General features: G+C 69.8%; 107 protein-coding genes, 1 pseudogene and 3 riboswitches. Of the genes and pseudogenes, 44 read left to right on the top strand and 64 right to left on the bottom strand.

Features of this window, described 5'->3' with window-relative positions:
* The first annotated feature begins 213 nt into the window (after positions 1-213).
* Positions 214-825, top strand: a complete 612-nt coding sequence (locus AB0M46_RS12080) for a CueP family metal-binding protein (protein ID WP_363335127.1) — start codon at positions 214-216, stop codon at positions 823-825.
* Between the two features lie 185 nt (positions 826-1010).
* Entirely contained in the window at positions 1011-1100 is a 90-nt protein-coding gene (locus tag AB0M46_RS12075) for an SDR family oxidoreductase (RefSeq protein WP_363335125.1), read from the top strand.
* 30 nt (positions 1101-1130) lie between these two features.
* Here AB0M46_RS12075 and AB0M46_RS12070 read toward each other — a convergent pair whose 3' ends face one another.
* Both AB0M46_RS12070 and AB0M46_RS12065 read right to left on the bottom strand, forming a co-directional pair.
* A complete protein-coding gene (locus AB0M46_RS12070; protein ID WP_363335124.1) occupies positions 1131-2081 on the bottom strand; it encodes a CU044_5270 family protein in 951 nt (316 codons plus the stop codon).
* A 2-nt stretch (positions 2082-2083) separates the two neighbouring features.
* Positions 2084-2674, bottom strand: a complete 591-nt coding sequence (locus AB0M46_RS12065; protein WP_363335122.1) for a sigma-70 family RNA polymerase sigma factor — start codon at positions 2672-2674, stop codon at positions 2084-2086.
* 445 nt (positions 2675-3119) lie between these two features.
* On the opposite strand from AB0M46_RS12065, the gene AB0M46_RS12060 reads away from it, so the two are divergent.
* The 10 genes from AB0M46_RS12060 to AB0M46_RS12015 are packed head-to-tail and all read left to right on the top strand — an operon-like array spanning position 3120 to position 13779.
* A complete protein-coding gene (locus AB0M46_RS12060) occupies positions 3120-4322 on the top strand; it encodes a membrane dipeptidase (RefSeq protein ID WP_363335120.1) in 1203 nt (400 codons plus the stop codon).
* A 5-nt stretch (positions 4323-4327) separates the two neighbouring features.
* Entirely contained in the window at positions 4328-5938 is a 1611-nt protein-coding gene (locus AB0M46_RS12055) for an ABC transporter substrate-binding protein (protein WP_363335167.1), read from the top strand.
* Positions 5939-5975: 37 nt separating this feature from the next.
* A complete protein-coding gene (locus AB0M46_RS12050; protein ID WP_363335118.1) occupies positions 5976-6929 on the top strand; it encodes an ABC transporter permease in 954 nt (317 codons plus the stop codon).
* A complete protein-coding gene (locus tag AB0M46_RS12045) occupies positions 6926-7801 on the top strand; it encodes an ABC transporter permease (protein ID WP_363335116.1) in 876 nt (291 codons plus the stop codon). Before AB0M46_RS12050 ends, AB0M46_RS12045 begins: the two co-directional genes overlap by 4 nt.
* 2 nt (positions 7802-7803) lie before the next feature.
* The gene (locus AB0M46_RS12040; RefSeq protein ID WP_363335114.1) at positions 7804-8982 is read left to right on the top strand and encodes a Xaa-Pro peptidase family protein; all 1179 of its coding nucleotides are present in this window, start codon (positions 7804-7806) and stop codon (positions 8980-8982) included.
* Entirely contained in the window at positions 8979-9830 is an 852-nt protein-coding gene (locus tag AB0M46_RS12035; protein WP_363335113.1) for an alpha/beta hydrolase, read from the top strand. Before AB0M46_RS12040 ends, AB0M46_RS12035 begins: the two co-directional genes overlap by 4 nt.
* Positions 9830-10816 (top strand): ABC transporter ATP-binding protein, encoded by a 987-nt coding sequence (locus AB0M46_RS12030; protein ID WP_363335111.1) that lies wholly within the window; start codon positions 9830-9832, stop codon positions 10814-10816. Before AB0M46_RS12035 ends, AB0M46_RS12030 begins: the two co-directional genes overlap by 1 nt.
* Entirely contained in the window at positions 10800-11792 is a 993-nt protein-coding gene (locus AB0M46_RS12025) for a dipeptide ABC transporter ATP-binding protein (RefSeq protein ID WP_363335109.1), read from the top strand. Before AB0M46_RS12030 ends, AB0M46_RS12025 begins: the two co-directional genes overlap by 17 nt.
* 12 nt (positions 11793-11804) lie before the next feature.
* A complete protein-coding gene (locus AB0M46_RS12020) occupies positions 11805-13007 on the top strand; it encodes a membrane dipeptidase (protein ID WP_363335107.1) in 1203 nt (400 codons plus the stop codon).
* A gap of 43 nt (positions 13008-13050) precedes the next feature.
* Positions 13051-13779 carry a GntR family transcriptional regulator gene (locus tag AB0M46_RS12015; protein ID WP_363335105.1) on the top strand — a complete coding sequence of 243 codons (729 nt, stop codon included), beginning with the start codon at positions 13051-13053 and terminating at the stop codon, positions 13777-13779.
* 25 nt (positions 13780-13804) lie between these two features.
* Here the strand turns inward: AB0M46_RS12015 and AB0M46_RS12010 are convergent, their stop codons facing one another.
* Positions 13805-14422: a helix-turn-helix domain-containing protein gene (locus AB0M46_RS12010; protein ID WP_363335103.1), complete on the bottom strand. Its 618-nt coding sequence runs from the start codon at positions 14420-14422 to the stop codon at positions 13805-13807.
* A 136-nt stretch (positions 14423-14558) separates the two neighbouring features.
* Between AB0M46_RS12010 and wrbA the strand changes: the two genes are divergently transcribed.
* Both wrbA and AB0M46_RS12000 read left to right on the top strand, forming a co-directional pair.
* Entirely contained in the window at positions 14559-15173 is a 615-nt protein-coding gene (gene wrbA / locus AB0M46_RS12005; protein ID WP_363335101.1) for an NAD(P)H:quinone oxidoreductase, read from the top strand.
* Positions 15170-16204: a serine hydrolase domain-containing protein gene (locus AB0M46_RS12000; protein WP_363335099.1), complete on the top strand. Its 1035-nt coding sequence runs from the start codon at positions 15170-15172 to the stop codon at positions 16202-16204. Before wrbA ends, AB0M46_RS12000 begins: the two co-directional genes overlap by 4 nt.
* 87 nt (positions 16205-16291) lie before the next feature.
* Here the strand turns inward: AB0M46_RS12000 and AB0M46_RS11995 are convergent, their stop codons facing one another.
* The 15 genes from AB0M46_RS11995 to AB0M46_RS11925 all read right to left on the bottom strand — a co-directional run bounded on the left by AB0M46_RS11995 (position 16292) and on the right by AB0M46_RS11925 (position 31516).
* Positions 16292-16987 (bottom strand): dienelactone hydrolase family protein, encoded by a 696-nt coding sequence (locus AB0M46_RS11995; protein WP_363335097.1) that lies wholly within the window; start codon positions 16985-16987, stop codon positions 16292-16294.
* Between the two features lie 76 nt (positions 16988-17063).
* On the bottom strand, positions 17064-17828 hold the full coding sequence (locus AB0M46_RS11990) for an SDR family NAD(P)-dependent oxidoreductase (RefSeq protein ID WP_363335095.1): 765 nt from the start codon (positions 17826-17828) through the stop codon (positions 17064-17066).
* Positions 17825-19417 carry an acyl-CoA reductase gene (locus AB0M46_RS11985; protein WP_363335093.1) on the bottom strand — a complete coding sequence of 531 codons (1593 nt, stop codon included), beginning with the start codon at positions 19415-19417 and terminating at the stop codon, positions 17825-17827. Before AB0M46_RS11985 ends, AB0M46_RS11990 begins: the two co-directional genes overlap by 4 nt.
* A gap of 16 nt (positions 19418-19433) precedes the next feature.
* Complete coding sequence (locus AB0M46_RS11980; protein WP_363335092.1) at positions 19434-20822, bottom strand: hypothetical protein; 1389 nt, start codon at positions 20820-20822, stop codon at positions 19434-19436.
* A gap of 101 nt (positions 20823-20923) precedes the next feature.
* Positions 20924-21784 carry a VOC family protein gene (locus tag AB0M46_RS11975; protein ID WP_363335090.1) on the bottom strand — a complete coding sequence of 287 codons (861 nt, stop codon included), beginning with the start codon at positions 21782-21784 and terminating at the stop codon, positions 20924-20926.
* Positions 21785-21788: 4 nt separating this feature from the next.
* Positions 21789-22706, bottom strand: a complete 918-nt coding sequence (locus tag AB0M46_RS11970) for an alpha/beta hydrolase (protein WP_363335088.1) — start codon at positions 22704-22706, stop codon at positions 21789-21791.
* A gap of 1 nt (position 22707) precedes the next feature.
* Entirely contained in the window at positions 22708-23475 is a 768-nt protein-coding gene (locus tag AB0M46_RS11965; RefSeq protein WP_363335086.1) for a phytanoyl-CoA dioxygenase family protein, read from the bottom strand.
* Between the two features lie 37 nt (positions 23476-23512).
* Positions 23513-24040, bottom strand: coding sequence for a cupin domain-containing protein (locus AB0M46_RS11960; protein ID WP_363335085.1), 528 nt, complete (start codon positions 24038-24040; stop codon positions 23513-23515).
* Between the two features lie 2 nt (positions 24041-24042).
* Positions 24043-24531 carry a hypothetical protein gene (locus tag AB0M46_RS11955; protein ID WP_363335083.1) on the bottom strand — a complete coding sequence of 163 codons (489 nt, stop codon included), beginning with the start codon at positions 24529-24531 and terminating at the stop codon, positions 24043-24045.
* A gap of 14 nt (positions 24532-24545) precedes the next feature.
* Positions 24546-26639 carry an AAA family ATPase gene (locus AB0M46_RS11950; RefSeq protein WP_363335081.1) on the bottom strand — a complete coding sequence of 698 codons (2094 nt, stop codon included), beginning with the start codon at positions 26637-26639 and terminating at the stop codon, positions 24546-24548.
* Between the two features lie 118 nt (positions 26640-26757).
* Positions 26758-27738, bottom strand: coding sequence for an ABC transporter substrate-binding protein (locus AB0M46_RS11945; protein WP_363335080.1), 981 nt, complete (start codon positions 27736-27738; stop codon positions 26758-26760).
* A 131-nt stretch (positions 27739-27869) separates the two neighbouring features.
* Positions 27870-28739, bottom strand: a complete 870-nt coding sequence (locus tag AB0M46_RS11940) for an NrtA/SsuA/CpmA family ABC transporter substrate-binding protein (protein ID WP_363335078.1) — start codon at positions 28737-28739, stop codon at positions 27870-27872.
* A gap of 236 nt (positions 28740-28975) precedes the next feature.
* Positions 28976-29785: an ABC transporter permease subunit gene (locus tag AB0M46_RS11935; RefSeq protein ID WP_363335077.1), complete on the bottom strand. Its 810-nt coding sequence runs from the start codon at positions 29783-29785 to the stop codon at positions 28976-28978.
* On the bottom strand, positions 29782-30735 hold the full coding sequence (locus AB0M46_RS11930) for an ABC transporter ATP-binding protein (RefSeq protein WP_363335075.1): 954 nt from the start codon (positions 30733-30735) through the stop codon (positions 29782-29784). The genes AB0M46_RS11935 and AB0M46_RS11930 overlap by 4 nt, the downstream gene beginning before the upstream one ends.
* A 4-nt stretch (positions 30736-30739) precedes the next feature.
* Entirely contained in the window at positions 30740-31516 is a 777-nt protein-coding gene (locus AB0M46_RS11925) for an ABC transporter permease subunit (protein WP_363335074.1), read from the bottom strand.
* Positions 31517-32080: 564 nt separating this feature from the next.
* On the opposite strand from AB0M46_RS11925, the gene AB0M46_RS11920 reads away from it, so the two are divergent.
* The gene (locus tag AB0M46_RS11920) at positions 32081-32782 is read left to right on the top strand and encodes a fumarylacetoacetate hydrolase family protein (RefSeq protein ID WP_363335072.1); all 702 of its coding nucleotides are present in this window, start codon (positions 32081-32083) and stop codon (positions 32780-32782) included.
* A 108-nt stretch (positions 32783-32890) separates the two neighbouring features.
* Here the strand turns inward: AB0M46_RS11920 and AB0M46_RS11915 are convergent, their stop codons facing one another.
* From AB0M46_RS11915 to AB0M46_RS11850, 14 genes are all read right to left on the bottom strand, one after another.
* Entirely contained in the window at positions 32891-33766 is an 876-nt protein-coding gene (locus AB0M46_RS11915) for a hypothetical protein (protein WP_363335070.1), read from the bottom strand.
* Between the two features lie 15 nt (positions 33767-33781).
* The gene (locus AB0M46_RS11910) at positions 33782-34975 is read right to left on the bottom strand and encodes a CoA transferase (RefSeq protein ID WP_363335068.1); all 1194 of its coding nucleotides are present in this window, start codon (positions 34973-34975) and stop codon (positions 33782-33784) included.
* Positions 34972-36117: a CoA transferase gene (locus AB0M46_RS11905; RefSeq protein ID WP_363335066.1), complete on the bottom strand. Its 1146-nt coding sequence runs from the start codon at positions 36115-36117 to the stop codon at positions 34972-34974. The genes AB0M46_RS11910 and AB0M46_RS11905 overlap by 4 nt, the downstream gene beginning before the upstream one ends.
* 3 nt (positions 36118-36120) lie before the next feature.
* Complete coding sequence (locus AB0M46_RS11900; protein WP_363335064.1) at positions 36121-37344, bottom strand: MaoC family dehydratase N-terminal domain-containing protein; 1224 nt, start codon at positions 37342-37344, stop codon at positions 36121-36123.
* Positions 37345-37360: 16 nt separating this feature from the next.
* A complete protein-coding gene (locus tag AB0M46_RS11895) occupies positions 37361-38227 on the bottom strand; it encodes a CoA-binding protein (protein ID WP_363335062.1) in 867 nt (288 codons plus the stop codon).
* Entirely contained in the window at positions 38224-39351 is a 1128-nt protein-coding gene (locus tag AB0M46_RS11890) for an ATP-grasp domain-containing protein (RefSeq protein WP_363335060.1), read from the bottom strand. Before AB0M46_RS11890 ends, AB0M46_RS11895 begins: the two co-directional genes overlap by 4 nt.
* A gap of 85 nt (positions 39352-39436) precedes the next feature.
* Positions 39437-40006: an isochorismatase family cysteine hydrolase gene (locus tag AB0M46_RS11885; protein ID WP_363335058.1), complete on the bottom strand. Its 570-nt coding sequence runs from the start codon at positions 40004-40006 to the stop codon at positions 39437-39439.
* A 33-nt stretch (positions 40007-40039) separates the two neighbouring features.
* Positions 40040-40864 (bottom strand): CoA ester lyase, encoded by an 825-nt coding sequence (locus AB0M46_RS11880; protein ID WP_363335057.1) that lies wholly within the window; start codon positions 40862-40864, stop codon positions 40040-40042.
* A gap of 2 nt (positions 40865-40866) precedes the next feature.
* Positions 40867-41643: an IclR family transcriptional regulator gene (locus AB0M46_RS11875; RefSeq protein ID WP_363335055.1), complete on the bottom strand. Its 777-nt coding sequence runs from the start codon at positions 41641-41643 to the stop codon at positions 40867-40869.
* Entirely contained in the window at positions 41640-43085 is a 1446-nt protein-coding gene (locus AB0M46_RS11870; RefSeq protein ID WP_363335053.1) for a Rieske 2Fe-2S domain-containing protein, read from the bottom strand. Before AB0M46_RS11870 ends, AB0M46_RS11875 begins: the two co-directional genes overlap by 4 nt.
* Positions 43086-43997 carry an NAD(P)-dependent oxidoreductase gene (locus AB0M46_RS11865; protein WP_363335051.1) on the bottom strand — a complete coding sequence of 304 codons (912 nt, stop codon included), beginning with the start codon at positions 43995-43997 and terminating at the stop codon, positions 43086-43088.
* Positions 43994-44713, bottom strand: coding sequence for an SDR family NAD(P)-dependent oxidoreductase (locus tag AB0M46_RS11860; protein ID WP_363335049.1), 720 nt, complete (start codon positions 44711-44713; stop codon positions 43994-43996). Before AB0M46_RS11860 ends, AB0M46_RS11865 begins: the two co-directional genes overlap by 4 nt.
* A 16-nt stretch (positions 44714-44729) precedes the next feature.
* The gene (locus tag AB0M46_RS11855; protein WP_363335047.1) at positions 44730-46832 is read right to left on the bottom strand and encodes an alpha/beta hydrolase fold domain-containing protein; all 2103 of its coding nucleotides are present in this window, start codon (positions 46830-46832) and stop codon (positions 44730-44732) included.
* A complete protein-coding gene (locus AB0M46_RS11850; protein WP_363335045.1) occupies positions 46833-47597 on the bottom strand; it encodes a hypothetical protein in 765 nt (254 codons plus the stop codon). It lies immediately after the preceding gene.
* A 183-nt stretch (positions 47598-47780) separates the two neighbouring features.
* Between AB0M46_RS11850 and AB0M46_RS11845 the strand changes: the two genes are divergently transcribed.
* The 3 genes from AB0M46_RS11845 (at position 47781) to AB0M46_RS11835 (ending at position 49558) form a co-directional block, all read left to right on the top strand.
* Positions 47781-48725 carry a PDR/VanB family oxidoreductase gene (locus AB0M46_RS11845; RefSeq protein WP_363335043.1) on the top strand — a complete coding sequence of 315 codons (945 nt, stop codon included), beginning with the start codon at positions 47781-47783 and terminating at the stop codon, positions 48723-48725.
* A 10-nt stretch (positions 48726-48735) separates the two neighbouring features.
* Positions 48736-48963, top strand: a complete 228-nt coding sequence (locus AB0M46_RS11840) for a hypothetical protein (RefSeq protein WP_363335041.1) — start codon at positions 48736-48738, stop codon at positions 48961-48963.
* Positions 48964-49048: 85 nt separating this feature from the next.
* Positions 49049-49558 (top strand): MarR family transcriptional regulator, encoded by a 510-nt coding sequence (locus AB0M46_RS11835; protein WP_363335039.1) that lies wholly within the window; start codon positions 49049-49051, stop codon positions 49556-49558.
* A 60-nt stretch (positions 49559-49618) separates the two neighbouring features.
* Here the strand turns inward: AB0M46_RS11835 and AB0M46_RS11830 are convergent, their stop codons facing one another.
* The 3 genes from AB0M46_RS11830 to AB0M46_RS11820 are packed head-to-tail and all read right to left on the bottom strand — an operon-like array spanning position 49619 to position 52545.
* Positions 49619-50578: an amidohydrolase family protein gene (locus AB0M46_RS11830; RefSeq protein ID WP_363335038.1), complete on the bottom strand. Its 960-nt coding sequence runs from the start codon at positions 50576-50578 to the stop codon at positions 49619-49621.
* 15 nt (positions 50579-50593) lie between these two features.
* Positions 50594-51652, bottom strand: coding sequence for a 4-hydroxy-2-oxovalerate aldolase (gene dmpG, locus AB0M46_RS11825; RefSeq protein WP_363335036.1), 1059 nt, complete (start codon positions 51650-51652; stop codon positions 50594-50596).
* Complete coding sequence (locus AB0M46_RS11820; RefSeq protein ID WP_363335034.1) at positions 51652-52545, bottom strand: acetaldehyde dehydrogenase (acetylating); 894 nt, start codon at positions 52543-52545, stop codon at positions 51652-51654. The genes dmpG and AB0M46_RS11820 overlap by 1 nt, the downstream gene beginning before the upstream one ends.
* Positions 52546-52801: 256 nt before the next feature.
* Here AB0M46_RS11820 and AB0M46_RS11815 point away from each other — a divergent pair, with 256 nt between their 5' ends.
* The 7 genes from AB0M46_RS11815 (at position 52802) to AB0M46_RS11785 (ending at position 62170) form a co-directional block, all read left to right on the top strand.
* Positions 52802-53530: an IclR family transcriptional regulator gene (locus AB0M46_RS11815; RefSeq protein ID WP_363335033.1), complete on the top strand. Its 729-nt coding sequence runs from the start codon at positions 52802-52804 to the stop codon at positions 53528-53530.
* A 116-nt stretch (positions 53531-53646) separates the two neighbouring features.
* Positions 53647-54780, top strand: coding sequence for a MaoC family dehydratase N-terminal domain-containing protein (locus AB0M46_RS11810; protein ID WP_363335031.1), 1134 nt, complete (start codon positions 53647-53649; stop codon positions 54778-54780).
* A 42-nt stretch (positions 54781-54822) separates the two neighbouring features.
* On the top strand, positions 54823-56397 hold the full coding sequence (locus AB0M46_RS11805; protein WP_363335029.1) for a class I adenylate-forming enzyme family protein: 1575 nt from the start codon (positions 54823-54825) through the stop codon (positions 56395-56397).
* Positions 56398-56418: 21 nt separating this feature from the next.
* Positions 56419-57612, top strand: a complete 1194-nt coding sequence (locus AB0M46_RS11800; protein WP_363335027.1) for a CoA transferase — start codon at positions 56419-56421, stop codon at positions 57610-57612.
* Between the two features lie 44 nt (positions 57613-57656).
* A complete protein-coding gene (locus AB0M46_RS11795; RefSeq protein ID WP_363335026.1) occupies positions 57657-59261 on the top strand; it encodes a carboxyl transferase domain-containing protein in 1605 nt (534 codons plus the stop codon).
* Between the two features lie 12 nt (positions 59262-59273).
* Positions 59274-61232 carry a biotin carboxylase N-terminal domain-containing protein gene (locus AB0M46_RS11790; RefSeq protein ID WP_363335024.1) on the top strand — a complete coding sequence of 653 codons (1959 nt, stop codon included), beginning with the start codon at positions 59274-59276 and terminating at the stop codon, positions 61230-61232.
* Entirely contained in the window at positions 61229-62170 is a 942-nt protein-coding gene (locus AB0M46_RS11785; protein ID WP_363335022.1) for a hydroxymethylglutaryl-CoA lyase, read from the top strand. Before AB0M46_RS11790 ends, AB0M46_RS11785 begins: the two co-directional genes overlap by 4 nt.
* A gap of 108 nt (positions 62171-62278) precedes the next feature.
* Here the strand turns inward: AB0M46_RS11785 and AB0M46_RS11780 are convergent, their stop codons facing one another.
* Positions 62279-63658: a DHA2 family efflux MFS transporter permease subunit gene (locus AB0M46_RS11780; protein ID WP_363335166.1), complete on the bottom strand. Its 1380-nt coding sequence runs from the start codon at positions 63656-63658 to the stop codon at positions 62279-62281.
* Positions 63659-64096: 438 nt separating this feature from the next.
* The gene (locus tag AB0M46_RS11775) at positions 64097-64426 is read right to left on the bottom strand and encodes a helix-turn-helix domain-containing protein (RefSeq protein WP_363335020.1); all 330 of its coding nucleotides are present in this window, start codon (positions 64424-64426) and stop codon (positions 64097-64099) included.
* 184 nt (positions 64427-64610) lie between these two features.
* Positions 64611-64707, top strand: a riboswitch (glycine riboswitch).
* Positions 64708-64799, top strand: a riboswitch (glycine riboswitch).
* Between the two features lie 333 nt (positions 64800-65132).
* A riboswitch (glycine riboswitch) is annotated at positions 65133-65228 on the top strand.
* Between the two features lie 150 nt (positions 65229-65378).
* On the opposite strand from AB0M46_RS11775, the gene gcvP reads away from it, so the two are divergent.
* From gcvP to lipA, 5 genes and pseudogenes are all read left to right on the top strand, one after another.
* Entirely contained in the window at positions 65379-68240 is a 2862-nt protein-coding gene (gene gcvP, locus AB0M46_RS11770; RefSeq protein WP_363335019.1) for an aminomethyl-transferring glycine dehydrogenase, read from the top strand.
* A 32-nt stretch (positions 68241-68272) separates the two neighbouring features.
* The gene (gcvT, locus tag AB0M46_RS11765) at positions 68273-69373 is read left to right on the top strand and encodes a glycine cleavage system aminomethyltransferase GcvT (RefSeq protein ID WP_363335017.1); all 1101 of its coding nucleotides are present in this window, start codon (positions 68273-68275) and stop codon (positions 69371-69373) included.
* Positions 69374-69399: 26 nt separating this feature from the next.
* Positions 69400-69774, top strand: a complete 375-nt coding sequence (gene gcvH, locus AB0M46_RS11760) for a glycine cleavage system protein GcvH (protein ID WP_363335015.1) — start codon at positions 69400-69402, stop codon at positions 69772-69774.
* Between the two features lie 2 nt (positions 69775-69776).
* Positions 69777-71048: a serine hydroxymethyltransferase gene (gene glyA / locus AB0M46_RS11755; RefSeq protein WP_363335013.1), complete on the top strand. Its 1272-nt coding sequence runs from the start codon at positions 69777-69779 to the stop codon at positions 71046-71048.
* A pseudogene (lipA, locus tag AB0M46_RS11750) lies at positions 71048-71994 on the top strand (lipoyl synthase). The gene glyA and the pseudogene lipA overlap by 1 nt, the downstream one beginning before the upstream one ends.
* 64 nt (positions 71995-72058) lie before the next feature.
* On the opposite strand, the gene AB0M46_RS11745 reads toward lipA, so the two are convergent.
* A complete protein-coding gene (locus AB0M46_RS11745; protein ID WP_363335011.1) occupies positions 72059-72961 on the bottom strand; it encodes an aldo/keto reductase in 903 nt (300 codons plus the stop codon).
* A gap of 136 nt (positions 72962-73097) precedes the next feature.
* On the opposite strand from AB0M46_RS11745, the gene AB0M46_RS11740 reads away from it, so the two are divergent.
* Positions 73098-73976, top strand: a complete 879-nt coding sequence (locus AB0M46_RS11740; protein ID WP_363335009.1) for a LysR family transcriptional regulator — start codon at positions 73098-73100, stop codon at positions 73974-73976.
* Between the two features lie 125 nt (positions 73977-74101).
* On the opposite strand, the gene AB0M46_RS11735 is transcribed toward AB0M46_RS11740, so the two are convergent.
* Entirely contained in the window at positions 74102-75100 is a 999-nt protein-coding gene (locus AB0M46_RS11735; RefSeq protein WP_363335007.1) for a helix-turn-helix domain-containing protein, read from the bottom strand.
* 71 nt (positions 75101-75171) lie between these two features.
* Between AB0M46_RS11735 and AB0M46_RS11730 the strand changes: the two genes are divergently transcribed.
* Positions 75172-76125: an NADP-dependent oxidoreductase gene (locus tag AB0M46_RS11730; protein ID WP_363335005.1), complete on the top strand. Its 954-nt coding sequence runs from the start codon at positions 75172-75174 to the stop codon at positions 76123-76125.
* 107 nt (positions 76126-76232) lie between these two features.
* Here AB0M46_RS11730 and AB0M46_RS11725 read toward each other — a convergent pair whose 3' ends face one another.
* The 6 genes from AB0M46_RS11725 to AB0M46_RS11700 form a co-directional block, all read right to left on the bottom strand.
* A complete protein-coding gene (locus tag AB0M46_RS11725) occupies positions 76233-76952 on the bottom strand; it encodes an ATP-binding cassette domain-containing protein (RefSeq protein ID WP_363335003.1) in 720 nt (239 codons plus the stop codon).
* Positions 76949-77683 carry an ABC transporter ATP-binding protein gene (locus AB0M46_RS11720; protein ID WP_363335001.1) on the bottom strand — a complete coding sequence of 245 codons (735 nt, stop codon included), beginning with the start codon at positions 77681-77683 and terminating at the stop codon, positions 76949-76951. The genes AB0M46_RS11725 and AB0M46_RS11720 overlap by 4 nt, the downstream gene beginning before the upstream one ends.
* Positions 77680-79617, bottom strand: coding sequence for an ABC transporter permease (locus AB0M46_RS11715; RefSeq protein ID WP_363334999.1), 1938 nt, complete (start codon positions 79615-79617; stop codon positions 77680-77682). The genes AB0M46_RS11720 and AB0M46_RS11715 overlap by 4 nt, the downstream gene beginning before the upstream one ends.
* Positions 79618-79712: 95 nt before the next feature.
* Positions 79713-80963, bottom strand: a complete 1251-nt coding sequence (locus AB0M46_RS11710) for an ABC transporter substrate-binding protein (RefSeq protein WP_363334997.1) — start codon at positions 80961-80963, stop codon at positions 79713-79715.
* A gap of 86 nt (positions 80964-81049) precedes the next feature.
* On the bottom strand, positions 81050-81424 hold the full coding sequence (locus AB0M46_RS11705) for a hypothetical protein (protein ID WP_363334995.1): 375 nt from the start codon (positions 81422-81424) through the stop codon (positions 81050-81052).
* Between the two features lie 145 nt (positions 81425-81569).
* The gene (locus AB0M46_RS11700; RefSeq protein ID WP_363335165.1) at positions 81570-82181 is read right to left on the bottom strand and encodes a TetR/AcrR family transcriptional regulator; all 612 of its coding nucleotides are present in this window, start codon (positions 82179-82181) and stop codon (positions 81570-81572) included.
* Positions 82182-82270: 89 nt separating this feature from the next.
* On the opposite strand from AB0M46_RS11700, the gene AB0M46_RS11695 reads away from it, so the two are divergent.
* Complete coding sequence (locus tag AB0M46_RS11695) at positions 82271-83032, top strand: alpha/beta hydrolase (protein ID WP_363335163.1); 762 nt, start codon at positions 82271-82273, stop codon at positions 83030-83032.
* 531 nt (positions 83033-83563) lie between these two features.
* Here the strand turns inward: AB0M46_RS11695 and AB0M46_RS11690 are convergent.
* Complete coding sequence (locus tag AB0M46_RS11690) at positions 83564-84544, bottom strand: alpha/beta hydrolase (RefSeq protein ID WP_363334993.1); 981 nt, start codon at positions 84542-84544, stop codon at positions 83564-83566.
* Positions 84545-85020: 476 nt separating this feature from the next.
* Between AB0M46_RS11690 and AB0M46_RS11685 the strand changes: the two genes are divergently transcribed.
* Positions 85021-85746, top strand: a complete 726-nt coding sequence (locus AB0M46_RS11685) for a peptidoglycan-binding protein (protein ID WP_363334991.1) — start codon at positions 85021-85023, stop codon at positions 85744-85746.
* Positions 85743-86639, top strand: a complete 897-nt coding sequence (locus AB0M46_RS11680; protein ID WP_363334989.1) for a helix-turn-helix domain-containing protein — start codon at positions 85743-85745, stop codon at positions 86637-86639. The genes AB0M46_RS11685 and AB0M46_RS11680 overlap by 4 nt, the downstream gene beginning before the upstream one ends.
* Before the next feature lie 38 nt (positions 86640-86677).
* Here AB0M46_RS11680 and AB0M46_RS11675 read toward each other — a convergent pair whose 3' ends face one another.
* The 3 genes from AB0M46_RS11675 to AB0M46_RS11665 are packed head-to-tail and all read right to left on the bottom strand — an operon-like array spanning position 86678 to position 88844.
* Positions 86678-87313 carry an isochorismatase family protein gene (locus AB0M46_RS11675; protein ID WP_363334987.1) on the bottom strand — a complete coding sequence of 212 codons (636 nt, stop codon included), beginning with the start codon at positions 87311-87313 and terminating at the stop codon, positions 86678-86680.
* 2 nt (positions 87314-87315) lie between these two features.
* Positions 87316-88362 (bottom strand): LLM class flavin-dependent oxidoreductase, encoded by a 1047-nt coding sequence (locus AB0M46_RS11670; protein WP_363334985.1) that lies wholly within the window; start codon positions 88360-88362, stop codon positions 87316-87318.
* The gene (locus tag AB0M46_RS11665) at positions 88359-88844 is read right to left on the bottom strand and encodes a hypothetical protein (RefSeq protein ID WP_363334983.1); all 486 of its coding nucleotides are present in this window, start codon (positions 88842-88844) and stop codon (positions 88359-88361) included. The genes AB0M46_RS11670 and AB0M46_RS11665 overlap by 4 nt, the downstream gene beginning before the upstream one ends.
* A gap of 98 nt (positions 88845-88942) precedes the next feature.
* On the opposite strand from AB0M46_RS11665, the gene AB0M46_RS11660 reads away from it, so the two are divergent.
* Positions 88943-89617 carry a TetR/AcrR family transcriptional regulator gene (locus AB0M46_RS11660; RefSeq protein WP_363334981.1) on the top strand — a complete coding sequence of 225 codons (675 nt, stop codon included), beginning with the start codon at positions 88943-88945 and terminating at the stop codon, positions 89615-89617.
* A 172-nt stretch (positions 89618-89789) separates the two neighbouring features.
* On the opposite strand, the gene AB0M46_RS11655 is transcribed toward AB0M46_RS11660, so the two are convergent.
* The gene (locus AB0M46_RS11655) at positions 89790-90296 is read right to left on the bottom strand and encodes a nuclear transport factor 2 family protein (protein WP_363334980.1); all 507 of its coding nucleotides are present in this window, start codon (positions 90294-90296) and stop codon (positions 89790-89792) included.
* A 124-nt stretch (positions 90297-90420) separates the two neighbouring features.
* On the opposite strand from AB0M46_RS11655, the gene AB0M46_RS11650 reads away from it, so the two are divergent.
* The gene (locus AB0M46_RS11650; protein WP_363334979.1) at positions 90421-91080 is read left to right on the top strand and encodes a TetR/AcrR family transcriptional regulator; all 660 of its coding nucleotides are present in this window, start codon (positions 90421-90423) and stop codon (positions 91078-91080) included.
* Positions 91081-91092: 12 nt separating this feature from the next.
* Here the strand turns inward: AB0M46_RS11650 and AB0M46_RS11645 are convergent, their stop codons facing one another.
* From AB0M46_RS11645 to AB0M46_RS11620, 6 genes are all read right to left on the bottom strand, one after another.
* Complete coding sequence (locus tag AB0M46_RS11645; protein ID WP_363334977.1) at positions 91093-91587, bottom strand: nuclear transport factor 2 family protein; 495 nt, start codon at positions 91585-91587, stop codon at positions 91093-91095.
* Between the two features lie 129 nt (positions 91588-91716).
* The gene (locus AB0M46_RS11640; protein ID WP_363335161.1) at positions 91717-93282 is read right to left on the bottom strand and encodes an ABC transporter ATP-binding protein; all 1566 of its coding nucleotides are present in this window, start codon (positions 93280-93282) and stop codon (positions 91717-91719) included.
* Between the two features lie 59 nt (positions 93283-93341).
* Positions 93342-94124 (bottom strand): ABC transporter permease, encoded by a 783-nt coding sequence (locus AB0M46_RS11635; RefSeq protein ID WP_363334975.1) that lies wholly within the window; start codon positions 94122-94124, stop codon positions 93342-93344.
* A gap of 107 nt (positions 94125-94231) precedes the next feature.
* Complete coding sequence (locus AB0M46_RS11630) at positions 94232-95185, bottom strand: ABC transporter permease (RefSeq protein WP_363334973.1); 954 nt, start codon at positions 95183-95185, stop codon at positions 94232-94234.
* 1 nt (position 95186) lies between these two features.
* A complete protein-coding gene (locus tag AB0M46_RS11625; protein WP_363334971.1) occupies positions 95187-96986 on the bottom strand; it encodes an ABC transporter substrate-binding protein in 1800 nt (599 codons plus the stop codon).
* Between the two features lie 163 nt (positions 96987-97149).
* Positions 97150-98031 (bottom strand): NmrA family NAD(P)-binding protein, encoded by an 882-nt coding sequence (locus tag AB0M46_RS11620; RefSeq protein WP_363334969.1) that lies wholly within the window; start codon positions 98029-98031, stop codon positions 97150-97152.
* 50 nt (positions 98032-98081) lie between these two features.
* Between AB0M46_RS11620 and AB0M46_RS11615 the strand changes: the two genes are divergently transcribed.
* Positions 98082-98789, top strand: coding sequence for a TetR/AcrR family transcriptional regulator (locus AB0M46_RS11615; RefSeq protein ID WP_363334967.1), 708 nt, complete (start codon positions 98082-98084; stop codon positions 98787-98789).
* Between the two features lie 108 nt (positions 98790-98897).
* Here the strand turns inward: AB0M46_RS11615 and AB0M46_RS11610 are convergent, their stop codons facing one another.
* From AB0M46_RS11610 to AB0M46_RS11585, 6 genes are all read right to left on the bottom strand, one after another.
* Positions 98898-99779 carry an HAD-IC family P-type ATPase gene (locus AB0M46_RS11610; protein ID WP_363334965.1) on the bottom strand — a complete coding sequence of 294 codons (882 nt, stop codon included), beginning with the start codon at positions 99777-99779 and terminating at the stop codon, positions 98898-98900.
* A gap of 176 nt (positions 99780-99955) precedes the next feature.
* Positions 99956-103162 carry a GH92 family glycosyl hydrolase gene (locus tag AB0M46_RS11605; protein WP_363334963.1) on the bottom strand — a complete coding sequence of 1069 codons (3207 nt, stop codon included), beginning with the start codon at positions 103160-103162 and terminating at the stop codon, positions 99956-99958.
* A gap of 332 nt (positions 103163-103494) precedes the next feature.
* Positions 103495-104106, bottom strand: a complete 612-nt coding sequence (locus AB0M46_RS11600) for a superoxide dismutase (RefSeq protein ID WP_363334961.1) — start codon at positions 104104-104106, stop codon at positions 103495-103497.
* A 197-nt stretch (positions 104107-104303) separates the two neighbouring features.
* Complete coding sequence (locus tag AB0M46_RS11595) at positions 104304-105521, bottom strand: hypothetical protein (protein WP_363335159.1); 1218 nt, start codon at positions 105519-105521, stop codon at positions 104304-104306.
* A gap of 260 nt (positions 105522-105781) precedes the next feature.
* Complete coding sequence (locus AB0M46_RS11590) at positions 105782-106588, bottom strand: hypothetical protein (RefSeq protein WP_363334960.1); 807 nt, start codon at positions 106586-106588, stop codon at positions 105782-105784.
* Between the two features lie 171 nt (positions 106589-106759).
* A complete protein-coding gene (locus tag AB0M46_RS11585) occupies positions 106760-107716 on the bottom strand; it encodes a zinc-dependent alcohol dehydrogenase family protein (RefSeq protein ID WP_363334958.1) in 957 nt (318 codons plus the stop codon).
* A gap of 256 nt (positions 107717-107972) precedes the next feature.
* On the opposite strand from AB0M46_RS11585, the gene AB0M46_RS11580 reads away from it, so the two are divergent.
* The 4 genes from AB0M46_RS11580 (at position 107973) to AB0M46_RS11565 (ending at position 111120) form a co-directional block, all read left to right on the top strand.
* A complete protein-coding gene (locus AB0M46_RS11580) occupies positions 107973-108311 on the top strand; it encodes a TraR/DksA C4-type zinc finger protein (protein ID WP_363334956.1) in 339 nt (112 codons plus the stop codon).
* 537 nt (positions 108312-108848) lie between these two features.
* Positions 108849-109112 (top strand): hypothetical protein, encoded by a 264-nt coding sequence (locus tag AB0M46_RS11575; protein ID WP_363334955.1) that lies wholly within the window; start codon positions 108849-108851, stop codon positions 109110-109112.
* 663 nt (positions 109113-109775) lie between these two features.
* Positions 109776-110582: a MerR family transcriptional regulator gene (locus AB0M46_RS11570; protein WP_363334953.1), complete on the top strand. Its 807-nt coding sequence runs from the start codon at positions 109776-109778 to the stop codon at positions 110580-110582.
* Positions 110583-110703: 121 nt separating this feature from the next.
* Positions 110704-111120 carry a hypothetical protein gene (locus AB0M46_RS11565; RefSeq protein WP_363334951.1) on the top strand — a complete coding sequence of 139 codons (417 nt, stop codon included), beginning with the start codon at positions 110704-110706 and terminating at the stop codon, positions 111118-111120.
* Positions 111121-111310: 190 nt separating this feature from the next.
* Here AB0M46_RS11565 and AB0M46_RS11560 read toward each other — a convergent pair whose 3' ends face one another.
* Entirely contained in the window at positions 111311-111892 is a 582-nt protein-coding gene (locus tag AB0M46_RS11560) for an NAD(P)H-binding protein (protein ID WP_363334949.1), read from the bottom strand.
* A gap of 54 nt (positions 111893-111946) precedes the next feature.
* Between AB0M46_RS11560 and AB0M46_RS11555 the strand changes: the two genes are divergently transcribed.
* On the top strand, positions 111947-112297 hold the full coding sequence (locus tag AB0M46_RS11555) for a helix-turn-helix domain-containing protein (RefSeq protein WP_363334947.1): 351 nt from the start codon (positions 111947-111949) through the stop codon (positions 112295-112297).
* Between the two features lie 312 nt (positions 112298-112609).
* Positions 112610-115021: a family 20 glycosylhydrolase gene (locus AB0M46_RS11550; protein WP_363334945.1), complete on the top strand. Its 2412-nt coding sequence runs from the start codon at positions 112610-112612 to the stop codon at positions 115019-115021.
* Positions 115022-115029: 8 nt separating this feature from the next.
* Here the strand turns inward: AB0M46_RS11550 and AB0M46_RS11545 are convergent, their stop codons facing one another.
* Positions 115030-115152, bottom strand: a complete 123-nt coding sequence (locus AB0M46_RS11545; protein WP_363334943.1) for a hypothetical protein — start codon at positions 115150-115152, stop codon at positions 115030-115032.
* Positions 115153-115343 lie beyond the last annotated feature (191 nt).

Genomic DNA, 115343 nt, shown 5'->3' with positions numbered 1-115343 from the left:
CGGCCCTTACCGCCGAGGGACCGCAACCGCGTCGCGCCGCCGCGACGAGAGACATTGGTGGTGTCCTGCCGACGTTTGCCGTGAGGCCCCGAAACCAGAAGGAGCCGAGCGCGGGGGCACGGGCCGAACGGCCGGGGTCCGGCCGGGTGTTGTCCGCGCGGGGCAGGCCCTACGGCCCTTCCGGTCCCGACCGTACTCCGGACAATCAAAACCATGAAGCGAACGACAGCCCTGGTCCTCGCGGCGCTTGCGACGATGTTCGCCGCCGGATGCACGTCGCCCGGCGACGGCGGCGGCCCGGCCGCGTCCACGGCGGGTACCTCGGCCGCCGCCCCGGCGGACGGCTCGTTCCTAGCCGCCCACGGCCTGTCCGGCCTGGACGCCCGCGGAATCATCGACCGCCTCGACCGCGCACCGGTCGCCGACCGCCCGCAGACGCTGAGGGCGTCGGTCCGCCCGAGCCGGCTCCAGCTCACCGACACCCGCACCGGCGCGACGACGGCCCTCGACATCCCGGCCGGGCTGTTCTACCTCTCCGTCGCGCCGTACGTCGGCCACACCCACGAGTGCTTCTTCCACAGCCTGACCACCTGCCAGGGCGAGCTGACCGGCCAGGACCTGCAGGTGCGGATCACCGACACCGCGACGGGCAAGGTGCTGGTCGACGGCGCCGCGAAGACGTCCGAGAACGGCTTCACCGGCTTCTGGCTGCCGAGCGGCATCACCGCGACGCTGCAGATCACCCACAACGGCCGTACGGCCACCACCGACATCGCCACCACCGCGGACGCCCCGACCTGCCTGACGACGCTCCGCCTGACCTGACGCCCGGCGCTGCCGCAACACCGGCTGGTCGCCACGCGGCGCGCCCGGCCACGGGCGGCAGCCCGGGTCGCCGCGCAGCCAGGCGTAGCGGTGTACCTGCCACAAGGGCATCCGTGCAGGTCGCTGGCCCTCTTGACGTCCAGGCCAGACCTTGGTCGGGTCGGGCGCGTCGCCCGACCACGTCGGTGGTGTCCGCGGTGCTGTGGCTCGCCTCGGACGAGTCGTCCTTCACCATCGGCCACGACCTGGTCGTCGACGGCGGCGCGACCGCGTAGCGCCGCGCTCGCCCGCATAGCCCAGGCCGGTCAGCCCGGCAGTTGCCCCGCCTGATCCACGATCGCCGTCCGCAGGAGTGCTGTCGGACGCAGCATCAGCATGGACACGCCGTCCTCGCTGTTGAGTTGGGTGCCAAGGAACCGATAGCTGCCGGGGTCGAACAACAGCTCCTGGCGCATCCCGTCCTGGGTACGGGTGACGGCAACGCCGCGCCGTCCGGCCGCGTCAACACTGTCCTGGGCGACGGTGACACCGGGAAGTGCAGATGCTGCGGTGAACAGGGCTGCACGCGATTTCGGTGGCATGTATCCGCTGCTGAGAAGCGCGATGATCTGACTGAAAACCTGTCCGGGGTCGTCGCTGCCGGCCATGCGGTGCAAATGAGCCACCATCGCCTTGGGACTCGTCGGCAGCTGGTTTCGGTAGCCGGGGTCGGGTGTGCACGGACGGGTCCGGGTCGGATCGAGCGTTCCTCCTGCTCCCCACTGGGCAGCCCGGCCGTTGCGGCAGCCAGGGTTCGTCATCTCATGTCGTCCGTCGGGGTTGGCCTGCTCGGTCCAGATCAAGTTGTCACGGGTGCCGTCTACCGAGAGCCAGGAACGTACGAGGCCGGCTACCGGGCCGCTGGTGGTCGGTGACCAGCTCTTGGTCTCGACGAACACGAACTGATCGGGTCTGGCCGCCAGTTCCGGCTCTTGTCCCGCGACGGCGGCTGCGTGCCGCAGCAGTTCCGTGGCTTCGGCGCTCGCGGCCGGAGGGCGTTCACCGATACGCGCTGTCTGCAGGACGAAGGTTGCGGTGACCATCGCTGCGGCGATGCCGGTCACCAGGGCGATCCGCCCGCCGGGGCTGCGCAGCCGTAACCGCCGCCGGCTCGGGCCAGCCCGGTCGGGCATACGGTCCCGCAGCGAGGCGGGCAGACCCGGCTGTGGCGGGCCAAGTCGTGCGCCGAGATCATCCAGTGCCTGTTGCAGGTCCACGTCTACTCCTCGCCGGCGCGTAGCGGATTGTCGCCCAATGCGGCCTTGACCTGGCGCCGCGCCCGATGTAGCCGGGAGCGAACTGTTCCCGCCGGGATGCCGAGGGCGTCGGCGACCTCGTCGTTGTTCAGCCCGCCCCACGCGATCAGTAGCAGGACATCACGGTCACCGGCTGACAGGCCGTGCAGCGCAGCGGCGAGCGCCGCCCTGGCGGCCCGAGCCGTTACCTCATCCGCTACCCGTTCCGCATGGCTGTCCTCGTCGAACGGCTCGTCGTACCGGGCGACAGCGCGCAGCCGCGCACCTTCCTTGCGGCGGTACCGGGAGATCTCTTTGGTGAGGATGCCGAACAGCCAGGGCCGGGCGTCGGGCCGGTTCAGGTCGTAGCGAGCGCGGTGGCGGAAGGCCACGGTGAAGGTCTCGGCGACCACGTCATCGGCGACATCCGGCCCGACACGCCGGTAGGCGTAGCTGTACAACGCCGGGGCATGGCGCTCGTACAGCACTGCGAACGACTCCGCTGAGGTCAGCGAGGCCTCCACAGCCTGCCCGTCGGCGAGCCCACCCGCCGACCGCCAGCTCAGCACACCCATCCGTCAACCAGGCCCATCGCATCCGCCTCCCGTCCCCGCAGGAACACACCCCGCACCAGTACTCGCCACTTTGCGGTCAGCGCGTTCACGCCCACAGGGAAACCGGCGGCCGCTGACCGCGCGCCTCCTCCGGCGTGCGGCGGCAAGGGGCCCGGGCTTTGGTCTTAGCAGGCAGGTGGCGGACCGAGCGCCGCTGGCGCTGCGACGAGCCGGGCTGCCGGCTTCGCTCGTTCACCGAGTCGGTCCCGGCGGTGCCGCCGGGAGACGCGTCGGGATGGCGCGTCGATCGAAGTGGGCGGATGCCGCCGGACGAAACACGTCCGTAACAGGTAACGGTCCAGTCACAATGGCTTCCTAACGCGCGCTGCTCTCGCGTACGGTGCCGTGGTCGGAGGTCAGACCTCCGTCCTCAGGCCTTCAATCCGTACCGACGTGAGGTGGATGCGTGCAGGAACCCGCCGCCCGGTATGGGGGTTACAAGTCGTTCGACTATCTGGCCCCCCACGCCGACTACAAGGTGTTCGAGCTGGCCCCGCAGCTGGGCCGGGTGCCCGAGCACGACCTCGGGCTCTCCGACGACCAGCGGGAGCGGGTCGCCCGGCTGCTCCGCGAACACGCCGCGATCTCGTTGCACGAACACCCCAAGATCCTTCCGGCCGATGTCACGCAGCTGCGGGACTACAACCGCACCGGACGCAACGCCTTCGGGTTCGAGGGGCTCGCGCGGTCCGGTCTCACCGCCGTCTTCGACAACTTCATGAACGGCACTGGCTGCGTCACCAGCGAGCACGCCTGGAAGTGGGACGACGTCATCTACGACATCGGGCTGCGCTTCGCCGACGTCGCCAAGCAGGACTACGTGGTGGTGGCGACCACCCTCGACGAGATCTTCGCGGCCAAGCGCGACGGCCGGCTCGCCCTGGTGGCGGGGCTGGAGGCCGCCACGATGATCGAGAACGAGCTGGACCGGATCGACATCCTGTACGGCTTCGGTGTCCGCCAGATGGGCATCGCCTACAGCCAGGCCAACATGCTCGGCAGCGGGCTCTCCGAGGAGCGCGACGGCGGCCTCACCCACTTCGGCCGCCGCGCCGTCGACCGGATGAACAAGCTCGGCATCGCCATCGACATCTCGCACTCCGGCGACCAGACGTCCCTCGACGTGATCGAGGCCAGCCGGGTGCCGGTCTTCATCACCCACGCCGGTTCGCGCACGGTCTGGAACACGCCCCGGATGAAGCCGGACGACGTGATCCGCGCCTGCGCCGAGCGGGGCGGCGTGATCGGCATCGAGGCCGCCCCGCACACCACCCTGTCCGCGAAGCATCCACACCATTCGATCGAATCGGTGATGGACCACTTCACCCACTGCGTCGAGCTGGTCGGCATCGACCACGTGGCGTTCGGGCCGGACACCAACTTCGGCGACCACGTCGGCCTGCACGACAGCTTCGTCGGGCACCTGTCGATCGGTCGGGCCCACGGCGCGGTCGACCACCCGCGCGTGCCGTACGTCTCCGGGCTGGAGAACCCGGCCGAGTGCTTCAGCAACATCGTCGGCTGGCTGGTCCAGCACGACTACTCCGACGACGAGATCGCCAAGGTCATCGGCGGCAACATCATTCGCGTACTTCAGGAGGTCTGGTGAGGAAGATGAGCAAGGCCGCCGTCGCGCTCGGCATGGCGGCCGCCCTGGCCCTGTCGGGCTGCGGGCTCAACGAGGGCAGCGGCTCGACCAGCGGCAGCAGCGGCAGCGACAATGCAGTGCTGCGGATCGGCACCACGACCGACGTCTCCAACTTCAACCCGCTGCAGTCGCTGAGCAAAACCGACTCCTGGATCCTCAACGCGATGTACCCGCACCTGCTGCGGATCGACGAGAACGCGAAGAAGGCGCCGGAACTGGCCAAGGAGTACGGCTACGAGGACGGCGGCAAGACCGCCGTGTTCAAGCTGCGCGACGACTTCGTCTGGACCGACGGCAAGCCGGTGGTCGCCGACGACGTCAAGTTCAGCGCCGAGTCGATCATGAAGTACAAGCTCGGCAACGTCGCCGCCAAACTCACCTGGGTCACGTCGGTCGACGCGCCGGACCCGACGACGGTGAAGTTCCACCTCTCCCAGCCGTACGCGCCGTTCGCCGAGGGCGTCGGGTTCTGGATGTCGGTCGTGCCCAAGCACGTCTTCGAGCCCGCCGGCGACCTGTCGAAGTTCGCCAACGACGCCAACTGGGTCGGCGCCGGGCCGTTCGTGCTGGAGAGCGCCACCAAGGGCCAGCGGTACGTGATGAAGCGCAACGACAAGTACCCGCTCGCGCCCGGCGGCAAGGCGGCCGTCAGCAAGGTCGAGTACCGCATCTACCCGGACGTCAACACGATGATGCTGGCGCTGCGCAACGGCGACATCGACCTGATGGGCACCCCGGTGCCGACGTCCGCGGCGAAGACCTTCCAGGGCGACTCGAAGATCAAGCTGACCAAGGTCGGCGCGCTCGGCTTCGCGCACCTGACGTACAACATGAACAACAAGGACCTGGCCAAGCAGGAGGTCCGGCAGGCGCTGTCGATGGCGGTCGACACCAAGGCGATCATCGCCTCGGTGCTGCAGGGCGACGCGCAGCAGATGGCCGGCCCGATCTCGCCGGTCTTCGCCGAGTACGACAACACCGAGATCCAGCCGTACCCGTTCGACCCGGCCGCGGCGAAGGCCAAGCTGACCGCGGCGGGCTACAAGGACGGCAACGGCGACGGCTTCTTCGACGGGCTGGAGTTCAGCGTCGCCTGCGACCAGTCCAACGCCAACATCACCCGGGTGGTGCAGCTGTTCCGGGAGAGCGCCGAACAGGCCGGCATCAAGCTGAAGAACGAGTGCGTCGAGCGCAACACCTTCCTGAGCCGCACCAAGGAGGGCAAGTACGACATCGACGCGTCGCAGTGGGGCGTCTTCGACAACCCGATGGACCAGCTGCGCAGCACGTACCTGTCCAGCAACCCGGGTGGGATCAACTACAACCTGCTCAAGTCGGATGAGATGGACCGGCTGATCAACGACGCCGCCGGCACCACCGACCACGCGTCCTTCGTCGAGAAGATCAAGAACATCGACAAGGTCGTGCACGAGCAGGCGTACCTGACCCCGCTGTACGTGGAGAACTTCCAGTTCGCCTACAACGCCAGCAAGTTCCAGGGCTTCGCCGCGTCGCCCTCCGATCTGCTCGGCATGGTCACCGCGTACTCGCTCGCCCAGGTCAAGCCGGTCGGCTGACCGGCCGGCACCAGAGAAAGAAGGGAGGGGGTTCCCCGTGGCACGCTTCGTGCTCAACCGGGCGCTCAAGGCCGTACTGACGATCTGGATAGCGATCACCGCGACGTTCTTCCTGCTCCGTCTTCTCCCGGGGGACCCCACGACCCTGATGGTCGAGGGCGACATGACCCCGGAGATGCGGGCCGCCCTGCTCAAGACGTACGGCCTGGATCGGCCGCTGTTCGAGCAGTACGTCGCCTACCTGCGTGAACTGCTGCACGGCAACTTCGGGATATCGTTCCGGCAGATCCAGCCGGTGAGCGACATCCTCCTCGACCGTCTGCCGTGGACACTGCTGCTGGCCGGCACGGCGTTCGTCCTGACCATCGCCGTCGGCATCCCGATCGGCGTGTTCGCGGCGGCCCACCGCGACCGCTGGCCGGACAAGGTGCTGCAGGGCTTCGGCATCGGCGGGCACGCGCTCTTCGTGCCCAGCGTGGCCATGCTGCTGCTGGTCTTCGTCGGTGCCCGGCTCGGCTGGTTCCCGATCGGCGGGGCGATCGACCCCGACACCCGGGGCGCCGCCGCCTATCTCAGCCTGGCCCACCACCTGGTGCTGCCGGTGCTCTCGCTGGTCCTCGTGCAGCTCGGCCCGTACGCGCTGACGCTGCGCACCAACCTGGTCGACGTCCTCGGCGAGGACTACATCCGCGCGGCCCGCGCCCGCGGCCTCTCCGGCCGCCGCCGGCTGTGGAAGCACGCCCTGCGCAACGGGTTCCTGCCCGCGCTGACCTTGATGGGCCTCCAGCTCGGCACGCTGGTCGGCGGCGCCGTGCTCACCGAGACCGTGTTCGCCTACCCCGGGATCGGCCGGCTCATCTTCGAGGCCGTCGGGCAACGCGACTACCCCGTCCTGCAAGGAGCGTTCATCATGCTCGCGATCACCGTCGTGGTTGCCAACGCGCTCACCGACCTGCTCTACGCCGTGCTCAACCCGAGGATCCGGCTGTGAGCGCCCCGCTGCTGACCGAACCGGCGGCGGAGGCGGCCCCCACCGCCAAGCCGGCCTGGCGCGCCTTCCTGCGCCGGCCCTCCGGGTTGCTCGCGGCGACGGTACTGGCGGTGATGGTCCTGGTGGCGCTCGCCGCCCCGCTGATCGCCGGCGAGCCCACCGGCACTGGCACCGACGTGCTCCAGGGCCCCTCGGGCGCGCACTGGTTCGGCACCGACGACCTCGGCCAGGACATCTTCGCCCAGGTGGTCTGGGGCACCCGGACCAGCCTGCTGATCGGCATGGCCGCCTCACTCATCGCCATCGTGCTCGGCACCGCGATCGGACTCGCCTCGGCGCACTTCCGCCCGGTCGACGCCGTCGGCACGGTGATCACCGACGTGATGCTGGCGCTGCCGACGCTGCCCCTGATGATCATGCTGGCCGCGATCGTCAGCCCCAGCGTCTGGACGCTCACCGTGATCATCGGCGTCTTCGCCTGGCCCGAGGTGGCCCGCCTGATCCGCTCGCAGGGCCTGGTCGTCTCGGCGATGCCCTACATCGACGGCGCGCGGGTGCTCGGCGCGAGCGGCTGGCGGATCGTCACCCGCGAGATCCTGCCCGCGGTGGTCCCGCTGATCGTGGTGAGCGTGCTGCTGACCGCGTCGCGCGCGGTCATCTCCGAGGCGGGGCTGAGCTTCCTCGGCCTCGGCGACCCCGACTCCTGGTCGTGGGGCCGGATCCTGCTCAACGCCCAGCGCAGCGGCGTGGTCGCCATCGCCTGGTGGCAGACCCTCTTCCCGTCGCTGGCGATCCTGCTGCTCGTCCTGGCCGCCACCGTGGCCGGCATGCGCTTCAACGACATCCGCGACCCCCGCCGCAACGGAGGCTGACCATGCGCCTGCCCGACAGTTTCTACTCGTCCGTCCGCGCCGAGCTGACCGAGGCACTCGGCGAACGCGACCTCGACGGCTTCCTCGCCACCTCCCCCGCCGACGTGGCGTACCTCTGCGGGTTCTTCTACATCGCCACCGAGCGCCCGGTCTATCTGTGGATGCCGCGCTCGGGCGACCCGCTGCTGGTGATTCCCCGTCTCGACGAGGAGTACGCGGCCCAGCAGCACGTCACCGTCGAGACGGTCAGCTACTTCGAGTACCCCGGCGTGGTCACCGCCGAGCAGACCCTCGCCGCGGCGCTGGCCGGCCGCGGGGCACGCCGGATCGGGGTGGGCGCCGGCGTGTCGGTCGGGGCGTTCCGCGCGCTGTCGACAGCCCTCGGCGACGACACCACCTTGGAGACCACCGACGCGGTGGCCAAGCTGCGACTGCGCAAACGGCCCGAGGAGATCCCGTTCCACGAGGCGGCGGCGCGGATCTGCGACGAGATGCTCGCCGCGGGCCGGGAGCTGATCGCCGACGCGCTGCGCCGGGGCGGCGAACTGCCCCGGGAGGACGAGATCGCCCGGCACGTCATCGGCTACGGCACGGACCGGATGTACGCCGATTACGACCTGGTCGTCTACACCACCAAGCTGGCCGGCGGGCTGGTCTACGCCGGGCCGAACTCGGCGCTGCCGCACGGCCTGCCGACCCGGCGGCGGGTCCGGCCCGGCGACACCCTGATCCTGTCCCTCGGCGCGGCGGTGGCGAGCCGGTTCGTGGAGAGCGAGCGGACGTTCGTGATCGGCGAGCCGACCCCGGAGCAACAGCGCTACTACGAGGCCGACCGGGAGGCTCAGGAGGCCGGCACCCAGGCGATGGTGGCGGGGCACACCTGCGCCGAGGTCAACCGGATCTGCCTGGACGTGCTGCGCGACCAGGGTCTCGGCGACTACATCCGGCACCGGCAGGGCCACGGCATCGGGCTGCAGAACCACGAGCCGCCGTGGGTCGAGGACGGCGACCACACCGTCCTGGCGCCGGGGATGCTGCTGTCCAGCGAGCCCGGGGTGTACGTGCCGGGGCACGCCGGCTACCGCATCTCCGACACGGTGCTGGTCGAGGAGACCGGGCCCCGCCGGCTCACCAGCTACCCCCGCGACCTGGGGTCCAACATCCTCGAGGAGGTTCGATGAGTTTCCACGAGCGGCTGAGCATCAACGGCGCCGAGCTGGTGGTCGAGGCGTTCGGCCCGCAGGACGGGCCGGCGATGATCGTGCACCACGGCGCGCCCGGGCTCGGCTCCCGATCCGAGCCGAAGCGCTCGTTCGGCCCGTTCGCCGACACGTTCCGGGTCATCGTCTTCGACGCCCGGGGCTCCGGCGAGTCCAGCGACCACGAGCCGTTCACCCACGCGCAGTGGGTCGCCGACGTGGACGCGATCCGCGCGTACTTCGGCCACGAGCGCATCGTCATGGCCGGCGGATCGTACGGCGGGTTCATCGCGCTGGAGTACGCGATCGCCCACCCCGACCGGGTCTCGGCGCTCGTGCTGCGCGACACCGCGGCCGACACCGCGCACGACCACCTCGCCGTCGAGCGGGCGAAGTCCACCGACCGGACGGTCATCCCGCAGTGGGCGATCGACCGGATCGGCACCGGCCGGTTTGAGAGCGACGAGCAGCTCCGCGAGTACTGGAAGGCGATCCTGCCGCTCTACGACCACCAGCACGACCCGGCGAAGGACGCCGCGAAGCTGGCCTCGACCCGGTTCCATTACCGGACGCACAACGCGTCCTTCGGGCAGAACATGCCCCGGTACGACCTGAAGCCGAAGCTCCCGGCGATCCCCTGCCCGACCCTGGTCACCGTCGGCCGGCACGACTGGCGCACCCCGGTGGCCGCCTCGGAGACGATCGCGGAGCTGGTTCCCGACGCCCGGCTGGTCGTGTTCGAGCAGTCCGGCCACTCCCCCCAGCTCGAGGAGCCGGAGCTGTTCCAGCGGACCGTCCGGGACTTCCTGGCCGAGGCCGGGGTCGTGTGATGGCGCTGCTGGAGGTCGAGGACCTGCGGGTCAGTTTCCCCGGGCCGGGCGGCACGCCGGTGCGGGCGGTCAACGGCGTGTCCCTCGCCCTGGAGCCCGGGCAGACGCTGGCCATCCTCGGCGAGTCCGGCTCCGGCAAGAGCGTCACCGCGCAGGCGGTCATGGGCATCCTGGACACGCCCCCGGCGCAGGTCAGCGGGTCGGTACGGCTGCGCGGCCGGGAGCTGCTGACGCTGTCGCCGAAACAGCGCGACAAGGTCAGCGGCGAGGAGATCGGCATGGTCTTCCAGGACGCCATGGCCGCGCTGAACCCGGTCTTCACGGTCGGCGAGCAGCTCGGCGAGCTGCTGCGGGTCCGGCGTGGACTGTCCCGGTCGCAGGCCCGGCGGCGCGCGATCGAACTGGTCGACCGGGTGCGCATCCCGGCCGCCAAGGACCGGGTGCGCGACTACCCGCACCAGTTCTCCGGCGGGATGCGGCAGCGCATCATGATCGCATTGGCCATCGCGCTGGAACCGGCCGTACTGATCGCCGATGAGCCGACGACCGCGCTCGACGTCACGGTGCAGGCCCAGGTGATGGAGCTGATCGCCGAGATCCAGCGGGACAGCGGGATGGCGCTGCTGCTCATCACGCACGACCTGGGCGTGGTCGCCGAGGTCGCCGACGACGTGGCGGTGATGTACGCCGGCCGGATCGCCGAGCGGGCCACCGTGGAGCAGATCTTCGCCGGCCCCGCCCACCCGTACACCGAGGGGCTGCTCGCCTCGATGCCCCGGGTCGACCGGCGCGACGAGGAGCTGTACGCGATCCCGGGCGCCCCGCCGAACCCGGCACGCCTGCCGGCCGGCTGCCCGTTCCACCTGCGCTGCCCGCGCGCCGACGACATCTGCCGGGCCACGCTGCCGCCGCTGTCGCCGCTGCCGTCCGGCCGGGCCAGCGCTTGCCACCACCGGGAGGAGCTGCTGCATGCCAGCCACCGATGACCCGGTGCTCCGGGTCGACAAACTGGTCCGGTACTTCCCGGTGAAGGGCCGGCTGCCGTTCACGTCCGGCGGGGTGGTCAAGGCCGTCGACGGGGTGTCCTTCGACCTCCGGCGCGGCGAGACCCTGGGGGTCGTCGGCGAGTCCGGCTGCGGCAAGAGCACGCTCGCCCGGATGCTGGTGGGGCTGGAACGGCCGACGTCCGGCGAGGTGCGCTTCGGTGACGCCGTCGTGCACACCGCGCGAGGCCGCCGGCTGCGGGAGCTGCGCCGGCGGATCCAGATCGTGCTCCAGGACCCGTACACCTCGCTGAACCCGCGGCGGACCGTGCGGGACATCCTGCTGCAGCCGTTCGAGATCCACCCCGACGTGGTGGACCGCCGGCACCGGCTGGACCGGGTCAGCGAGTTGCTCGACCTGGTCGGTCTCGACCCGTCGCTGCACCTCGACCGCTACCCGCACCAGTTCTCCGGCGGCCAGCGGCAGCGGATCGGCATCGCCCGGGCGCTCGCCCTGCGGCCCGACGTCATCGTCTGCGACGAGCCGGTCTCCGCCCTCGACGTATCGGTCCAGGCCCAGGTGGTCAACCTGCTGGAGCGGCTGCAACGCGAGCTCGGCGTGGCGTACGTCTTCATCGCCCACGACCTGTCGGTGGTCCGGCACATCTCGGACCGGGTGGCGGTGATGTACCTCGGCAAACTGGTCGAGACCGGACCAGAGGCGCCACTGTACGACGCGCCGCGGCACCCCTACACCAAGGCGCTGCTGTCGGCGGTCCCGGTGCCGGAGCCCGCGGGCCGGGCCGAACGGAAACGGATCCTGCTCGCCGGCGACCCGCCGAGCCCCGTCAACCCGCCGTCCGGCTGCCGGTTCCGGACCCGCTGCTGGCAGGCGACCGAGACCTGCGCCCACGTCGAGCCGGTGCTGACCGGCGACGGCCAGTCGGTCGCCTGTCACTACCCGCTGCCCGTCCGATAAGGAGAAAGTGCTGTGCTGCAAGAACCCGCGACCCGGTATCAGGGCCACAGGTCCTACTCGTACCTCGAGCCGCACCTCGACTACCAGGAGTTCGACCTGGCGCCGGAGGTCGGCCGGGTGCCGGAACACGACCTCGAGCTCAGCGAGGCGCAGCGGCAGCGGGTGACCCGGCTGCTCACCGAGCACATCGCGATCTCGCTGCACGAGCACCCCGTGGTCCTCCCCGCCGACGTGCGGCGGCTGCGCGCCTACAACCGCACCGCACGCCAGCGGACCGGGTACGAGGGTCTGGCGCGCTCCGGCCTGACCGCGGTCTTCGACAACTTCATGGCCGGCGCTTCCTGCGTGACCAGCGAGAACGGCTGGAAGTGGAACGACCTGATCTACGCGCTCGGGATGCGGATGAGCGACCTCTACAAGCAGGACCACGTGCGGCTGGCCACCTCCGTGGCCGACATCCGGGCCGCCAAGCGCGACGGCCGGCTCGCCCTGGTCGCCGGGCTGGAGTGCTGCAGCCCGATCGAGAACGAGCTGGACCGCATCGACATCCTGTACGGCTTCGGCGTGCGGCAGCTCGGCGTCGCGTACAGCCAGGCGAACATGCTCGGCGGCGGACTCTCCGAGCCGCGCGACGGTGGGCTGACCCACTTCGGCCGGCGCGCCGTGGACCGGATGAACAAGCTCGGCATCGCCATCGACATCTCACACAGCGGCGACCAGACCTGCCTGGACGTGATCGAGGCCAGCCGGGTGCCGGTGTTCATCACCCACGCCGGCGCGCGGTCGGTATGGAACACTGCGCGGATGAAACCGGACGAGGTGATCCGCGCCTGCGCCGAGCGGGGCGGCGTCATCGGCATCGAGGCCGCGCCACACACCACGCTGTCGGGCAAGCACCCGGAGCACTCGATCGAGTCGGTGATGGACCACTTCACGTACTGCGTCGACCTGGTCGGCATCGACCACGTCACGTTCGGCCCGGACACGATGTTCGGCGACCACGTCGGGGTGCACAACACGTACGCGGGAAACTACGCCCACGACAGCGGAAACAAGCCGTCGCACCCCCGGGTGGAGTACGTCTCCGGCCTGGAGAACCCGGGCGAGGCGTTCGGCAACATCGCCGGCTGGCTGGTCAAGCACGACTATTCGGACGACGAGATCGCCAAGGTCATCGGCGGGAACACTCTGCGCGTGCTCGAACAGGTCTGGTAGCGGCTGCCGCTACTACACTCCGTACGGCGGAGAGGTGGGATGAATGGCTCGGCGCGAAACCGCGCTGCAGGCCGCGCAGGTGCAACTGCGCGAGTTGATCGGCAGCGAGTTCCGGATCGGTGACAAGCTACCCAATGAACGGGAGCTGGCGGACCTGCTGGCGGTCAGTCGCGCCACCGTGCGCGAGGTCCTCGGCCAGCTCGCGGCCGAGGGCGTCCTGACCCGCACCTGGGGCGTCGGCACATTCGTGCGGGAGCCGGCCGAACGGGTCCCGGTCTCGATCAGCGACGTCACCGCACTGCGCGACCGCATCACCGCCTCGGGCCACAGCCCGGCCCTCCAGGACGCGGCGGTGAGCCGCACCTCCTGCCCGGACGACTGCGCCAAGATCCTCGGCCTGACGCCCGGCGACCCGGTGTGGCGCGTCGACCGCCTCTTCGCCGTCGACGGGGTGGCCGCGGCCTGGATCAGCGACCACCTCCCGCTCACCGTCGGCGGCCGGGACCTCGACCCGTCGGGCCTGCTCAGCATCGAGCACGACATGTTCGAGTTCCTGGCCGGCGCCACCGGCATGCCGGTCCGCCGCGCCGAGATCGAGTTCGCCGCGGTCCTGGCCGACGAGGAGTGCGTCAGCCGCCTCGGCGTGCCGCTCGGCCACCCCCTGGTGAGCGCCACCCAGATCGGCTACACGGCCGAGGAGCTGGCCCTCTTCCACGGCCACATCACGGTCCGCACCGACGTCCTGACCCTGCGGATCACCCGCGCCGGCTGACCGCGCGTCACGAGCGGTCAGCGGGTCATCCCGCGATCCTGCGCAGGAGGTCGTCGAGGACGTCGGCCAGGCCGGCCCGGATCCGCTCGGCGCCGAGTTGCAGGACCCGGCGCTGGTGGTCGAGCACGGCGGGCTGCAGCAGCGCGAGCAGCACGCTGGCCAGGTAGCGCGCGTCGACCTGCGGGTCCAGCTCCTCCAGCAGCCGCATCAGGTGCAGGTGATAGATGTTGTACGGCCCGCTGCCGTACCCGTCCGAGGCCTTGCGCGTCGCGAGCAGCCGCAGGTCCCACTGCCCCTCCTGCAGATCGAGCAGCGCCTCGAGGAACGCCCGGATGCGCGCGGCCGGTGGCGCGCCCGGGCCCAGGGGTGGCGGGCCGGCGAGAAACGCCTCCTGAAAGCGCACCTCGTGGCTTTCCAGCAAGGTGTACGCCAGGCCGCTCACGTCTCCGAACCGCCGATATGCCGTGCCGACGCCGACGCCCGCCTCCCGCGCCACCTCGTCCAGCGCGAGCCCGGCCACCCCCCGCTCGGCCACGATCCGCTGGGCGGCCTCGACCAGCCGGCGCCGGTTGCGGGCGGCATCGGCGCGCTCGGCCGGCGGCTCATCGATCAGCGGTAGCGGCGCCGGCTTGCGTTCGGTCACGGTCCCCTCCTCCGGCCCGCGGCGGCGGAGCCGGCGTGCGGGCGTTCACAGGACGATCCTCGCATCCCTTGCAACTGGAACTCATTCCACTTACGCTTTCGAGCGTAACCGGAATCGATTCCATTTGGAGGGTTTCATGGGCGCGAAGGTCGCGGTCATCTACTACTCGGCCACCGGCAACGTGCACGCGCTCGCCGAGGCGATCGCGGCGGGGGCCGCCGACGCCGGGGCCGACGTGCGCCTGCGCCGGGTGCCGGAGCTCGCGCCCGACGCGGCGATCGACGCCAACCCGGACTGGCGGGCGCACGTCGAGGCGACGGGCCACGTCGAGATCGCCACGCACGAGGACCTGACGTGGGCGGACGCCTACGCGTTCGGTTCGCCGACGCGGTACGGCAACGTCGCCGCCCAGCTGAAGCAGTTCATCGACACGACGGGCGGGCTCTGGCTGGACGGGCAGTTGTCCAACAAGGCGGCGACGGCCTTCACCAGCGCCGCGAACGCGCAGGGCGGCAACGAGTCGACGCTGCTGGCGCTGTACAACACCTTCTATCACTGGGGCACCTACATCGTGCCGCCCGGCTACACGTCACCGACGGTCTTCGCGGCGCGCGGCAACCCCTACGGCATCGCCCACCCCGGCTCGGAGGGCCGTCCGAGCGAGGCGACCCTGGCGGCCGCCCGCCACCAGGGTGATCGTCTCGCGACCGTGGCCGCGCAACTGCTCGACGTGGATACGATCGTGGCATGAGTGCCGTCCAGGGTTCGGTTGCCCCCGGTTACGAGCCCGTCCGCGACGCGTTCACGCAGTTCGCCGACGAGGAGTCGCAGCTCGCCGTCGTCGTGGGCGGCGAGCGGGTCGTGGACCTGCGCAAGGGCGGCGACGGCGACGCGCTGACCGGCGTCTACTCCGTGACCAAGGGTGCCGCTGTTATCGCCGTGGCGGCACTGGTACAGGCGGGCAAGCTCGACCTCGACGCTGCGGCACGCAGCACGCCGTTCCCATTGACGGTCCGTGAGCTGCTCGGCCATCGCTCCGGCCTGATCGGCGTCGAGGGCGGCCTCACCATCGAGGAGGCCGCCGACGACCAGATCATCGCGCGGCGGCTCGCCACCCAGAAGCCGTTCTGGACGCCCGGCACCGCCTACGGCTACCACGCCCTGGTCATGGGTGCGCTGCTGGACGCCGAGCTGCGGGCGGTCACCGGCCGTTCGGTCCAGCAGTGGTACACCGAGCTGCTCCGCGACCCGTTCGAGCTGGACCTGTGGATGGGCCTGCCCGAGTCCCTGGAGCCGCGCTTCCGCCCGCTGCTGCCGACGCTCGGCCCGGCGTACGCGCCCGAGCCCGGCTCCCTGAGGGCGATCGCGTTCAACACGACCTTCGACCTGCTCGACTTCGGCAATACGCGCCTGGTCCGGGCCCTGGGCCCGGCCTCGGCCGGCGGGGTCGGCAACGCGCGCGGTGTCGCCGGTCTGTACTCGGCCGCGCTCACCGTGCTCGACCCCGCCACGATCACCGAGTTCTCGCGGCCCTACTCGCTGGGCGTGGACCGGGTCACCGAGCAGGCCGACCACTTCGCGCTGGGCTTCGAGCACCTGCGCGCCGACTATCCGTACCTCGGGCCGCGCGCGATCGGTCACAGCGGCGCCACGGGCTCGCTCGGCTGGGCGGACGCGGACGCCGGGGTCGCCTACGGCTACGTCCGGCGGCGCTTCGGCTACCCGGGCCCGGAGAACGTGCCCCTCGGCGCCGCGGTCATGGCGGCCGCGGCGGCGGCCTGACCCTACCCCTACGGGATCATGATCAGGATGCCTCCCGCGCCGGTTCCGTGGCGCCCCGGCGTGGGAGGTCCTTCGGCACGCGGTGCCTCAGATGTGCGCTGCAAGGAATGCCACGGTGCGGCTCCAGGCGGCCATCGCCGATCCAGAGATGTCGGCCAGCGACCCGACGCCGTGGTGTACGAAGCCGTGCGCCTGCCCCTCGTACAGGTGCAGCTCGTGCTCGACAGGTGACTCCTTGTCGAGCCTGGCCCGCAGCCGCTCGACGTGCTCGACCGGCACGAACACGTCGTCACCGGCGAAGATGCCGAGCCACGGACTTTGCAGGCCGGCAACCTCGTCGAGCAGCGCGACCTGCTCGGCGGAGTAGGTGACGCCGGGCAGGAGCAAGGGCTCGACGATGCCGGTGCCGTACAGGCTCACGGCGGACGCGAAGGGCCGGTGCAGGGCACCCAGGAACGCACCACGGCCTCCCCAGCAGAAGCCGATCACGGAGATCTTGTCCGGAGTCAGGCCGCGTGAGGCCAGGTGGGCAAGGGTGGTGTCGATGTCGGCGAGGACATGTTCGTCACGCTCCAGGACCTCGCCGAGAATGCCCAGATCACTGGTCTTTTCCACGGTCAGGTGACCGGTGCGGTGGAACATCTGCGGGCATGCCACGTGCCACCCCTCACCGGCCAGGATGTCGCACATCGCGCGGATCGACGGTCCGATCCCGAAGCCGTCGTGCACGACGAGGACGGCACCCCGCGGGTGTTGCTCCGGCGTTGCCTCGTAGACCTGCATAGGTCCGTCCGCCGTCGACAAGGTAATCATCTCTGCGGAACTCACTGACTTGTCTCCTCTGTACAGACGGCCACGATCAGCCCTGCTGCGCGGACGGGCGAAGGAGCACCTCGTTGATCGCGATCCTTCGCCGGCGCGTGACGATGTACTCCACCAACTCTGCGATATCGACGTCCTGGAGCGGCTCGACGTGGGCCCAGCGCGCCTGCATCTGCGCCTGCAGCTCGGGCGTGTTGTGGCTGGCGAGTTCGGTGTCGACCCGGCCCGGTTCGATGATGCTGACGCGGACCCCACGCGCGGAGAGCTCCTGCCGTAACGCCTCCCCCAGCCCGCCCACACCGAACTTGGTGGCGTTGTAGACCGCCGCGCCGGCCTGCGCATGCCGGCCCGAAACGCTGCTGATGAGCAGCAGGTCGGCAACGCTGTTCGGTGTCTGCGCGGCGGTGGCGACGAGATGCGGCATGACCGCGTGCGCCGTGAAGATCAGGCCCAGCAAGTTGGTCTCTGCCATCTGGCGCGACTGCGCCGGCGTCATGTCGAGGAACGGTCCGAGCACCATCAGGCCCGCACTGGCCACGGCGATGTCGAGGCGGCCGAAGTGGTCGACCGCCCGTTCGACGGCGGCGTGCACGTCCTGCTCGCTGCGGATGTCAACGGGCAACGCGAGGGACCGCGCCCCCGCCTCGGCGATGTCCTGCGCGACGGCATCGAGCCGATCCCCGCGACGGGCCAGGAGCACCACGTCGGCCCCTGCGGCCGCGAGCTGCCGCGCCGTTGCCGCGCCGATTCCGCTGCTGGCGCCGGTCACGAGCGCAACCCGCCCCGACAGCGAGACGCTCATCGCTCGCCGTCCGGCGTCGTCGCGGCGATCACGGCGTCCAGCGTCTGCGGAACCACCGGACTGGCATCCGCCTCCGCGGAAGCTTCGCCGGAATCCGGCCGGGACGACGCGTAGGTCGCCCTGGCCGGCTGGCTGCGTTGGTCGACAATCCACTTGCACATGCGGCGTTCGAGTTCGAGCCCGTCGTGGGGCGCGCGCCCCGTGTGCTCGCTGGAGTAGCCGAGCGACACGAAGCGCTGGACGCCGTACAAGGGGGCGACGTCCAGCAGCTGCTCCTTCAGGCTTTCCGGGTACACCCCGACCGTCTGCGTGTACGCGTCGAGGTAGCCGAGGACGTCCTGCAGCGAGTCGAGCGGCACGATGTTGACCGTCCGGTCCTGCAACAGGCCGACGAAGTCGATCGGGTCGGGAAGCTGTGAGACGACAACGGCGCCTTCGTCGTCTTCGCCACCGATGACGTTGTAGAACTCTTCCTGCAGGCGCAGCGAGTCGACGTTCGACCGCAGCTCCGCGTCGTAGGTCTTGGGCTTGGTCGTCAGCCCTGCGGGCAGCCCCAGCAGTTCCTCGTAGACATAGGTGCCCAGCCGGTTGGCAAGCTCGACGCCGTCGGGCCGGCCGCCGGTGATGGCGTAGGCCACCCGCGACGCCGAGCACGGTTCCTGGTTACCGGTGCCGACATCGACGGCGAGGCGTACCGCAACCTGCCGGAGGTCGTCGTCGCTGGAAACCGACGACAGGTCGATGACGCTGCAGCTGTACTTCGGGTCCAGGCTGATGAGTTCGAGCCCGGGCTGAATGTAGCGCGTCACATGCCGGACGCTGGCCAGCCCACCCCACGCGATGATCTTCTCGATGTTGTGCGGCTGGCAGATCGTCCGTTCGACCTCCTCGTCCCCGCCGCGCCAGTACGCGATCGAGACGTGCCTGGTCATCGGGTGGTCCGGTGCGTACTCGCACATGGTCAGTCCGAGCGCGACCGCGACGAACGGATTGTTCGACGGTGTCTTGATGATGGCGTCGGACCGGGTGAACGCGTTCTTGATCAACGTGCCGGCGGCCGCGCCGACGGAATTGCCGGGGATGATGTGCAGCGTGCGCGCGCCGAAGGCGCGCACCGAAACGGTGGTGCCGTTGTGCAGTGGCGTGTCGACCCATCCGTTGAGGTAGTCCAGCCCGACCGTGCAGTCAGCCATCTCCCGGACCGCGTCACGGGAGAACCGGCGGGCCAGTCCGCGAAACGCATTGTCGATCAGGGGTTTGGTCGCGTGCGCCGTGGCGTAGGTCAGGCTGCGCGCCCAACGCAGGTGCTCGTTCGTGGCGATGTCCAGGCGGCTGCCGAGGCCTTCGAGGTAGTCCAGGATGTCGTCGAAGGAGAGGTCGTAGAGGTCGGCCTGCTGGGCCGGACTCGCCAGCGGCAGCTGCCGGGCATACTGACGCGGATCCGGCGTACGAAAGGTTGTCGAGCCGCCACGCCCGGCGAACTCGATCAGGCTGTCCGTGACCACGCGGCCACGAATGATTGCCGGAACGACCGGGCTTTCCGCCTCGGTGAGCGACCCGGATGCCGCTGCCTCGCTGATCGTCGACATCGTCCCCCCTCCTGGATTAGAAGTCGTTCAAGAACTGCATCGCGTCGGCATGCGCCTGGGGTGTCGCCGCGCAACTGATCTTGTCGTCGCCGCCGCGCTTCTCGCTCAGCCGAACGATGTCCGGGCCGAGGTGTTGCGTGGTGGCCCCGCACGCGCACGGCCCGTCGTAGTCGAGCTCCACCTCGTCACCGGTCATGAGACCACCCCAGTGACTGTCGGTCATCAGGTTGAAGAAGGCGAAGCGGCCGGTTTGCACCCCGCGGCGCGGCAGCAGCGCGCTCGTATCGGGATCCAGGACGTAGGGAATGACCCACGGCTGCAGGTGGTAGCGGCCGGCGGAGCACATCACCTGCTGGTCGGTGAGCTCACTCATGGAGTAGCCGATCAGCACCCGGACGTCGAGGAACTTCTTCAGCGTGTCCATCCAGTCCGGTGGCAGGCTGCGCCCCTTCGCGCCGCCGGTCAGGTGGACGACCGAGCGGGAGGAGAACGACCAGGTCTCGGACTGCTCAACGTGCGGAAGGGCGATCTCGAACAGGTCGTGCGGCATGATCGTCCAGAGCACGTGTTGCCCTTGCAGTTGCTCGATCTCGGCAAGCCAGCGCGCCCTCGTGTCCTCGTCGCGGTCGCGCGATCGCCTGAGCTCGTCGCGTCGCGCAAGCAGCGACTCCGGCACGTCGACGCGACTCGAGTCCCCCTGGGCGGCGGCGAGCCGCAGCCGCGAGGCCAGCCACAGCAGGTCCGCGCTCGGACGCTGCTCGGTGGCCACGTGCGTGTATCCGGGCCGGCCGAAGGTGATCGCCTCCGAGCCTAGGTCGCGGCGGTCGAAGCGGGTCGAGGTGCGGATGTAGTGGAACGGCTCGCGCAGCAGGACATCATCCGGCTCTTCGCCGTACACCTGTAGGTGCGTCATCCGGCGGATGCTCCAGATCCGGACCAGGTCCTGCTTCGACCACGGGAAGAACGACATCGTTCCGCTGGTCCCGCTCGAATGAAAAATGTCGATGTCGGTCTGCGCGGATACGGTGTTGAGCCACTGGTCGATGCTCGTGCATCCGGTGAGGTCCACGCTCGTCACCGGCACCGACGTGAGCTTGCCGATCCACTCGGTCAGCCTGCCGAACTGCTGCCGCGCCAGGAGCGAGATCGGGTACGACTTGTACATCGTGTGCTCGAAGAGCAGTGGCACCACGTCGGCGAGGTCATCGATCGCGGTGACGCCTTGGCGCCCGGCCAGCCTCGCGACCATGGGAATGCTCTCGACGTGCTGCGCGAAGCGGAGCGCCAGCCCGCGGCGTTGCATGTCGAGCATGGATTCGCGCTCGATCGAGTGCATGGCCGTGTACGAGTTTCCGAAGTACGCTGCCGGTTCTGCCAGAAGATCGTGCAGATCCACTTCTTGCACCCTACGTCCTCCTCCACGGTATCGACATTTCGACGCTTACCAAGTTGCTGGCCGCCGGCGGACGCCGCGGCGACGGATCGGGCATACCGGCCTGTGACCGGTCACGACTGCCACGGCTGCGGTTCGGCGAGGGGCGATTGCCAGACGTCGCGCGACTCGGGCCTGTTGGGCAGGATGCGCGGGCGGTGGGTCTCATCGTCCACGCGGGGGTGGTCCGTGCAGAACTCGACCGCGAAACCGCGCGCCTCGTCCTTGAGATACACGCTGATCGAGCCGGACGGCGCATGGCGCAGGATGTCGTCGCGCAACGCGACCCCGTGCTTCATCGCGTTGCTCCGGAACCGCATCACGTCGTCCAGTGAGGACACCTGAATGCAGAAGTGGTTGAAGGCGAAGGCGTTCGTCCGGAGCAGGACGAGCGAATGGTGGTAGCGGTTACCGGCCCGGTAGAAGTTGACCTTGTCGTCGATCCGATCGGAGAGCTTGAAGCCCAGGGCGTTCTCGTAAAACTGCGACGTGGCGTCGTAGTTCGCGGTCCCCCATCCGGCGTGCAGGAACGTCTCGATCGTCACGCCGTTGGAGAGCGGAGCCACCCCTCGCTCGATCATCCCGGTGTACAGCTCGACGTCGGCGCCACCCGGATCGCGGAACCGCACCCAGTGCTCGACGCGGTCCTTCCGCAGGTCGCCGCCCTCGGTGTACTCGATCCCGTGCTGGCGAAGCGCCGACCGGGCCTGCGCGAGGGCGTCCTCGTCGGCGACCTCGTAGGCGATGCGCTTCATGCCCTGGCCGTTGCCCTCCTCCAGGCGGACCCAGTGGTGCTCGAGCCCGCCGGTCAGGAAGGCCGTGTTTCCTACCACCTCGGCGACCTCGAGGCGAGCGAACCGCGTGTAGAACTCGATGGCCTCCCGAAGATTGCTGACGCCGATCCCCAAGTACCCAAGCCCCTGTACCGTGCTCAATGGCCTATGCCTTCCCAGCGTCGGATTCATGGTCCGTGCGACGGAAGAAGCGCCGAGCCAAGGTGTTGAACTCGTCCGCGAACTCCAACTGCGCCCAGTGGCCACACTTGCGGAAGATGTGCAGCTGAGCATCGTCGATCGCGCTCAGCGTCCGCACGCTCACCTCATACGGGATGATCTTGTCGTCGTAGCCGTGCACGATCAGCGTCTTGGCGCGCACGTCCGCCAGGTCAGCCGCGTCCAGCTTGGTATCGCTGCCGGAATGTGCCGCGTCGTGGAACATCTGGCGGTACGCCTCGAACGCACCCGGCTCGACGCTGGCGCGGTATCGCTCTTCGACCAGCTCGTCCGTGACGACGGACGGGTCGTAGGCGAAGCCGCGCAGTACCGTGCCCATCTCTTCGAGGGTGGGCTGGTAGTTGCGGGTGACCGCGAGCGCTGGGGTGGTTCCCGTACGCAGTGCGCCCGACCCCATCAGGATCAGCTTGTCCAGCCGCTGCGGATGCTCGAGCGCGACACCCAGGGCGATCCGCGCACCGAGCGAGTTGCCGATGATGTGGGTCTTCTCGATCCCGAGCGCGTCGAGGAATCCGATCACGTGCGCGAGCCAGCTGGCCGGCCCGTAGACCGTGCCCTCCGGCCGGGAGGTGTAGCCGAAGCCCAGGATGTCCGGCGCCAGCACTCGATATTCCTGTCCGATCGGGTCGATCGTCCGCTTCCAGTTCGCCCATGCGGACACGCCCGGCCCGGAGCCGTGCAGCAGCAATACCGGAGCACCGCTGCCGGCCTCGTGGTAATGCGTCTTGATGTCGCCGACCATGACGGTCCGGCTCTGCGCGCCAACCGACGAGGTCGGGTCGGTGGCGGCTGGGTGATCAGTCACGCTCATGTGTTCTCCGTACAGAATGTGCCCGTCGCTCACGTCAGCCGTGCGCGATCAGCGGAAAGGCCGGATTGTCGAAGGGCTCGTTCGGGCCGAGGCCCAACAGGTCGATCTCCTCGTGCGGTGCGCCGGTGTAGAGCGTGGCGGCGTCGAAGTACGTCCACGCAAAGGACATCCGCGGCTCGGCGCCGGTGTGCTCGTCGACCCCGTGGACGGTCAACGAGTTGTGGATCGTCGCGTCGCCGGGCTCGAAGCCAAGCTCGGGCGACAGGCCGAGGTCCGCGAGCCACGGGTGCTGGCTGAGCGCGTCATCGCCGTCGCGCACGTAGGACCGGCCGAGCGTGCCGTACCGGTGGGAACGCTCGTAGAACCACAGCGACCCCGCTTCGGGGCGCACCGGCACCAGCGCCAGCCACACGGTCAGCATCGCTGAGCGGTCCATCGGCATCCAGGCGAAATCCTGGTGGAACACCGGCGGCGACGGGGCGCTCTGGACAGGTTCGCGGATGATGAGGCTGTCCAGGCGCAGCCGCAGTTGCGGCCGGCCGGGCAGCAGCCTCGACGCGTTGTCCGCCATGACGCGGGAGAACACCGGCGCGGCGAAGTCCTCGTCGACGCCAGCCACTCGACGGTCTCGGGCGTACGATTCAGCCAGCGCGGTCGGCCCCTGCGTACGACGCAGCCGCGCCGCCTTGTCGGCCAGGCGGCTGACCAGAGCCGGTTGCGCCAGGCGCTTCGCGTGCAGCCACCCGTGTTCCTGGAAGAAGTCGACCTCATCGTCCCGGAGGGCTCGAATCGGATCAGTCATGGGTCGCCACCGGCACCCGCCACGCCAACGGCATGAGCTAGCCCTCGTACTCGGGCGACGTGGAGAGCTGTTCGATCGTCTCTCCCAGCGCCGTGTGGAACGGCTCGAACCGGAACGCAATCCACTTGGCCGGCTTGTCCCCGGTGTTGAAGTGCTGGTGCTCGACACCGCCGGGCACGACCGGAAGCAGGACGAGGTCGCCTTCCTTCCAGTCGATGCGCTCACCCTCGCACGTGGTGTAGCCCTCGCCGTAGAGGACGTAGATCGCCAGACCGCCCTGGTGACGGTGACAACCGGAGTAGGTGCGGATCTCGTGGGTCAGGACACTCCACTCCGACAAGGCGGGAAGGTTCTCCGGCTCCTCGTCGCGGTCGTAGGCCTCCTCCTCCAGGTAGAACTCGATCAGCCCTTGGCGGTTCTGCTCCGTCGGCACATCGTTGACCGACAAAACGATCTTGCCGCGCCGCTTGCGGGCCTCAATTTTGGCCCGCTCCTTCAGCGACTTCTCGTAGATGGTCTCCTGCTGGGGCTCACGGTCCCGCAGCCGTTCCTGTGTGGTCGCCATGCTCACACTCCCTCTTCCGGGGCGTCCTCGAGCTGCTCGAAGCCGCTGCCCCGATCGACTCCGAACAGGTCGATCATGTTCGGCTCGACGACGAGCAGCTTCGCCACCTCGTCGGAGTCGTTGAATACCTGGAACTCATGCCCCTCCTCCAGCGGCGGCAGCGCGATGAGGTCGGTGGCCTCCCACGCGTGTTCCTTGCCGTCGACCACGGCACGCCCGTAGCCGGTCAGCGCGAACGCCACCAGGTTGCCCTGCAGGCGCTGTTTGCCGGTCCGGCTTCCCGGCGGGATCTCGTATCGGCAGAAGATCAGGCTGTTCGACGCGTGCGGGCTGCCCGGGTAGAGGTACCAGCGCATGGTGCCGTGCCGATTCGTTTCCAGCACCGCTTCGTCCTCGGAGATCTTGAGCTTGCGACCTGTGCGCGCTGCGCGCTCGGCGTCGCGCCGTGCCAGCAGCTTGTCAAAAATCGTGGTCGGTGCGGTCATGCCCATGCCCTTTCCATGTGCTAGTTGGCGTGAAGGTCGTCGAGCACTCGCCGCACGGCGGCGGCGAGCTGCTCGGGCCGGATCGCGGCACCGGCGTCGTCGCCTTCGAGCGCGGCGGCCCGGACCAGAAGCTCCAGACGCGCTCCGGTCCAGCCGTTCGATTGCTGCACGACGGCTTCCAGCGTCTGCGGGTCGAGGTCGCAGAGCCCGAACGCGTCCAGGTAGCCCCTCACGATCGCCAGGCGATCAGCGTCGTCCGGCAGTGCCACGTCGAAGTGCAGGCCGAGACGGCCCGCGCGCAGGAGGCCTTCGTCGATGTCCGAGCGAACGCCTGTGGTACCGATGACGAGCACGCCGGCGTTACGCGGATTGTCCAGCTCGGTCAGCAGCTCGTTCTTGACCCGGCGCGCCGCAGCCTCGCCGTCGTGCCCGCCGAAGGACTCGATCTGATCGAGCACGACGACGGCCGGGCGTAGGTTGCGGGCAAGCTCGAATGCGTCGCGAATCGCTTCCTCCGATTCGCCGAGCCACTTGCTGAACACGTCGGTCGGCCGCAGCACCACGAGGTTGGCGCCGAGCTCCCCGGCGAGTCCTTCGGCCAGTGCGGTCTTGCCGACTCCGCTTTCGCCGTACAACAGGATCCCCTGCCGGGCCAGCGGCGACCCCGGCTCCAGCGACGCCCGCCCGAATCGCAGCAGGCGCGACTTCAGCTGCGCACCGCCCCAGATGCGGTCCCAGCCGGGCGGGACCATGAGAGCGCCGGCCCGGCGGCCGTTGGTCGGCTGAACCGTGGCCAGGGCGTGCTCGAAGTCAGCAGTCTCGACCGCGACCGTGCCGGGCACCTCCGCCGGATCAGCCGGACCCTGACGGTCGTGGTATGCCCGGCGTACCGCGACGAGCCCCGCCTCACGGCACAGCGCCATGAGGTCGGCACCCACATACCCTGGCGTGCGTCGCGCCAGCTCGGGCAGCCACTTGACCGTGGCGGCGGCGAGCGGCATGGGCCGGGTGTGGATGGCGAGGATCTCGCCGCGCGCCGGTTCGTCCGGTGGACCGACCCACAGCTCGCGGTCGAACCGCCCCGGTCGCCGCAGGGCCGAGTCGATCGATTCGAGCCGGTTCGTGGTGCCGAGTACCACCACGCCCTCCAGCCCGATCAGCCCGTCCAGGCAGCTCAAGACCTGGCTCACCACACGGACATCGGCCTGCGCCCCACTCGCGCCCCGCTCCGGAACCAGCGCATCCAGCTCGTCGATGATGACCAGCGCGGGCGCGTTCTCCGCCGCATCGCGGAACAGCCGGCGCAGCGCGGCCTCGGTCTCGCCGTATCGCATCCCGACCAGCTCCGGCCCGCCGACCGCGATCGCGTGGACGCCCAGCTCGCCGGCCGTCGCCCGAGCGAGGTGGGTCTTGCCGACGCCGGGCGGGCCATGCAGGATCAGCCCCCGCGGCACGTGTACGCCGGCCTCCCGGTACAGGTCCGGCCGCTTCAGCGGTAGCTCGAGGTAGGACCGCAGGATGTCGATCTCGTCCTGCAGACCGCCGACCTCGACATAGCCACTGACGCCGGCGACCTCCAGCTCACCTGCGTACGCGATGTCGAGCTCGGTGTCCGCCGTGACGACACCCCGTGCCGGCTCGCAAGCGGCGACCCGCACGAAGCAGCCCGCCGTGTCCGAGTCGCCGACGACCTCGAGCACCCGTGCGACGGCCACCGGCTGCCCGACGAGGCGGCGCCGCAGGGCGGCCTCGAAGCGGCGCGACGTCTGCTGCTGACCATCGACGCTGACGAGCACGCGCACGTGCCGGATCGGCTCCGCGGTCTCGTGGCGCAGCGACACGTCATCGCCGATGCAACAGCCGAGGAGCCGGCGGTCGAGGAAGGGCACGAACACCTCGTCGGTATCCCCGTCCCACACACGATCCAGCCGGCCGAGCACTGTGCGCTCGCCCGCGGTGATCGCCACCACGTCGCCGGCCGCGAAACCAGCACTACGACCGTCGCGATCGGGACGGAGTCGCAGCGCGAATGATCCGGAGTCTCGGGCGCCACTGGGTCGCAGCGGTGCGGAGAACTCCTGACCTGCCTGGGCCGAATCCGCGTTCCCGGTCATGCGCTGACCCCACCTTTCTTGTCGATGTCGATGTCGATGTCACCGGCACGTTCTCGTCCGGACGGTCTCCCCCGCTCGGGTCTGCCATGCGTCGTGACCCGGTTGGGGAACGCGTGGCTCAGCCGCGCGCGTCGGCGAATCGTTTGGTGGCGATGTCGGACGGTTTGGGCAGCGTGGACACGTCCTGCGTGGCGCCTAGGATCTTGTAGTTGTCGAGCACCATCTGCTCGGTGTATTCGCCCGACGTCGGATAGCCCTTCAGCCCCGCCGCAGACTTGGTCGCCACCTCAGGTGTCTCCTTGAACGGCGGCGCGGTGAGAATCTGGACCGCGAGCGGCTGGTCATTCTGGAGCTTCACCACGGTCTGGTACCAGGCCGTGAGCACCCTCTTCACAACCTCCGGGTGGGCATCCACGTAGTCCTTCGCCCCGATCCAGACGCTGAACTCCTTCGCCTCCACGGCGTAGTCCACGACGGTCACCGCCTTGCCCGAGGTGAGCAACCGCCAGGAGACCGGCGGCGACATGAACGCGGCATCGACCTTGCCTTCGAGCAGGGCCGACTCCTTGCCGGCAGCGCCGACCGAGACCACGTCGGCTTTGATGCCGTGCGTTTGCAGCGTGTACCGGACGAACTGGTCGCCCGCGTCGCCCGGACTGCCGATGCCGATCTTCTTGCCGGCGAGCTGGCTGACCTCGGTGATGCCGGAGCCGGTCTTGGCCATCAGGTGGTAACCGTAGGCACTGTCCAGCGCAGGACCGATGATGACGATGTTCGCGCCACCCTTGATCGCGTTCACCGCGGCACTCAGCGCCGAGGTGGACAGCGGCGCGACCCCGCTGACCACGCCCGTCACCAGCGCCGCACCGTTCTGTACCGGCGAGACCTCGAACTTGATGCCGTTCTTGGCGGCAATGCCCTCGCTGTTCGCCGCGTACAGCGGCATCCACACGTCGCTCACCTCGGGCGGGAAGGCGAGCACCTTCACCGTCTGCACGCCGGCGGAGGCCCCATCAGACGCCCCGCTCGATCCCGCCTCATTCGAGGCGCACGCGCTCAACACCAGACTCAGGGCGACTACCCCGGCGCCGATGGCCACGGTCCGTCTGATCGACGACCGCCGCCGTGGGCCCGCGCCGGGCGCAGCCACCGATCCTAAAAGAGCACTCATGGGTTATCTCCACTCACCGAATTGACGGCATTCGAAAGCCACCGAAGATGGCACGTGACTCAGCCGCGTACGTCGGCGAATCGCTTGGTGGCGATGTCGGACGGTTTGGGCAGCGTGGACACGTCCTGCGTGGCGCCCAGGACCTTGTAGTTGTCGAGCACCATCTGCTCGGTGTATTCGCCCGACGTCGGATAGCCCTTCAGCCCCGCCGCAGACTTGGTCGCCACCTCCGGCGTCTCCTTGAACGGCGGCGCGGTCAGGATCTGGACCGCGAGCGGCTGGTCATTCTGGAGCTTCACCACGGTCTGGTACCAGGCCGTGAGCACCTTCCGCACAACCTCCGGATGGGCATCCACGTAGTCCTTCGCCCCGATCCAGACGCTGAACTCCTTCGCCTCCACCGCGTAGTCCACAACAGTCGTCGCCTTGCCCGAGGTGAGCAACCGCCAGGAGTTCGGCGGCGACTGGAACGCGGCATCGACCTTGCCTTCGAGCAGGGCCGACTCCTGGCCGGCTGACCCGACCGAGACCAGGTCGGCCTTGATGCCGTGCTTCTGCAGCGTGTACCGGACGAACTGGTCGCCCGCACCGCCCGGACCGGAAACGCCGATCTTCTTGCCGGCCAGCTGGCTGACCTCGGTGATGCCGGAGCCTGCCTTGGCCATCAGGTGGTAGCCGTAGGAACTGTCCAGCGCGGGACCGATGATGACGATGTTCGCGCCACCCTTGATCGCGTTCACCGCAGCGCCCAGCGCCGAGGTGGACAACGGCGCGACCCCGCTGACCACGCCGGTCACCAGCGCCGCACCGTTCTGTACCGGCGAGACCTCGAACTTGATGCCGTTCTTGGCAGCAATGCCCTCGCTGTTCGCCGCATACAGCGGCATCCACACGTCGCTCACCTCGGGCGGGAGCGCGAGCACCTTCACCGTCTGCACCTCGCCGGAGCCCCCAGCAGACGCGCTGCTCGAGCCGGCCTCATTCGAGCCGCACGCGCTCAACACCAGCCCCAGGGCCACTGCCCCGGCGCCGATGGTCGCGGTCCGTCTGATCGACGACCGCCGCCGAGGACCCGCGCCGGCCGCACCCACCGATCTGAAAAGAGTATTCATGAGCTATCTCCATTCACCGAATTGACGGCGTTCGGAAGCAAACGAATAGGCTGCTAAGGATTGACGCCGTTATGCCGCAGAAGGCTGCGCTCGACAATCGTGATCAGGACGTGAAGTCCGCCGATAAGGGTCAGGACCGTGATGACCCCGACGTAGATCTGCGGCGTGATGAACAGCGCCGCCGCATTCGTGATGTAGTAACCGATGCCGCCGGTGGAGGCGAGCATCTCACCGAGCACCACGCAGATATAGGTAATGCTGGCACTCAATCGAATGCCCGCGAAGATGCCGGGCAGGCAGCCGGGCAGGATGCCCTTGCGGATGGTGAGCGTGCGAGACGCTCCGACGCTGCGAAACAGGCGCACCATCGACTGGTCGACCGCCATCAACGCCGATGCCGACATCAGGGCCATGAAGATCATGCCGACGAACGCACCGAAGATGACTTTGCTCTCCGTGCCGAATCCGAACCAGAGCGTCATGAGCGGGTAGATGATGACGTGCGGCACGGCGTAGATCGAGCGCAGCGTGCCGAGCAAGGGCCGCAAGGCCTTCGTACTGACCAAGGTCAACGCGATGGCGAGGCCGCCGACCCATGCGATCAGCAGGGCCACGACCAGCTCCAGCAGGGTCGTGCCAACCTGGGTCAGGACGTTGTCCCAGGTCTCGCGACCCGCCTGCCACACCGCCGCCGGCGTCGGCAGGATCAGCCGATCCAGGACCCGCGCGGCAGCGAGGATGTACCACAGCACACCGACGAATGCCGCGCTGCCCACGACCAGCAGGACGAACTTCCAGTCGTAGACCGTCTTCTTCCGGCGGGCAACGAGCCCCTCCGAGTCGACGGCCACCGTTGCGGTCATGACGGCCTCGCGCCGTCGGCTCCAGCGCCGCCGCCCGGCACCTGCGCGGCCGGGCGCAACGCGGCGTACAGCCGGCCGCGGATCTCCGCGAAGTCCGGTCGCGCCATCAGTGACAGGTCCCGGGGACGGCTGAACGGAATCTCGATGTGGTCACCGGCCCGGCCGGGCGCGGAACCGGTCAGCGCGATCACCTCGTCGGACAGGAAGATGGCCTCGGACAGGCTGTGCGTGATGAACACGACCGTCGTGTTGAGCCGCTCCCACACCCGCAGCAGCTCGGCGCCCATCTCATCGCGGGACTGCTCATCCAGTGCCGCGAACGGCTCGTCCATCAACAGCACGTCGGGGTTCGTGACCAACCCGCGCGCCAGGGCGACCCGCTGCCGCATGCCGCCCGACAGCTCATTCGGGTACGACTGCCAGTTCCGGGAGAGGCCGACGAGGTCGAGCACCTGGCGCGCCCGCTCGGTGCGCTCCTTCTTGTTGACCTTCGCAACCTCGAGCGGCAGCGCGACGTTGTCCAGCGCCGTGCGCCACGGCAGCAGCGAGGGGTCCTGAAAGACGATTCCCGTACTGCGCGGCCGCGGCCCCGTCACGGGCTCGCCGCCGATCGTCGCGCTGCCGGACGTCAGCGGCACCAGGCCCGCGAGCACCATCATCAGGCTCGTCTTCCCGCACCCGCTGGGTCCGACGAGGCTGACGAACCGACCTGGCTGGATCCGGATGTTCACGTCCGACACCGCGTGCACCATCTCCGAGGTCGCCGACTTGCGGTACCAGACCGACACGTCGCGCAGCTCGATCTCGCCCTTGCGGTTCGATGGCGCTTGCGCGCCGAGTGTGGTCGCCGAGCCGTCGGAGGCAGGACCTGTCGCGCTGGCCGACACCTGGGCGCCCTGGGCAACTCGCGCCGGGCCGACAGCGGCCTGGCCGGAGCGCTCGGAATTCATACGACTAAGCATCGATTCGCCATTTCGATAGTCTTTTTTCGAGCCTGTGCAGAAGTGCGTTTATGATGATCGTGATCGTGGCTACGATCACGATTCCCGCGAATACGTTCGGCACGTCATTGACGGTCGACCAGTTGTGAATCAGGAATCCAATACCGGCGCTGGAGATGTAGAGCTCCGCCAGCATCACCCCGGAAATAATGAGGATGACGTTGAGCCGCAACGCCTCGACCAGCAGCGGCAGCATGGCCGGGAAGTAGACCCGCCAGAGGAATCGGAACCGGCCCATGCCCACGGCCTTGCACATCGCCTTGACCCGTCCCTCGACCGCGTACGTACCCGCGGCCGTCGCGACGATCATCACCAGAAGACCCTCGATGGGGGCATAAATGATCTTCTGCCAGTAGTTGACGCCGACGATCACGATGAGGATCGGCATGAAGACGAACTTCGGCGTGCCGATCGCCGCCGACAGCAGCATCTGCACGAACGCGCCGGCTCGCCTGCGGCGCTGCTCCAGCTCGCTCAACAGGTAGCCGAGGACGATCGCGAGCGGCGTCGACAGGATGAACGCGCCGAGCACCTCGAGGCCGGATATCCCGAGATTGTGCAGGCCGTCCTGCGAGGTGAGGATGCGGCCCGCGGCCACCGCCGTATCGCCGACCTTCGGCAACACGTTCTCGCTGACGACGCCGGTCTCGGTGAACAGAGCCCACAACGCGATGACGACGGCGACGACCGACCACTGCAGCGTCGGTGCGTAGAACCGGCTGCTGGTCACGGACCGCCGCACGGTCGGCGCATCCCCACGCGGGCCGGTGGTCGATCCGGACGGTCGGGACGAGCCTGCCACGGGCGTGCCGGTAGGGGACGCGTCAGTGTCCAAGGCTACGGTGGCGGGCCCGTCTGTCGGACTTGGTACCATACGGCTTCCCTTCGCCTTCCGGGTTCCCCGAATTTCCTGCACGCCGGGCCGAGCGGCAAGGTGAGCGACCCATTGGATGAGACTGGCGTCACACGCCTGTAACCCAGCCGCAACAAGCCGCCCAGAGCATGCAGCGCCCCTGCGACCGCGACGTGCTGCGTGGGAGAGCGGCCGGGTCGTACCGGTTGCCGGTGCGTACGCGCCCGCAAGACGGCGGTGCCACTGTTCGGGACCGTTTCCTTGCCCTCGGTAGGCACTCTTGTCAGGCTCGTGGGCACCTGTGCGTCCGTGGACACGATCCAGATCGGTGGTTCGGAGACTATGACCATCACCAACGAGGCGACGGAGCGCGAACGTCGTATCGCACTCGCGGCAGAGCGACTCGAGACGGCATATGCCACATCGGCTCCGTGTGCGCCTGTGCGCGACATACTCGGCCGGACGGACATCGATCTCGCCTACGCCGTGCAGCTGCACCTCACCCGCCGGCGGGTCGAATCCGGCCGCAGTGTGCTGGGCCGGAAGATCGGGTTGACGTCGGCGGCGGTGCAGCGGCAGGTGGGCGTGGATCGGCCAGATTTCGGAGTGCTGTTCGACGACATGTTGGTCACCGACGGTGCACTGCCGCCCGGGCGACTGCTGCAGCCGAGGGTGGAGGCCGAGATCGCGTTCGTGCTCGACCGCGACCTCGACGCCGACCGCATCGACGTGGCCACGGCCAGAGCGGCCGTCGCGTACGCCACCGCCGCGCTCGAGGTCGTGGACAGTCGCATCAGCAACTGGGACATCAGCATCACCGACACCATCGCGGACAACGCCTCGAGTGGCATGTTCGTGCTCGGCGCACAACGCGTCCCCGTGACCGTGTTCGAGCCCCGCGACGTGACGATGTCGATGACCCTCGACGGGCGGGAGGTGTCCACCGGCACCGGACGCGACTGCCTGGGTGACCCGCTGGCCGCGCTCACCTGGCTCGCCAACACCGTCCGCGATCTCGGCGAACCTTTGCGCGCCGGAGAGGTCGTGCTCTCCGGCGCGCTCGGCCCACTGGTGGCGCTGCCGGCCGGCGCACACGTGCGGGCCACCATCTCCACGCTCGGCCCGGTGGACCTGACCTCCTGAACCGCGCGACCGCCTCCATACACGTGGCGCCGGCGGCATCCCGGGCGCGAACCGTTGCCGCCTCGCGCCCGGGCGAACCCGGTGGACCTGGCCTCCTGAACCAGGCCCTCAGATCCCGAACCGCGCGACCGCCTCCATACACGTGGCGCCGGCGGCATTCCGGGCGACCACCGTCAACGACGGCGGCTCGGCGGCGTCGACCCCCAGGACGATCGGCCGGTCGACGAACAGTGGCGCGACGCCCCGGAAGGTGAACTGCTCCAGCCTCGCGTCCGGCCGGCGGCCACGGGCGAACAGCTGCAGGAGCGTGGCCGTCAGCGGCCCGTGGACCACCAGATCCGGGTAGCCCTCCTCCGCGGTCGCGTAGGTGCGGTCGTAGTGGATGCGGTGGCCGTTCGACGTCAGCGCCGAGTAGCGGAACAGCATCGTCGGGTCGGGGACAACCGCGTCGCGGTCGGGTGCTCCGGCGTCATCGGCCGCCGGGGCGGCGCCGGCCGTCACCTGATGTCCACGGTAGACAATGTCCTGCACCTCCTCGATCCGCAGGACCCCCTCGCACTCGATCGTGTGCCGGACCTTGACGAACACGAGGTCGCCCGAGCGGCCGGAGGTCGACCGGACCTGCACGATCTCGCTATGCCGACGGCCCGCGGCGCCGGCGGGCAGGGGTGCGCGGTAGTGGACATCGCTGCCGGCCCACATCCGCCGCGGCAACTCCACGGGCGGCAGGAAGCCGCCGCGTCGCGGGTGGCCGTCGACGCCGAGCTCGCCGCGGCGAACGAATGGGTTGAAGTAGAGCCAGTGCCAGCCGGGCGGCAGCGGGTCGCCCGGCCCCAGGTCGAGGTCCAGGTCGAGGGTGGCCGCAAGGTTGCGTGCCCGGCTCAGGTCGAGCACCTCGTCGACGACCTCGGTCCGTCCGATCCACTCCTGCCACGGCTGAGCCGGCGCGGCCGGCACGGTCACGTCATTGCCCTGTCGCGTCACTGCCAACTCCTCGAACTAGTGGATGACACCATCGTCGACCAGCCGTTCCCGCTCGCGCCGAGCCAGGCCCAGCAGTGCGCCGTAGACGTACTCCTCCGCCTCGCCGAGCTCCGGGGTGCCGGACCGGAGGCCGACCTCGGACGTCGTGCTGAACCGGATCGGGCTGCCGACCGCCGCGCGCACGCCGGCGCCCGGCACGTCGACGTCGACGATGGCCGCCCGCTGCCGGAGGTGCTCGTCGGCGGCGAGCTCGGCCACCGACCACGAGACGTGCGCCGCGACGCCGTGGCTCTGCAGCAGGGCCACGGACTCCTCGCCGCTGCGCCGGCATGTCCAGGCGCCGACCTCCCGGTCCAGGTCCTCCCGGTGGCGGTACCGCGCCGCCGGGGTGTCGAACCGCGGGTCGCCGGCCAGATCGGTCCGGTGCATCGCCTCCAGCAGACCGGCCCACGCCTCGTCGCCGCCGGCGACGATCGTGATCCACCGGTCGTCCTCGGCAGTGGGATAGACGCCGTGCGGTGCGATGCCCTCATGCTCGTTGCCACGGCGCTCGGGCCGCTCTCCCGCGTCGGCCCGCAACAAGGCGTCGCCGGCGAACGCGGCCGCGACGTCCCGGGCCGACACGTCGACATGGCAGCCGCAGCCCGTCGCCCTGCGCCGCTGGAGCGCGGCGAGCGTCGCCACCGCGGCGTGCATCCCGACTGCGTGGTCCATCACGTGACGGATTTCGGTGGGTGGGCCTCCGACGTATCCGGTCAGGTAGCCGAGTCCGCCCCAGGCGCCGAACATCGGCGCGTAGCCGGAGAAGTGCGAGTCGGGACCCGACTGCCCGCTGGCGGAGATGGATACCATGACGATGTCTTCGCGCGCCGTGCGCATCTCGGCGTACCCGACCCCGAGGCGGTCCAGGACGCCGGGACGGAAGCTCTCGGCCACGACGTCGGACAGCGCCGCCAACCGAAGCGCGAGCGGCGGACCCTCCCGGTGCTTGAGGTTGAGGCGGATCGACCGTTTGACCGACGAGACCTGGTCGAACGTGGCCGCGTGCATGCGGCCGTACACGGGGTGCGGCCGGCGGAAGATGTCGGGACGCAGCGCGGTCTCGACCTTGATGCATTCGGCGCCGAGCTGGGCCAGCATGTGGGTGCAGAACGGTCCGGCCGCATGGGCCGTGAAGTCGAGGATGCGCAGGCCGTCGAGGGGGGTCATGCCGCCACCGTGCTGACCGGCCAGGGGCCTGGGTCCGCTCGGGCGGAGTCGAGCGCCGGCGGGCCGGACCGCAGCTCCAGGGGCTGCCCGTCGATCAGGTACGGGCTGGTGACGATGCGCAGCGGTCCCAGGCCGTCGACCTCCACGCTCGCCGTTGTGCCACGCGCGAGCGTGTGCGGCGAGTCCAGCACCTCGCGCGGCGCGTCGTACTTCGCCATCGGCAGGCCGAGCGCCTGCGCCCGCTCAACCAGCGACCGCACATCGTGCTGCTTCGCCCATTCGCGGATGCGCGCGTTGATGGCCGGGCCGTCGAGACCGCGCTCGACGGGGTCGTCGTAACGCGCAACGGTCGCCCAGCCGGGCCGCCCCATCAGCTCGACCAGGGCGGCCCACTGGCGTTCCTCCAGCGTGAGCAGTTCCACGTACCCGTCGGCGCACTCGACCACGCCGCCGTAGCGAAACGACCGAGTCGACCGGTGCTCGACCGACCCGTCACCGTGTCGCTGGACTGCGAACGCCGCGAGTGCCACCGCGGCGTCCTGGATGGACACGTCGGCCAGCTGACCGCCCACCGCGGGGCGTGCCCAGAGCGCGGCCAGGGCGGCCAGCGCGGCCGCGGTCCCGCCCTGCAACTCGGCGAAGTGCCCGTGGATCTTCAACGGTGGCGCCTGCGGGAACATCTCCGCCGACAGCCCGTTCGGCATGAGGAACCCTTCGCTGGCGGCGTGGATGAGGTTGAGCTCCGATGCCGCCCAGCCCGCCTTCGGGCCGGTCAGCCCGAATGGCCGAACGCTGACCACAACCAAGTCGGGATGACTCCGGGTGAGGTCGCTCGTGGCATCCACTGTGGACAATGCGTCGTCGAGCAGGACGTCGGCTTCCGACAGCAGGCGGTCGAGCCCGGCAGCCTCGTCGCACACGATGCTGCGCTTGCCGGCACTGAGGTAGGCGAACATGACGCCCAGGTCCGATCGTTCGGCGAAGAAGGGCGGGAGCCGGCGCAGCGCGCTGCCCCCGGGTGGCTCGATGAGGAGGACGTCCGCGCCGAGCGTGCCGAGGAGCCGGCCCGCGTACGCGGCGGCGACGCCGTGCCCGCGCTCAACGACCCGGATCCCCGACAGCGGAAGTGTGGCCGCTTGCATCGGCTATCGCTCCCGGGCGGCACCGGATCCGAACCGCAGCCCCAGCGTGACGTCGCGACCGTCGAAGAACACCGGCACGCCCACGTCCCGCGACGGGAGCATCACCGTCGCACTGCCCGGCGTCGTGACCACGCCATTCTGGTTCTCGCCCCAGATCTCGAGGTCCACCAGCGCCTGGCCGTCGACGTGCCGCTTGCCTGAGACCCGTCCCTTGCACCAGGTGGTGTCGCCCATGGTGTTGAAGCGGCGCATCTCGGTTCGGATGTGCTTGAGGAAACCGGCGTCGCCCATCCAGTTCGTGACCAGCGAGCACATCCACGACGAACGCTGCGGGCCGTAGTCGTAGGTGCCGGGCACGCCCACCTCTTTCGCGACCGACTCGCGGTGGTGGCCGATGCCGGTGTACTCGACGCCGCCGCCTGCCTCGGGATTGCGGAAGAAGTGGCCGGGGTGCTTCTTGGCCGCCTTGAGCACGACGCCGTGGGTGTGGCCGCGGCCGCAGCCGACCAGGAAGCCCATGGTGTCCATCAGCGACAGCGGGCCGCGCACGATAGGCGGCAGCACATCGCCGACCTGCACGTCCTCCCAGTAGAGCACCGAGTTGCCGGTCATGCGCTCCTCTTCGCGCAGCGCGGCCTCCTCGATGGCCTCGAACTCCTCGGCCGTGTACTCGTGCTGGACGATGTCCTTGTACTTCCCGGCATCCCGCGCGGCCTTGCGCTCGTGGCGGGTACAGGTGCCCAGTGCCCGCGCGACGATCTCACCCCGCTGGTTGGCGTAGGTGCCCTCGACGTACTGCAGGACCAGCCGGCCCGAGAACTTGCTCTGCTTCTCCTCGACGCCGACCACGCGCTCGATGGCCGAGATCCGGTCGCCGGGCCGGATGTGCTGGAACAGCTCCCACTCGTTGCCGGCGTAGAAGCCGTGCACGCCCGGCAGGCCCCACCGGGTGCGGCCGATCCACCCGAACGCCATGGGGAACATCGGGTGGGAGAGCGTCGATCCGTAGCGGGAAAGGCGTCCGTACTCGGCATCCCGGTACAGGGGGTTGAGGTCGCCGATACCGTTGCAGAAGTTGCGGATGGTATCGGCCGTCGCGTCCTGCAGATACGGTCCCTCCGGCCGGAGTTGCAGACCGATCATGCGCTTCGCGGCGGCGATACCCTCGTCGGTGATCAGTCCCTGTTCCGGGGCGGCGCCGATCGCGGCCTCCGTGGCAGCCGTCATGGTGCGACCTTCCTTCCTACTTGGCGTCCTGAGTGACTTTCGGGAGCAGTTCCAGCGACGTCGCGACCCGGACGCCGGCGGCGCGCAGCGCGGCCACCTTGGCCTCCCACGAGTCCCGGTGCCCGCCGATCATCGCGGCGGCGTGCCCCATCTTCTTGCCGGGCGGCGCGGTCTTGCCGACCAGCAGCGCGATGACCGGCTTGGCCTCCGGCCGGCTGGCGTACTCCGCGACGGCGTACTCGTCGACGCCGCCGATCTCGCCCAGGTACACGATCCGGTCGGTTGCGGAGTCGCCGTGGAACAGTTCGATCGCCTCGCCGGCCGTCAGGCCCTTCACCGGATCGCCGCCGATCCCGACGACGGTGGTCTGTCCCAGGCCGTGCAGTGTCAATCGCTTGCAGGCCTCGTACGACAGCGAGCCGGACCGGGAGATCACGCCGACCGGACCCGGGGTGTAGCAGTGGCTGGGCATGAAGCCGACCTTCGACTGCCCGGGCGAGATGAGGCCCGGGGTGTTCGGACCGATCAGCCACACGCCGGCCGCCTGGGCCGCGGCCCGCAGTTCGATCGCGTCGGCGACCGGCAGTCCGTCACCCGGGTAGACCACCGCCCGGCACCCGGACTCGATCGCCTCGAGCACCGCGTCGAGGGCGCCTTCCGCCGGCACGTAGATCAGGCCGACATCGGCGCCTGCGTCCCGGACCGCCTCGGCGATCGTGCCGAAGATGGGGACGCCTTCGTACGAACCGCCGGCTCGGCTCTGCGACACCCCGGCAACGACCTTTGTCCCGTATGCGCGCAGGTCTCGAACCGAGAACGATCCGAAACGACCCGAAATCCCGACGATCGCGACCCGTGACTCCGCGCTGACAATCACGCTCATACCGCCACGCCCGTCACGTTGACGACATCCCGCACGGCATCCTCGAGCGTCTCGTGATTGAACAGCCCGGCCCGTTCCAGGAGCCGGGTGGCGACCTCGCTCCCGGTCCCGCCCAGCCGGATGACGACCGGCTTGCCCACCGGCTTGCGGCTCAGCACGTCCAGCAGCGTCGACGCGACCCGGTCGACGTGCATCCCGCCGCCGAAGATGCTGATGAGCACCGCGTCGACCTGGGGCGAGGCGGCGAGCAGGTCAATGGCCAGCGCGAAGCCGTCCGGCGTCGGGTTGCCGCTCACGTCGAGGAAGCAGGCGGCCCGGCCGCCCCAGGCGTCGAGTTCGTCCATCACCGCCATCGTCATGCCGGCACCACTGGAGACCAGCCCGACGCTCCCGCCGAGCCAGACGACCGAGAGGCCGCCACGCAGGCACCGTTGCACGTCCTCGGGCTGCCCGTCGATGTCCTGCACGAGCAGGTCGCGGATCCATTCGCTCTTGAACTGCGCGGCATCGTCGACGACGGCCTTGGCGTCGGCCGCGACGAGCTGGCCGTCCCCGAGGACGACCAGAGGATTCAGTTCGAGCGTGGTGCAGTGCCGGCTCGCACAAAGCTCAAGGAGCCGCCGTGCGATCGCCACAACGCGCTCGCGCACCGCACGGTCCGGCTCGACAAGGCTCAGGATGTCGCGAAACGTGTAGGCGCGGAAGTTCCGGGGCAGGCCAACGTCGTATCGCACCCGCGTCTGCGTCTCGTCCTCGACGTGGACGCCGCCACGCGGCGAGTACAGCACGACGTACCCACCGGCGGCGGCGTCGACGACGACCGAGAGGTAGAGCTCCCGACGAATGTCCAACCACTGCTCGACCAGCACGCTGCCGGCGCGCTCGCCGCCGAACGACATATTGAGCAGCGCCGTGGTGGCAGCGTTCACCTCGTCGCCCGTCGTGCATTTACGGACACCACCGGCCAGCCCGCGGCCACCGGCGGCAACCTGCGCCTTCACCGCGACGGGAAACGTGGGCGTCCAATCGGCCAGCTGGGCTGGATGGGATATTTCGCGTCCGTCCGGAACCGGCACGCGGGCCTCGCGGAGCAGACGCTTGCCTTGAACTTCTGTTAGGAGCACATAATCATGATGCCGGGCCGAAGTGCATGGCCGACAACGCGAAGTCCCACTGGGTCGGACCTACATTCCGGCGGCTTTCGCGGGCTTACGGGAGCAGCTCGGAGTGGCCGCTGTCGACGATCGCCGCGTATCCCTCGATGCAGCTGATCGCCGCCGCGTGCTCAGCGGCCGACGCCGCGGCGCAGCAGTCCTCCACCACGAGGCATTCGTAGTCACGATCGTGTGCCTCACGAGCGCCGGTGTGGACGACGCCGTTCGTCGACACCCCGCACAGGAGCAGTCGCTCCACGCGGTTCGCCCGCAGCAGCACCTCGAGCGACGTCCCGTAGAACGGGCTCACGCGATGCTTGATGATGTCGTAATCGCCGGCCGCCGGCGCCAGCGTCTCGTGCACCTGGGTCCCCCAGGTGCCGAGCTTGAAGATGTCGTGCTTCCTGGCTCGGGCGAAGATCGCCGACCCGGGGTGCACCTCGCGATAGTCGGGCGAGAAGCCCACGCGGACGAACCCGATCGGCGTCCCGGAAAGCCGCGCCCGCTGGATGAGCGCGGCTGTTCTGGACAGGACGTCGCGCTCTGCCAGTTGCGGCCGGAATCGTGCGGCACCCGGCGATTCATCATGGGTGATGTCATTGATCATATCCATGACGAGAAGCATTGTTCTCGCTGGTGGCATTGACGCACTCCTTGTTCACGGATGACGGTCGGATTCGGCGAGAATACGGCGGGCCTGCTCGATCACCGGCCGGTCGACCATCGCACCGTCGAGCGCCACAGCGCCGGCGTCCGAGGCCTCGGCCGCGGCGACAACCCGCTGCGCCCAGGCGACCTCGGCGACCGTCGGGCCGAACTCCTCGTGGATGGCCGGCACCTGTGCGGGATGGATGCACAGCTTGCCGGCGAAGCCGAGGGAACGGGCGCGGCGGGAGTCGGTGCGCAACCCGTCCGGGTCGGCGATCGAGGGGGTGACGCCGTCCAGCGGGCCGGGCAGCCCTGCGACCCGCGAGGCGAGGACCAGGCTCGTGCGCGCCAGCAGCAGCGCATCGGGCTCGTGGCGGGCGCGGATGTCCGCCGCGAAGTCCAGCGAGCCGAACGCCAGACGTGCCACCGCGGGCGCGGCAGCCACCCGGTGGGCCAGATGGATGCCGATGGCCGTCTCGACCAGCGGCACGAGCGGCACATCCGGACATCGCGCGGCGATCCGGCCGAGGTCATCGCAGTCCTCGGCCTTCGGTATGACGAGGCCGCGCAGCCCGGGTAGGCGTGCGAGGCCGTCGATGTCGTCGTCGTGGTGGTCGGTGCCGGCGGCGTTGACCCGCACCCACGCCTGGTTGGTGGTCAGCCATCTCGCGATCGCGTCCCGGGCCGCGGACTTCGCCCGGTCCTGGACCGCGTCCTCCAGGTCCAGGATCACCTCGTCGGCTCCGCTGGCGAGGGCCTTGGCGAAGCGGTCCGGCCGGTCGCCCGGCACAAACAGCCACGTTCGGGCCGGGCGGCCGGCTGTGTTCGCACGCACGGCTAGTCGGCCGGCACGAAGCTGTCCCGCAGCGCGCGGGAGATGCCATGGGCAGCGTTGCGGACGAGCGGTACGAGGCGATCGGCACGGACCCGGTGCACGTGGCCGGCGACGGACACCGCCGCGACCGCGCTGCCGCTGGCATCGAACACCGGCGCCGCGACGCACACGATCCCGGTGAAGGACTCCTCGTGCTCGGCGGCGATCCCGGTCTGCCGAATCCGTTCCAACTCCCGGATCAGGTGACCGGGCGCCACCATGGTGCGCGGAGTCCGCCGGGGTAGATCCGAGCAGAGGACCGACATCACGACCTCCGTCGGGGCGTACGCGAGGAGCGCCTTGCCCAGGCCGGTGCAGTAGGCGGGCATGCGCCCGCCCACGCGGGACGGGAACGCCATGCCGCGACCGGTGTCGATCTTGTCGATGTACATGACCTCGGCCCCGGACAGGACACCGAGATGGACGACCTGACCCGTCGCGTCACCGAGCTCGGCCAGGAACGGCGCGGCCACGGTGCGAATGCCGCGCTGGTTGAGCGCGAGCTGGCCGAGCTCGAACAGCCGCATGCCGAGGCGGACGCCGTCCGGTCCCCGGTCCAGCATTCCCCGGCTGACCAGCTCGCCGATGATCCGGTGCGCGGTGCTCTTCGGCAGTCCCGTCCGGCGGCACAACTCCGCGCTGGACAGCACCAGCTCGTCCTGCCGGAAGGCGGTGAGCATGACAAGGGACCGGTCGAGCACCGAGATCGGCTCTCCGTCCTCGCTCCTCCTGGATCTCATCGGCGCCCCGCTCGAGACTCGCCCATCGCGTTCGGTCTCTGCGGTTCCGGTTCCGGCAGGTCCGTGTTCGGCAGGCTCTGCCAGGCCTGCCCCTCGGCGAGGACTGTGTCGTGCACGGCCCGGGTGGCCCGGTGGTCGTCCTGTTCCAGGCCGATCGGCGCCTGCCCACTTTCCGATCGCCGCACAGACTCCAGCAGTCGGGCCCTCAGATGGATCACGCCGTGGTCGGCCGCCACCATGTGTTCGCGCGAACGGTCGAGAATCGGTCCCATACTGAGGCTGAGCACGACGTCCTCCTGTTCGATGCCCGCGAAGCCGGTCCAGTTCGACGCCATCAACGCCCGGTCCTGCCCCAGGCCGTCCGCCCAGGTAGCCCGGAAGTCGCAGTCCCGGTCGTTCCAGAAGCGCTCGTCGGCCAGCCCGAGGGTCCGCAGCAGTGCCTCCCGGTCAGCGGGACGCGGGCCGTGGACCACGGTGTACGTACTGGTGCGCGTGTCCGACATGGGTACCTCGAACACGAAGAACCGGAACCCGTTGGCGGCGGGGATGATCCGGCACGTCGGCAGGATCACCGGCACGATACGCACACTACGGATCGGCGCACCCGTCGCGTCGGTTCCGCCCCGCCGCACTGCGGCGCAGCGGAACCCGAACGTCGTGTCCTCGAGTTCGAGGTCGGGGGCGTTGTCCAGGACGGCCAGTGCGCCGAGGTTCATGTCGCTGTCCTCGGCCGTGCCGAACTCGCCGTTGGCCGCCCCGTCGGACGCGTGCATCCACGCGGGATCGGCCTGTGCACTGTGCAGGATGCCGACATGCGAGCTGTCCACGCCGCCCTCGAACAACTGCAGATAGTTCGCCGCCGCATTGACCCGGATAACTGTCCGGTTCTCGGGTGGTCCATCCATGAACTCGAAGTGCGGCAGCGGCGGCTCCTGACCTGCGGGGCCAAGATAGACCCAGACCAGGCCGCCCGCCTCCCGCACGGGGTGCGCCGGCGCCCTGAGCCGTTGCTTGAGCTTCGCGTTGCGGCTGTTCGGCATGTCGAGCACCGTGCCGTCCACGCAGAACTTCCAGCCGTGGTACAGGCACCGCAGGCCGCCCTGCTCGTTGCGCCCCAGGGCAAGCGAGGCGCCGCGGTGCACGCACAGCTCGTCCAGGACGCCCACGCGACCCTCGGTGTCCCTGAACACGACGAAGTTCTCGCCGAGCAGGGTGGTCCGCAACGGTGCCCCGTCCGGCTCGCTCACCTGAGCGGCCGTGCAGATCGGTATCCAGAACCGGCGCATCATGCGCCCCATCGGCGTGTCCGGTCCGACCCGGGTGAGGATGTCGTTCTCTTCTTGAGAAAGCACTTCGCACGCGCCTTCCGTTCGGACTGGGAAGCGAACTTCCTCCGAAGCGAGCTTCCGTGGAATATTAGGTGCGGCCTCTGACCGCGTCAATCACTCGTCCTGGTTGCCGTACAGGCCGTTGCCGCCCAGCCGGTCGATCAGCCGGGCGACGACGGGAAAGTACTCGGCGGCGCACCCGCTGCTCTTCGCCGCCCGGTAGAGGTTGTCGGTTGCGCCCAACTGCACGCACAACGCCCCGAGTTGCTTGCTGAGGTCGAAGAAGTAGCCCAGGTCCTTGAGCGCGTAGTCGAGCGAGAACTGCCCCTCGGGGAAGCTCGCGGGGACGACGGACTTCGCCACGTGGTTGCGCAGCGCAAACGAGTCGGCGGACCCTTCGACGAGCACCTCGACGAGCCGCTCGGCCGATACCCCGGCCCGCGCGCCGACCGCCAACGCCTCGGCGGCCGTGACGACGTTGGCCATGAGCATGACGTTGTTGACCAGCTTGGCGACCTGTCCCGCGCCCACGTCGCCGATGTGCTGGACGCTGGTACCCATGACCCGGAGCACGGGCAGGATCCGCTCGAACGCCTCCGGCGCACCGCCGACCATGATCGCCAGCGTTCCGTCGATCGCGGCGGCGCGGGTTCGCGCCACCGGCGCGTCGAGGAAGTCAGCGCCCCGTTCCGCGGCCCGGTCGGCGACCTCTCGCGCCAGCCCGGGCGGCACCGTGCTCATGTCGACGAGGGTGACGCCGGAACGGGCCCCCGCGATCAGACCGTCCTGGTGGAGGTAGACCGCCTCGACTTGACGGTGCCCGGGAAGGGACGTGAAGACGACATCGCAGCTCGCGGCCAGTTCCGCCGCCGATCCCGCGGCGATGGCACCCCGCTCGACGAGCGGCGTTACGCGCCGCTCGTCGGTGTCGAGGACATGCACCTCGTACCCGGCCGCAACCAGGTTGTGCGCCATCGGCCCGCCCATGGCACCGAGGCCGATGTATCCGAGGGAGGATGGCGTCATCGCAGGTACATCCCGCCGTTGATGTCGAGCGTGCTGCCGGTGATCCAGTCAGACCTCGGTCCCCCGAGAAAGTGGATGGCCTCGGCGATGTCGCCCGGGCGTCCCATCCGCCCGAGGGGGTAACCTTCGGCGCCTTCGTCGGCGGTTCCGCCCAAGCCCTCCCACATCGCCGTCAGCACCGGCCCGGGCGCGACCGTGTTCACGCGCACGTTGTACGGACCGAGGTTCTTGGCCGCCCAGCGGGCCAGCCCATGGACCCCGGCTTTGGCCGCGACGTAGTGCGGGCCCGACCTGACCCCGCCCTGCTGAGCGGCGACCGATCCGAGCAGGACGATCCGCCCGCCACCCGCAGTGCGCATGGGTCCGGCCACCGCCTGCATGAGGTTGAACGCGCCGCCCAAGTTCACCGCGACGATCGCGCTGAACTCGTCCGCGCTGATCTCCTCCAGAGCGGTGCCGGCTGAGACACCCGCGCAGGCCACGGCGACGTCGATGCGCCCCGTCTCGGCCAGGACCTGGGCCACGGCCTGCCGGACCGCGGCCGCATCGGTGACGTCCACGTCCAGGAAGCCGGCCGCGATGCCGGCCATGTCGGCCCGGGCCCGCTCGAGCGCCGGTGGCAGATCGAGCACCCACACCTTGGCACCGTCCCTGGCGAACACCTCAGCGGTGGCCCGTCCGATGCTGCCCGCGCCGCCGGTGATGACGACGGTCATCTGGTGACCTGACATGTCAGGCTCTCCCCTCGCGTAGCCCGGCGTGCCGGGCGAACTCGTCGATCGCGGCCGAGGCCTCGGGCAGGAACTCGAACAGCGTGAACGAGTGGACGGACTGCGCAACGAGCGTGAGGCTGACGACCCCACCTGACGCGCGGAGGCGCTCGGCCACCCGCCGGGCATCATCGGCGAGCGCCTCGTTCGCGGCCGCCTGGATGAGCACCGGTGGCAGGCCGGCGAGGTCCGCGTACACCGGGGACATCCGCCCGTCGTCGACGGCAGCGCCCTGGGCGTACGACGCCGCGAGCGTGGTGAGCGCCACCCGGTCGAACCACGGGTCCACCGTGTCGGCCGCGTCGATGCTCGGCGCGGACAGCGACAGGTCGCACAGCGGCGACACCAGGTGCAGGGCCCGCGGCGGCGGGAGCCCGGCGTCACGCAGCGCCACGGCCAGGCCCAGCGCGAGTCCGGCGCCTGCGCACTCTCCGCTGACAATCACGTTCTGCGCACCACCCGCATGCTGCAGCAGCCAGCGGTACGCCACCATGACGTCATCGAAGGCCGCCGGGAACGGATGCTCCGGTGCGAGCCGGTAGTCGACCACGACCGCTGTGCCGCCGACCGCCCGGGCGAGCCGGCCCGCGTACGCGGCCGAGGACTCGGCCGACCCCATCGTGTACCCGCCGCCGTGCAGGTGCAGCACGGTAGGACCGGTCGACGGCCCCGGCGGTGTGACGCGCAGGGCCGGGACGCCGTCGCAGTCCAACCTGTCCGTCCGGTCGCCGCGGTTGCCGTCGAGACCGAGGAGCAGGCGTTCGTACGCCGCCCGCTCCCCCACCCACGACGCGGCGCTGTCGTCCGGCGTGAACGCGGTACGCCAGAGGTCGAACGCACGCCGGCCAGGTTCGGGCCAGGACACGACCCGGGAGCCCGCCGGTTCCACCCGGTCGACGCGCGGATCGTAGCCGTACAGCCATGTTGTGCTGACGAGGCCGGCGGGGTCGAGCCGCTTGAGGCCGCGGATGCGCCCATTGCGCGCGCGCGTGCGTGCCGGGTCGCTTTCGCGGTACACCTGCAGGTTGGTCCGCGAACGGGTCAGCACCCGGACGGCCCGCTCGGTGCGCTGGTTTACGTAGGCCGCCAGCGCCCGCCCGATCGGGGCACCGCGGTGCTCATCAATGCACCGTGCGAGGACGACCGCGTCCTCCAGTGCCAGCGCGGCGCCCTGTCCGGCGAACGGCGGTACGGGATGGGCGCTGTCACCCAGGAGCACGACCCGCTCCGAGCACCAGTTGTCGAGCGGCCGCCGGAAGTAGATGGGCGTGATGATGGCCTCGGTGATCGACCCGATCACCTGGCGGACGATGGGGGCGGCTCCCGCGAACGACGTCCGGAGGTCGTCGAGGCTGCCTGACGCCGTCCACGATTCCCGGCGAACCTCGACGTCCGGGACGTAGCCCGAGAAGCTTACGAGCTCACCGCGGCGAACCGGGTAGATGACGACGGTGCGGTCGGCGCCGAACCAGCTGCCGATGCCTGGCACGACCGCGGCCGTGGGCACATCGCCGCGCTTGAGCAGTGCCCGCCAGGCGACCACGCCGGTGTACTCCGGTTCGCCCGGGCCGAAGAGCTGCGCCCGGATCGACGACTTCAACCCGTCCGCGCCCACCAGGAAGTCGCCGGAAACCTCCGTTGCGTCCTCGAGCACCACGGTGACGCCGGCCTGGCTTTCCCGGAACCCGACAACCCGGCTGCCCAGGCGGATCCCTGTGGACGGCAGCCGGCCGATCAACGCGTCGAGGAGGTCGGCCCGATGGGAGTTGTAGAGCTGCCCGCCGAATGCCTCGGCGGTAGGCCCGAACGGCAAGCTCTCCAGCTCTTTGCCCGAGGCGAGGTCGTAGTGGTCCACCCGTTCGCCGCGAACGCCGGTCCGTCTGATGTGGCCGGCGGCTCCGAGACCGTCGAGTGCCTTCATCGCGTTGGGCCAGAGGTTGATGCCGGCGCCGATCTCGGTCAGCGCCGGGGCCTGTTCGAACAGCAGTGGTTCGACGCCGACGTCACGAAGGGCGACCGCAGTCGCCAGCCCGCCCACTCCCCCGCCGACGATGAGCGCCCTCATCTAGTGGTCCCAGAACAGGGTTCCGGCCCCCGGCACGCGGGTATCGATCCCGCTGACGCGCAGGGCGTTCCAGAAGGTGACTGCGTTCACCGCCAGTACCGGCTTGGCGATGACCTGCTCGACCGCGTGGGCGGGCTCGACGGCGGGCATGTTCACCCCGAGCTGGAGAATGGCGTCGACGTCCGGCCCGTCGAGGTCGAACATCGCCCGGGCCAGTTCCTTGGAGCTCATGTACGACGCGGCCGTGCCGGAGCCGTGGCCCTGGAAGGCCTCCTTGACGACGTCGTACCCCGCAGCCTCGAAGTAGTCGCGGACCCGCTGCGCGCCGAGAGGCTGGTACGAGCCCATCACGGCGATCCGCTTGACGCCGAGCGCTTCGAACGCGCGCCGGCAGGACTCGGGCGGGATGGTCACCGGGACCCCACCGGCCCGTGTGCTCATCGACTCGATCAGCTCCGGCTCGCGGTCGAGACCAACGTAGAAGCCCGGCATGCCGAAGCCGAGGATGACTCGGTCGACCTCGGCCGTCACGAGGCTGTCGATTGCCGCCGGCATGCTGTCCATGGTCTGGACGACAACGCCTTCGAAGCGATCGTTGCTGCCGATGTCGCTGCCGGTGTACATGCGGGAGTAATGCAGTGTGACGTCCTGCGGGCAGAGCCGGGGGTACTCAATCTCGACCGTGGTGTTCGGGGACCCAATGAGCACACCCCAACGACGTGCCGAAAGTGACATGTCCTCCTCCTTCTCATCGGTGGTGGCCATGGTTGGCGACGTTGACCACGTCACGCCAGGTCGATAGTATTCCACGGAAGTACGCTTCCGTGGAAGCGTCAATCCTCGGCCCGAATGAGTGCACGGCACCGCGAGGGGCCGCACCCGCCTCCGGACGCTCGATCCGGCAAGGGAGAGACAATGTTTGAGGTCGTTGTCCGGACCGCCGCACCGGTGGCCGACGGGGTCAAGCTGCTGGAACTCGTCACGGCAGACGGCCGGCCGTTGCCGCCGTTCGTGGCCGGCGACCACATCGTCGTCGAGTTGGGCGCCCGGCTCAGGCGCAGCTATTCGCTGATCGGACCGCCCTGCGCCGACGCGATGGCCTACCGGGTGGCGGTCGCGCTCAATCCGGCCGGACGCGGGGGGTCGATCGCGGCCCACGCCCTGCAACCCGGCCAGAGCGTGCGCATCAGCCCGCCGGCCAGCGGGTTCCCGCTCGTGCGGACCGCCGCGCCGACGATCCTCATCGCCGGCGGCATCGGCATCACGCCGATGGTCGCGATGGTGCATCAGCTCATGGCCTGGGCCGCCCCCTGGCGACTGCACTATGCATTCCGGAGCCCGGCCGCAGCCGCGTTCGTCGACGAACTGGTCGGGCTCGGCTCCCGGGATCCCGGAGCGGCGTCGCTGTACCCGGACGACGCGGCCGGACGGCCGACACTCGACGTCGCGAAGATCGTCAGCGATGCGCCGGCCGACGCGCACCTCTACTGCTGCGGGCCCGAACCGATGCTGGACGCGTTCCTTGATGCCTGCCGCGCACATGACGAGCGCCGCGTGCACATCGAGCGCTTCGCCGCCCCCGACGACACTCCAATCTCGACGGACAGATCCGGCCCGCACGAGGACCAACACCTCACGGTGCAGCTGGCGCGGTCCGGTCGCATGATCTCCGTGGCGCCGCAGGAGTCCATTTTGGAGGCGCTCCTGGACGCCGGTGAATCTGTTGACTTCTCGTGTATGGAGGGCATCTGCGGAAGCTGCCGGACGCGTGTCGTCGAGGGAATTCCGGAGCACCGGGACGCGGTGCTGACGGACAGCGAGCGCGCGGCCGGCGATGCCATCATGATCTGCTGCTCACGAGCGAAAGGTGACCGGCTTGTCCTCGACATCTGACAGCCCCGGCATGGATGGCTGGATCGCACCGTTGCTGGACAAGGCCAGCGGCAGGCTCCAGGCGCTGGAGCGGGTTGGCCTGTTCCCGTCCGAACTCCGGGTCGCGGCGGCGATGTTCGAGCGCCTCGACCGAACCTGCGGCCGGCGGATAAGTGCCGACGGGGAGCTGATCGTCCTCGGCACGACGGTGGTCGCGGATCCGCTGCTGGCGGCCGACGATTTCACCCTCGCGCCGTGACTCGCGCCGGTTGCGATAGCCTACCGACATTGGACAAAACAGGACCAGCACCAGCCGGTCCGCGGGCCGATGAAAGGCCTCCGACATGACTCTTAATCGCCGGCACCTGGGCGAGGTGGCCCGCGAGTGGACCGAGGAACTGGGCGACGTCCCCGTCGGCCCCTTCCTCATCGCCGCGACGATCCAGCGGCTGTCGCAGTACATCGAACGGGAGTTCGCCCGGGTCGCCCGCAAGTACGGGATCGGCCCCGGCGACCTGCGCATCCTGTTCGTGCTCGCGCGGATGAACCCGGCGCACCAGCTCGCACCCAAGGACCTGATCAAGGAGCTGCTCGTCACCTCCGGGGCCGTCAGCAAGCAGGTCGACCGCCTGGCCGAGCAGGGCCTGGTCACCAGGATCGCGGACCCCGACATCCTGCGCGGTGTGCTCATCCGGCTCGAACCGGAAGGTCGCAAGATCGCCGACGACGCGGCGCGCGAGATCATGACGGAGAACTGCGGGCTGGAGACCCTCGCCGAGGCGCAGTCGACGCGGATCCTGCGGACCCTGAACGGTCTGCTGACGGTCGTTGAGTCGCACGCGACGGCCGAGTGACGGCGCTGTGCCGGGTCGCCAAAGGCTGCTCGCGCGCGGACCGCGTCGCCGGGGCGGGTGCTAGCGGCCGGTCACCGCGTCGAGGAGGCTGGCGCCGTTGGCCGCTACCAGCTCCAGCCATCGGTCCCCGTATCCCGACAGGTCGCCCAGCGACACCTGGGCCGCAAATGGGAAGTCGCTGCCGTACACGAGGCGGTCGCGCCCAAGCGCCGCCACGGCCAGGCTGAGCGGCCCCTCCCCGTAGGCCACGCTGTCGACCCAGACATTCGCGCGAATGCGTTGGGTCGGCGCCACGGTGCCGGCGATCCGACCCGCTCGCCAGGAAACGTCGAGACGGTCGAGGATCGCCGGGAGAATGCCGCCGGCGTGGGCCAGCAGGACCCGCGCCGCACCAGGGCCGTCGAGCAAGCCGCAGGCGAGCATGCGCACTGCCGTGCGGCCGGTCGCCGCCGGCATACCCAGCGCGAACGGGTCGTCGCGGTCGCAGTCGCTGACGGCCGCCGCGTCCGGGTGTACGAATACTGTCCAGCCCCGGGCGGCCACACGCGACCACACGTCCGCGAACTCTGGCGAGGTCAACGGCTCGTCGTGCGCGCCGGCGACGACGCAGACGCCGACCACGCCGCCGTAGCCCTCCAGCCGCTTGACCTCGCGCAGCGCCCCGGCCGGTTCGCCGTACGGCAGCATCCCCAGCACCCGGAACCGGTCGGGGTGCCGCCCCGCCACGCCGGCCAGGAATGCGTTCTGCTGCCGGGCCAGCTCCCGGAACTCGTCCGCGGGACCGGCGAAGTTCAGCACCAAGGGCGGCGGCGACAGCACCTGCAGGTCCACGCCGATCTGATCGAGCCGCCGAATCCGCTCGGCCGAGTCGAACGCGGTCCGGTCCGCGGCACGGTATGCCCGGCCACCCCGCGTGAGCTGGAAGCCGTCTCCGATCGACGCGACGCCCGGCCACAACCCGACCGCACCTGAGGGCGGAGTCAGATCGGGTGACAGCATGTGGCTGTGCCAGTCGATCACGGGGCAGCCTTCGGGTCAGGCATCCGCGACCTGCTTGGCCCGCAACTGCAGCGCGATCTCGATCAGCTGGTCCTCCTGGCCGCCGATCAATTTGCGGGCCCCGGCCTCGAGAAGGATCTCGGCCCCGCTCACCCCGTAGCGCGCGGCCTGCCGGGCGGCGTGCTGCAGGAACGACGAGTACACGCCGGCGTAGCCCATCATCAGGGTCATCCGGTTGAGCGTGCACTCCTCTGGCATCGTCGGCCGCACGACATCCTCGGCCGCGTCCACGATCTTGAGGAAGTCGACGCCGGTCTTCCAGCCAAGCTTGTCGGCGACTCCGACGAACGCCTCGAGTGGCGTGTTGCCGGCGCCGGCCCCGTACCTGCGAACGGAGCCGTCGATCTGGGTCGCGCCGCTGCGGGCCGCGATCACCGTGTTGGCCACGCCGAGCCCGAGGTTCTCGTGGCCGTGGAACCCGACGCGAGCCTCAGCCCCGATCTCCGCGTGGACCGCGGCCACGCGATCGGCGACCGCCTCCATGATCAGGGCACCCGCGGAGTCGACGACGTACACGCATTCGCATCCGGCATCCACCATGATCCGTGCCTGGCGGGCCAGCACCTCGGGCGGCTGGGAGTGGCTCATCATCAAGAAGCCAACGGTCTCCAGGCCCAGCTCCCGGGCAAGCTTGAAGTGCTGCTCGGAGACGTCCGCCTCCGTGCAGTGCGTGGCGACGCGCACGATCGTCCCGCCGTTGTCCCGGGCCTGCAGGATGTCGTCCTTGGTGCCAACGCCCGGCAGCATCAGGAACGCGATCCTGGCCCGCTTGGCGGCCTGCGCCGCGACCTTGATCAGTTCCTGGTCCGGGGTACGGCTGAAACCGTAGTTGAACGACGATCCGCCCAGACCGTCCCCATGTGTGACCTCGATGACCGGCACGCCGGAGTCGTCGAGCGCCGTGACGATGTCCCGCACCTCGGTCGCGGTGAACTGATGACGCTTGTGGTGCGAGCCGTCGCGCAGCGAGGTATCGGTGAGACGCAGGTCGAGCGTGTCATCGAACGTGACGGCCAGCCGGTTCTCGAACCGCATCACAGCACCTCAGCTAGCTTCTCGCCGACCTTGGTGGCGGCAGCGGTCATGATGTCGAGGTTGCCCGAGTACGGCGGCAGGAAGTCGCCCGCGCCCTCGACCTCGACCAGGATCGACACGAGCGTGCGGTGCCGCGTGTAGTCGGACGGAGGGTCGATCTGCGGATCCTGCAGCAGCCGGTATCCGGGGACGTATTCCTGCACCGCGGCCACCATCGCGTGGACCGACGCCTCGATCGCGTCCCGGTCCTGCTCATACGCCGACGCCGGCGCGGCGCAGAAGATGGTGTCCCGCATGATCATCGGCGGCTCGGCCGGGTTGAGGATGATGATCGCCTTGCCGACCTCGGCGCGGCCGATGGTTTCGACGCCGCGGCTGGTGGTCCGGGTGAACTCGTCGATGTTCTGACGGGTGCCGGGACCGGCGCTCACCGATGAGACGCTGGCCACGATCTCGGCGTACGACACGGGGACCACCCGCGACACGGCCGCCACCATCGGAATGGTCGCCTGACCGCCGCACGTGATCATGTTGATGTTCGGCTCGTCGAGGCGGGCGTCGCCGTTGACCGGTGGGATCACCGCCGGCCCGACCGCGGCCGGTGTGAGGTCGATCGCGCGAATGCCGGCCTCCGCGTAGCGCGGGGCGTTCCGCCGGTGCACGTACGCCGAGGTCGCCTCGAACACCAGGTCGGGCAGGGGATCCTGGCGGAGCAGCCAGTCCACCCCTTCATGACTGGTGATGAGGCCCTGCGCCGCGGCGCGCTTGAGGCCCTCGCTCGAGGGGTCGACGCCGACCATCCAGCGCGGCTCGATGTGCGGGCTGCGCAACAGCTTGTACATCAGATCGGTACCGATGTTTCCGGATCCGACGATCGCGGCAGTCACGGTCAAGAAGTCACCTCCAAGGGAGGTCTCCACGCTGCACCGTACCGGCCGGTCGACGCCACGCGGGAGTTCCATTGAATGACACCCGCGCCCCGCATCGGTGCGACCGCGGCACGCCCTGCCACTGGGCCCTCCTGGTAAGTTGCGCCGATCGTTCGTATATACGAACATAGGTTCAGTGTTGTCGGTCACAGCACATCTTCGGTCCACGGCGCCGCCGCAGCGCCGCGGGCCGGGGCAACCCGAATGGAGGAAGCACGACATGAACGAAAGCTCAGCCGCGGGGCACCGGACGGTCAGCCGGGTGATGGCCATCCTCGAAGCAGCCGCGGCCACGCGGCAGGGTGTCACCCTCAGCGCACTGACCACACTGCTGGACGCGCCCAAGTCGTCGGTGCATGGGCTGGTCAAGGGCCTGGTCGCGACCGGGTACCTGGAAGAGAGCGGCCGCAGTTACACCATCGGACCGGCGGTCGACATGCTCATCGCGCGGGGCACGTCCTCGGTGATGGCCAGCGCGCACCGCACGCTGGAGACCCTCGTGCAGACGTTCGCGGAGAGCGCCACCTTGTGCAAGCTGGTCGGCGAGGACGTGGTCTACGTAGACATCGTGGAGTCCACGCAGCCGATCCGCTATTCCGCACCGCTGCGCGTGCGCCGGCCGCTGTACCCCACGAGCGCGGGCAAGTGCTTCCTGGCGCACATGACGCCGGGCAGGCGCGACGCGTACCTGCGCGCCAACCTTCCACCGCACCGGGCGCCGGAGGTGCTCGCGGAGCTGGAGGCGGTGTTCCGCGACGGGTACTCGACCAACCACGGCGAGACCGTGCCGGATGTCTTTGCGGTCTCCAGCCCGATCATCGCCGCCGGGCGGGTGGTCGCGTGTCTTCAGGTCGCGGGGCCGAGCAGCCGGATGGCCGAGCGCATGGACGAGATCGCGCGGACGGTGCGAGCCGAGGCGCAGCGCCTGTCCCAGCGCGCCCGCGGCTGAGCCTCGGCCGTTGACATCCATCCGACGGCGCACCTACGCTCCCGATCGTAAACACGAACGGTCGTTCGTATATACGAACGCGGCCCGACGTGTCCAGCGCATCGATGGGGATGGCCATGACCGAGCAGACACCCGTGACCGACCGACGGTTCCCGCTGATCACCGACGAAGCCCTCGACGAACTGCGCGGCCGGATCGGCCGGCCGTTCCGGCCGCCGGTGCCACACGTCACCGAGGCGACCACCGACTCGATCCGGCACTGGGCACTCGGGATCGGCGACGCGAACCCGCTCTACGTCGACCCCGCCTACGCGGCCACGACCCGCCACGGCGGTCTTGTCGCACCCGGCACGTTCCTGTACGCGTTCGACCGCGTGGTCAGCGGATACGTCGGCGGCCTGCCCGGCGTGCACGCCATGTTCGCGGGCACCGACTGGAACTGGAAGCGCCCCATCCGGGTCGGCGACCGGATCGCCGCCGAGCCGGCACTCAAGGAGCTCAAGGACCTCAAGAGCACGTTCTCCGGGCGGTCGATCAAGCAGACCTACCAGGTCACGTTCACCAACCAGGACGGCGAGCTGGTCTGCGTCGCCGACTCGTGGTGCATCCGCACGCAGCGGGACATCGCCCGGGAACGCGCCACCCGTGAGACGGTCGTGCCCAAGACCTGGACCGCCGACGAGATCGCCGAGGTCGCGGCCCAGTACGCAGCCCAACGGCCCCGCGGCGGCGAGGTGCGCTACTGGGAGGACGTCCAGGCCGGCGAAGTGCTACCGCCGCTGCTGAAAGGGCCGAGCACCGTCACCAGCTTCGTCTGCTTCACCCAGGGCTGGGGCAGCCTGTACGTGAAGGCGCACGCCCAGGCCTTCGACATGTTCCGCGAGCACCCGGCGCTCGGCATCCCCAATGACCTCTGCATCCCCGAGCCGCCCGAGCGTGTCCACTGGGACAACGCGCTCGCCCGCGCCGTCGGCGTGCCGGCCGCCTACGACTACGGCCCCGAGCGGGTGTCCTGGCTGGGTCACCTGATGACCGACTGGATCGGTGACGACGGCTTCCTCAAGCGGCTCAACGTCCAGGTCCGCAAGCACAACATCCTGGGCGACCTGACGACCTGCCGGGGCACCGTCACGCGCACCTGGCGCGAGGACGACGAGCACCTCGTCGAGGTCGCGGTCGAAGGTCGCAACCAGCGCGACGAGGTCACCGCAATCGGCACCGCGGTGGCCGCCCTGCCCTCGCGCGGCTGAGCGGCCGCCGTCGTGGGCACAACCGTGCGGTGGAGCGACACCGTGATCCCGACCGAGATCCATCGCCATCCCGGACTCGCATACGAGATCCGTCCCCGGCGCATCACCGCGGTCCTCGACGAGGCCCGCCGCTGGGGCGACCGGCCATTCATCACGCAGGGCCGACGGGTCCTCACCTTCGACGACCACGCCCGGATGGTCGACGACATCGCGGCACAGCTGCGGTTCGCCGGCGTCCGCGAGCGGGACCGAGTGGCGATCTTCGCGGCGAACAGTCCCGAGTGGGTCGCCACCTTCTTCGCGACGCTAGCGGTCGGCGCGGTGGTGGTGCCCTGCAACGGATGGTGGTCGGCCGAGGAGATGGCCCACGCGTGCGAGGTCGTCGAGCCGTCGATCGTGATCTCGGACGGGCGCTGCCGCGAGCGGGTGCCGCCCGGCCTGCCCGTACTACTCACCGCCGATCTTGCCGCGGGCGGCGGACCGGCCGGGCGAGCGCCCTCGCCGGTGTACGGCGGCGACGGGGAACAGGACGAGGACGACCCAGCCGTCATCCTGTTCACCGCCGGCACCACGAGCTTTCCCAAGGGCGCGACGCTGTCCCACCGCGCACTGGTGTCCAACCTTCAGACGCTCCTGGTCGTGTCACGCAAGCTCCCCCACCAGATCGGCGACGACATCGCGCCCAGTGTCACGCTGGTCGGGCTCCCCCTGTTCCACATCGGCGCCATCCAGCTCATCCTGGTGCCGCCGATGACCGGCAGCCAGATCGTGTTCCTGGAAGGCCGCTTCGACCCCGGCGCGGTGCTGGAGGAAATGGAGACCCACCGGGTCACCATGTTCTCGGGCGTGCCGACGATGATGGAGCGCCTGCTCGCGCATCCCGACGTCGCCCGGCGCGATCTGGCGTCGGTGCGCACCGTGGTGCTCGGCGGTTCGCCGGTCGACGACAGCCTGCTCGAGCGGGTGCGGCGCGCCTTCCCCGGCACACACCGCGGGGTCGGGCAGACCTACGGGCTCACCGAGGCCGGCGGTCTGGTCAGCACAGGAGTCGGCGCCCAGATTGCCGCGCACCCGGGTTCGTCCGGCCGCCTCGTGCCGGTGGTCGAGGCCCGCGTCGACGACCCCGACGCGTCCGGCAACGGACGGCTGTTCATCCGTTCCCCGGCGGCTATGGACGGCTACTGGGGATGGCCCGACGACCCGACCATCGACGCCGACGGGTGGCTGGACACCGGCGACATCGGCCGGGTGGACGCCGACGGCTACCTCTACATCACCGGCCGGGCCAAGGAAGTCATCATCCGCGGCGGTGAGAACATCGCGCCCGCCCGCGTCGAGTCGGTGCTCGCCGAACACCCCGCCGTCGCCGAGGTCGCCGTGGTCGGCCTGCCAGACCCGGACCTCGGCGAGATCGTCGCGGCCGCGGTGACGCTCACGTCCACCGGCGCGGCGAGCAGCAGCGACCTCGAGGTGTACGCGCGGGGCAGGCTCGCCCATTTCGCCGTACCACAGCGGTGGTGGCTGCGGACCGAGCCGCTGCCCACCAACGACGCCGGCAAGATCCTCAAGCACGTTCTGGTGGCCTGGTGGCCGGACCAGGAACAGGCCGCGGCGTGACCACCGATCGGAGGACCTTTCATGGATAACGACCAAGGCCCTACCGGGCCGCTCGCCGGTATCCGCGTGGTCGACCTGACCCACATCGCGGCCGGCCCGTTCGCGACCATGCTGCTGGCGGACCTCGGCGCCGATGTGATCAAAGTGGAGCGGCCGGGCGGGGGCGACGGCGCCCGCCAGATGGACGTCTCCATCCACGGCGACGGCGACAGCGGATACTACCTGGGCCTGAACAAGAACAAGCGGTCGATCGTGCTCGACCTCCGCGCTGCGCAGGACGTCGAGGTGGTACGGCGGCTCGCCGCGACCGCGGACGTGTTCATCGAGAACTTCCGGCCGGGCTCGGCCGAGCGGATGGGCCTCGGGTACGCCGACATCCGCAAGGTCCGCAAGGACATCGTGTACTGCTCGATCACCGGGTTCGGCCCCTCCGGACACCTCCGCGACGGCATCGCGTACGACATCGTCGGCCAGGCCATGAGCGGCATCATGTCCATCACCGGCGACGCGGACCGGCCGCCGGCCAAGTGCGGAGCGCCGATCTCCGACCTGACGTCGGGCATCTTCGCGGCGTTGGGCATCGTGTCGGCGCTGTACCACCGGCAACGCACCGGCGAGGGCCAGCACGTCGGCACCTCGCTGCTGGGCGCGTCGGTGGCGCTCGTGTCCTCCTACATCACCAGCCAGGCGTTGGGCACACCGTTCGATCGGCTGGGCAGCGCCCACAACACGCTCGCGCCGTACCAGGCGTTCGCCGGATCCGACGGCCGGTACTTCATCCTGGCCGCCGGCAACGACGGATTCTTCGCCAGGACCGCACAGCTGCTGGGCCGGCCGGACCTGGTTACCGACCAGCGGTTCGCCACCAATGCCGACCGCTCACGACACCGCGCCGAACTCGCCGAACTCCTGCAGCGGGCGTTCGAGCGGCGGGACACCGAGCACTGGCTGCGCGCGCTCGGCGAGATCGGCGTACCCGCGTCGCCCATCTACGACATCGCCGATGTGGCGCGGGAACCACAGCTGTACGCCAACGGGTACCTCACGACCGTCGAGCACCAGACCGCAGGGCCGCTGCCGATGGTGACCACACCGCTGACGTTCTCAGCGACCCCGGTCTCGGTGCGCCGGCCGCCGCCCCGCCTCGACGAGCACCACCACGAGATCCTGCGCGAGGCGGCCGGCAGCCTGCCGCTGGACACCACGTGCGGCTGAGCCGCACCACCAGATTGCGGCAGCTCATCAACCAAGGAGCCTGAGTGGACGACACGGTGCTGGCGACGCGCAGCGATCCGGCGAGCGACGAACACCGGCACAACCACGCGTTCCACGCGGGGTTGAGCGGCGAGCTGCGTGCCCGGCTGGCGGCCGCCGCGGACGGCGGCGGCGCGCGGGCGCGGGAGCGCCACGTCGGCCGCGGGAAGCTGCTGCCGCGCGACCGGGTTTCCGGGCTGCTCGACCGGGGCAGCCCGTTCCTCGAGCTGTCCGCCCTCGCCGCGAACGGCATGTACGACGACGAGGCCCCGGCGGCGGGCCTGATCGCCGGGGTCGGCCGGGTCTCCGGCCGGGAATGTCTTGTCGTGGCCAACGATGCCACGGTCAAAGGCGGCACCTACTACCCGATGACGGTCAAGAAGCACCTGCGCGCGCAGGAGATCGCGTTGGACAACCGGCTACCGTGCATCTACCTGGTCGATTCGGGTGGGGCGTTCCTGCCCCGGCAGGACGAGGTGTTCCCCGACCGCGACCACTTCGGCCGGATCTTCTTCAACCAGGCGAGGATGAGCGCCCGCGGGATCCCGCAGATCGCGGCCGTGCTCGGCTCGTGCACCGCCGGCGGCGCCTACGTGCCGGCGATGGCCGACGAAACGGTGATCGTCCGCGACCAGGGCACGATCTTTCTCGGCGGTCCGCCGCTGGTCAAGGCCGCCACCGGCGAGGTGGTCAGCGCGGAGGAACTGGGCGGCGGCCTGCTGCACAGCCGCACCTCCGGGGTGACCGACCACCTCGCCGAGGACGACGGGCACGCGCTGCGCATCATCCGGCGAATCGTGACCACACTAGGCCCACGTACGCCGCGACCGTGGGAGGTCACGGCGGCCGAAGACCCGGCGGTCGACCCGGCGGGGCTGTACGGCGCCCTGCCCGCCGACCCGCGCACGCCGTTCGACGTGCGTGAGGTCATCGCCCGGCTGGTCGACGGCAGCCGGTTTGCCGAGTTCAAGGCCGAATACGGCGCGACGCTGGTCACCGGCTTCGCCCGGCTGCACGGCCACCCGGTCGGCATCGTGGCCAACAACGGCGTGCTCTTCAGCGAGTCGGCGCTCAAGGGCGCGCACTTCATCGAGCTGTGCGACCAGCGCTCCATACCGCTGGTGTTCCTGCAGAACATCACCGGCTTCATGGTCGGCCGGCAGTACGAGGCCGGCGGTATCGCGAAGCACGGCGCCAAGATGGTCGTCGCGGTCGCCTGCGCCAGGGTGCCCAAACTGACCGTCGTCATCGGCGGCTCCCACGGCGCCGGCAACTATTCGATGTGCGGCCGTGCCTACTCGCCGCGGTTCCTGTGGATGTGGCCGAACGCCCGGATCTCCGTCATGGGCGGCGAGCAGGCCGCCGCCGTCCTCGCCACCGTACGCCGGGAGCAGCGTGGCGAGGCGTGGACCGAGGCCGAGGAGGAGGCGTTCAAGGCGCCGATCCGCCAGCAGTACGAGCAGCAGGGCAACCCCTACTACGCGACTGCGCGGCTGTGGGACGACGGGATCATCGACCCGCTCGACACCCGATCGGTGCTCGGGCTCGCGCTGTCAGCGTGTGCCAACGCGGCACTGGAGCCAGTCTCTTACGGCGTATTCCGGATGTAGGGAGGTCCGTCCATGTTCGACACCGTCCTGGTCGCCAACCGCGGCGAGATCGCCGTCCGGATCATTCGGACGCTGCGCCGGCTGGGCATCCGGTCCGTGGCCGTCTACAGCGACGCCGATGCGGGCGCGCGCCACGTCCGCGACGCCGATGTCGCGTACCGCATCGGCCCGACGCCCCCGCGCGACAGCTACCTGCACATCGGACGGGTGCTCGACGCGGCGCGGTCCGGTGGCGCCCAAGCCGTCCACCCGGGCTATGGCTTCCTGTCGGAGAACGCCGACTTCGCGGCCGCCTGCGAGACCGCCGGGCTGGTGTTCATCGGCCCGGCACCGGAGGCGATCCGGATCATGGGCGACAAGGTCCGCGCGAAGCAGGTCGTGACCGCCGCCGGCGTGCCCGTCGTGCCCGGCCGGACCGACGCCGCCATGACCGACGACGACCTGATCGCGGCTGCCGCCGAGATCGGCTACCCGGTGCTGGTCAAACCGGCCGCGGGCGGCGGCGGCAAGGGGATGCGCCGGGTGGAGCACCCTGCCGACCTACCCGATGCCCTTGCCGCGGCGCGCCGTGAGGCGGCCGGGTCGTTCGGCGACGACACCCTCTTCGTCGAACGGTACGTGACCGCGCCACGACACATCGAGGTGCAGGTACTCGCCGACGCCCACGGCGGCGTCATCCACCTCGGCGAGCGCGAGTGCAGCCTGCAGCGCCGCCACCAGAAGGTGGTCGAGGAGGCGCCGTCCCCCCTGCTCGACGCCGCCACACGCGCCCGGATCGGGGCCGGCGCCGCCGACGTGGCGCGCGCGGTGGGCTACACCGGCGCCGGCACGGTCGAGTTCATCGCCTCCGCCGACCAGCCCGACACGTTCTTCTTCATCGAGATGAACACCCGGCTGCAGGTCGAACACCCGGTCACCGAGATGGTCACCGGGCTCGACCTGGTCGAGTGGCAACTGCGCATCGCCGCCGGCGAACCCCTCGCCCTCACCCAGGCCGACGTGCGCCACAACGGGCACGCCATCGAGGCTCGGGTCTACGCGGAGGACCCGGCCCGTGGCTTCCTCCCGACCGGAGGCCGTGCCCGGGCCGTCCACGAACCCATCGGCCCCGGCATCCGCGTCGACAGCTCGCTGGACGTCGGAACGATCGTGGGCACCGCATACGACCCGATGCTGGCCAAGGTGATCGCCTGGGGACCCGACCGGCCGACCGCGCTCGCCCGGCTCGGCCACGCCCTCGCCGACACCGCCGTGCTCGGCGTGGGTACCAACGTCGCCTTCCTGCGCCGGCTGCTCGCCCATCCCGCCGTCGTCGCCGGCGAACTCGACACCGGCCTCATCGAGCGCACGCTCGACGACCTGGCCGAGTCCGGGCCACCCGACCTGGCGCTGATCGCCTTCGCGATGGCCCGCACCGCCGCCGGGCAACCGGCCGGTCCCGTCCGTGATCCCTGGGACGCGCTCACCGGCTTCCGCCTATCCGCGCCACCGACCGTACAGTGGACGGCCGAGTGCCACGGGGAACCGGTGTCCGTCGTCGTCTCCGGGTCAAGCGTCTTGGTGGGCGACCGCCCGTACGAGGCGAGCGCCGTCCCGGTCGACGACGGCATGCTGCTGACCGTCGACGGCCGTACCTGCACCGTGCGCGTCGCCACCGACGGGCCAACCACCTGGGTCGCTGTCGACGGCGGCGCCTGGCCGATCCGGGAGGCCCGTGCCCGCAGCGTCCGCACCGACGTCACGGCGCACGACGGCGAGGTCACCAGCCCCATGCCCGGCACCGTCGTCTCCGTCACCGCGACCACAGGCGGCGCGGTCACCACCGGCGACATCCTGCTCGTGGTCGAGGCGATGAAGATGGAACACGTACTCCGCGCCCCGATCGACGGCACCGCCACCGTCCACGTCCGCGCCGGCGACCAGGTCACACTCGACCAGCGCCTGGCAACCATCCACTCAGGACAGCGATGAACACGACTCCTGTGCAACCCCTGCCCGGCCTCCCGACCCGGGTCACCGTCTACGAGGTCGGCCCGCGCGACGGCCTCCAGAGCGAGTCCACCGTCCTGCCCGTCGAGCAGAAGGCCGAGTTCGTCCGTCGCCTCGTCGCCGCCGGCCTGACCGCCGTCGAGCTGACCAGCTTCGTATCGCCGTCCTGGATTCCGCAGCTCGCCGACGCCGAACAGCTGATGGCCCTGCTCGGCCCGCTGCCCGGGCGGCATCCGGTCCTCGTCCCCAACCAACGCGGGCTCGAACGGGCCCTTGCCGCCGGTGCCCGCGAGGTCGCCGTGTTCATCAGCGCCACCGAGTCGTTCGCCCGGCGCAACCTCAACCGCACGGTCGCCGAGTCGCTCGCCATGGTCGCACCCGTCGTCGCCGGCGCCACCGCCGCCGGCGTGCCCGTCCGCGGCTACGTCTCGATGTGCTTCGGTGACCCCTGGGAGGGCCACGTGCCCACCGCCCAGGCCGCCGACGTCGTGCTCGCGCTCGCCGAACTGGGCTGCGCCGAGATCTCGCTCGGGGACACCATCGGCGTGGCGACGCCCGGCAGCGTCGCCACCCTCTTGTCGACGCTGGACGCCCGCGGGCTCCCCGCCGACCGCATCGCCGTGCACTTTCACGACACCTACGGACAGGCCCTCGCCAACACCCTGCTCGCCCTCCAGCACGGTGTCACGACCGTCGACGCCTCTGCCGGCGGCCTCGGCGGCTGCCCCTACGCCGGCTCCGCCACCGGCAATCTCGCCACCGAGGACCTCGTCTGGCAGCTGCACGGCCTCGGCATCGACACCGGCATCGACCTCGAGGCCCTCGTCCGCCTCAGTCTCTGGATGGCCGGCCTGCTCGGTCGCCCCAGCCCTTCCCGCACGCTCACCGCGCTGGCCGCACGGATCGCTGAGCCGGCGTAGCCAGCCGCCGAAGTCGTCGACCGAGCCGACGACATCGGGGCCCCGCCGGCGCCGTCCTGACGCTCCAGGCTCGCGGCCGCGAGCGTCGGGACGGCGTCGGGACCGGGGTCAGTCGATGGTCTGCGTCTGCCGTTGCGGCTGCGGGGCAGACACTGCCGCGGGCTTGGACTTCACCAGCCACAGGCCGGTGCCGACGGCGGTGAGCAGGCAGGCGGCCCCGGCAGCGAGGAACGCGCTGTTGAGGCCGGCCTCGAAGGACGCGCCGCTGGACTCCCGGGCGGTGACGATGGCACCGAGCACCGCCACGCCGAGCACGGCCCCGATCTGCCGTGAGGTGCTGCTGATGCCCGACGCGAGACCGCCCTCCTGCGGGTTGACCGACTGGATGGCCGCACCGGTCAGCGGCGACATGGTCAGGGCGAAGCCGGCGCCGATGATCGTCAGTCGCCACCAGACGTTCACGTAGCCGGTGTCCGCGTGCACGACGCCCAGGGTCAGCAGCCCCAGCCCGGCCAGCACCAGGCCGCTGGTGACCACGACCCGGAAGCCGTACTTGGCCGCCAGCCGGCCCGCGTACGGGCTGACGATCGCCATGCCGAGCGAGGTGGGCAGGGTCTCCAGGCCGGCCACCAGAACCGAGGCGCCCTGCACGGTGACGAAGAACTGCGAGAAGAAGAAGACCGAGCCCATGAGCGCGAAGCCGACCATGACCATGGCTGAGTTGGACACCGTGAACAATGCGTTCCGGAACAGCCGCAGCGGCAACATCGGCGCCGGCCTACGTCCTTCGACCACGAGGAACGCGATGGTGATCACGACCGCGGCGGCGAAGCTGCCCAGGATGATCCCTGAGGTCCAGCCCTTGGCACCGCCTTCGATCAGCCCGTAGGTCAGCGCCCCGACACCCAGGATGGAAAGGATCGTTCCGGGGACGTCGATGGCCGGGGCGTTGGTGTTGCGGGACTCGCCCAGGGTGGGCAGGGCCGCCAGCACCAGCGCCACGCCGATGGGCACGTTGACCAGGAAGATGGCGCGCCAGTCGAAGGCGTCCACCAGGATGCCGCCGGCCAGCGGTCCGGCCGCCAGGCCGATTCCGCTGATGCCGGCCCACAGGCCGATCGCCTTGACCCGCTCCTGCGGCACGGGATAGGCGGCGGCGAGCAGGGCCAGCGAGCCCGGGCTCAGGGCCGCGGCGCCGATGCCCTGCAGCACGCGCCCGGTGATCAGCCAGCCGAGCGAGGGCGCGAGGGCGCACACCACCGACGCAAGGGTGAACACGACCACGCCGGACAGATAGATCCGCTTGCGGCCGAAGCGGTCGGCGAAGACGCCGCCGGACAGCAACAGCATCGCGACCAGCAGGACGTACGCGTCCACGATCCATTGCAGTCCGAACAGATCGGTGTGCAGTCGATTCCGCATGTCGGGAAGCGCCGCACCCACGATGGTGCTGTCGAGCAGCACCATGAACTGCCCGATGCAGGCCATGGCGAGCACGACCGATCGGTTTGGTCGAGCTTCTACGGACACAGCTAACCCCTTCGAGCATTTCTGAGATCGATGATTCCCGCGATCAGCGGAGCTGAGGTTCCAGCCGCGCGGCATTGACGCGGGTTGTCGGCCGGGCGCTTGCGGGAAGCGGGCAGCCCGACGAGAGCTGCGTCGAGGCAGTACCTGCCTCACCGTGAGCAGCTGCGACTGAGGGAGGCGGTTGCGGGCCCGCCCCAAACGCCCTATGTGATCGGATTGGCCGTGCCGGCGGCGAAATCGACGTATGCGCTCGCCGATCCAGGGCAGGTTCTAGTAGCGCCCCTCGACCGTGCCGGGGCGGATCTGCGGCCACTCGTCGAGCAGCAGCGCTTCGTGGGAGGCGAACACTCCGATCTCTCCAGGTAGGAGAGGATCTTCATGGGTGTTCGCAGGCCGTCAGTGCACGGCGGTGGGTGTGGATTCGTTCTCGCCCAGGCGCAGGACGACGTCGAGCAGGCCCGGGAACTGGGTGCTGAGCTCGTCGGCGCGCAGCCAGATGCGACGGCATCGGCCGTCGACGGCCATCCTGACCACGCCTGCCTCACGCAGGATGCGCCAGTGATTGGTCAGCGTCGACTTCGGCACGTCCAGGTCGGCGTCCGAACAGATCATCCCGGGGCTGGCGACGACGCGCGACACCAGCTCCAGACGCACCGGATCACCAAGCGCATACAGCACCGACGCGAGGGACAGTTGCTCGGTTGCCGGCTCGGGCAGCGGTCTCATTCGATGACCGTAGCACATAATTCGATCGTTCGGGACTTTCGAACAATCATCTTCTCTCGGGGCGCCGAGCGGTGGCTAGACTGACGTCGGGTCCCGTCCTGGCCGCGACAACGAGCGGTCCACGACGGGTGGACAGGTGCCCACCGAGCCGCTATCGTTCGGCCCACACGTGAATACTCGCCGTTTATGCCGGGCGGGAGAGTGCCGACGTCGCTGATGCCGGCCGCCGTAGGAGCAACTTCTCCCCAGAATCTCTCAGGCCCAGTTACCGCTCGGACAGGCGACTCTGGAAAGTCGGGAACTTCCCGCGCCGAAGGTGTAAACCGTCCCAGTGGCGGTGAAGCTCTCAGGCAAAGATGACAGAGCGGGGAGGCAGACCTGTCCCAGGCCTCGGTCTGGGTCGAGAGGAGCCTCCCGTCGTGACCCGCAGCATCGACACACCGGGCCGCCCGGCCGTCGCTCGCGCCTTCCCGCAGCGGCCCGGCACAGCGCGGATCAGCCCATCGATCGGGCGGATTCCCCACCCGGCGGCGCCCCGGCCTTGACGCGGTGACCGTCCGAGCCCGCAGACCGCCCTCGGATCGGTTCTCGGGGCGGCGCCTCGTGAGAACGCGGGCCTGGAAACGCAGCGGCAGCCGCCGACCTGCGGCCACACCACCGATCACGAGTGGTTCGCTCGCCCCTGACAACTCAACATCACGCCGTTCCAACCGAGGCGGGAGAGCCCTCGCCCATCCATGGCGAGGCGCCGAAGGAGCAACACTCCCCAGAATCTCTCAGGCCCAGCTACCGCTCCGGTGAGGCGACTCTGGAAAGCCAGGACGTCACGTCCTGCACCCAAGGTGCAAACCACCCGGACCGGTGGTGAAGCTCTCAGGTACCGATGACAGAGCGGGGAGGTCACCCGTCCACGGCGCCGTGCCACGGTGCCCCCAACAGGGAGCCTCCCTCCATGACCTCTCCCATCCCCTCTGCCCACGGCGAGTTCGCCGCCCGCCACATCGGCATCAGTGACGCGGACCGGGCCAAGATGCTGGCGGAAGTCGGCTACCGGACCCTGACCGAGCTCATCGACGACGCCGTGCCGAGCGGCATCCGCAACACCTGCGACCTGAACCTGCCCGCGGCGGCCACCGAGGCCGAGGCACGGTCCGAACTGCTCGAGCTCGCGGACCGGAACACCGTGGCCGTCCCCATGATCGGCCTCGGCTACCACCCGGCCATCACGCCCGCGGTGATCCGGCGCAACGTGCTGGAGGATCCGGCGTGGTACACCGCCTACACGCCGTACCAGCCGGAGATCAGCCAGGGCCGGCTCGAGGCGCTGCTCAACTTTCAGACCGTGATCGGCGACCTCACCGGGCTGCCGACCGCCAACGCGTCGCTGCTCGACGAAGGCACGGCGGTCGCCGAGGCCGTCACGGTCATGCGCCGCGTCGCCGGCAAGCAGGGCTCCGCCCGGGTCCTGGTCGACCGGGACACCTTGCCGCAGACCCTGGATGTCCTGCGTACCCGTGCCGAAGCGGTCGGCATCGAGGTCGTGGACATCGACCCCGGCGAACCGCTGCCGGAGGACGACTTCTTCGGCGTGGTGCTGTCCTACCCCGGCTGCTCGGGCGCGGTCCGCGACCTTCGCGAGGTGACCGCCGCGGCACAAGCGCGCGGAGCACTGGTCACCGTGACCGCCGACCTGCTGGCGCTCACCCTGCTCATGCCACCGGGCGAGTACGGCGCGGACATCGTCGTCGGATCTTCCCAGCGCTTCGGCGTCCCCCTGTTCTACGGCGGACCGCACGCGGGCTACATCGCGGTCCGCGCCGGGCTCGAACGTCACCTGCCCGGCCGGCTCGTGGGCGTGTCCGTGGACGACGCCGGCCGGCCCGCGTACCGCCTCGCCCTGCAGACCCGCGAGCAGCACATCCGGCGCGACCGGGCGACCAGCAACATCTGCACGGCGCAGGTGCTGCTCGCCGTGGTCGCGTCGATGTACGCCGTCTATCACGGCCCCGACGGCCTGACCGGGATCGCCCGTCGGACGCACCAGCACGCCGCCCGCATCGCCGCCGGCCTGCGGGCCGGTGGCGTCACGGTGGTACACCAGGCGTTCTTCGACACCCTGCTGGTGCGGGTCCCCGGCCGCGCCGAGGAGATCGTCGCGGCCGCACACGGTGAGGGGCTGCGGCTGCGGCAGGTGGACGGCGACCACGTCGGTGTCTCCTGCTCCGAGGTCACCACGCCGGAGCACGTCGGCCTCGTGCTCGGGGCCTTCGGCTGCGCCGGTGACCGCCCGAACGGGCCGCCGGCGGACGCATCGACGGCGCTTCCGCCGGCACTGCGCCGGACCTCCCCCTTCCTCACCCACCCGGTCTTCCACCAGCATCGATCCGAAACCGCGATGCTGCGGTACCTGCGCAGGCTCTCCGACCGCGACTTCGCGCTGGACCGCGGCATGATCCCGCTCGGGTCCTGCACCATGAAGCTCAACGCGACCACCGAGATGGAGCCCGTCAGCTGGCCCGCCTTCGCGGACCTACACCCGTTCGCACCCGCCGCGGACGCGGCCGGGTACGCGGCCCTGATCGAGCAGGTCGAGGCGTGGCTGGCCGAGGTCACCGGCTATGCGAAGGTCTCCATCCAGCCCAACGCCGGATCGCAGGGCGAACTCGCGGGCCTGCTGGCGATCCGGGCCTATCACCGCGGCAACGGCCAGGCCGACCGCGATGTGTGCCTGATCCCGGCCAGCGCGCACGGCACCAACGCCGCCTCCGCCGTCATGGCCGGGATGCGCGTCGTCGTGGTGGCGTCCCTGCCCGACGGCACGGTCGACCTCGGCGACCTCGAAGCCAAGTGCGCGCAGCACTCCGCCAGCCTGGCCGCGATCATGGTCACCTACCCCTCGACGCACGGCGTCTACGAGGAGAGCATCACCCGGCTGTGCGAGCTCGTGCACGAGCACGGCGGCCAGGTCTACATCGACGGCGCCAACCTCAACGCGCTGCTCGGGGTCGCCAAGCCGGGCGAGTTCGGCGGCGACGTGTCGCACCTCAACCTGCACAAGACGTTTTGCATCCCGCACGGCGGCGGCGGGCCGGGCGTCGGCCCGGTCGCGGTGGCCGAACACCTGGTCCCGTACCTGCCCACCCACCCGCTGCACCCCGACGCCGGGCGGCGCGCGGGGACCGGCGCGGTGAGCGCCGCTCCGTTCGGCAGCGCCGGCATCCTGCCGATCCCGTGGGCGTACATCCGGATGATGGGCGCGAACGGGCTGGCCGAAGCCACCCGTACCGCGGTGCTGAGCGCCAACTACGTGGCCCGCCGGCTCGCACCGTACTTCCCGGTCCTGTACGCGGGGGCCGCGGGACTGGTCGCGCACGAGTGCATCCTCGACGTCCGCCCGATCACCGCCGCCACGGGGGTGACGGTCGACGACATCGCCAAGCGCCTCATCGACTACGGCTTCCACGCCCCCACGATGAGCTTCCCGGTCGCCGGGACGCTGATGGTCGAGCCGACGGAGAGCGAGGACCTCGGGGAGCTGGATCGCTTCTGCGCGGCGATGATCGCGATCCGCGCCGAGATCGACCAGGTGGCCAAGGGCGTCTGGAGCCTGCAGGACAGCCCGCTGCGACGGGCACCGCACACCGCGGCCGCGATCACCGGCGAGTGGACCCGGGCCTACTCGCGCGAGCTGGCCGTCTTCCCCGCCGGCGTCACCCCCGACAAGTACTGGCCGCCGGTCGGCCGGATCGACCAGGCACACGGCGACCGGAATCTGGTCTGCACCTGCCCGCCCATCGAGTCGTACGAGTCGTGACCCCGAGCGGTCACGAGCTGAGAGGTATCCCCATGTCGAAGAAGACCCCCTTGCACGACATCCACGTCGAGCTCGGCGCATCGTTCACCGACTTCGCCGGCTGGTCCATGCCGTTGCGGTACACGTCCGAGCTGGCCGAGCACCACGCCGTGCGCACCAGCGCCGGAATCTTCGATCTCACCCACATGGGCGAGATCGAACTGTCCGGTCCAGAGGCGGGCCGGGCTCTCGACCACGCCCTGGTCGGCGAGCCGTCGAAGATCGCCGTCGGCCGCGCCCGCTACTCCATGCTGGTCCACGAGACCGGCGGCGTGCTCGACGACCTCGTCGTCTACCGGCTGGCCGAAGACCGGTACCTGATCGTCGCCAACGCCAGCAACGCGGCGGTCGTGTGCGCCTGCCTGCGTGACCGGATCGACGGCTACACCGCCACGATCCGGGACGCGTCCGGCGAGTGGGCGCTGCTGGCGGTCCAGGGCCCCAACTCCGCCGCGATCATCGGCGAACTCGCCGATGTCGACGTTGCCTCCCTGAAGTACTACGCGGTCGACCCGGCGCTGCTGGCGGAGCGCGACGTGCTCCTCGCGCGCACCGGCTACACCGGCGAGGACGGCTTCGAGGTCTACTGCAGCCCGCAGGACGCCCCTGCCCTCTGGCGGGCGATCAGCGCGGCAGGCGCCCGGCATGCGCTGGTCCCGTGCGGCCTGGCCTGCCGTGACACGTTGCGCCTCGAGGCCGGCATGCCGTTGTACGGCCAGGAGCTCACCATTCGCACCACCCCGTTCGAGGCGGGGCTGGGCCGGGTCGTGACCTTCGGCAAGCCGGGCGGGTTCGTCGGCGAGGCCGCCCTGGCCGCGCGGCGCGACGAGGGCCCGGCCCGCGTCCTGGTCGGGCTGGCCTCCACCGGGCGACGCGCTCCGCGCACCGGCTATGCCGTGCTCGACCCGGACACCGGCGAACGCATCGGCGAGATCACCTCGGGCGCCCTGTCGCCGACCCTCGGCCACCCCGTGGCGATGGCCTACCTTCCGGCCGACCGCACTGAACCCGGCACACGGGTGCTCGTCGACATCCGGGGCAGCCAACAGCAGGCCACCGTCGTCCAGCTGCCCTTCTACCGCCGCCAAGCCTGACCCACGCTGAGAGAAGAGAGCACATCGTGAGCCTGCCCGCAGACCTTCAGTACACCCGCGACCATGAGTGGCTCGCGACCGGCGGCGACCTGTCGACCGTCGGCATCACCGCCCACGCCGCCGACGCGCTCGGCGACATCGTCTTCCTCAGCGTGCCCGCCGTCGGCGAGACGATCAGGGCCGGCGAACCGTGCGGAGAGATCGAGTCGACCAAGTCCGTCAGCGATCTGGTCGCCCCCGCGGACGGCGAGGTCGTCGAGATCAACGACGCCGCGGTCGCCGACCCCGCCGTCATCAACGCCGACCCGTTCGGAGCCGGCTGGCTGTTCCGCATGCGGATCGCCGGCACGCCGGACCTGCTCGACGCCGCCGCCTACGCGGCACTCACCGAAGGAGCCTGACCATGGCCGTGCTGGACCGCCGGCTCGCCGACGTCGACCCCGAGGTGTACACCGCCGTACGGGCCGAGCTGGGTCGTCAGCAGAGCACGCTGGAGATGATCGCGAGCGAGAACTTCGCACCGGTCGCGGTGATGGAGGCGCAGGGCTCCGTGCTGACCAACAAGTACGCCGAGGGCTACCCGGGCCGGCGCTACTACGGCGGCTGCGAGCACGTCGACGTGACCGAACGCCTCGCCATCGAGCGGGTGAAGAGCCTGTTCGGTGCCGGGTTCGCCAACGTGCAGCCGCACTCGGGCGCCCAGGCGAACGCCGCCGCGATGATGGCGCTGCTCGAACCGGGCGACACCATCCTGGGCCTGGACCTGGCGCACGGCGGTCACCTCACCCACGGCATGCGGATCAACTTCTCCGGCAAGCTCTACAAGGTCGTGGCCTACCACGTGTCCGCGCAGGACAACCGGGTCGACCTGGCCGAGGTGCAGCGGCTCGCCGAGGAGCACCGGCCACGGCTCATCGTCGCGGGCTGGTCGGCCTACCCCCGGCAGCTGGACTTCGCCGGCTTCCGGCGGATCGCGGACCAGGTCGGCGCGTACCTGATGGTGGACATGGCGCACTTCGCCGGACTCGTCGCCGCCGGGCTGCACCCGAACCCGCTGCCGGACGCCGACGTGGTCACCACGACCACGCACAAGACGCTCGGCGGCCCGCGCGGCGGGGTGATCCTGACCAACCGCGAGGACGTGGCGAAGAAGGTCAACAGCGCCGTGTTCCCCGGCCAGCAGGGCGGCCCGCTGGAGCACGTGATCGCGGCCAAGGCGGTCGCGTTCAAGCTCGCCGCCGAGCCGGCGTTCCGCGAGCGTCAGGAACGCACCCTCGCCGGCGCCCGGCTCCTGGCGGACCGGCTGAGTGCACCCGATGTCGCGGAAGCGGGTGTGTCCGTGGTGTCGGGCGGCACCGACGTCCACCTGGTGCTGGTCGACCTTCGCGAGTCGCAGCTCGACGGCAAGCAGGCCGAGGACCGCCTGCACGACATCGGCATCACCGTGAACCGCAACGCCGTACCGTTCGACCCCCGGCCGCCGATGGTGACCTCGGGGCTGCGCATCGGCACGCCGGCCCTGGCCAGCCGCGGCTTCGCGAGCACGGCCTTCGCGGAGGTCGCCGAGATCATCGCGACGGCCCTCAAGCCCGGGTACGACGAAGGCGTCGCCGCCGAGCTGCGCACACGCGTGGCAACGCTCGCCCGCACCCACCTGTTGTACCCGGAGCTGTGATGGCGCCTGACGGCCGCAAACTGCTGCGTCTGGAGGTCCGAAACGCCCAGACGCCCGTCGAGCGCAAGCCGGAGTGGATCAAGACCCGGCTGAGGATGGGCCCGCAGTACGCGCAGTTGCACGGCCTGGTCAAGCGCGAGGGCCTGCACACGGTATGCCAGGAGGCGGGCTGCCCGAACATCTACGAGTGCTGGGAGGACCGCGAGGCCACCTTCCTCATCGGCGGCGACCAGTGCACCCGGCGCTGCGACTTCTGCCAGATCGACACCGGCAGGCCGCAGCCCCTCGACCACGACGAGCCGCGCCGCGTCGCCGAGTCCGTGGCAGTGATGGGGCTGCGGTACGCCACCGTCACCGGCGTGGCCCGCGACGACCTGCCCGACGGTGGCGCCTGGTTGTACGCCGAGACGGTCCGTCAGATCCATGCGCTGAATCCGGACACCGGCGTGGAGAACCTCGTCCCGGACTTCAACGGCGTCGCCGAGTTGCTGACCCAGGTGTTCGAGTCCCGCCCGGAGGTGTTGGCGCACAACGTGGAGACGGTGCCGCGGATCTTCAAACGCATCCGTCCCGCGTTCCGCTACGAACGCTCGCTCGGCGTCCTCAGCGCGGCGCGGGAGTTCGGGCTGGTCACCAAGTCGAACCTGATCCTGGGCCTGGGCGAGACCCGCAGCGAGGTCTCGAGCGCGTTGCGGGACCTGCACGACGCGGGGTGCGATCTGGTCACCATCACCCAGTACCTGCGCCCGTCGGCGCGGCACCACCCGGTGGTCCGCTGGGTCAAGCCCGAGGAGTTCGTCGAGCTCCAGGAGGAGGCCGAGCGGATCGGCTTCGCGGGAGTGATGTCCGGCCCCTGGTCCGCTCCTCCTACCGCGCGGGACGCCTCTACCGGCAAGCGCTCGGCCGCAGGACCCAACCGTTGCGGAGTCGCGTTGCGGAGTCCTGACCGCACACCCGGTACCGGCGGCGCCGCCACGCCGGCCCGGCGGTACCGGGAGGTCTCCAGCCGATCATTGCGTCCGAGTCGTACCGTGCGCTGCGAACGACATGCGGTTGCCCTGCCACGCTTCCCGGGGCACTACGGCGTCCACGTCGGCCTTGACGCCAGCCGCGGCGGCGTTCTCGGCCAGTCGGGCCCGGCTCCGAGTACCCGGGATCGGCACGACGTCGTCGCCCTGTGCCAGCAGCCACGCGAGCGCCATCTGCCCGGGCGTCAGGCCGTGCTCCTCGGCAGACTTCGCCAGCGCCCGCACGAGCTGGAGGTTGGTGCCCAGATGCTCGGCATTGAAGCGCGGGTCGGTGCGACGGAAGTCACCCTCCGGGAACGGGCCGGCCGGCAGGGCACCGGTGAGCAGGCCGCGACCGAGCGGACTGTACGGCACCAGGCCGATCCCCAGGCGGCGCGCGGCCGGCACCACGTCGTCCTCGGGCTCCCGCCAGGCAAGTGACCACTCGAACTGGACCGCTGTGATCGGGTGTACCGAGGCCGCCGCCTCGAGTTGGGCCGGATGCACCTCGGAGACGCCGAGGTGGCGAACCTTCCCGGCGGTGACCAACTCCGCCATGGCTCCGATCGTCTCGCTGACGGGCACGTCCGGATCCACGCGGTGCAGGTAGTAGAGGTCGATGGTGTCGACGCCGAGCCGCTGCAGCGAGGCGTCGCAGTAGCCGCGCACGTGCTCCGGACGGCCGTCGAGGCGTACCCCTTTCTCGTCGCGCACGATGCCGAACTTCGTAGCCAGCACGACCTCGTCGCGGCGGCCGGCGATGGCCTTGCCGACCAGGCGCTCGTTGTGGCCCTGGCCGTAGCTCATCGCCGTGTCGATCATGGTGATGCCCCGGTCGAGGGCGTCGCCGATAACGGCACGCGAGACCTCGTCGTCGGCAGGACCGTATCCCTGGGAGAAGCCCATGCACCCGAGTCCGATGGCGGAGGACAGCAGAGAGCGACCGAGTGTTCGCTGTTGCATGTTGACGAGCTTTCCCGACGCGGTTTGATATGTCCAAGACCGAGTTGCTATGCCATTCATCTGCGATATAGCTAAATGTATGGAGCTTCGTCACCTGACATACTTCGAGGCGGTGGCTCGCCTCGGCGGCTTTACCCGGGCCGCCGAGTCTCTGCACGTCGCCCAGTCGGCGGTGTCCGCTCAGGTGCGGGCGCTGGAGGCGGAACTTGGCGCGGAGTTGTTCACCCGTACCACCCGACGGGTGGCACTCACGGAAGCGGGCGAGCTTTTCCTGGCCCGCTGTCGCCGCGTGCTCGAAGAGCTCGACGGTGCCCGCCGGGACCAGGCCGACCTCGCCGCCGTCCTGTCGGGCCGGGTGGTGCTCGCGGCTACCGCGGTGGTCGGCGCATTCGATCTGCCCGGGGCGTTGTCCCGCTTCCACGCGCGCTATCCGGGTGTCCTGCTGAGCCTGCGCTCCGGCCTCATCGCGGCGCTCCTCGCCGAGTTGGACGCGGGCACGGTCGATCTGGTGATCGGCCCGGTGCACGCCGACCTGCCGAACCGCTTCGCCACGCACCGGATCGCCCGCGAGCAGGTGGTGCTGATCGCCCCGCCCGGGCACCGGCTCGCTCACGGCGGCCCGCTCGCGGTCACCGAACTGCGCGACGAGAGCTTCGTCTGCCTACCGGCCGGCAGCGGACTGCGGGCCATCCTGGACGACGCGGCGCGGACGGCTGGCTTCGAGCCCCGAGTGCCGTTCGAGACGCACACCCCGGCCAGCATCCGCGAGTTGGTCGCCGCCGGGCTCGGGGTAGCACTGGTGGCCCGAACGGTGGCTGCATCGCCCGGACCGGCCGTGTCGGTACGGCAGCTTCAGCCGGCACCGCAACACCCCGACATCGCCGTCATGCACCACCGTGATCACCGGTTGTCGGCGGCAGCGCGAGCCTGCCGCCGACAACTCATCGAACTCGAATGAAGCGTAGAACGCTGGTCCTTGAATCCGAGCGGTCAGCGTCCCGGTTCGCGGTTGCGGGCGATGTAGGCGTCCCATGGCCGGTGATCGAGGCCGGCGATGTCGGCGGACTGGATCTGTGCTTCCGGCTACCGGCCGGTGCCGGCTGACACGGACGAGCCCAGGCGGAACGTGTTGCGGTACGCGATCGGGGAGACGCCGAGCGCCGCCGAAAGGTGCTGGCGCAGCGACGCGCCCGTGCCGAAGCCCGCCGCCGTCGCCACGCGGTCCACGGGGAGGTCGGTCGTCTCCAGCAGGCGGCGCGCGTGCTCGACCCGCTGGTGGGTCAGCCACTGCAGCGGCGTCATGCCCGTCTCATCGCGGAAGCGGCGGCTGAACGTCCGCACGCTCATCCGGCCCCGCGCGGCCAGCGCGGCCAGCGACAGCGGCTCGTGCAGCCGCTCCAGCGCCCAGGCCCGCACCGCGGCGGTGTTCGCCCCGGCCGGCGGCGGGACCGGGCGCTCGACGTACTGGGCCTGACCGCCGTCGCGCCACGGCGGGACGATGCACTGCCGGGCCACCCGGTTGGCGACCTCGCTGCCGTGGTCGCGGCGCACCAGGTGCAGGCACAGGTCCATGCCCGCGGCGACGCCGGCCGCGGTCAGCACGTCGCCGTCGTCCACGAACAGCACGTCCGGGCGCAGCTCCACCGCCGGGAACGTGCGGCGGAACTGCTCGGAACGGACCCAATGCGTGGTCGCCGGGCGGCCGTCGAGCAGGCCGGCGGCGGCCAGCGTGAAGGCCGCCGTGCACAGCGACACGATCCGGGTGCCGGGCCGCAGGGTGCGCAGCGCCGCGGCGAGGCGCTCGGGCAGCCACCCGGGGTCGGATTCGTCCGCGCAGGACAGGAACGGCGGGATCACCACCGTGCCGGCGGTGGCCAGCAGCTCCGGGCCGTGCGCGACGGCCACGGCGAAGTCGGCGGCGGTGGTCACCGGGCCGCCGTCGAGGCTGCAGGTCAGCACCTCGTACAGCGGCTCGCCGCCCGGGCCCTCCACGGTGCCGAAGATGCGCACGGGAATGCTCAGCTCGAACGGGTGCACCCCGTCGAGCGCCAGGACGACCACGCGGTGCCGGGGCGCTGTCATGGCCAGATCCTTCCACATGTTGTCAATCTAGCCACTCGAAGCGCCGATGACCGCACAGCAGGATCGAGCGCATGAAAGCCATCACCCAGGATGTGTTCGGCGGCCCCGAGGTACTGCGGCTGACCGAGATCGACCGGCCCGAGCCCGGGCTGTCACAGGTGCTCGTGCGCGTCCACGCGGCGGCCGTGAACCCGACCGACTTCTGGCACCGGGCGCACGGCGGTCTGCAGCGCCGCATCGTGCCGCTGGGCTGGGACGTGTCCGGCGTGGTCGAGGCGGTCGGGCCCGGCGTCACGCTGTTCGCGCCCGGCGACGAGGTGTTCGGCATGCCGCGGCAGCCGGAGCCGGCCGGGGCCTATGCGGAGTACCTCGTCGCGCCGGCTCGCCACCTCGCCCGCAAGCCGGCCGGGATCTCCCACGCCGAGGCGGCCGCGCTGCCGCTGGTGTCGCTGACGGCCTGGCAGGCGCTCGTCGACGTGGCCCGGCTCGAGCCCGGGCAGCGGGTCCTCGTGCACGCTGCGGCCGGCGGCGTCGGGCACGTCGCGGTACAGATCGCGAAGGCCCTCGGCGCGGAGGTCATCGGCACGGCGCGCGCCGCCAAGCACGGGTTCGTCCGCGAGCTGGGCGCCGACCGGGTCGTGGACCACACCGCCGAGGACTTCGCCGAGGTCGTGTCGGACGTCGACGTCGTGCTGGACACCATCGGCGGGGAGTACGGCCCGCGCTCGCTGCGCACCCTGCGCCCCGGCGGCATCGTCGTGTCGCTCGCCTCGCCGGCCGAGGCCGCGCTGACGCCGGTGGCGCGGGCACAGGGCAAGCGGGCGCTGTTCATGATCGTCGAGGCCGACCAGGCCGGCATGCTCGCGGTCGCGGATCTGGTCGAGCGCGGCCTGCTCCGCGCGACGCTGGACACGGTCCTGCCGCTGGAGGACGCGGCGAAGGCACACGAGCTCGGCGAGCGGCGCACCACCACCGGAAAGATCGTGCTCGCCGTGCGGGCCGACGCATCCGGCGGCCAGGACTGACGATTCCGGCCCGCACGGCCCGCGCGACGGGCCGTGCGGGCCGGTGCGGTAAGGGAGTCAGGACCGCTGCGCGGTGGCGCTGACCTTGTTCGCGGCCGCGTCGGACCTCACCTGTCCATACCGAAGTATGTAGCCGCCAATCGGTCGCGGGAGCTCGCGACTTCAGTGGCCGTGCCCTCCAGTTGGACTTCACCGCCGGCCATCACGACCGCATAGTCTGCGTAGGCGAGTGCTTGTTCGACGTGCTGCTCGACGAGCAGCACCCCCATGTTCCACGAGGCGACAAAGCGTCGGAGCGTGTCCAGGATGCGCGAGACAAGAATGGGGGCGAGTCCGAGCGACAGCTCATCCACGAGCAGAAAGCGTGGCCGAGTCGAGAGCGCCCGGGCTATTGCCAGCATCTGTTGTTCGCCGCCGGACAGAAGATCGCACCTGCGCCTGGCAAGCGGAACAAGCTCGGGAAAGATGTCGAACGGCTCCGCCTGCCATGGCCACGCCAAACGCAGCGTCTCGTGCACGGTGAGCGGACCGATCAACGCGCGGTCATCAGAGACCAGGCTGATCCCGAAGCGTGCGGCACGCCTGAACGAGGGCACACGCGTGACATCGGCCTCGCCAACCCGGACACTCCCCTGGTAGGGCCGCACGAAGCCGGCGATCGTCTGCAACAGCGTCGTCTTGCCACTGCCATTTGGGCCCAGCAGTGCGATCACCTGCCCTGGGCGGACCGACAGTGAGACATGCCGCAGTACGCCAACGCCGTTGTACCCAGCTACGACATCCTCGATGACGAGGCTCGGATCCTCCGACTGCTGCAAAGCATTCACCCCAAGTACGCCTTCCGTACGCGCGGATCCTTACGGATGGCGTCCGGTCCTCCGGTGGCGAGCACCCTGCCGAAGTTGAGCACCGTGACGTCGTTGCTCACGTCGAACACGAAGGACATGTCGTGATCGACCAGCAGCACGGCAACTCCTCGCTCAGCCATCTCGCATATCCGCTGTCCCAACTGTCGCTTCTCCACGCCGTCCAGCCCGCTTCCCGGCTCGTCCAGGATCACCACCGACGGATCAGTCGCCATCGCTCTGGCCACACTGACCAGGCGTCGCTGACCGTGCGCCAGGTCGCTCACCTTTCGATCGATCAGGTCGCCCAGGCCGAACATCTCCGCCGATGACCGCCAACTGGAACTATCCCGCTCGCCGGACCTTCTCGACGCGGCAATGTTCTCTCCGACGGTGAGGTCGTCGAACAGTTCGAGGTGCTGAAAGGACCGAGCGAGGCCCAGTCCCGCCCGCCGATGGGGGGCAATGCCAGCGAGATTTCGGCCATTCAGGCTGATCCTTCCCCCTGCCGGTTTGACGAAACCCGACACCGCATCCACCACACTTGACTTTCCCGCCCCGTTTGGCCCGATCAACGCGTGGACACGGTTTGCCTGCAGCACGAGATCGAAGTCGTCGACCGCAACAACTCCGCCATAGCGGACCGTCAGGCCGCGAACCACCAGGGGATCATCTGCGTGCGGTTCGGTGCTCGAGAGCTTGCCGTCAGTCATGTTTGGCGTGCCTCCACGTCGGGCAACGCGACTGTCCGCTGCCGCCGTCGCCGGCGGAGGACGTCCGCCAGTTGATACGGCAACAGGGAAAGTCCTTCCGGATGAGTAGCAACGATCTGGACCAACCCGAGGCCGGCAACGATCTGGACGATCTGCCCCGTCTTTCCCTCGAAATGGAGGACGTAATCGAGCAGGCCACCCTGCATCATCAGGCCGGCGACAACCGCACCTGAAATCGAGGTGATCCCTCCAAGATAGGCGAAGGCGAAAAGCAGGATCGAGGCGAAGAACGAGAAGGCTCCCCAGCTGAGCTGGATCGAACGGTAGCCCTCAAGACTGCCAGCAACACCCGCCACCAGTGACGAGATGCCAAAGGCAATCATCTTCGTGCGGGCGACCGAGATTCCGGAGGCAGCAGCGCCGCGTTCGTTGGCCCTGACCGCCAGAAACCTCGCGCCGAGACGGCCCGACCGAATCCACACGATGCCCATGGCCACGAGGACGGTTATCGTCAGCACGGCTATCCCGAACTGTTTGGCATCGTTGAGCCCATTCAACCCGAGTGCCCCGATGCGGGCGGGCTCGACCCGCATTCCACTGTCCGCCCCGGTCAATGCACGGCTGGAGAAGAACATGGCATCCATGACAAGTGCCGCCCCGAGGGTGACGATGGCGAGGCTCGTCCCTCGCACCCGCAGTGAAGCGGCACCCATCGCCAACCCCAGGGGGATCGCGGACACTCCGGCGATGACGACAGTGAGTGGGAATGGAATTCCGAATTCGGCCGCACACTTGGCTGCCCAGAACGCACCGAAACCCGCTAAGGAGCACTGCGCGAGCGACACCTGGCCGGCGTATCCGGTCACGACGACGAGCGACATGGCCAAGAGCGCCGAGATGAGCGACTTCGTGGTCGGGTCGGCCAGACTGGCTGGAATGATGGCGTACCAAAGAACGCCCACCAGCAGCGCGACTGCGCCGATCATGACCGGACTTCGCCTGAGTCTGGGCGCCCATGGCAGGCGTTGGCGGTCGAATGTCTCCTTCAGCGCAACGCGCTTTCGGACCAGTAGGGTGGCTGCGATCACCGCGACGAGTGGCAGTGCCGCACCCCATCCGCCCACGTGGGTCGCATTCTCGAGGTCCGTGCTCCGCAACAACAGGACTGACTGGCCGCTTCCGATCAGCAGCGCCGCGACCAGGGTGAGTGCGAACGACTGGAATCCGCCGATAAGAGCCGCCGCGACGGCCGGCGTCAGCGTGTTCAAGTAGCCGAGTGAGGTCGGTCCGACCAGCGACGAAAGCAGTACGCCAGCGACGCCTGCCAGGCCTGAGCCGATCAGCCAGTTCGCGAATTCAACGCGCTGGGTCGAGTGCCCCAGGGCCTCGGTCGCGCGCCGATTCGCAGCGGCAGCGCGCGTGAGCCGGCCGAAGGACGTGAATCGGTAGGTGAGCCACAGTGCCGCAAACAGCGCTGCCGTGATGGCGATGATCCACACTTGATTCCACGGCAGCAGGAAGCGTGGATTCCCGAAGGGCAACTCAAGGGCACCGTAATCGAACAGCGGGGTGGCGGGCGGACTCCGGTCGCCGAAGATGGGTTGGACAGCGGCAGTACCCGCAAGAAGGACTCCGAGGGTTGCCACGACTTTTGCCAGAGGCGGCGCATTCCGTAACGCCCTCATGACGACCATCTGAAAGACCGCACCGATGGCAACGGCGAGCAGAATGGCCAACGCCGCGGACAGCGGCACCGCCAGGCCGGCTTGCTGATGTAGGTAGAGGTGCGTGTATGCGGCCAAGGTCGCCAGCGTCGCCTGCGCGAAGTTCAGGACCCCGGAACTTCGGAAAATCACGATCAGGCCGGCGGCCAGGAGACCATACAGTGCGCCGGTCCCGGTGCCCAGAATCGCAAGTTGCAGGTCAGTGTGCATACGTCAAACCCAAGCGCACGCTCGGCGGGAAGCCCTTCATCACACCACCCGCAGAGAGGACCGCGACAGGGTGGAACTCCATTGGATCCCCATCTTTACTCGGCGGCCAGGGAAGGGGTGATCCGATCAGATCCGGCGACGAGCTTTCCACCCTGCACCTTCTGCAGATAGCCCGCTTGATTGGCGACTGACGTCAAACCAAACGGCGCATTGGAACTCGGCAGTCGCAATTCCGGCAAATCCGGAACCCCTGATATCGGCGTGCTGCGGAGGTATTTGAGGATCGAACTCCTGGTCAGATTTCCAGGACCTATGGCCGCTACCACCGTCTCGAACATGACACCGGCGAGGTAGCCGCTCAGCGCGGAGTCACCGATCGAGGTTGCGTGTCCGGTGGCGGCCAGACCCTCTCGCAGAGCGCTGCCGGTCTTCACGTCCGAAACGGGAGGGAAGTTCGAGGTCAAGTAGACACCGTCGGCGGCGGCACCGGCATCAGCCAGGTCCTTCGGTGTCGTTGCCTGGGAGTAGATGGCGATCTTCGCGGAGTTCCCCAGAGAACGGAGCCCCGCAAGAATGGGAATCGTCGTGCTCGGCACCGTGAAGAGCGCGATGGCATCCGGACGGGCCGCGATGAGTGCGGTCGCGACCGGCGTCATGTCCGGCGCACTCAACGGCACATAAATTGGGGTGAATTTCATTCCTGGCCCCACGATCTTCTGAAAGAGTGGAGCGGTAGCGTGTCCGCTGGCGCTATCCGACAGGGCGACGGCCAAGCTCCGCTTTCCCTGACTCTCGAAGAACCTGGCGATTGTTGCGAACAGGACGAACGGTCCACCCGTGATGCAGTAGCTGCTCGCCGACGACATTTCGCCGCCGGTGATCGGCGTCGGGCAGATGTACGCCATCCCGGCCTGGTCGTACAGGGGTACGCCAACCGATCCGGCGTTGCTGGACAGACCGCCGATGGCCGCCATCACGGACGGGTCGGCGATGACCTTGCGAGCACATTGCTGGTGCGTTGTCGGATTGTTTTGATCGTCACACCGCCGAACTTCGATCGGACGGCCGCCGAGGCCGCCCTTCGCATTCGTCTCATGCGCCCACGCCTCGATTCCGTCGGCGGTCTGCGGGGTCGGCAGAGCGCCAGAATCCTGACTCACAGTCGCGATGACAATCGGTTCACCGGATGGCGGCGACACGGATGGACGCGCGGACGACGACTGCCCCGATCCGGCAGCCTGGGTGCCTCCGCCGCCAGGACTACTGCAGGCGGCCACCGTCAGTGTGCCGACGAGAGCGGCGCACCCTAAAGCACGATACAGCCGATTTTTCATCAATATCGCCACGACTGGACATCTCCTTCGAACGCAACGCTGCGATAGGAATGACCGCCCTCGCTTGCACCGGTTGCGCCCACGCGCCCAGTGCAAGGTCAAGTGCGGAGTCTTGTTCGTATATACGAACGATCGTTCACGATAGCGTCAATGTAGGATGCTGTATCCGTGCTGTCAACAGATCCGGCGCCATGCACGCCCGGGCTGGCACATGGCCACCAGGAGCGCTCGTGGTCGGTGTTGAGGTCGTCACGGTCGAGTCCGATCGCCGCTTCGACGCGCATCCCGGTGACCGCGGGCAGGCCGATCAGCGCGTGGTAGGTCGCGGCCCCGAGCGGGCGCGGCAGCTGCCCGGCGGCGGTGATCAGCGCGCCGATGTCGGCCTCGAAATACAGACTCGGTGTTGCCTGGCGGGCTCGGCCGTGGATCAGCCCGGGTGAGGCCCCGCCGGCCGGCGGGTCCACCGACACCACCGAACCCGCCGTGGACGCCGACCTGACCTACCGCGGTCACGCCGTCGTCGAACAGGCCTTCGCCGACCTCATCGACGGACCCCTCGCCCACCCACCCTCAGGCCGGTTCGCCCCAGATCAGCCAACTGGAAAACGGCCAACCCGACTACTCCCGATCGCCGGCCGACGAGGTGGAGCGAGGCCAGCCGCGCATGGCGAGGGTGATGATCTCGTGCAGACGCACCCGGGGCACGCCGGCGTTGGATTGGTTCGACAGCCCTTCCCAGAGGGTTCTGACCCATTCGGCCAGGATGGCCGCGTCGACATCGGCGCTGAGCCTGCCCGCCTTCTTGTCCTCATCGATGCGTTCAGCGAGCACCGCGGCGAGTGCCCGCTGATGTTCTTCAAGGGTCTTGCGTACGTCGATGGTGTCGGCGCCGCCTTGGATCGCGGCCCTGACAACCAGGCAACTCATCGGCCTGTTCTCGTCGGTGAACTCGTCGGCGGAGTCTCGCAGGATGCGCTCGGCGGCTTCGCGGGCGGTCTCGCTGCGGACGGCTTCGATGTAGATCGCGGTGTAGCGCTGCATGTATCCCTGCACGGCCTCGGCGAACAGGGATTTCTTGTCCCCGAAAGCGGCGTAGAAGCTCGAGGGTGAGATGCCCATCGCTGCGGTGAGGTCCGAAAGTGATGTGCCGTCGTACCCCCGTGCCCAGAACAGCCGGGTCGCGGTCAGGAGCGCGGCATCGCGATCGAAGCCACGTGGTCGTCCTCTCATGCTCACGGCGGCAATTCTAATTGAGTCGCTCCAGAAATCGACCTACCCTGAAATCAGGAGCGTTTACTCCAGAAAGGTGCGTGGACGTGATGGAATCTCGTTCGATCCAACGGGACGGGGTGCAACTGCACGGGCTGTGGCGGCCGGGACAAGGCAGTCCGGTCCTGGTGGTGCCGGGTGTGATGGCCGACGCGGAGTCCTTCGTCCCGGTGGTCGAGGCAATCACGCGTCCCGAGCCGGTGCTGATCCTTGACCGCCGTGGCCGCTCGTCCAGCGGCCCGCTGGGTGAGGGGTACTCGATGGAGACCGAGGTCGCCGACACCGCGGCGTGGATCGGTCATCTCGGCGCCCCGGTGACGCTGGTGGGATGGAGCTACGGTGCCACCATCGCACTGGAAACCGCCGCACGCGATGAACGCATCGAGGGGATCGTCGGATACGAGCCGGTGCTCGGCCCCTTCGGCCGCGACGCCTTGCCCGCCCTGCGAGAAGCGGATCCCGACCGACGCGTGGAGATCATCAACCTCGATGTCTCACGGCTTCCCAAGGAACGCGTCGAGACGTTGCGGACCACGCCCGCCTGGCCGGTCCTGCGACGACTGTCCGAGCCCCTGGCCGAGGAACTGACCGCACTGAACGCCTTCCGCCCGCACGAAAGCTGGGCAGAGGTTGCCGCTGAACTGATTCTGGGCGAGCACAACCGGGGCGTCGAACCCTACGGTCCAGCGTTTGAGCGGGTCGTGGGGCACCTGCCGCGTTCCAGAACCACGATGCTTCCCGGCCAGGGACACCTCGCCCACACCGAAGCCCCCGCCGAACTCGGCCGGCTGATCGGTGAACTCATCGGGTAGGGTCCGGCACTGGGATCGAACCAGTGACCGCCTGTTGTACCTCAACGACTCTAGGTCTGCGCAACGCGCCCGGGCCGACCGGACGCTACGCCGTGGGACGACCTGGCGGGCCAGGCGGCGCCACCATGGGGTGCCGGCGGACCTAGACGCCGGTTCGCCGTCCAGGTCGGGGCAGCCGCACGACCGCCATGGCGGTGAAGCGCAGCCGGCCCTCGTCGGGCGGTTCCGACTCGATGTACCCGGCGCCGCACGCGACGTCGACCGGCCCCCGACGAGCTCCTACAGTTCGGCGTCGTCGAGCCGCGCGCCGTAGCGACGTACCCAGCATCGGCTTCGGCGTCATGCGCCGCCACGGCCGGGCCGGCTCATCGATGAGCGACCCGGCCGCCGCTGAGGTGTCGCCGCATGAGGTGGAAGCCGGCCATCGGATGGTCGCGGCGGAACTCCCGGTGAGCCACCTGCGCCAGGCGGTCTCGCGCATCTGACGTCCGGCCGCCGGGTGCGGCGGGACTGGTCCGGGCGGGCGTACGGTCAGCCGAAGAAGGCGGCCAGGGACCGGGCGACGAGTTCGGGGTCCTCGTCGGCGAGCCAGTGCAGCGCCTTGTCGACGGTGACGATGCCCCGCACGTCGGTCGCCACGTTCGGCAGCGTCGCCTGGAACCACGGCAGTGTGGCGGGTGCGACGAGGCCGAGCAGGGGCGCGGTCACCTTGGCGTAGGTGTCCATGTCCGCGATGTCCTGCTGGAAGGCCTTGTACCAGCCGTTGCCCGCCCGGATGGCGTTGGCGGTGTCGTAGGCGTGGGCGAAGACGGCCCGGTCGCGGTCGGAGACGTTGGACTGGTCGACGAGACCGATGCCGTAGTGCCAGTCGATCAGGTGCCGCGCGCGCCCGGCCAGCAGCTCTTCCGGCAGGCCATCGACCTGGTTGAAGGCCATCCACCACATGTTGACCCCGCCGCCGGGCGGCTGGATCAGGCGCCACTCGTAGAATCCCCGGTCGGGGTGCAGGACGTCCAGCAGCGCCACGCTACGGGTGGCGTCGGGGTGGTTGGCGGCAAAGCTGAACGCCACCATCGCGCCGATGTCGTGGCCCGCGATGTTCACCGACTCGTAGCCCAGCTTGCGCGCCAGTGCATAGATGTCGCGCGCCATGGTCTTCTTGTCGAACCCGCCGAGCGGCCGGGCCAAGCCGCCCATGCCGCGAAGATCGGGCACGACGACCCGGTACCGTTCCGCGAGGATCGGCATGACCTTGCGGTAGGTCCACCACGTCGCGGGCCAGCCCGGCAGCAGGAACACCGGTTCGCCCTGGCCGCCGGAGACGTAGTGCAGCCGCGTGCCGTTCACATCGGCGTAGAAGCTGCCGAACCCGCCGGCCAACGACCCGGCCAGCTCCGCATCGCTGGGCACCGGTGCCCGGCCCGCCGCCGAGTCGACGCCCGGGAGCCCGGCGTTGACCAGCGCCGCCGCGCCGAGTCCGGCGGCAAGCGCCCGCCTGCGATTCATGGGCATGTCTCTTCTCCATCTGTTTGGCGTACTTCGCTCGCCGCTACGACGAACCGCCGCACACGAAGGTGACAACACGGCCACGTGACCTGAGGCACGACGCGTACACGCCCGTTGAAGGTTGGCGCTCGCGCACCGGCACGACCGACCGGGTGATCCGGCGACGCCGCAGGCGCGGCGGCGAGAAGGTCCCACTGCGTCCACCTCGTCGACCGCGGTCGAGACCGGGGCCCGTCGAGCGGGGTTTGTCCCGGGTGGTCCGGCCGCGAAGCGCGACACCCGCGGCGGCCGACCGCCATCGTCCGTCACATATTCCATGCGATGACATCGGCGTTTGCTGATGTTACGGGTACAATTGTTGGCACCGTGTGGTTGGCCGGGCTACGCAGGCTGAACCGTGGTTCACCGGGCCAGCGGTGCGGGGGCGGACCGTCACCGCTGTCCGGACGCGCTGCCGTGTGGTGGGTGAATGGGGATGTGCCGTGGCGCGATGGAAGCCGTTGCCCGAGGGGCTTGACCCCCAGGCGCGGCAGCTTGCCGTCCGGCTGCGTGAGCTCAGGGACAAGATCGGGATCTCCACAGCGACGCTGGCCAGAAAGACGCCCTACAGCCGCTCGTCCTGGGAGCGCTACTTCAACGGCACGACCCGCCCGCCACGGTCCGCGGTGGAGGCGTTGGGCCGCCTGTCGGACGCCGATCTCCCCCATGTGCTGGCGCTGTGGGAGCTGGCCGATCGGTGTGACCCGCCGGCCCCACTGCCGCAGGACGGGCCCGGCCCGGCGCCCGCAGCGGCGCCCGTCGTAGGGCGGCGGCGACGGCGGTGGCCGGCACTCGCGGCGGCCGCCGGCCTGGCCGTGATCGCCGTGGCGGGCACGGTCGTGTGGCTGCTCCTTCCGCGCGGGTCGACGCCGTCACGACCGGCCGCCGATACCGCGCCGACCGGCTACGACTGCACGTACGCCACGCATGACGGGCGCCTCTACGGCGGTCACAGCGACACCTCCGACCGGCTGGTCGCGCTCAACGGCGGCAGTCAGGACGTCGTCGAGGTACAGTGCCTGCTCAAACACCACGGACTCGACCCCGGCCGCATCGACGGGCTGTTCGGCAAGCAGACCGAGCAGGCCGTCGAGGACCTCCAGCGCGCCAACGGCCTGGTCGTCGACGGGATCGTGGGGCCGCAGACCTGGGTTCTGCTCCGCGCGTGACCGGACCGTGGCGACCGCTGGACGGCACGCTCGCGCCCGAGGTCGCCCACCTCGTCGGCGAGCTGCGACGGATGAAAGACCGCTCCCGGCTGAGCCTGACGGCGCTGGCCGGCAGGACGGCATACAGCAAGTCGTCGTGGGAGCGATACCTCAACGGACGGGCACTGCCGCCCCGGCACGCCATCGAGGCGCTCGCGCGACTGGTGGACGAGCCGTCCGCCCGGCTCGTGGCGCTGTGGGAACACGCCGAGGAGCGGTGGAGCCGGCGCGCCGAGGACGCCCCGACCGGACCGGCCGTGGTGGCGGTCGAGCCCGACCCGCCGCCGGCCGCCGAGGCGACGGGTGCCTGGCCGGTCCGCCGGCTAGCTGCGGCGGTGTCGTGGCGGCGGATGGCGATCGCGGCCGTCGTCGGTGTCGCCGCCGTGGCGGGCACGGTCGCGCTGATCCGCTCACTCGGCGAAGGCCGGCCCGAGTCGTCGGCGCCGTTCGCCGTCACGGTGGGCTGCCGTGGCGCCCAGTGTGACGGCGCGGACGCCGACGCCATGGCCTGTGACATCGACGCCGTCTCGTACGCCGCCCTCCGCGCCGGCGACGCCTACGTGGAGCTGAGGATCAGCGACCGGTGCGGTGCGGCCTGGGCACGCGTCTCCCACTCCACCGTCGGCGACGAGGTTCTCGTGCTCGACCAGAACGGCCACAGCCAGGCCGCGACCGTGCGCGACGCCGCCTCGACCGGCCGGTACCTCCCCACGCTGATGGTCCCCGCCGACCGGCACTCGCGCGTGCGGGCATGCCTCCAGCAACCCGGCGGCCGCAGGCAGTGCACGCCGTGGGGTGCCGAGCGCCCCGTCCCGCCACCGCCGCCCGCATCGCGCGCCGCCCCGTCCACCTGAACCCCTCTCCCACTCACGCTGCGGCCATCGGGCAGCCGTCAGCGGTTTCGGCTGCCCTGGTTCACCCCGGCGAAGAAGGTGCGACCGGCCATCGTCATGGCCGGCTGGTACGCCGTCATGAGCTGCGTGCGGTAGGGCGCGTCGGCGAATCGCGGGTCGAGCTGGAACTCGGCGGCGACCGACCACCAGGTCACCGGTACGACACCCGCCATCGCCATCCGCTGCACGGCCGCGTCGTGCGCCTCCCGGCTCAGGCTGGCGGTCGCGTCGACGACCACGTACGGCTCATAGCCCTCGCGCAACGCCCCGAGCACGGTCTGCAGCACGCAGCCGTCGGTGGCGATCCCACCGACGAGCAGCTTGCGGCGCCCAGTGGCGCGCACCGCCTCGGCGAAGGCGGGGTCCAGGAAGGAGTTGAAGGCGGTGCTGCGCTCGATGACCGGGTGGTCGCCGATGACCTCGAGCAGTTCGGGGTAGAGGGGGCCGGACGGCTTCGACGCCTCGCCGTTGGTCACGACGAGCCCGCTGCCGTACAGCTTGGCGACCTGGGCCAGGCCCACGACGTTGGCGATGTGCTCGCGCAGCTCGTGCGAGCGCAGCAGGTTGGCGAAGCCCACGGCGTAGTCCACGAGGACAACGGTGGTGTTGTGCGGGGACAGCGGCTCGAAGTCCATGGTCATCCTCCTACAGGGCTTCCGATCGCGGCGCGCACGGCGGGCGCGATCTCGGTGCCGAGGCGGTGCAGGGATTCCTGCACCGATGCGGCGGGCAGCCCGCCCCAGTCGATGAGCAGCAGGACGCGGTCGAAGCCGATCACCTCGTGCAGCTGCCGCAGCTTTTCCGTCACGTGCGACGCCGTGCCGATCATCAGGGCGTTGCCGGGCCGCAGCCCGTCGGCGAACGCCTCGGGCGAGACGACGTAGCCGGGGCTGCCCGGCCGTTTCGGGCGCAGGAAGTCGCGATAGTACGGGTACGTCGCCGCCGCCTCGGCCGGCGTCCCCGCGCCGAAGTAGTGCGCGGCGACGCCGACGCGGAGGCTGTCGTGGTGGCCGGCCCGCCGGCCCGCCGCGCGGTAGACGTCCACCAGGCGACGCAGATGCTCGGGCGTCCCACCGAGGTAGCCGAGCATCAGCGGCAGGCCGAGCTCACCGGCGCGGGCCGCGCTGGACGGTGTGCCGCCCGCGCCGACCCACACCGGTAGCGGGTCCTGCAGGCTCCGCGGGGTCACCCGGGCGTCGAACATGGGCGGCCGATGCGCGCCGCGCCAGGACAGCACCGGCTCGGCGCGCAGCCGCAGCAGCAGCGCCAGCTTCTCGGCGAACAACTCGTCGTACCGCTCGATGTCGGCGCCGAACAGTGCGAAGGGATCCGGGTAGGCGCTGCGGCCCACCGTGATCTCCGCCCGGGCGCCGCTGAGCAGGTCGAGCGTGGCGAAGTCCTGATAGACCCGGACCGGGTCGTGGACGCTGAGCACCGTGACCGCGCTGGTCAACCGGATGCGAGCGGTGCGTGCGGCCACCGCGGCCAGCACTGGCACGGGGGAAGAGACGACGAAGTCGGGGCTGTGGTGCTCGCCGACGCCGAAGAGGTCGAGCCCCGCCTCTTCGGCCTGCACGCCGAGCGCCACGATCTGGGCCATCCGCGCGGACTCCGGCACGGCCGTCCCGTCGACGGTGCGCGGCTGGCGGTCCGACAGTGTCGCCACGCCGATCTCGACGGTCATCGCGGATCGGCAATCCGGGTAACGTCCTCGTCGTCGACGGCGAGCCAGCCGGCGCCGAGGTCGGTCTCGCCGATGTGGTGGTACTGGTCCAGCCCGGTGCGGGTGAACGTGTCCCGCAGCGGCACCGTGTGGCCGCCCATCGTCATCGTGCCGAGGAAGACGAGGCGGTCGCCGTCCCAGCCGGTGGAGCGCTGGGTGGCCCGGCCGCCGTTGCCGTCGAACCACTCCGCGACGAACTCGCCGGCGGCCGCGTCGTAGCCCCAGAGGTAGCGCGCGGTCAACGGCGCCGGGTTGCTCTCGGTGGCGAGCTCCTCGGTGCGCACGACCGTCCAGAAGCCGCGGTCTTCGCTGGTACCGACGATGCTCATCTCGATCGGCTTCGCCGCGCCGAACGGTGTGTCGTGGAACCGGCCGGTGGCGTGCCAGGACCCGACGAAGAAGTCGAGTTCGCGCATGCGGGAGTCGGGCTGAGGGATGGACATGGGATGCTCCAGATCTCGAAATAACTGGAAGAGGCCTTCCAGTTAGGCCAAGGTAGCATATGTGGAAGACCACTTCCAATTGACTGGCGGTACGACTGGTGACACGGACGGCGGATGGATCCGGTGGCGACGGCGCGACGGCCCGGCCGCGGCGCGCGGACGCCGAGCGCAACCGCCAGCGGGCGCTCGCGGCGGCGGCCGAGGTGTTCGCCGAGTCGGGCATCGACGCGCCCATGAGCGACGTGGCGCGGCGGGCAGGCGTGGGCATCGCCACGCTGATGCGCAACTTCCCGACGCGCGAGGACCTGGTCGCGGCCACCTTCAACGACGCGATGGCCGCCTATGCCGAGGCCGCCGCGACGGCGGCCGCCGCCGTGGACCCCTGGGAGGGGTTCTGCGACTTCATCCGGTACGTGTGCCGCATCCCCTGCCATGACCGGGGCTTCGCGCAGGTCCTCACCACGATGTTCCCCGGCGTCGAACGGCTCGAGGCGCAGCGGCAGCGCGCCTTGCGCGACTTCATCCGGGTGGTGTCGCGCGCCAAGGCCGCCGGGCGGCTGCGCGCCGACTTCTCCCCGCACGACCTCCCGCTGTTCCTGATGGCCTCCGGCGGGGTGGCCCGCTCGCACACACCGGCGCTGGCCACCGCCGGGCACCGCCTGGCCGGCTACCTGCTGCAGGCCTGCGCGGCGCCCGGCACCGCCCCGCTGCCGGCGGCGCCGCCGCCACGGGCGCTGTACCAGGCGCTGGAGGCCGGCCATGCCCGCGACTGACGGACCGGCCCTCCCGGGCACCCCGACCTCGTGCGAACAGCACGTCGAGCAGCCCGCGCCGGGTCGCCGGGCCCGGTGGTGTCAACCGTCAGTCGGCGCGCGGTAGCCGGTCCACCGGGTCACTCACGCGTCCGCCGACTCGGTCAGCGCGGGTGGAGGTTGATGATTGTCGTCACCGGCCGGTCGGGCGTCCCAGCCCGGGCGCCGCGCCGGTGGCGACCAGGCCGGCCGCCGGAGAGATGCGTCGCCGGGAGATCAGCCATCGATCCTCCAGGAACTCGTAGTCGTCCTCGATGCGGCCGATGGTCGTCCAGTCGGCGGGTCGATGCTCACCACGCAAGTTCCGGGTCGCTGCCCAGTGCCACACTGTCGCATAGCCGGACAGGTGCGGATGCCCCGAACTCCAGTCGATACTGCTCTGCCCGGCGACGTGGGCAACCGCGGCCCCGGGACGACGTCCGCCCGCCAGCATGAACGTCGCGAACTCCTCGCGTCCGTGAAAGCGCTGGGGAGGACCCGGCATAATCGTGTACTCGATGTACGCGTCCGGGGTGAAGCAGGTTTCGGCGAGGCGTTCGTACTCATAGGAGTCCGCGAGCCGGAAGAACCGGAAGTGCGTCTGATAGATCTCGCGCTCCGCGATGAGGATTTCAAGCGGAGTAAGGCCGGCTCTCTTCATTCCAGTCCCCTACGAGGTGATTTACCGGTCGGTTCACTATACTGTTCTGTTTGGTAAGTATCAACGGATCGGGATGCTGCATCAGCGCGGCGGGTTCGGCCCACCGGCACGATAGGATGCGCGGATGAGCGCATCGACCGCCTCACGCGGACGTATCGACAAGCGGGAGGCGATCCTCGACGCGGCTTTCACGGTCTTCTCCGCCCAGGGTTACGAGCGGGCCAGCGTGCAGGAGATCGCCGACGTGGCGGGCGTCGCCAAGCCGACCGTGTACAAGCACCTGCAGGACAAGGAAGACCTGTTCCTGCAGGCGATGGCGGGCACCGCGGAGGCGGTTCTGGCGGAGAACCTTGCCGCCCTTGACCGGCTGCGAAATCCCGGCGACGACCTACGGGCTGCCATGGAGGAAGCGGCCTACGGCATGTTGCTGGTGTGCTGTAACGATCGCTCCCGCGCGCTGCGGTATTTGACCTTTGCCGAGATCAGCCGGTTTCCCGACCTGATCGACCTGGTGCCGGGACGCACGTCTGGCCGGCTCAGCGAGGCGATCGCGGACAGGTTCGCCCGGCTCGCCGTATCCGGGTACCTACGCCCCTGCGACCCGGTGCTGGCCGCCGAGCAGTTCCTCGGGCTGCTGACCGTTCCGGCCGAGGAGCGATCGCGGATGGGCACCCGGAAGGTTCCCGCCGCCGAGGTACGGACGATATCGACCGCGGCTGTCGACACCTTCCTGCGGGCGTACGCGACAGCGACCGGCGAAACCGATGGCGGCCGGCAGCGATAGGCAGCAGCCGCGCTACGCCGATGTGCCGGGCGCCGGCGTCCGCCCGGCCGCGACCAGTCCGCCGACCGGGGTCACGATCCGGCGAGCGATCAGCCATTGCCCGTTGACGCGCTCGAAGTCGTCCGCGACGTGTCCGATGGTCGTCCAGTCGGCGGGACGCAGTACACCCTTCATCGCGTGTGCGGTGTGCCAGTGCCACACCGTGGCATATGCCTCGAGGTGTGGCTGACCGTTGTTCCAGTGGATGACTCGCTGCCCGATGACGTGGGCGACCATCTGCGACCGCGACTCGACGTGCGCCAGCAGATATCCGGTGAATGCGTCACGTCCGCTGAATCTGTGGAGATTTGGCACGTGGTATTCGATCTCGGCGTGCGGGGTGAAGCATTCCTCGGCAACCCGCTCGTATTGTCGTGTGTCGACAAGATGAAAGAAGTGCACGAAGGTCCGGTAGATTTCCCGTTCGGCTTCCAGGATGGCGAGCATGTGCTCGGCCGGCGCTGTCATGCGGGGTCCTTGTCCAGGCTGCTGTGGGTGGGCCTCGGCGGCGGCCTCCAGGGTGAGCAGGGCGGCGCGCTTGTGCGCGAGGTACACCCGCAGGACAACGTGGGCAGGCCAACCGCGGCGGCTGCCGGGCTATCGGCGGTGGTCATGGGGCAGGGCCTCCTGGTGTCCGGGAATCGCGGCGAGCAGGCTTCGGGTGTAGTCGTGGGCCGGATGGTCGAACAGGTCACGGGTCACACCGGTTTCGACAATGCGACCGGATTGCATGACGGCGACGCGGTGCGCGATCTGACGGACCACGGCGAGGTCGTGCGAGATGAACAGATAGGCCACGCCAGTGGTGCTCTGCAGTTCGGTGAGGAGGTCCAGCACCTGCGCCTGGACGGAGACGTCCAGTGCGGAGACGGGTTCGTCGCAGACGACGAGGTCGGGGCCGAGCGCGAGCGCACGGGCGATCGCGACGCGTTGCCGCTGGCCGCCAGACAGTTCCGCGGGTTTGCGCTCCAAGACGGCCGGGGGCAGGGCGACGCGGTCGAGCAGCTCTCGCGCGCGAGCGGTGCGTGCGGCCCGGCCGCCGACCTTGAACGCGCGCAGCGGCTCGGTGATCACGTCGTGAACGGAGAAGCGGGGATCGAGCGAGGCGTACGGGTTCTGATAGATCATCTGTGCCCGGCGGCGCAGCTCGCGCAGCCGGGCGCGGGTGGCCGCGGTGACATCCGCGCCGTCGAAGCTGATCCGGCCCGCAGTCGGTTCCGTCAGGCGCAGGACCATCCGGGCGGTGGTGGACTTGCCGGAGCCCGATTCACCGACCAGCGCGAGCGTCTCGCCCGCGTGGACGGTGAAGCTGACATCGCTGACCGCGCGCACCGTCCGCGCCGCTCCATCGGCGTGCGGGAGCGGGAACTCCTTCACCAGATTCTCGGCCACGAGAACGGCCCGTGCGGGGCTGATCGGCGCCCGCGTGCGGACGACGGTCAAGCCCGGCGCGCTGCCCAGCAGTTTCCGGGTGTACGGCTCGCGCGGGTTGTTGAGGATCTCCCGCGTGGCTCCGGCCTCCACGATGCGGCCCTGGGACATAACTGCGATGCGCTGCGCGCGATCGGCGGCCACGCCGAGATCGTGGGTGACGAGCACGACCGCGCTGCCGAGCTGCTCTGTCAGCTGCTGGATCTGGTCGAGGATCAGACGTTGGACGGTGACGTCCAACGCGCTGGTGGGCTCGTCGGCGATGATCAGCTTGGGTTGGGCGGCGATCGCGATCGCGATGAGCGCACGCTGCCGCATGCCACCGGAGAGCTCGTGCGGGTATTGCCGGGCCCGGGTCGCCGGGTCGGGCAGGCCGGCCCGCCCCAGCAGCTCGATCGCCTCCCGCGCGGCGGCGCGACGGGTGGCCAGGCCGTGGATGCGCAGCACCTCGGCCACTTGGACGCCGATGCGCTGCACCGGGTTGAGCGCGACGGCCGGGTCCTGCGGGACAAGCCCGATCTGCGCACCCCGGATCGCGCGCAGCTCGCGTTCGGACAGGGCGGTCAGGTCGTACCCGCCGAAGCGGACGCGCCCAGCGTCGATCCGTCCACTGCCCGGCAGCAGTCCCGCGATCGCGTGGGCCACGGTGGTCTTGCCCGAGCCGGACTCCCCGACCAGAGCGACGATCTCACCGGGCCGGACATCCAGGTCGACGTCCTTGACGGCATGCACCAGCCCGCCGCGGGCCTGGTATGAGACGGTCAGTCCGCGCACTTCCAGGAGGCTTGCGGTCACCGCTGCGTGCCCCATTCCCCATCCAGCGCCCTGGCGATGCGGTTGGCGGCAAGCGTCAGTGCGGTCACGGTCAGGCCCGGTAGCGTCGACAGCCACCAGGCATTGGCCAGGTAGTTGCGACCGCTCGAGATGATGGCCCCCCACTCCGGCGCGGGCGGCGGCGCGCCGTAGCCGAGGAAGCTCAGCGAGGACACCGCCAAGATCGCGGCGCCGAAGTCGAGCGCGGCCAGCGCGATCACCGGCCCCGCCGCGTTCGGCAGCACGTGCCGGCCGAGCACGGTGTACCACCGAACGCCCGAGGAGTGGGCCGCCTCGACGTACACCGCCTGCCGCACCCGCAGCACCTCGGCGCGCATGACCCGTGCGAACCCGGCCACGCTGGCGACGCCGACCGCGACGGCGATCTCCGCGGTCCCATGCCCGAGCGCGGTCACCAGCGCCAGTGAAAGGAAGAGCGCCGGAATGGCGAGCAACACGTCGACCACTCGCATCACCAGGTCCTCGACCCACCGGCCGATGAAACCGGCGACCGATCCGAGTCCGCCGCCGACGACGAACGCGACGGCGAGCGCGATCAAGGTGGCCTTCAGCGACAGCGCGGCGCCGTACACGACGCGGGTGTAGAGATCGCGGCCGAGTTCATCGGTGCCGAACCAGTGCTGCCCGCTGGGCGGCCGGAACATCTCCGAAGGAACGCCGAGCAGCGGGTCGCGTGCAGTCAACAGCCCGGGCCGGAACGCGGCGAGCGCCACCAGACCTACCATGGCGATCGACAGCACCAGGCCGGGTCGTCGGCCGAGGAACCGGCAGAGCCGGCCCCAGTCGGCCGGGCGTCGCCGGACGGGCTCCCACGCCGCCGGCCGCGTCTCGGCGACCATCGGCCCGTTCATGCCAAGCCCCTTCTCCCGCCGACCACGATCCGCCGGTCAAGCAGCGGGTACACCAGGTCGACGAACAGGTTGACCAGTACGAAGACCAGCGCCCCGAACACCACGACCCCCTGCACCACCGGGAGGTCCTGAACGGTGACCGCGGTGGCGATCACCCGGCCCAGACCGTTGCGGGCGAAGACGGTCTCCACGACGACGGCGTTGGCCAGCAACTGACCGACCAGCAACCCGACCACGGTCAGCGCCGGCAGGGCGGCGTTGGGCAGCGCATGCCGCAGGTGTACGCGGACCCGGCCGGCACCCTTGGCTCGGGCGGTCTCCACGTAGGCCTCGTTCAGCGTGGACAGCAAGCTCTTCCCCAGCACCTGCGCGATCAGCGCCCCGGCCGGCAGGGCCAGCGTGACCGCGGGCAGCACCAGGCCCCGCACCCCGTTGTCGCCGAAGGCCGGAAAGATCCGGGCCCGGAACGACAGCAACTGCACCAGCACCAGCCCGACCCAGAAGGCCGGCACCGAGATCGCCAGCGGTGACAGCGACAGCAGCACCTGCCGCAGCCACCGCAGCCGGGTGATGGTCGCCACGACCGCGAGCCCGCCGCCGATTAGCACCGCGAGCAGGATCGCCGCGCCGGTCAGCTGGAACGTCTGCGGCAACGCCGCCGCGATCGTCGCGGCCACCGGGCGACCGGTGGTTACCGAGTCACCGAAATCGCCGCGCACCGCCCGGCCCAGGTACTCGCCGTACTGCAACAGCACAGGCTGGTCAAAGCCGTACTGGTGTTGCAACGCCGCAAGCTGCGCCTGATCGACCTGACCGGTCTGCAGCCCGCCGGCCGCCATCGCCGAGACCGGGTCACCGGGCAGGAAGTCCAGCACCAGGAACGACACCGTGTACGCCGCCCACAGCACCCCGGCCGCCTGCGCGAGGCGCCGGACCATGTACCGACGCATGTCAGCGCTTCCAAGCGTCATGCAGCTGGATGTCGCCCGACACCGCGAACGTCAGGTCGTGCACCCGCGGCGACACGCCGAGCTCGGTCTGCTGATCCACGACGGGGATCACGTACGCGTCACGCACTATCAACTCCTGCGCCTCCCCGACCAGGTCCTGACGCCTCGCCGCGTCCGGCTCGGCCTCCTGCTGGGCAAGCAGCGTGTCGAGCCGGGTCACCGGAAGCCGGTAGGCGTTGCCCAGCCGGGTGGAGTACAGGGTGCGCAGGCTGTCCGGGTCCGCCCGGCTGTAGTTGCCGCCCCACATCGCGTCGAAGTCCCCGGACTTCAGCAATTGCGGGAATTGCGCCACCTGGAGCTCCTTGAGTACCAGTTCGACGCCGGCGGCCTTCAACTGTTGCTGGATCAGCTCCACCGCCGGCTGGTAGGTCGCCGCGTTGGCGAACCACACCACCGTCAGGCTCAACCGGGTGCCGCTCTTCTCCCGGATGCCGTCGCCACCGGCCGCCCACCCGGCGGAGTCCAGGAGCGACCTCGCCCTGGCGGCATCGAACGTCACTGCCGAGGCGAGGTCCCGATACCCGGGCGTCGTTCTCGCCAGCACGCTCGTCGCCGGCTGCGTTCCGCTGGGGAACACGGTGTCGACGATCTGCCGCCGATCGACAGCCACCATGATGGCCTGGCGTACGGCGGCGTCGTGCACGATCGGCCGGGCGTTGTTGAAACCCAGGTTGTACCCAACCCCCGGGATCGTGTACGCCTGCAGACCCACCCCGGCGGCCCGCAACGCCGCCTCGTCGGCCCGGCCGACCCGGCCGATGGCGTCGACCTGGCCGGACACGAGGCTACCGGTGCGCACGCCGGCTTCGGGGACCACCTTGAACACCAGTGAGTCCAGGTACGCCTCGCCCGGCTTCGTCCAAAGCGACGACCCCCAGGCATAGCCGGCGCGCTTGACCAGGGTGATGGACTGGTTCGGCCGGTACCCCGACAGCACGAAGGGCCCCGAGCCGATCACACCGTCGCTGCATCGCTGCTGTGGCGTCTTGGCCACGCTCGACGCCGCCACCAGGCCGAGCGACGACGTGGTGGTGGCCTGCAGGAACTGCGCGTTCGGCCCGGTGAATGCGACCTTGGCGGTCAGGTCGTCGACCACGGTGGTGCCGACGTAGCCGCTGAGGTATCCGGTGGCTTGGATGGCGAGCGCGCCCAGCTTCGGTATCGCGTCGAAGTTGTCCTTCACCACCTGGGCATTCACCGGTGTACCGTCGCTGAACGTCGCGCCCGGGCGCAGATGGAACGTGAACGTCGACGCATCGGCGCCGATCTCCCAGCTCTGCGCCAGCCACGGCACGATCTTGCCCGTCGCCGGGTCCTGATCGGTCAGGGAATCAACCGTCTGTCGCAGCGCGTAGACCGTGTCACTGCTGCCCGCCTGCTGCGGATCCACGCAGCCGGCGTCCGTGCCCACGGCGAACGTCAGCGTGCCACCGGACCGGCCCGCTCCGCCGGGGCTGCCAGCGGCGTCGCCGTTGCCCGAACTGCACCCACCGGCCAACACGGTGACCGCCGTCACCCCTGCTGCCAATGCCCAGCGGGCCAGGTTGAAGCGGACTGCTAACACGAACATCGGTCTCCTGCCGGGATCTGCGAAGTGGGCCGCACGTTCGCCCTCTGGCCCGCAGAGGTGAACCCGTTGGTTCATTTCAACGGCCTCTGCGGTAGCAGAGTCACTCAACCGATGGCCGGCTGTCAAGATCCGAGAAGGAGATTCGACGGCCGGCCATCCGTCGGGATTCATTGCCGGCCGGAGATCCCACGCTGGCAGCGGTAGCCGATAACACACCAATTACATGACTTAGATAGGATTCCGGCAGCCCTTTCGGCGGGGGGCGTCGCACGTGCGTGCGACGCCCCCCGTGGCAACGCGCTCACCGCTGCAGAACGCCACGCTGGACTGAGTGTCAGCCGGCGGCCAGGAGGTGGGCGCGAATCGCCGCGGCGCCGGACTCGTTGAGCCAGTCGGCGAAGGTCCGCAACCCGGGATGGATTACCCGCAGCGCCTCGATGTCGGCGTGCCAGCGGTGGCCGGCCCGCCAGCGCTTTCTGGCCTCGGCGATGACCGGCCCGAGCGCCTCGGCCTCGTCGTCGGTGATCTGCTCGTAGCGGACCGGGATGCCGGTGGCCTCGCTGATCGCCGCGGCGGCCTCGACGGGAGTTGGCTGGTCGCCGGCCAGTTCCAGCGTGCGGCCGGCGAATCGTTCCGGTGCCGCGAGTGCCAGTGCCGTGAGGTCGGCGATGTCCTCCAACGCTACGACCTGCATGGGCTCGTGTGGCGGGAAGAGATGGCGGTGTATTCCGCCGGAGATGCCCTCGATACCCAGCATCCCGGTGCTGATGTAGTTGGTCATGAACCGCACCGGGCGCAGTACCGTCGGTAGCGCGATGGTGTCGAAGAGGTGTCGCTCGATGCGTACCTTTGCGGCCGATCCCGACGCGACGGTGCTGAAGACGACCTGCTCGACCCCGGCCGCGGCCGCGGCGTCGATCAACGCCCGTCCGCGCCTGACCTCGAGTTCGGTGTCGGGCCCGGAGGGGCTGATGGCGGTCGGTGGCATGGCGAACACGGCGGCGACGTCCTTGAAAGCGGGCGGCAGGCTCGCCGGATCGTCGAAATCGCCTTGCGCGAGCTCAGCGCCGGCCGCGGCGAGTGCCGCGGCGGATGCCGTCGCGGCTTTCCGTACGAGCACGCGCACCGGCCGCCCCTCGGCGAGCAGCCGCCGAGCGACCGAGCCGCCTTGCCTGCCGGTGGCGCCGGTGACCAGGACTGTGGTGGATACTGTCATAATGCGGAATGCTCCACCCGTTTCTGAGCGGCCGGCAAGGGTTACGTGACATGACCGCCACGCGTGCCGACGCCCTCCGGAACCGCGAGCTCGTGCTGCGCGCCGCGGCCCAGGCCTTCGCCGCCGAGGGGCTGGAGGTCCCGCTCGGCCGGATCGCCCAGCGCGCCGGCGTCGGTGCGGGCACGGTCTACCGGCATTTCCCGAGCAAGACGATCCTGGTCGAGGCGGTCTTCGCGCAGCACCTCGACGACCTGGTGTCGGCGGCCGCCCGGTGGGCCGCCCGGGCAACGCCCGGCGACGCGTTGCTCGGCTTTCTGTTCGAGGTGATCGAGAAATGCGCCCGGGGCAAGTACCTCTGCGACGCTCTGGTGGCCGACCGCAGCTGGCCGCACGCAACCTTCGCCGCGGCGGGCCGGAGGTTCGGTGAGGCGCTGGATCGCCTGCTGCACAACGCCAAGCGCGCCGGTGCGATCGATGCGAACCTGCATATTGAAGACTTGAACGCGCTGATCGCCGGCGGCGCGACGCTGTGTTCGGCCCACCCGAGCCGAGCTGGCGGCACGCGGCTCATCTGGCAACTCCTCAACAGCCTGCGGCGGCCCGGTGTCACGAAAAGCGCCGAGTTACGTGACGGTGAGCGTCCCGATTCGTGCGCCGAGTGCGGCAGCCCGCTGCACGTCAAGAACACCGGACGGCCGGCCCGCTACTGCTCTCCCGCGTGCCGCCAGCGCGCTCGCCGCCGTCGCATCACAAGCTGACCCGGGAACGCAGTGGTCCTTGTCCAGTTCGCGAGTCCAGATCTGCGCCATGCGGTACATCCCAGCCCGGCCGCTCGCCGGCCCAGGTGTCGGCGCAGGGCAGGCGGGTCACGACGTCTCACCGGCGGCTCGCCGCCATGCCCCGGCGGCGAGCAGGCGCAGCCCGTTGAGGCCGACGATGACGGTGGAGCCTTCGTGGCCGGCCACACCCAGCGGCAGCGGCAGATGTCCGAGGACATCCCAGAGCACGAGCACGGCGATGAACGTGGCGGCGATGGCGAGGTTGGCGATGACCAGGCGGCGGGCCCGCCGGGACAGGGCGATCATCGCGGGCAGGGTGGTCAGGTCGTCGCGGACCAGGACCACATCGGCGCTGTGCAGGGCGAGGTCGGAGCCGTGCCGGCCCATCGCCACGCCGAGGTGGGCCGCGGCGAGCGCGGGGGCGTCGTTGACGCCGTCGCCGACGAGCAGTACCCGCCGGCCGTGGTCCTGCAGCGCCCGGACCCGGTCGACCTTGTCAGCCGGCAATAGCCCGGCGTGTACGTCGGTGATGCCGGCCTCGGCGGCCAGCCGTCCGGCGGCGCCGGGGTTGTCGCCGGTCAGCAGCACCGGCGCGGTGCCGGTCAGCGTCGTCAGGGCGGTCACGGTGTCGGTTGCGCCCGGGCGGATCCGGTCGGCCAGGGCCAGCACCCCGGCCGGGGTGCCGTCGACGATGACCACCACCGCGGTGCGCCCGGCGCTCTCAGCGCCGTCGGCCGCTGCGCCGACGTGTGCCACGGGCCGGGTTCCGGCCAGGGCCGGGGACAATTCGCCGAGCAGCGCGGGGCTGCCCACCGCCACGGTATGGCCGTCGACGACTGCCCGTACGCCGCGACCCGGCGTGGAGACGAAAGCGTCGGCGACCGGCACGGCCAGGCCGTGGTCGCGGGCGGCGGTCAGGATCGCGGCGGCGACCGGGTGCTCGCTCGGGTGCTCGTGACTGGTGTTCAACGCGTTTTCGGGCCTCGGCGAGGGGCCGTGCGGTAGGGCACCGGCGGTGCCCTACCGCTGACCGACAAGGACCGCGTCGATCGCCGTACTCCGTGAGCTGCAACAACTGCTCACCGTTATCGCCGGCGCAGGCCAGACCTGCAAACGCCCATACGGCGACAAAACCTAACGGGGAATCATCCGATTGCGCGCAGTTCGTAGATGCGGGTCGCGGCGTCGCTCGTCTGGGTCGGCGTGCCCACCGTGAGCTTGACGTAGCGGCCCGAGGCGGTCACCGGGTGGGTGGTGTTCGCGGCCGTGTTGCCGGTGACGGTGACGACCCGGGTCCAGGTCGTACCGTCGTTGGACACGTCGATCGTGAACGCCTTGGTGTTGTAGTCGGCGGACTCGCCACCGGCCTGGGCGTGCGCGAGCTCGAAGCGGCTGATCGCCCTGGTCGCGCCGAGGTCAACCTGCAACCAGGCGCCGGCGACCGCGGAACAGAACTTGTCGCCGTTGCCGCCGGAGACGCTGCCGTTGACCGCCTTCTCCGGGCCCTCGCTCGCCGCGCACGCCGTCGAGCCGGTGGCGGGGCGGTTCAGCGCGAAGTTGGTCTGCGTGGCGCCGTACGCCTCCAGCTCGTAGATGCGCGTGGCCGTGTCCGACGTCTGCGTCGGCGTGGTCACGTTGAGCTTGACGTACCGCGCCGGCGTGGCCGCGATCTGGTGCATGGTCACGGGATCCGTGTTGTTCGTGACCGTCACCGGGGTCGTCCACGTGCTGCCGTCGGTGGAGAGCTGGATGTTGAACGCCTTGGTGTTGAAACCGGCCTGCTCGCCGCCGGCCCCGGCGTGCTTGACGACCAGCTTGTTCACCGTCTGCGTCGAGCCGAGGTCGACCTGCAGCCAGGACGGGCCGGCCGACGAGCAGAACTTGTCGGTGTTGCCGCCGGTGACGCTGCCGTTGACGGCCTTGTCCGGACCTTCGGTCGCGCCGCAGGCGGTGGACCCGGTCGCCGGCCGGCCCTGGGCCAGGTTCGTCTGCGGCGCCGGCGGCGTGGTGTGGTTCGCCGACGGGGGCTTGTCACCGGCGCCGGTCCCCCAGGCGCCCGGGGTGCCGGAGACGGTGTAGTCGAGGGCGGCGCCGTGTGCCACATCGGCCTGGGAGAGCCAGGTCCGGGTGAAGGCGGTGCCGCCGAGGCTCGCGGTGGCGATGTAGCGGTTCGCGTCGCTCACGCCGGGCGCGTTGATGGTGACGGTACCGCCCTGCTGGGACCCGAACGATCCGACGGTCACCTTCGCCGAGGGGAACTGGGGTGTGCTGAGGCCATAGAAGTTCGCGCCGCTCATGAGCGGGTACAGGCCGAGCGAGGTGAAGACGTACCACGCCGACATGGTGCCGAGGTCGTCGTTGCCGGTGACGCCGTTGGGGCCGTTGGCGAACAGCGTGTACGCCCCACGCAGTACCGTCGCCGTCTTGTAGGGCTGGCCGGTCCACAGGTACGTGTACGGCGCCAGCAGGTCCGGCTCGTTGTTCGGGTTGTACGTGGTGAAGCTGTAGTAGTCGTAGGCGCCGTTGACCCACGTGTTGTGCGCCGTGCCGGACAGGTCGGTCAGCAGGCTGTTGTAGCCGAAGAACTGGTCCAGCCGGGTGTTCGCCGCCGCCTGGCCGCCGAGCAGCGACACCAGGCCGTCGGGGTCCTGCGGGACGAGCCACTGGTACTGGTACGCCCCGGCCTCGTGGAACGTGTGCGCCCCGTCGGTCGGCGAGTACGTCGGCGCGAAGACCCCGTTGGCGTTGCGCGGGCGGAAGAAGCCGATCGAGGCATCGAAGAGGTTGCGGTAGTTCTGACCGCGCGCGGCGAGGGTGTCCGCGTCGGCGGTGTGGCCCAGCGCCCGGGCCATGATGGACAGGGCCGAGTCGGCCGCCGCGTATTCCAGCGTCGCCGAGCTCGGGTACTGGCAGTCGTGGTCGAACTGGCTGGAGGGGTTGCAGACCACGCCGGTGGGCACGTAGCCCAGCGCCGCGTAGTACGGGTTGCCGTTGCGGCCGTTGAGCCCGGTCGAGGCGGGCGGGGTGCCGAACGCGTTCTTGCGAAGCGCGGTGTAGAACTGCTCCTCGTAGCCGGACAGCAGCCCGCGCGACCACAGGTCGACGAGGAACGGGGTCACCGGGTCGCCGGTCATCGTGTTCGTCTCGGTGTTGTCCAGCGCCCATCGCGGCAGCCAGCCCAACTCCCGGTCGACGGCGAGCAGCGACAGCGCCGAGTCGCGGGCGACCTGCGGCTCCAGCAGGGCGACCAGCTGGTTCTGGGCGCGGTAGGTGTCCCACAGCGAGAACGTCTGGTACGGCGTGTACCCGGACGCGGTGTGCACGACGTTGTCGAAGCCGCGGTAGGTCCCGTCGACGTCACCGGCGAGGTTGGGGTGCAGCAGGGAGTGGTACAGCGAGGTGTAGAAGGCGACCTGCCGGTCGGTGGTGCCGCCGTCGACCTCCGCCTTGTGCAGCTTGGCGTTCCAGGTGTCGTGGGCGGCCTGGCGTACCGCGTCGAAGTTGAAGCCCGACGTCTCGGCGCCCAGGTTGGCCCGCGCCCCCGCCGGCCCGGTGTAGGAGAGCCCGACCTTCACGGTGACGGCCCGGTCGGAGCTGGTGTCGAAGCGCACCCAGCCGCCCTTGGCGCCGCTGCCCGACGACGCCCGCGAGCCGCTGGTGAACGTCGAGCCCGACCACGTCCCGAACGAGGCGAACGGGCGGCTGAACTGGGCGGTGAAGTACACCGTGTGCGCCGGCGAGGGGGCGCAGAAGCCGCTCACGGTCACCGAGCCCTCGACCGTGTCACTGCCCACAATGGACACCGACGAGTTGCTCGCTCCCTGCGCCTGCCCGCGCGCCTGCGCCGTGTTGAACAGCACGTTGGACTGGGTGCCGGCCGGGAAGGTGTACCGCTGCCAGCCGGTCCGCAGCGTGGCGGTGAGCTCGGCGGTCACGCCGCTTGCCAGCCCGAGCCGGTAGTAGCCCGGCGTGGCCTGCTCCTGGGCGTGGTTGAGCGGCTGCCCGTACGTGTTCGGGTCGTTCGTGCTGACGGCACCCACGGTGGGCATGAGCGGAATCTCCCCAGCGACGGGGCAGCCGACGCCGGACAGGTGCGTCTGGGAGAACCCCCAGACCTTGGCCTGGTCGTAGTTGTAGCCGGTCCCCCAGCCCGTGTCGGGGCTGACCTGCACCATCCCGAACGGCAGCGCCGCACCGGGAAACGTGTTCCCCTCCTTCTGCGTCCCGATCATCGGATTGACCAGGCTCGTCAGGTCGGCGGGGACGGCGGCCCTGGCGGGGGCGCCGACGGCGGTCACGGTGACGGCTGCGGCGCATGCCGCGGCCAGGATGTTCCACAGCAGCCTTCTCACGTCGCTCCGATCAGTCATCCGGTGAGTGGCCGCCGACCGCCGAAATCGACGCTCGTTGAGGTTCCCGTCAACAAGCAGGATTTGTCAATACTTGGCGTTTCCACCCCCAGCGGGGATACGGGCGGGGGATGCGCGCGCTGCGCAGTTCGTCGAGACGATCTTTCCGGAATCGCCGCCGCCCGTTGCCACAGTGGACAGATGCGCACCCAGAGCCGTTGCCACGTCGGAGGGCCTCGGCGCCGTCGAGGTCACCGCGCGCTCGTGCGGCGATGACCCCGGCGGCACGCTGGACCGCCTCGGCCGTGCGGGCCGGCGACGGTGCGCTCATCCGGCTACGCGGTCGGGCTTACGGTCGCGGCCGCGTAACGGGCCTGCACATCGGCCCAGTTCACGAGGTTCCAGAGCCGGTCGACGTAATCCGGGCGAACATTCTTGTACTGCAGGTAGTAGGCGTGTTCCCAGGCGTCGAAGACGAGCAGCGGCGTGGTGCCCTGCCCGACGTTGCCGTGATGGTCGTACACCTGCTCGACCAGGAGCCGCCGGCCCAGGGGTTCCCAGGCCAGGACGCCCCAGCCGGAGCCCTGCACGCCCTTCGTCGCCGTCGACAGCTGCCCGGCGAAGCCTTCGAAGGAGCCGAAGTGCTCGTCGATCGCGGCGGCGAGGTCGCCGTCGGGGCGGTCGCCGCCGTCCGGGGACAGGTTCCCCCAGAAGATCGAGTGCAGGACGTGGCCGGACAGGTTGAACGCCAGGGTCTTCTCCAGGCCGACGAGGGCGCCGAAGTCGCCCTTCTCCCGCAGCTCGGCCAGCTGGTCGAGGGCGTCGTTGCTGCCCTTGACGTAGGCGGCGTGGTGCTTGCTGTGATGCAGCTCCAGGATCTCCCCGGACATGGTGGGCTCGAGCGCGCCGTAGTCGTAGGGCAGGTCGGGCAGCGTGTAGACGGACATACGCGATCCTCTCAGGGTTCTGCAAGTCTGTTGTTTCTGCCATTATCTTGCAATAAGCCTTCGAGGTGATGCACAACGGAGCGTGATGCAGACCGCAGAGCAACACATTGCCGACGCGATCACGGCCATCCGCGCCCCAGCATGCAGCGGGTCCGCATCTATGAGTGCGGACCCGCTGCCGGCAGACCGTTGCTGCGTCAGACCCCGTCGAACGTGTTCAGCGTGTGCATCAGGCTGGTCACCGCGGATGCGCAGTCCGCCTGGGCGGGGTTCGACGCGCGCAGAGCGGTGAGCACGGCGTCGATCTGGTCGTCGAGCTGGTGCCACTTGGTGGCGTCGCGCGGTTTGAGCCCGGCCTCGGCGTCGTCCCAGGCCACCTCGAGATCCTTGACGCGGGTTTTGGCACCCGCGAGGTCGTTCTTGGAGACCTTGGCCTGAACGTCGGCGACGATCACCGCGAACTTGCTGAGATTGCCCAGTTTGGTCGTCGGGTGCGGTTGCCGGGCCGCGGTGGAGGCGCCCGGCGCGCCCGTCGTGACCGCGTCCGGCGCAACGTCGGCCTGGGTATCCGTGCCCGGCTGCGATCCCTGCGCCATGCTGAGCCCGAAACCGACGACGGCAACGGCCAGGGCGGCCGCACCGGCCCACGCAAGGTCCTGACCGCGGCCGACACGCGGCCCCGCCCCCTTCTCGGCGACACCGTGGCGGTTGACCAGCAGCTGTTCGCGCACGACGAGCACGACAATGGCCGCCACAAACAGCAGGCTCGTGGCGCTCGCGCCCAGGGCCAGCCCGCCGAGGTCCTTGTCCTGCGTGAGCAGGTCGCCGAGTGAGGCGCCGAGCGGCCGGGTGAGCACGTACGCGATCCAGAACGTCAGCACCTGGCCCGCGCCGAGGCGCAACGCGATCCACGTCGCGAGGATCAGACCGCCGAAGATCAGCGTGCCGTTGCGGAAGCCGAGGTTGAGCGCCTCGGTGGCGAAGTCGCCGGCGGCGGTCCCGAGCGCGAACGTGGTCAGGATCGCCGCCCAGTAGAAGCCTTCCCGGCGGCGCGTGTTGATCGAGGCGATCGCGAGCGTGCGCTCCTGCCGGTACCAGATCGCGAACACGACCACGAGCGTGACCGAGAAGACGGCGGTACTGACGGCGAGCGGCACGCCCAGGGTGTCGGTGAAGAAGTCGGTGAGCTGGGTGCCGAAAATGCTGACCAGCACCACGCAGAGCCAGAAGATCCAGGGCGTGTAGCTACGGGTCCGCAACTGCACGACAAGCGCGGTCACCAGCAGGACGAACATGATTGCGTCGGTCATCGCGGGACCGAGGCCGACATTCACGGTCAGGTAGTCCGCGAACGTCTCTCCGATCGTCGTGGACAGCACTTTGATGACCCAGAACGTGGCGGTGATCGCGGGCACCTTGGTCTGCCAGCCACGCGTATGCACCAGCTTGTTGGCGGTAACGGACACAGCTCTCCCTCACGACTCCGCTCAGGCGTCAAATCCATAGAATTCGGTGGAAACGTACGCCAATCGTCCTGAAATCTCGCTGAAGAGATGTGTCACGGGTCGTCGGCGGATCGTTGGGAGCTGGGTGCATCGCGGGCCGCACGCACGATCCTCGAAGCCGGGGCGACAATCCCCGGCCTGTCGCGCTGGCGCGCATGGCTACCCGCGGCTCAGCGGTCGGTGGGCTCGATGTCGGCGCGGGAGATGGCCAGGTAGGCGACCAGGATGATGATGAGCACGGCCCAGGCAGCGGTCACCGGGCCGGTTCCCAGGCCCAGGCCGCCGCGGTCGTGCGAGACGCCCATCCAGTCCGCGAAGGAGGCACCGAGCGGGCGGGTGATCACATACGCGGTCCAGAATGCGGCGACGGCGCTCAGCGTGCCGGTCCGGAAGGCGAGCGCCGGCAACACGATCGCGGCGGCGAAGATGATGCCGGACAGCAGGTAGCCCCAGCCGAACGTCATGGCCGTCAGGTCGCCGGCGGCCGTGCCCAGTGCGAAGGTGGCCAGCACGGTGGCCCAGTAGAAGAACTCGCGGCGCGGCGTGGTGATGCTGTGGATGGACAGGGTGCGTTCGCTGGCGTACCAGACGACGAGGACGGCGGCGAGCGCGATCGCGAAGCCGATCGTGGAGACCAGGTACGGCACGCCCAGGCCGACATGCAGGACGTCGGCCGCCATGGTGCCGAAGACGCTCACCATGATGACGGCGAACCAGTACACGCCGGCCAGGTAACGGCGCATCCGGAACTGCAGGGCCAGCGCCGCAGCGAGGCCGAGGCCGCCGAGGCCGACGGCCACCGGCGGCGCGACGGTGTGCGCCAGGAAGTCTGAGGCCGTCTCGCCCATGCCGGTCGTCAGCACCTTGATGATCCAGAAGAGGGCGGTGACCTGCGGTACCTTGGCCAGCCGGGACCGGGCGCCGGTGGATGCGGACTCATCGGTGAGGACGGCGCCTGGCTGCCACGCTGAAGTCATGCGCGCCAGATTGGCGGCGCGACACTGAGAGATCGCTGAACTCACGGGCCAGCTGGCTGTGTGCGCCGCAAACCGTCGAATCACTCGACGTGGGCGACCGCGTCGTTGCCGGACCGGGATCTTCCAAACCGATGCGATCAGCGTCAGGACCCGGACACGGAGCAGCCGTTGTCAGGCCTCTGGCGTGAGGAGCACCTTGCCCTGTTTGCCGGTGGACTCGGCCTGTGTGACGGCCGAGGTGATGTCGGCGAGCGGATACCGGCGTCCAGGCTCGGTTTCGAGGACGCCCTCTCGGACCAGGTCGGCCAGGGCGGCGGTCAGCTTGTCGCGGGCTGCTCTGTCGAGCCTGGGCAGCCAGTAGCCGAGCCAGAACACTTCCACGACGCGGCGTCCGGCCAGGGTGTACCGCGGATCGTCGCCCACCAGGATCGGCTCGCCGGTGAGCGAGCCGTACACCAGCATCCGGCCCTCCTCATGCAGCGCCTTGAACATCTGCGTGCCCGTTGCTCCGGCGACCGGGTCAACCGCGTACCGGACGCCTTCGGGACCAGCAATCTCGCGGACCTGCTCGTCGATCGGCCCGTCGGCGGCCACGATCACGGCATCCGCTCCGAGCGCCTGCAGTTCGGCGACCGATTCCCGGCGCCGAACGACATTGATCGTCCGGACGCCGTCGCGCTGGGCAAGCCGGATCATCATTCGCCCGATCTGGGAGCCGGCCGCCGACTGCAGCAACCATTGCCCTCGCGGAACGGCCAGCACATGGCGAAGCATGAGAACCGCCGAAGCCGGGTTGACGACCATTGATGCGGCCTGCTCGTCAGGAACGTCGGCGGCCACCGGAATCAGATCGCCCGCGGGAACTACCGCGTAGTCGGCCCAGTTGCCGCCCTGGCCGTTCACGACGGATACCCGCTGGCCCGGAGCAAGATTTCCGGCTCCCGGGCCGAGCGCGTCGACGACCCCGACTCCTTCAAAGCCGGCCGGCGCCGGGAATCGCGCTTCGACTCCCGAGTACAGCCCGCGGACGAACAGCAAGTCGGATGGGTTGACCGGCGTCGCCAGCATGCGAACCCGTGCCTCGCCCTGCCCCGGCTCAGGGACGGGGCGCTCTTCGAGCGTCAGCACGCTAGCAGGCTCACCATATTGACTGAAGCGAATCGACCTCATGACCGTCGAGTCCTTCCTCTGCCGTCAAGGTGCACCGTGATCAGCTGGGCCGCCCGAGCGCGCTGTACCGGATCGGGCCCAGTCCGTTGCGAGGCGCGCTGCCGGAGATACGGACCTTCCCGATGCCGCGAAGGGTAAACCGAGGCCCGGCCGCGTGCGTCCGATCCTGGCGACAAGCTCGCTACCCGGTGACTAGCGAAAGTACCGTAGAACAGTGACCGACGACGGTACTCGTGCCGCGCTGGAGCAGTTGCGTTCAGCCGTCGCCGACGAGGTACACGGGCTCGAGGCGGACCTGCACGCCGTGTTCGAGGCGAGCCAGGACTCCAACGCCGACGACGAGCACGATCCCGAGGGCAGCACGATCGCCTACGAGCGCGCGCAGCTCACGGCCGTGCTGGCCGCGGCCCGCCGCCGGCTGGCCGACCTGGACGAGGCATTGGCGCGTCTGGACTCCGGCGCCTACGGCATCTGCGAGCGCTGCGGGCGTCCGATCCCCGCCGGCCGTCTTGCCATCCGCCCGTTTGCTCGCACCTGCGTCACCTGCGCATGAACCCACCGGGGCGCTCCTGCTGATGCGTCGTCGTCCTGGTGCCCCTCGATGGCAGGGCGTGTCACCCGTCAGGCGGTGCCCGATCGACCGCCGCCTGCACCACATCTACCTGCCGGTCCTCGGCGCGCTCGGCATACGTGCTGGCTCTGCTCCATCTGGGCGGTCGGGACGGGCAAGCGATGGGCCCGCGGCGTCGTGACCCTGGTGGTCGCGCTCAGTGCGGGCGTCGCCCTGTTCAACCTGCCTGGGACACCGGCCGCCGCCGCTGCTCGGCCGGGTCGGGATGGCGCCGCGCCTGGCCGGACTCCTGGCCGTCGCGCTGCTGTGGAGCACGCACCGGCATCGCGGGTGTGACAGCATTCGCGGCCTCCGGCCTCCGGTGAGGGTGATCCGGCTTGAGGCGGGGATACCCGCTAGCAGGTATCCCCGGGTGCGGAAACCCGCAGCCGGGGAATCCCGCTGGCGGCGAGGTGGTCACGCACCGGTGCGAGAGAGCGTGGAGTTAGCCACCCACACCCCCAGGAGCAGGTGATCCCCATGACGACCCGCACGGTTGAGTTCGACCCGGTGGCGTCCATGGCGCTGTTCGTCTCCGATACCCCCAGGACCCGCGAGCTGGACGACGCGACGGTTCGCCAGACCGTTGACCGCACGCTGGAGCAGCTCGGGCCGGACGAGTGCTACGCCCGGGCCGCGCAGGAGTTCGGCGACCACCCCGAAACCGCGTTCGATCGCATCCAGTGGGCGCGCGAGCTCTGCAGCCGCGCAATGACCCCCGAACTCGTCGGCGCAGCCGCCTGAGAAACTCGGGTCGACCGAGACGCGCCGGGCTGCAAACGGTTCGCCAGCTCACGGCGAGCTGGCGCACCGCCCACCGTCCTGAACGAAGCCCGGCCATCGCAGAAGACCTCGACCCTACCCAGCAACCGGACTCACCCACCACTACACCCCCAATTCGGGAAAAGCTTGACACGGCATGGGGCCACGAGTTGACTTGTGACTATGGGACCGGCCTCAGCCGAAGAACACGAACCGGTCGCCCGGTCGAATGGGGCTGACCGCCAGATTGTCGTTCCATGGTGGTACTACGCGATAACCGGATTCATCGCAGGCACCGCAGTCGCGGCAGCCGCTCTTCTGCCGCAACAGATCGCGGGCATCTCTCTCGTCGCTGCAGCCCTATTTTTGGGAGTGATGAGCCGTATCGCGGCGAAAGCCTCGGGAACTCGTCTGCCTATTCCGGCCAGCGCTGCCGGCGTCGGTTATCTGGTAGCCCTAGCGGTCGTGATGATCGGGTCCTTGATCGTTGCATGGACCGTGGTGCGCCCTGACGGTCCTTCCTGGCTCGCCTGGATGCTTGCCACTGTCGTGCTTGTGGTCGCACTCAGCGGGACATGGGTGGCTAAGAGGTCGCACAAATAGGGAGCTTGACCTCGCCCCAAGGGAATGGCCCAGGCTGGGCGGGTGAACGATGCGGACCTCATGCTGCCCGGCGAGTTCGGCGCAGCGACCCGGCTGTCATCGAAGGCGCTGCGACTCTATGCCGAGCAGGGCCTTCTGGTGCCGGCCGGCATCGATCCGGCCACCGGCTACCGCCGCTATCACCGTGACCAGATTCCCCGCGGTCGGCTGATCGCCCGGCTGCGCACCGTGGATCTGCCGCTGGCGCGGATCGCCACGCTGATCGAGCTGAGCCCGCAAGGTCGCCAGGCCGAACTGCGCGCGTGGCTGGCCGCCCAGGAGGCTCAATTGCGGCGCCGGCGTGAGCTGATCGAGGCCCTCGACTGTGCCGCTGCACCGACCACCGCCCCTCCGAGACTGCGAGTGAGGCCACCACGCAAGCTGTTGTGCCAGGAACGGCGCGTGCACATCGGCGAGCTCGACACCTTCGTCACCGAAGCGCAGCGACGCATCCGCGGCCGGCTGCAGGCGACCGGCCTGCCGCACGACGGGCCAACGTTGGTGCACTTCCACGGATTCGTCACCCACGACAGCGACGGACCCGTCGAGGTCGCGGTGCCGTTCACCGGCTCCATTGAACCCGTCGATGACCTGCGAGTCCGGCTGTCGCCGGCCGGCACCGATGTCTACCTGCCGGTCGCCGAAGCCGATGCCCGGTTCCCCGACATCCTGCGCGCCTACGAGACGTTGGAGGCATGGATCGACGCGAACCGTCTGGTCAGCCTCGCCAGCCCGGTCGAGATCCGGCCCGGCACCGGCGGCGCGCTGCTCGACGTCACCTACCCCATCTCGACCAGCGAAAGAAGCTGAAGCATGCACCCGTACATCGGTTCCGGGCCCTACTGCTACGCCAACTCGCTGGCCATGGCCCTCGGCCCCACGGCCCCCTCCCCCCGACACGATCACCTTCTACCACGCCGAGCCGTACACGATGCGCGGCGACTTCCAGCGGGTCCGCGAGATCACCACCGAGGCAGCGCTGCGCGCGGCCCTGCCCGGCGCGGTCGCCTGGCTGCGCGGGCGCGACGTCCTCGCCGCGCCGCCCGGCACCATCGGCGGCAGCGCCGCGGTGCGCCGCCTCGCTGACCTGGTTACCGTCGGGCTTGACCCCGAGACACACGATCACCTGACGCATTTCGCGATCCGGGTCGGCGCTCGCCGGCTCGCCGACGCCGCCGCCGCGCTCACCAGCATCGGCCGCGACGAAGCCGCCGTCATCGCTACCCGGCAAGCCCGGCTGGTCGGCAGCCTCCAGCACGACCTCGTCAACGGACACACGGAATCCGCCGCCCAGACGTTGCAGCAGCTCGCGCCGGCCTATGACCAACTGGCCGCCGCGCTCAGCTGACACCACGGCGCCACGAGCGCCCGGCCGACGGTAGCCGCCAACCACGACAGACTGGGCTGACGCCGGCCACACCGGCACGCCGCCCACCAGAGGCCGCCAGCGCCCGAGCCGGCCCCCTCCGCCCCCGAGCCACGTACGGCCGGGCGCCGAGACGCGGTCGATGGAGCCGAACCAGCGCAGCTTCTACGAGCTAACTTGCCACCCCGATGTGCGTTTGACGGAACTGTGCGCGCTCGGCCTCATCGATCAGGGCGCGGGCATGGTCGGCGTAGGTGATGCGCTGTGTCAGATCGCCGGGCGCGAGGTGGTACACGCCGGTGGGCTTGCTCTCGAGGTCGAAGTTGCCCGATGGGCTGACCGCGACCCATGCAAGGTCGCAACGGCGCAGGATGTCCAGGGCCGTACGGTGGGCCAGCGAGAAGGGCCGAAACTCGGGTGGGAACCCGACCGTGTCCATGACGGGCACACCACTTGCATCGGGCAGCAGCGACGCGAGACCGACCCAGACGAGACGGCTGACCCCCGCCTCCTTCAACCCCGCGACGAGGCTCTCCGCCGCCGCGCGGAAGAACACGGCGGGATCGGCAGTGGCATCAGCTGCAGCCGCGATCGCCACGTCGTGCCCCGCGGCCGCTCTGGCCACCGCGGCAGGATCCGTGACATCCGCCGCGGACCGCACGAGGGGCGTAACCTCATGACCGCGTGCCCTCGCCTCGACAACAGCGGCGCCGCCAGCCTTGCCGCCCGCTCCAAAAACAACCATCTTCAGCATGGCGACGACCATAGGCCGGGTCATGGTTACCAATCGGGTACCTATCCTCGACCTATGAGCCGCCCGGAGCCTGACATGTTCGATGAGCTGTGCCCTTCCTCGTTCCTGCCGGTAAGGATGGGTCACAAGTGGGCGCCGCTTGTCATGCGGTTACTGGAGGCGACGCCCCTCCGGTTCGGCGAACTGCGCGTCGCGCTACACCGGACAAGCCCCAAGGAACTCACCCGCGCCCTGCGCACTCTTGAACGCGATGGCTTCGTATCACGCACGGCGGCCAGCCGCGTCGTCACCTACGAGCTGACACCACTCGGCCGGAGCCTGCTCGGCCCCCTCAAGGTTGTCTACGAGTGGACAGCGGAGCACTGGGACGAACTCCTTGACGCCCGTGATCCCGTTCAGGCGTAACGACATCTCACGGTTACCCACGCTTGACGGAAGGCCGCGCATGTGCGGAAAGCCGACGTGATGGGGCCCCACGACTCCATCGGCCCCGGCACGGTCGGTCACCGTAGGTAGTCGACGGTCCTCCTTCTTCGCGACGATCGGGGGCTGAACGTGCGCTATTGGCGGCATGACGGTGCTCGCGAGGTGCCCTGTTGTATTCCCAGCACGGCTGGGAGGAGCTCGGAGGGAGATGATTCCCTTGACACTTTCCCGCGCGGGACATAGCGTGCCGTCAAATTAACAGCAAACTTAACAGTTTCGCTGGAGGATGCCGTGCACCGTTCCCCCCGTACCCTTCTGCTCGCCTCCGCCGTGGCCATCGCGACCGCCGCCACCGGCGCCGCCATGCTGCTGGCTGCCTCCCCGGCCAGCGCCGCGGTGAGCCTCTCCGATGTCGTCCCCGCACCGGTGTCGGCGCAGCCCGCGGCCGGCGTGACCTATACGCTGCCGTCGGACGCCGCGATCCAGACCGCGGCCGGCGCCACCGACGTCGGCAACTACCTCGCCGGCATCCTCCGCCCGTCGACCGGCTACGCGCTGCCGGTCTCCACCACGACCGGCACGCCGACGAGCGGCATCGCACTGCTGCTGTCCGGCGCCGACCCGAGCGTGGGCGCCGAGGGCTATCAGCTCGACGTGACCGCCGCCGCCGTCACGCTCCGCGCGCAGACCGCGTCCGGACTGTTCCACGGGGTGCAGACGCTGCGGCAGCTGCTACCGGCGACGGTCGAGGCGAAGACCGTCCAGAGTGGACCGTGGACGGTCACCGGCGGCCGGATCGTCGACTACCCGCGCTACGGGTACCGCGGCGCGATGCTCGACGTGTCGCGGCACTTCTTCGCCCCCGACGTGGTGAAGCGGTACATCGACGAGATCGCGCAGTACAAGATCAACACCTTGCATCTGCACCTCTCCGACGACCAGGGCTGGCGCATCGTGATCGACGCCTGGCCGCGGCTGGCGACCGTCGGCGGCAGCACCCAGGTCGGCGGCGGCGCGGGCGGCTACTACACCAAGGCGCAGTACTCCGACATCGTCTCGTACGCGGCGTCCCGGCAGATCACGATCGTGCCTGAGATCGACATGCCCGGACACACCAACGCGGCGCTCGCCTCCTACGCCGAGCTCAACTGCAACAACACGGCCCCCGCGCTGTACACCGGCACCAACGTCGGGTTCAGCTCGTTCTGCGTGAGCAAGGAGGTCACGTACACGTTCGTGCAGCAGGTGCTCAGCGAACTGGCCGCCATCACCCCTGGGCCGTATCTGCACATCGGCGGCGACGAGGCGTCGAGCACGCCGGCGGCGGACTACCGCACCTTCATCAACCGCATCCAGCCGTACGTCGGCAACGCGGGCAAGACCGTGATCGGCTGGCACCAGATCGGGCAGACCGACCACACCGCGAACCGGGTCGCGCAGTTCTGGGGCACCGGCACCTCCGACGCGGACCTCAGCTCGGCCGTGAGCAAGGGCGACAAGGTCCTGCTGTCGCCGGCGAACAAGACGTACATCGACATGAAGTACACCAACCAGACCACGCTCGGCCAGACGTGGGCCGGCCTGATCGAGGTGCAGACCGCCTACAACTGGGACCCGGGCGCCTACCTCTCCGGCGTGCCGGCCAGCGCGATCATCGGCGTCGAGGCTCCACTGTGGACCGAGACGATCACCAAGCTGGCCGACATCGAGTACATGGCGTTCCCGCGGCTGCCCGCCATCGCCGAGCTGGCATGGTCGCCGCAGGCCGCGCGCAACTGGGACACCTTCAAGGTGCGGCTCGGCGCGCAGGGTCCACGGTGGACGGTGCAGGGGATCAACTACTACAGCTCGCCGCAGGTCCCGTGGGGCACGCAGCAGACGACGCGCAGCGCGTACACCCGGATCGAGACCGAGAGCTTCACCAGCCAGTCCGGCACGCAGACCGAGACCACCACCGACACCGGCGGCGGTCAGGACGTCGGCTACATCTCGCCCGGTGACTGGCTCGCCTACACCAACGTCGACTTCGGCGCGGCCTCGCCGGCCTCGGTCACGACGCGGCTGGCCTCGGGCGGGTCCAGCGGCACCATCCAGTACCGCCTGGACTCCACCACCGGCCCGATCATCGCCAGCGTCCCCGTCACCTCCACCGGCGGCTGGCAAACCTGGACCAGCACCACCACCAACCTGTCCGGCTCAGCCACCGGCGTGCACACCGTGTACCTCACCTTCACCGGCACGGCAGGCGCAGACTTCGTCAACCTCAACTGGCTGCAGTTCAACGCCGGCAGCACGCTGCCCAACGCGTACACCCAGATCCAGGCGGAGAGCTTCACCAGCCAGTCCGGCACCCAGACCGAGACCACCACCGACACCGGCGGCGGCCAGGACGTCGGCTACATCTCGCCCGGCGACTGGCTCGCCTACACCAACGTCGACTTCGGCACCCCGACCGCGGCGTCGGTGACCACGCGGCTGGCCTCCGGCGCGTCCAGCGGCACCATCCAGTACCGCCTGGACTCCACCACCGGCCCGATCATCGCCAGCGTCCCCGTCACCTCCACCGGCGGCTGGCAAACCTGGACCAGCACCACCACCAACCTGTCCGGCTCAGCCACCGGCGTCCACACCGTGTACCTCACCTTCACCGGCACGGCAGGCGCAGACTTCGTCAACCTCAACTGGTTCCAGTTCAACCGATAGCGCCTGTTTCACGCTGTACGGCCCGGCCTGCGCGCGACCAGGATGTCGCGCTGGATGGACTGGTCCACGCGGCGACGGAACGCGTCGTAGGGTGCGTCATCGAGCACCTCGAGGCCGGCGGCGGCGAGCACGCCGCCGGCCTCCTCTACGGCCGCGGGTGCGCGCTCATCGAGCTTTCCGACCGTATAAGGATCGCGGCCACGGACGGTGATCCGGTGCGCACATCTGGTTCCCCTCTAGGTCAAGGGGTCTTCGCAAGATTCTTCCGGGTTGTTCTAGCCTTGTTGGTGGCGGGTCCGGGCTGTGACTTGTCCGAAGTGGC

The sequence above is a fragment of the Dactylosporangium sp. NPDC051485 genome, assembly GCF_040682015.1.
Classification (GTDB): Bacteria; Actinomycetota; Actinomycetes; order Mycobacteriales; family Micromonosporaceae; genus Dactylosporangium.
This window is presented reverse-complemented; position numbering and strand designations above follow the sequence as displayed.

What these genes read in the sequence shown, in the direction of transcription:
- AB0M46_RS12080 (WP_363335127.1), top strand. Translation starts at nt 214, where the DNA reads ATGAAGCGAACGACAGCCCTGGTCCTCGCGGCGCTTGCGACGATGTTC.
- AB0M46_RS12065 (WP_363335122.1), bottom strand. Translation starts at nt 2,674, where the DNA reads ATGGGTGTGCTGAGCTGGCGGTCGGCGGGTGGGCTCGCCGACGGGCAG.
- AB0M46_RS12055 (WP_363335167.1), top strand. Translation starts at nt 4,328, where the DNA reads ATGAGCAAGGCCGCCGTCGCGCTCGGCATGGCGGCCGCCCTGGCCCTG.
- AB0M46_RS12040 (WP_363335114.1), top strand. Translation starts at nt 7,804, where the DNA reads ATGCGCCTGCCCGACAGTTTCTACTCGTCCGTCCGCGCCGAGCTGACC.
- AB0M46_RS12035 (WP_363335113.1), top strand. Translation starts at nt 8,979, where the DNA reads ATGAGTTTCCACGAGCGGCTGAGCATCAACGGCGCCGAGCTGGTGGTC.
- AB0M46_RS12030 (WP_363335111.1), top strand. Translation starts at nt 9,830, where the DNA reads ATGGCGCTGCTGGAGGTCGAGGACCTGCGGGTCAGTTTCCCCGGGCCG.
- AB0M46_RS12025 (WP_363335109.1), top strand. Translation starts at nt 10,800, where the DNA reads ATGCCAGCCACCGATGACCCGGTGCTCCGGGTCGACAAACTGGTCCGG.
- AB0M46_RS12015 (WP_363335105.1), top strand. Translation starts at nt 13,051, where the DNA reads ATGGCTCGGCGCGAAACCGCGCTGCAGGCCGCGCAGGTGCAACTGCGC.
- wrbA (WP_363335101.1), top strand. Translation starts at nt 14,559, where the DNA reads ATGGGCGCGAAGGTCGCGGTCATCTACTACTCGGCCACCGGCAACGTG.
- AB0M46_RS12000 (WP_363335099.1), top strand. Translation starts at nt 15,170, where the DNA reads ATGAGTGCCGTCCAGGGTTCGGTTGCCCCCGGTTACGAGCCCGTCCGC.
- AB0M46_RS11995 (WP_363335097.1), bottom strand. Translation starts at nt 16,987, where the DNA reads ATGCAGGTCTACGAGGCAACGCCGGAGCAACACCCGCGGGGTGCCGTC.
- AB0M46_RS11990 (WP_363335095.1), bottom strand. Translation starts at nt 17,828, where the DNA reads ATGAGCGTCTCGCTGTCGGGGCGGGTTGCGCTCGTGACCGGCGCCAGC.
- AB0M46_RS11985 (WP_363335093.1), bottom strand. Translation starts at nt 19,417, where the DNA reads ATGTCGACGATCAGCGAGGCAGCGGCATCCGGGTCGCTCACCGAGGCG.
- AB0M46_RS11965 (WP_363335086.1), bottom strand. Translation starts at nt 23,475, where the DNA reads ATGACTGATCCGATTCGAGCCCTCCGGGACGATGAGGTCGACTTCTTC.
- AB0M46_RS11960 (WP_363335085.1), bottom strand. Translation starts at nt 24,040, where the DNA reads ATGGCGACCACACAGGAACGGCTGCGGGACCGTGAGCCCCAGCAGGAG.
- AB0M46_RS11955 (WP_363335083.1), bottom strand. Translation starts at nt 24,531, where the DNA reads ATGGGCATGACCGCACCGACCACGATTTTTGACAAGCTGCTGGCACGG.
- AB0M46_RS11950 (WP_363335081.1), bottom strand. Translation starts at nt 26,639, where the DNA reads ATGACCGGGAACGCGGATTCGGCCCAGGCAGGTCAGGAGTTCTCCGCA.
- AB0M46_RS11935 (WP_363335077.1), bottom strand. Translation starts at nt 29,785, where the DNA reads ATGACCGCAACGGTGGCCGTCGACTCGGAGGGGCTCGTTGCCCGCCGG.
- AB0M46_RS11930 (WP_363335075.1), bottom strand. Translation starts at nt 30,735, where the DNA reads ATGAATTCCGAGCGCTCCGGCCAGGCCGCTGTCGGCCCGGCGCGAGTT.
- AB0M46_RS11910 (WP_363335068.1), bottom strand. Translation starts at nt 34,975, where the DNA reads ATGACCCCCCTCGACGGCCTGCGCATCCTCGACTTCACGGCCCATGCG.
- AB0M46_RS11905 (WP_363335066.1), bottom strand. Translation starts at nt 36,117, where the DNA reads ATGCAAGCGGCCACACTTCCGCTGTCGGGGATCCGGGTCGTTGAGCGC.
- AB0M46_RS11900 (WP_363335064.1), bottom strand. Translation starts at nt 37,344, where the DNA reads ATGACGGCTGCCACGGAGGCCGCGATCGGCGCCGCCCCGGAACAGGGA.
- AB0M46_RS11895 (WP_363335062.1), bottom strand. Translation starts at nt 38,227, where the DNA reads ATGAGCGTGATTGTCAGCGCGGAGTCACGGGTCGCGATCGTCGGGATT.
- AB0M46_RS11885 (WP_363335058.1), bottom strand. Translation starts at nt 40,006, where the DNA reads ATGCTTCTCGTCATGGATATGATCAATGACATCACCCATGATGAATCG.
- AB0M46_RS11875 (WP_363335055.1), bottom strand. Translation starts at nt 41,643, where the DNA reads ATGAGATCCAGGAGGAGCGAGGACGGAGAGCCGATCTCGGTGCTCGAC.
- AB0M46_RS11865 (WP_363335051.1), bottom strand. Translation starts at nt 43,997, where the DNA reads ATGACGCCATCCTCCCTCGGATACATCGGCCTCGGTGCCATGGGCGGG.
- AB0M46_RS11860 (WP_363335049.1), bottom strand. Translation starts at nt 44,713, where the DNA reads ATGACCGTCGTCATCACCGGCGGCGCGGGCAGCATCGGACGGGCCACC.
- AB0M46_RS11855 (WP_363335047.1), bottom strand. Translation starts at nt 46,832, where the DNA reads ATGAGGGCGCTCATCGTCGGCGGGGGAGTGGGCGGGCTGGCGACTGCG.
- AB0M46_RS11850 (WP_363335045.1), bottom strand. Translation starts at nt 47,597, where the DNA reads ATGGCCACCACCGATGAGAAGGAGGAGGACATGTCACTTTCGGCACGT.
- AB0M46_RS11840 (WP_363335041.1), top strand. Translation starts at nt 48,736, where the DNA reads ATGGATGGCTGGATCGCACCGTTGCTGGACAAGGCCAGCGGCAGGCTC.
- AB0M46_RS11835 (WP_363335039.1), top strand. Translation starts at nt 49,049, where the DNA reads ATGACTCTTAATCGCCGGCACCTGGGCGAGGTGGCCCGCGAGTGGACC.
- dmpG (WP_363335036.1), bottom strand. Translation starts at nt 51,652, where the DNA reads ATGCGGTTCGAGAACCGGCTGGCCGTCACGTTCGATGACACGCTCGAC.
- AB0M46_RS11815 (WP_363335033.1), top strand. Translation starts at nt 52,802, where the DNA reads ATGAACGAAAGCTCAGCCGCGGGGCACCGGACGGTCAGCCGGGTGATG.
- AB0M46_RS11810 (WP_363335031.1), top strand. Translation starts at nt 53,647, where the DNA reads ATGACCGAGCAGACACCCGTGACCGACCGACGGTTCCCGCTGATCACC.
- AB0M46_RS11800 (WP_363335027.1), top strand. Translation starts at nt 56,419, where the DNA reads ATGGATAACGACCAAGGCCCTACCGGGCCGCTCGCCGGTATCCGCGTG.
- AB0M46_RS11790 (WP_363335024.1), top strand. Translation starts at nt 59,274, where the DNA reads ATGTTCGACACCGTCCTGGTCGCCAACCGCGGCGAGATCGCCGTCCGG.
- AB0M46_RS11785 (WP_363335022.1), top strand. Translation starts at nt 61,229, where the DNA reads ATGAACACGACTCCTGTGCAACCCCTGCCCGGCCTCCCGACCCGGGTC.
- AB0M46_RS11780 (WP_363335166.1), bottom strand. Translation starts at nt 63,658, where the DNA reads ATGGCCTGCATCGGGCAGTTCATGGTGCTGCTCGACAGCACCATCGTG.
- AB0M46_RS11775 (WP_363335020.1), bottom strand. Translation starts at nt 64,426, where the DNA reads ATGAGACCGCTGCCCGAGCCGGCAACCGAGCAACTGTCCCTCGCGTCG.
- gcvP (WP_363335019.1), top strand. Translation starts at nt 65,379, where the DNA reads ATGACCTCTCCCATCCCCTCTGCCCACGGCGAGTTCGCCGCCCGCCAC.
- gcvT (WP_363335017.1), top strand. Translation starts at nt 68,273, where the DNA reads ATGTCGAAGAAGACCCCCTTGCACGACATCCACGTCGAGCTCGGCGCA.
- glyA (WP_363335013.1), top strand. Translation starts at nt 69,777, where the DNA reads ATGGCCGTGCTGGACCGCCGGCTCGCCGACGTCGACCCCGAGGTGTAC.
- AB0M46_RS11745 (WP_363335011.1), bottom strand. Translation starts at nt 72,961, where the DNA reads ATGGGCTTCTCCCAGGGATACGGTCCTGCCGACGACGAGGTCTCGCGT.
- AB0M46_RS11740 (WP_363335009.1), top strand. Translation starts at nt 73,098, where the DNA reads ATGGAGCTTCGTCACCTGACATACTTCGAGGCGGTGGCTCGCCTCGGC.
- AB0M46_RS11735 (WP_363335007.1), bottom strand. Translation starts at nt 75,100, where the DNA reads ATGACAGCGCCCCGGCACCGCGTGGTCGTCCTGGCGCTCGACGGGGTG.
- AB0M46_RS11730 (WP_363335005.1), top strand. Translation starts at nt 75,172, where the DNA reads ATGAAAGCCATCACCCAGGATGTGTTCGGCGGCCCCGAGGTACTGCGG.
- AB0M46_RS11720 (WP_363335001.1), bottom strand. Translation starts at nt 77,683, where the DNA reads ATGACTGACGGCAAGCTCTCGAGCACCGAACCGCACGCAGATGATCCC.
- AB0M46_RS11715 (WP_363334999.1), bottom strand. Translation starts at nt 79,617, where the DNA reads ATGCACACTGACCTGCAACTTGCGATTCTGGGCACCGGGACCGGCGCA.
- AB0M46_RS11700 (WP_363335165.1), bottom strand. Translation starts at nt 82,181, where the DNA reads ATGAGAGGACGACCACGTGGCTTCGATCGCGATGCCGCGCTCCTGACC.
- AB0M46_RS11695 (WP_363335163.1), top strand. Translation starts at nt 82,271, where the DNA reads ATGGAATCTCGTTCGATCCAACGGGACGGGGTGCAACTGCACGGGCTG.
- AB0M46_RS11690 (WP_363334993.1), bottom strand. Translation starts at nt 84,544, where the DNA reads ATGCCCATGAATCGCAGGCGGGCGCTTGCCGCCGGACTCGGCGCGGCG.
- AB0M46_RS11675 (WP_363334987.1), bottom strand. Translation starts at nt 87,313, where the DNA reads ATGGACTTCGAGCCGCTGTCCCCGCACAACACCACCGTTGTCCTCGTG.
- AB0M46_RS11670 (WP_363334985.1), bottom strand. Translation starts at nt 88,362, where the DNA reads ATGACCGTCGAGATCGGCGTGGCGACACTGTCGGACCGCCAGCCGCGC.
- AB0M46_RS11665 (WP_363334983.1), bottom strand. Translation starts at nt 88,844, where the DNA reads ATGTCCATCCCTCAGCCCGACTCCCGCATGCGCGAACTCGACTTCTTC.
- AB0M46_RS11655 (WP_363334980.1), bottom strand. Translation starts at nt 90,296, where the DNA reads ATGAAGAGAGCCGGCCTTACTCCGCTTGAAATCCTCATCGCGGAGCGC.
- AB0M46_RS11650 (WP_363334979.1), top strand. Translation starts at nt 90,421, where the DNA reads ATGAGCGCATCGACCGCCTCACGCGGACGTATCGACAAGCGGGAGGCG.
- AB0M46_RS11645 (WP_363334977.1), bottom strand. Translation starts at nt 91,587, where the DNA reads ATGACAGCGCCGGCCGAGCACATGCTCGCCATCCTGGAAGCCGAACGG.
- AB0M46_RS11630 (WP_363334973.1), bottom strand. Translation starts at nt 95,185, where the DNA reads ATGCGTCGGTACATGGTCCGGCGCCTCGCGCAGGCGGCCGGGGTGCTG.
- AB0M46_RS11625 (WP_363334971.1), bottom strand. Translation starts at nt 96,986, where the DNA reads ATGAATCCCGACGGATGGCCGGCCGTCGAATCTCCTTCTCGGATCTTG.
- AB0M46_RS11620 (WP_363334969.1), bottom strand. Translation starts at nt 98,031, where the DNA reads ATGACAGTATCCACCACAGTCCTGGTCACCGGCGCCACCGGCAGGCAA.
- AB0M46_RS11615 (WP_363334967.1), top strand. Translation starts at nt 98,082, where the DNA reads ATGACCGCCACGCGTGCCGACGCCCTCCGGAACCGCGAGCTCGTGCTG.
- AB0M46_RS11600 (WP_363334961.1), bottom strand. Translation starts at nt 104,106, where the DNA reads ATGTCCGTCTACACGCTGCCCGACCTGCCCTACGACTACGGCGCGCTC.
- AB0M46_RS11590 (WP_363334960.1), bottom strand. Translation starts at nt 106,588, where the DNA reads ATGACTTCAGCGTGGCAGCCAGGCGCCGTCCTCACCGATGAGTCCGCA.
- AB0M46_RS11575 (WP_363334955.1), top strand. Translation starts at nt 108,849, where the DNA reads ATGACGACCCGCACGGTTGAGTTCGACCCGGTGGCGTCCATGGCGCTG.
- AB0M46_RS11565 (WP_363334951.1), top strand. Translation starts at nt 110,704, where the DNA reads ATGCGCGGCGACTTCCAGCGGGTCCGCGAGATCACCACCGAGGCAGCG.
- AB0M46_RS11560 (WP_363334949.1), bottom strand. Translation starts at nt 111,892, where the DNA reads ATGCTGAAGATGGTTGTTTTTGGAGCGGGCGGCAAGGCTGGCGGCGCC.
- AB0M46_RS11555 (WP_363334947.1), top strand. Translation starts at nt 111,947, where the DNA reads ATGAGCCGCCCGGAGCCTGACATGTTCGATGAGCTGTGCCCTTCCTCG.